107 protein-coding genes and 1 riboswitch (1 of these 108 running past the window's edge) are annotated in these 115343 nt (G+C 42.3%); of the genes, 67 read left to right on the top strand and 40 right to left on the bottom strand.

Going from position 1 to position 115343, the window contains the following annotated elements:
- The 3 genes from HC733_RS07400 to HC733_RS07390 form a co-directional block, all read left to right on the top strand.
- A protein-coding gene (locus tag HC733_RS07400) for an ATP-grasp domain-containing protein (protein WP_342365997.1) crosses the window boundary here: on the top strand, window positions 1-69 show its end. Its footprint begins 867 nt before the window's first position; only the last 69 of its 936 coding nucleotides appear in the window; the start codon falls outside the window, past its left edge; it ends in the stop codon at window positions 67-69.
- A 4-nt stretch (window positions 70-73) separates the two neighbouring features.
- A complete protein-coding gene (locus HC733_RS07395) occupies window positions 74-1456 on the top strand; it encodes an ATP-grasp domain-containing protein (RefSeq protein WP_190364411.1) in 1383 nt (460 codons plus the stop codon).
- Between the two features lie 107 nt (window positions 1457-1563).
- Entirely contained in the window at window positions 1564-4161 is a 2598-nt protein-coding gene (locus HC733_RS07390) for a M14 family zinc carboxypeptidase (RefSeq protein ID WP_190364410.1), read from the top strand.
- 241 nt (window positions 4162-4402) lie between these two features.
- Here the strand turns inward: HC733_RS07390 and HC733_RS07385 are convergent, their stop codons facing one another.
- The 5 genes from HC733_RS07385 to HC733_RS07365 all read right to left on the bottom strand — a co-directional run bounded on the left by HC733_RS07385 (window position 4403) and on the right by HC733_RS07365 (window position 10250).
- Entirely contained in the window at window positions 4403-4885 is a 483-nt protein-coding gene (locus tag HC733_RS07385; protein WP_190364409.1) for a hypothetical protein, read from the bottom strand.
- Complete coding sequence (locus HC733_RS07380; protein WP_190364408.1) at window positions 4872-7589, bottom strand: Ig-like domain-containing protein; 2718 nt, start codon at window positions 7587-7589, stop codon at window positions 4872-4874. Before HC733_RS07380 ends, HC733_RS07385 begins: the two co-directional genes overlap by 14 nt.
- A gap of 172 nt (window positions 7590-7761) precedes the next feature.
- Window positions 7762-8241 carry a DUF3299 domain-containing protein gene (locus HC733_RS07375; RefSeq protein ID WP_190364407.1) on the bottom strand — a complete coding sequence of 160 codons (480 nt, stop codon included), beginning with the start codon at window positions 8239-8241 and terminating at the stop codon, window positions 7762-7764.
- A gap of 12 nt (window positions 8242-8253) precedes the next feature.
- Window positions 8254-9567, bottom strand: a complete 1314-nt coding sequence (locus tag HC733_RS07370) for an ABC transporter permease (RefSeq protein WP_190364406.1) — start codon at window positions 9565-9567, stop codon at window positions 8254-8256.
- Window positions 9564-10250 carry an ABC transporter ATP-binding protein gene (locus HC733_RS07365; RefSeq protein ID WP_190364405.1) on the bottom strand — a complete coding sequence of 229 codons (687 nt, stop codon included), beginning with the start codon at window positions 10248-10250 and terminating at the stop codon, window positions 9564-9566. The genes HC733_RS07370 and HC733_RS07365 overlap by 4 nt, the downstream gene beginning before the upstream one ends.
- A gap of 201 nt (window positions 10251-10451) precedes the next feature.
- Between HC733_RS07365 and HC733_RS07360 the strand changes: the two genes are divergently transcribed.
- The 5 genes from HC733_RS07360 to HC733_RS07340 all read left to right on the top strand — a co-directional run bounded on the left by HC733_RS07360 (window position 10452) and on the right by HC733_RS07340 (window position 15891).
- A complete protein-coding gene (locus HC733_RS07360) occupies window positions 10452-11558 on the top strand; it encodes a phosphoribosylaminoimidazolesuccinocarboxamide synthase (protein WP_190364404.1) in 1107 nt (368 codons plus the stop codon).
- A gap of 125 nt (window positions 11559-11683) precedes the next feature.
- Window positions 11684-12343: a methylamine utilization protein gene (locus HC733_RS07355; protein WP_238937484.1), complete on the top strand. Its 660-nt coding sequence runs from the start codon at window positions 11684-11686 to the stop codon at window positions 12341-12343.
- Complete coding sequence (locus tag HC733_RS07350) at window positions 12333-14648, top strand: bifunctional diguanylate cyclase/phosphodiesterase (RefSeq protein WP_190364403.1); 2316 nt, start codon at window positions 12333-12335, stop codon at window positions 14646-14648. The genes HC733_RS07355 and HC733_RS07350 overlap by 11 nt, the downstream gene beginning before the upstream one ends.
- Window positions 14635-15456 (top strand): DUF3034 family protein, encoded by an 822-nt coding sequence (locus HC733_RS07345; protein ID WP_190364402.1) that lies wholly within the window; start codon window positions 14635-14637, stop codon window positions 15454-15456. The genes HC733_RS07350 and HC733_RS07345 overlap by 14 nt, the downstream gene beginning before the upstream one ends.
- A 45-nt stretch (window positions 15457-15501) precedes the next feature.
- The gene (locus HC733_RS07340) at window positions 15502-15891 is read left to right on the top strand and encodes a group I truncated hemoglobin (protein WP_446727623.1); all 390 of its coding nucleotides are present in this window, start codon (window positions 15502-15504) and stop codon (window positions 15889-15891) included.
- Here the strand turns inward: HC733_RS07340 and HC733_RS07335 are convergent.
- Window positions 15888-16892 carry a glycosyltransferase family 9 protein gene (locus HC733_RS07335; RefSeq protein ID WP_238937483.1) on the bottom strand — a complete coding sequence of 335 codons (1005 nt, stop codon included), beginning with the start codon at window positions 16890-16892 and terminating at the stop codon, window positions 15888-15890. The genes HC733_RS07340 and HC733_RS07335 overlap by 4 nt on opposite strands.
- Window positions 16893-16986: 94 nt before the next feature.
- On the opposite strand from HC733_RS07335, the gene HC733_RS07330 reads away from it, so the two are divergent.
- Entirely contained in the window at window positions 16987-17814 is an 828-nt protein-coding gene (locus HC733_RS07330) for a rhodanese-like domain-containing protein (protein WP_190364400.1), read from the top strand.
- Here the strand turns inward: HC733_RS07330 and HC733_RS07325 are convergent.
- Entirely contained in the window at window positions 17811-18080 is a 270-nt protein-coding gene (locus HC733_RS07325; RefSeq protein WP_238937482.1) for a DUF5522 domain-containing protein, read from the bottom strand. The genes HC733_RS07330 and HC733_RS07325 overlap by 4 nt on opposite strands.
- Window positions 18081-18169: 89 nt before the next feature.
- Here HC733_RS07325 and HC733_RS07320 point away from each other — a divergent pair, with 89 nt between their 5' ends.
- The gene (locus HC733_RS07320) at window positions 18170-18499 is read left to right on the top strand and encodes a hypothetical protein (protein WP_190364398.1); all 330 of its coding nucleotides are present in this window, start codon (window positions 18170-18172) and stop codon (window positions 18497-18499) included.
- Between the two features lie 15 nt (window positions 18500-18514).
- Window positions 18515-18994 carry a hypothetical protein gene (locus tag HC733_RS07315; RefSeq protein ID WP_190364397.1) on the top strand — a complete coding sequence of 160 codons (480 nt, stop codon included), beginning with the start codon at window positions 18515-18517 and terminating at the stop codon, window positions 18992-18994.
- A 28-nt stretch (window positions 18995-19022) separates the two neighbouring features.
- Here the strand turns inward: HC733_RS07315 and HC733_RS07310 are convergent, their stop codons facing one another.
- Window positions 19023-19991, bottom strand: coding sequence for a class 1 fructose-bisphosphatase (locus HC733_RS07310; RefSeq protein ID WP_190364396.1), 969 nt, complete (start codon window positions 19989-19991; stop codon window positions 19023-19025).
- A 157-nt stretch (window positions 19992-20148) separates the two neighbouring features.
- Between HC733_RS07310 and HC733_RS07305 the strand changes: the two genes are divergently transcribed.
- Window positions 20149-22575 (top strand): zinc-dependent metalloprotease, encoded by a 2427-nt coding sequence (locus HC733_RS07305; RefSeq protein WP_190364395.1) that lies wholly within the window; start codon window positions 20149-20151, stop codon window positions 22573-22575.
- 67 nt (window positions 22576-22642) lie between these two features.
- Here the strand turns inward: HC733_RS07305 and HC733_RS07300 are convergent, their stop codons facing one another.
- From HC733_RS07300 to HC733_RS07290, 3 genes are all read right to left on the bottom strand, one after another.
- On the bottom strand, window positions 22643-23593 hold the full coding sequence (locus HC733_RS07300) for a carbohydrate kinase family protein (RefSeq protein WP_238937481.1): 951 nt from the start codon (window positions 23591-23593) through the stop codon (window positions 22643-22645).
- Between the two features lie 10 nt (window positions 23594-23603).
- The gene (locus tag HC733_RS07295; protein ID WP_190364394.1) at window positions 23604-26000 is read right to left on the bottom strand and encodes a TonB-dependent receptor domain-containing protein; all 2397 of its coding nucleotides are present in this window, start codon (window positions 25998-26000) and stop codon (window positions 23604-23606) included.
- 200 nt (window positions 26001-26200) lie between these two features.
- On the bottom strand, window positions 26201-27397 hold the full coding sequence (locus HC733_RS07290; RefSeq protein WP_238937480.1) for an MFS transporter: 1197 nt from the start codon (window positions 27395-27397) through the stop codon (window positions 26201-26203).
- Between the two features lie 163 nt (window positions 27398-27560).
- On the opposite strand from HC733_RS07290, the gene gtfA reads away from it, so the two are divergent.
- Window positions 27561-29030 (top strand): sucrose phosphorylase, encoded by a 1470-nt coding sequence (gtfA, locus tag HC733_RS07285; RefSeq protein ID WP_190364393.1) that lies wholly within the window; start codon window positions 27561-27563, stop codon window positions 29028-29030.
- 20 nt (window positions 29031-29050) lie between these two features.
- Here gtfA and HC733_RS07280 read toward each other — a convergent pair whose 3' ends face one another.
- Window positions 29051-30094: a LacI family DNA-binding transcriptional regulator gene (locus HC733_RS07280; protein ID WP_190364392.1), complete on the bottom strand. Its 1044-nt coding sequence runs from the start codon at window positions 30092-30094 to the stop codon at window positions 29051-29053.
- A 60-nt stretch (window positions 30095-30154) separates the two neighbouring features.
- Window positions 30155-31309, bottom strand: coding sequence for an acetylornithine deacetylase (argE, locus tag HC733_RS07275; RefSeq protein WP_190364391.1), 1155 nt, complete (start codon window positions 31307-31309; stop codon window positions 30155-30157).
- A gap of 182 nt (window positions 31310-31491) precedes the next feature.
- Between argE and argC the strand changes: the two genes are divergently transcribed.
- The 8 genes from argC (at window position 31492) to HC733_RS07235 (ending at window position 38812) form a co-directional block, all read left to right on the top strand.
- Entirely contained in the window at window positions 31492-32514 is a 1023-nt protein-coding gene (gene argC / locus HC733_RS07270; RefSeq protein WP_446727622.1) for an N-acetyl-gamma-glutamyl-phosphate reductase, read from the top strand.
- On the top strand, window positions 32508-33287 hold the full coding sequence (gene argB, locus HC733_RS07265; protein WP_190364422.1) for an acetylglutamate kinase: 780 nt from the start codon (window positions 32508-32510) through the stop codon (window positions 33285-33287). The genes argC and argB overlap by 7 nt, the downstream gene beginning before the upstream one ends.
- A gap of 8 nt (window positions 33288-33295) precedes the next feature.
- Window positions 33296-34216, top strand: coding sequence for an ornithine carbamoyltransferase (locus HC733_RS07260; protein WP_190364389.1), 921 nt, complete (start codon window positions 33296-33298; stop codon window positions 34214-34216).
- Between the two features lie 14 nt (window positions 34217-34230).
- Entirely contained in the window at window positions 34231-35436 is a 1206-nt protein-coding gene (locus tag HC733_RS07255) for an argininosuccinate synthase (RefSeq protein WP_190364388.1), read from the top strand.
- 23 nt (window positions 35437-35459) lie between these two features.
- Window positions 35460-37325: an argininosuccinate lyase gene (argH, locus tag HC733_RS07250; RefSeq protein WP_190364387.1), complete on the top strand. Its 1866-nt coding sequence runs from the start codon at window positions 35460-35462 to the stop codon at window positions 37323-37325.
- A gap of 202 nt (window positions 37326-37527) precedes the next feature.
- Entirely contained in the window at window positions 37528-37698 is a 171-nt protein-coding gene (locus HC733_RS07245) for a hypothetical protein (protein WP_190364386.1), read from the top strand.
- A 158-nt stretch (window positions 37699-37856) separates the two neighbouring features.
- Entirely contained in the window at window positions 37857-38252 is a 396-nt protein-coding gene (locus tag HC733_RS07240) for a hypothetical protein (RefSeq protein ID WP_190364385.1), read from the top strand.
- A 50-nt stretch (window positions 38253-38302) separates the two neighbouring features.
- Window positions 38303-38812, top strand: a complete 510-nt coding sequence (locus tag HC733_RS07235; RefSeq protein WP_190364384.1) for a hypothetical protein — start codon at window positions 38303-38305, stop codon at window positions 38810-38812.
- A gap of 138 nt (window positions 38813-38950) precedes the next feature.
- Here HC733_RS07235 and HC733_RS07230 read toward each other — a convergent pair whose 3' ends face one another.
- Together HC733_RS07230 and coaD are read right to left on the bottom strand one after the other, a co-directional pair.
- Window positions 38951-40327 (bottom strand): capsule assembly Wzi family protein, encoded by a 1377-nt coding sequence (locus HC733_RS07230; protein WP_190364383.1) that lies wholly within the window; start codon window positions 40325-40327, stop codon window positions 38951-38953.
- A complete protein-coding gene (gene coaD, locus HC733_RS07225) occupies window positions 40324-40806 on the bottom strand; it encodes a pantetheine-phosphate adenylyltransferase (RefSeq protein ID WP_190364382.1) in 483 nt (160 codons plus the stop codon). Before coaD ends, HC733_RS07230 begins: the two co-directional genes overlap by 4 nt.
- 189 nt (window positions 40807-40995) lie before the next feature.
- Here coaD and HC733_RS07220 point away from each other — a divergent pair, with 189 nt between their 5' ends.
- Both HC733_RS07220 and thiI read left to right on the top strand, forming a co-directional pair.
- Complete coding sequence (locus HC733_RS07220) at window positions 40996-41652, top strand: TetR/AcrR family transcriptional regulator (protein ID WP_190364381.1); 657 nt, start codon at window positions 40996-40998, stop codon at window positions 41650-41652.
- A 105-nt stretch (window positions 41653-41757) separates the two neighbouring features.
- Window positions 41758-43218 (top strand): tRNA uracil 4-sulfurtransferase ThiI, encoded by a 1461-nt coding sequence (gene thiI / locus HC733_RS07215; protein WP_190364380.1) that lies wholly within the window; start codon window positions 41758-41760, stop codon window positions 43216-43218.
- A gap of 38 nt (window positions 43219-43256) precedes the next feature.
- On the opposite strand, the gene HC733_RS07210 is transcribed toward thiI, so the two are convergent.
- Entirely contained in the window at window positions 43257-44153 is an 897-nt protein-coding gene (locus HC733_RS07210; RefSeq protein ID WP_190364379.1) for a ketopantoate reductase family protein, read from the bottom strand.
- Window positions 44146-44496 carry a VanZ family protein gene (locus HC733_RS07205; protein ID WP_190364378.1) on the bottom strand — a complete coding sequence of 117 codons (351 nt, stop codon included), beginning with the start codon at window positions 44494-44496 and terminating at the stop codon, window positions 44146-44148. The genes HC733_RS07210 and HC733_RS07205 overlap by 8 nt, the downstream gene beginning before the upstream one ends.
- A gap of 141 nt (window positions 44497-44637) precedes the next feature.
- Between HC733_RS07205 and HC733_RS07200 the strand changes: the two genes are divergently transcribed.
- Window positions 44638-45120: a YajQ family cyclic di-GMP-binding protein gene (locus HC733_RS07200; protein WP_190364377.1), complete on the top strand. Its 483-nt coding sequence runs from the start codon at window positions 44638-44640 to the stop codon at window positions 45118-45120.
- A 135-nt stretch (window positions 45121-45255) separates the two neighbouring features.
- Window positions 45256-45426, top strand: a riboswitch (cobalamin riboswitch).
- A 48-nt stretch (window positions 45427-45474) separates the two neighbouring features.
- The gene (locus HC733_RS07195; protein WP_190364376.1) at window positions 45475-47349 is read left to right on the top strand and encodes a TonB-dependent receptor domain-containing protein; all 1875 of its coding nucleotides are present in this window, start codon (window positions 45475-45477) and stop codon (window positions 47347-47349) included.
- Between the two features lie 73 nt (window positions 47350-47422).
- Here the strand turns inward: HC733_RS07195 and msrA are convergent, their stop codons facing one another.
- From msrA to HC733_RS07180, 3 genes are read right to left on the bottom strand one after another with little or no spacing between them, the layout of a single operon-like run.
- Complete coding sequence (gene msrA / locus HC733_RS07190; RefSeq protein ID WP_190364375.1) at window positions 47423-47953, bottom strand: peptide-methionine (S)-S-oxide reductase MsrA; 531 nt, start codon at window positions 47951-47953, stop codon at window positions 47423-47425.
- A complete protein-coding gene (locus HC733_RS07185) occupies window positions 47946-51047 on the bottom strand; it encodes an efflux RND transporter permease subunit (protein WP_190364374.1) in 3102 nt (1033 codons plus the stop codon). Before HC733_RS07185 ends, msrA begins: the two co-directional genes overlap by 8 nt.
- Window positions 51048-51056: 9 nt before the next feature.
- Complete coding sequence (locus HC733_RS07180) at window positions 51057-52112, bottom strand: efflux RND transporter periplasmic adaptor subunit (protein ID WP_190364373.1); 1056 nt, start codon at window positions 52110-52112, stop codon at window positions 51057-51059.
- A 229-nt stretch (window positions 52113-52341) separates the two neighbouring features.
- On the opposite strand from HC733_RS07180, the gene HC733_RS07175 reads away from it, so the two are divergent.
- The 5 genes from HC733_RS07175 (at window position 52342) to HC733_RS07155 (ending at window position 56458) form a co-directional block, all read left to right on the top strand.
- On the top strand, window positions 52342-53049 hold the full coding sequence (locus HC733_RS07175; RefSeq protein WP_190364372.1) for a DUF2982 domain-containing protein: 708 nt from the start codon (window positions 52342-52344) through the stop codon (window positions 53047-53049).
- Between the two features lie 24 nt (window positions 53050-53073).
- Window positions 53074-53406: a hypothetical protein gene (locus tag HC733_RS07170; protein WP_105166849.1), complete on the top strand. Its 333-nt coding sequence runs from the start codon at window positions 53074-53076 to the stop codon at window positions 53404-53406.
- A gap of 20 nt (window positions 53407-53426) precedes the next feature.
- Window positions 53427-55103 (top strand): Lcl C-terminal domain-containing protein, encoded by a 1677-nt coding sequence (locus tag HC733_RS07165; protein WP_190364371.1) that lies wholly within the window; start codon window positions 53427-53429, stop codon window positions 55101-55103.
- Window positions 55100-55627, top strand: a complete 528-nt coding sequence (locus HC733_RS07160; protein ID WP_342365996.1) for an Lcl C-terminal domain-containing protein — start codon at window positions 55100-55102, stop codon at window positions 55625-55627. The genes HC733_RS07165 and HC733_RS07160 overlap by 4 nt, the downstream gene beginning before the upstream one ends.
- Window positions 55628-55690: 63 nt before the next feature.
- Window positions 55691-56458, top strand: a complete 768-nt coding sequence (locus tag HC733_RS07155; protein ID WP_190364370.1) for a YggN family protein — start codon at window positions 55691-55693, stop codon at window positions 56456-56458.
- Here HC733_RS07155 and HC733_RS07150 read toward each other — a convergent pair.
- From HC733_RS07150 to zapB, 7 genes are all read right to left on the bottom strand, one after another.
- Window positions 56455-57291 carry an amidohydrolase family protein gene (locus tag HC733_RS07150; protein WP_190364369.1) on the bottom strand — a complete coding sequence of 279 codons (837 nt, stop codon included), beginning with the start codon at window positions 57289-57291 and terminating at the stop codon, window positions 56455-56457. The genes HC733_RS07155 and HC733_RS07150 overlap by 4 nt on opposite strands.
- Window positions 57288-58016: an SDR family NAD(P)-dependent oxidoreductase gene (locus tag HC733_RS07145; protein ID WP_190364368.1), complete on the bottom strand. Its 729-nt coding sequence runs from the start codon at window positions 58014-58016 to the stop codon at window positions 57288-57290. The genes HC733_RS07150 and HC733_RS07145 overlap by 4 nt, the downstream gene beginning before the upstream one ends.
- 12 nt (window positions 58017-58028) lie before the next feature.
- Window positions 58029-58517: an FKBP-type peptidyl-prolyl cis-trans isomerase gene (locus HC733_RS07140; RefSeq protein ID WP_190364367.1), complete on the bottom strand. Its 489-nt coding sequence runs from the start codon at window positions 58515-58517 to the stop codon at window positions 58029-58031.
- Between the two features lie 57 nt (window positions 58518-58574).
- Entirely contained in the window at window positions 58575-59984 is a 1410-nt protein-coding gene (locus tag HC733_RS07135) for a LysM peptidoglycan-binding domain-containing protein (protein ID WP_190364366.1), read from the bottom strand.
- A 91-nt stretch (window positions 59985-60075) separates the two neighbouring features.
- Complete coding sequence (locus HC733_RS07130) at window positions 60076-61053, bottom strand: hypothetical protein (protein ID WP_190364365.1); 978 nt, start codon at window positions 61051-61053, stop codon at window positions 60076-60078.
- 69 nt (window positions 61054-61122) lie between these two features.
- Window positions 61123-61407 carry a cell division protein ZapA gene (locus HC733_RS07125; protein WP_190364364.1) on the bottom strand — a complete coding sequence of 95 codons (285 nt, stop codon included), beginning with the start codon at window positions 61405-61407 and terminating at the stop codon, window positions 61123-61125.
- The gene (gene zapB, locus HC733_RS07120; protein ID WP_190364363.1) at window positions 61407-61637 is read right to left on the bottom strand and encodes a cell division protein ZapB; all 231 of its coding nucleotides are present in this window, start codon (window positions 61635-61637) and stop codon (window positions 61407-61409) included. Before zapB ends, HC733_RS07125 begins: the two co-directional genes overlap by 1 nt.
- Before the next feature lie 180 nt (window positions 61638-61817).
- Between zapB and HC733_RS07115 the strand changes: the two genes are divergently transcribed.
- Window positions 61818-62654 carry a 23S rRNA (adenine(2030)-N(6))-methyltransferase RlmJ gene (locus HC733_RS07115; RefSeq protein ID WP_190364362.1) on the top strand — a complete coding sequence of 279 codons (837 nt, stop codon included), beginning with the start codon at window positions 61818-61820 and terminating at the stop codon, window positions 62652-62654.
- A gap of 68 nt (window positions 62655-62722) precedes the next feature.
- On the opposite strand, the gene HC733_RS07110 is transcribed toward HC733_RS07115, so the two are convergent.
- Window positions 62723-63289, bottom strand: coding sequence for a PhnA domain-containing protein (locus HC733_RS07110; RefSeq protein ID WP_190364361.1), 567 nt, complete (start codon window positions 63287-63289; stop codon window positions 62723-62725).
- A 36-nt stretch (window positions 63290-63325) separates the two neighbouring features.
- Window positions 63326-64057 carry a substrate-binding periplasmic protein gene (locus HC733_RS07105; RefSeq protein ID WP_190364360.1) on the bottom strand — a complete coding sequence of 244 codons (732 nt, stop codon included), beginning with the start codon at window positions 64055-64057 and terminating at the stop codon, window positions 63326-63328.
- Between the two features lie 164 nt (window positions 64058-64221).
- On the opposite strand from HC733_RS07105, the gene HC733_RS07100 reads away from it, so the two are divergent.
- Window positions 64222-65493, top strand: coding sequence for an EAL and HDOD domain-containing protein (locus tag HC733_RS07100; RefSeq protein WP_190364359.1), 1272 nt, complete (start codon window positions 64222-64224; stop codon window positions 65491-65493).
- Here HC733_RS07100 and HC733_RS07095 read toward each other — a convergent pair.
- From HC733_RS07095 to HC733_RS07085, 3 genes are all read right to left on the bottom strand, one after another.
- Complete coding sequence (locus HC733_RS07095; RefSeq protein WP_190364358.1) at window positions 65486-66964, bottom strand: Ppx/GppA phosphatase family protein; 1479 nt, start codon at window positions 66962-66964, stop codon at window positions 65486-65488. The genes HC733_RS07100 and HC733_RS07095 overlap by 8 nt on opposite strands.
- Window positions 66961-69048, bottom strand: coding sequence for a polyphosphate kinase 1 (gene ppk1, locus HC733_RS07090; RefSeq protein WP_190364357.1), 2088 nt, complete (start codon window positions 69046-69048; stop codon window positions 66961-66963). Before ppk1 ends, HC733_RS07095 begins: the two co-directional genes overlap by 4 nt.
- A 144-nt stretch (window positions 69049-69192) precedes the next feature.
- A complete protein-coding gene (locus tag HC733_RS07085; protein WP_190364356.1) occupies window positions 69193-69699 on the bottom strand; it encodes a glycine cleavage system protein R in 507 nt (168 codons plus the stop codon).
- Window positions 69700-70022: 323 nt separating this feature from the next.
- On the opposite strand from HC733_RS07085, the gene HC733_RS07080 reads away from it, so the two are divergent.
- From HC733_RS07080 to HC733_RS07050, 7 genes are all read left to right on the top strand, one after another.
- The gene (locus tag HC733_RS07080; RefSeq protein WP_190364355.1) at window positions 70023-72257 is read left to right on the top strand and encodes an ABC transporter permease subunit; all 2235 of its coding nucleotides are present in this window, start codon (window positions 70023-70025) and stop codon (window positions 72255-72257) included.
- A 17-nt stretch (window positions 72258-72274) separates the two neighbouring features.
- A complete protein-coding gene (gene pstA / locus HC733_RS07075; protein WP_190364354.1) occupies window positions 72275-73924 on the top strand; it encodes a phosphate ABC transporter permease PstA in 1650 nt (549 codons plus the stop codon).
- 28 nt (window positions 73925-73952) lie between these two features.
- Window positions 73953-74780: a phosphate ABC transporter ATP-binding protein PstB gene (pstB, locus tag HC733_RS07070; RefSeq protein WP_190364353.1), complete on the top strand. Its 828-nt coding sequence runs from the start codon at window positions 73953-73955 to the stop codon at window positions 74778-74780.
- Between the two features lie 24 nt (window positions 74781-74804).
- Window positions 74805-75506 (top strand): phosphate signaling complex protein PhoU, encoded by a 702-nt coding sequence (phoU, locus tag HC733_RS07065; protein ID WP_190364352.1) that lies wholly within the window; start codon window positions 74805-74807, stop codon window positions 75504-75506.
- A 139-nt stretch (window positions 75507-75645) separates the two neighbouring features.
- Window positions 75646-76323, top strand: coding sequence for a TIGR00153 family protein (locus HC733_RS07060; RefSeq protein WP_190364351.1), 678 nt, complete (start codon window positions 75646-75648; stop codon window positions 76321-76323).
- 35 nt (window positions 76324-76358) lie between these two features.
- Window positions 76359-77627, top strand: a complete 1269-nt coding sequence (locus tag HC733_RS07055) for an inorganic phosphate transporter (RefSeq protein ID WP_190364350.1) — start codon at window positions 76359-76361, stop codon at window positions 77625-77627.
- A 146-nt stretch (window positions 77628-77773) separates the two neighbouring features.
- Window positions 77774-78697 (top strand): LysR substrate-binding domain-containing protein, encoded by a 924-nt coding sequence (locus tag HC733_RS07050; RefSeq protein ID WP_190364349.1) that lies wholly within the window; start codon window positions 77774-77776, stop codon window positions 78695-78697.
- Between the two features lie 15 nt (window positions 78698-78712).
- Here the strand turns inward: HC733_RS07050 and HC733_RS07045 are convergent, their stop codons facing one another.
- Complete coding sequence (locus HC733_RS07045) at window positions 78713-78910, bottom strand: hypothetical protein (protein ID WP_190364348.1); 198 nt, start codon at window positions 78908-78910, stop codon at window positions 78713-78715.
- A 152-nt stretch (window positions 78911-79062) separates the two neighbouring features.
- The gene (locus tag HC733_RS07040; protein ID WP_190364347.1) at window positions 79063-81573 is read right to left on the bottom strand and encodes an EAL domain-containing protein; all 2511 of its coding nucleotides are present in this window, start codon (window positions 81571-81573) and stop codon (window positions 79063-79065) included.
- Window positions 81574-81824: 251 nt separating this feature from the next.
- On the opposite strand from HC733_RS07040, the gene queA reads away from it, so the two are divergent.
- The 6 genes from queA (at window position 81825) to HC733_RS07010 (ending at window position 87995) form a co-directional block, all read left to right on the top strand.
- Window positions 81825-82865, top strand: coding sequence for a tRNA preQ1(34) S-adenosylmethionine ribosyltransferase-isomerase QueA (gene queA / locus HC733_RS07035; RefSeq protein WP_190364346.1), 1041 nt, complete (start codon window positions 81825-81827; stop codon window positions 82863-82865).
- Window positions 82866-83068: 203 nt separating this feature from the next.
- Entirely contained in the window at window positions 83069-84193 is a 1125-nt protein-coding gene (gene tgt, locus HC733_RS07030; RefSeq protein WP_190364345.1) for a tRNA guanosine(34) transglycosylase Tgt, read from the top strand.
- A gap of 31 nt (window positions 84194-84224) precedes the next feature.
- Window positions 84225-84563 carry a preprotein translocase subunit YajC gene (yajC, locus tag HC733_RS07025; protein ID WP_190364344.1) on the top strand — a complete coding sequence of 113 codons (339 nt, stop codon included), beginning with the start codon at window positions 84225-84227 and terminating at the stop codon, window positions 84561-84563.
- Between the two features lie 30 nt (window positions 84564-84593).
- A complete protein-coding gene (gene secD, locus HC733_RS07020) occupies window positions 84594-86453 on the top strand; it encodes a protein translocase subunit SecD (protein ID WP_190364343.1) in 1860 nt (619 codons plus the stop codon).
- Between the two features lie 9 nt (window positions 86454-86462).
- Entirely contained in the window at window positions 86463-87407 is a 945-nt protein-coding gene (gene secF, locus HC733_RS07015; protein ID WP_190364342.1) for a protein translocase subunit SecF, read from the top strand.
- 75 nt (window positions 87408-87482) lie between these two features.
- Window positions 87483-87995, top strand: a complete 513-nt coding sequence (locus tag HC733_RS07010) for a hypothetical protein (protein ID WP_190364341.1) — start codon at window positions 87483-87485, stop codon at window positions 87993-87995.
- 52 nt (window positions 87996-88047) lie between these two features.
- On the opposite strand, the gene HC733_RS07005 is transcribed toward HC733_RS07010, so the two are convergent.
- Window positions 88048-89205: a M23 family metallopeptidase gene (locus tag HC733_RS07005; RefSeq protein WP_190364340.1), complete on the bottom strand. Its 1158-nt coding sequence runs from the start codon at window positions 89203-89205 to the stop codon at window positions 88048-88050.
- Window positions 89206-89824: 619 nt separating this feature from the next.
- Here HC733_RS07005 and coxB point away from each other — a divergent pair.
- The 4 genes from coxB to HC733_RS06985 are packed head-to-tail and all read left to right on the top strand — an operon-like array spanning window position 89825 to window position 93965.
- The gene (coxB, locus tag HC733_RS07000) at window positions 89825-90952 is read left to right on the top strand and encodes a cytochrome c oxidase subunit II (RefSeq protein ID WP_238937486.1); all 1128 of its coding nucleotides are present in this window, start codon (window positions 89825-89827) and stop codon (window positions 90950-90952) included.
- Window positions 90949-92532 (top strand): cytochrome c oxidase subunit I, encoded by a 1584-nt coding sequence (gene ctaD, locus HC733_RS06995; protein WP_190364338.1) that lies wholly within the window; start codon window positions 90949-90951, stop codon window positions 92530-92532. Before coxB ends, ctaD begins: the two co-directional genes overlap by 4 nt.
- Window positions 92532-93083, top strand: coding sequence for a cytochrome c oxidase assembly protein (locus HC733_RS06990; RefSeq protein WP_190364337.1), 552 nt, complete (start codon window positions 92532-92534; stop codon window positions 93081-93083). The genes ctaD and HC733_RS06990 overlap by 1 nt, the downstream gene beginning before the upstream one ends.
- A 6-nt stretch (window positions 93084-93089) precedes the next feature.
- A complete protein-coding gene (locus tag HC733_RS06985; protein WP_190364336.1) occupies window positions 93090-93965 on the top strand; it encodes a cytochrome c oxidase subunit 3 in 876 nt (291 codons plus the stop codon).
- On the opposite strand, the gene HC733_RS23520 is transcribed toward HC733_RS06985, so the two are convergent.
- On the bottom strand, window positions 93871-94173 hold the full coding sequence (locus tag HC733_RS23520) for a DUF2909 family protein (RefSeq protein ID WP_190364335.1): 303 nt from the start codon (window positions 94171-94173) through the stop codon (window positions 93871-93873). The two genes, HC733_RS06985 and HC733_RS23520, sit on opposite strands and share 95 nt — an antisense overlap.
- An 11-nt stretch (window positions 94174-94184) precedes the next feature.
- Here HC733_RS23520 and HC733_RS06975 point away from each other — a divergent pair, with 11 nt between their 5' ends.
- The 13 genes from HC733_RS06975 (at window position 94185) to HC733_RS06915 (ending at window position 106566) form a co-directional block, all read left to right on the top strand.
- Window positions 94185-94904, top strand: coding sequence for an SURF1 family protein (locus HC733_RS06975; RefSeq protein ID WP_190364334.1), 720 nt, complete (start codon window positions 94185-94187; stop codon window positions 94902-94904).
- Window positions 94901-95401 (top strand): transmembrane cytochrome oxidase associated protein, encoded by a 501-nt coding sequence (locus HC733_RS06970; protein ID WP_190364333.1) that lies wholly within the window; start codon window positions 94901-94903, stop codon window positions 95399-95401. Before HC733_RS06975 ends, HC733_RS06970 begins: the two co-directional genes overlap by 4 nt.
- A gap of 9 nt (window positions 95402-95410) precedes the next feature.
- Window positions 95411-96427 carry a COX15/CtaA family protein gene (locus HC733_RS06965; protein ID WP_190364332.1) on the top strand — a complete coding sequence of 339 codons (1017 nt, stop codon included), beginning with the start codon at window positions 95411-95413 and terminating at the stop codon, window positions 96425-96427.
- Window positions 96424-97326, top strand: a complete 903-nt coding sequence (cyoE, locus tag HC733_RS06960; protein WP_190364331.1) for a heme o synthase — start codon at window positions 96424-96426, stop codon at window positions 97324-97326. Before HC733_RS06965 ends, cyoE begins: the two co-directional genes overlap by 4 nt.
- The gene (locus HC733_RS06955) at window positions 97326-97928 is read left to right on the top strand and encodes an SCO family protein (RefSeq protein WP_190364330.1); all 603 of its coding nucleotides are present in this window, start codon (window positions 97326-97328) and stop codon (window positions 97926-97928) included. Before cyoE ends, HC733_RS06955 begins: the two co-directional genes overlap by 1 nt.
- A 140-nt stretch (window positions 97929-98068) precedes the next feature.
- Window positions 98069-98341: an STAS domain-containing protein gene (locus HC733_RS06950; RefSeq protein ID WP_190364329.1), complete on the top strand. Its 273-nt coding sequence runs from the start codon at window positions 98069-98071 to the stop codon at window positions 98339-98341.
- A gap of 9 nt (window positions 98342-98350) precedes the next feature.
- Window positions 98351-98713, top strand: coding sequence for a response regulator (locus HC733_RS06945; protein WP_070990989.1), 363 nt, complete (start codon window positions 98351-98353; stop codon window positions 98711-98713).
- A gap of 16 nt (window positions 98714-98729) precedes the next feature.
- Entirely contained in the window at window positions 98730-100835 is a 2106-nt protein-coding gene (locus tag HC733_RS06940; protein ID WP_190364328.1) for a chemotaxis protein CheA, read from the top strand.
- A complete protein-coding gene (locus HC733_RS06935) occupies window positions 100835-101341 on the top strand; it encodes a chemotaxis protein CheW (protein ID WP_190364327.1) in 507 nt (168 codons plus the stop codon). The genes HC733_RS06940 and HC733_RS06935 overlap by 1 nt, the downstream gene beginning before the upstream one ends.
- 22 nt (window positions 101342-101363) lie before the next feature.
- A complete protein-coding gene (locus tag HC733_RS06930; protein ID WP_190364326.1) occupies window positions 101364-104042 on the top strand; it encodes a methyl-accepting chemotaxis protein in 2679 nt (892 codons plus the stop codon).
- 55 nt (window positions 104043-104097) lie between these two features.
- Window positions 104098-104919: a CheR family methyltransferase gene (locus tag HC733_RS06925; RefSeq protein ID WP_190364325.1), complete on the top strand. Its 822-nt coding sequence runs from the start codon at window positions 104098-104100 to the stop codon at window positions 104917-104919.
- Entirely contained in the window at window positions 104912-105529 is a 618-nt protein-coding gene (gene cheD, locus HC733_RS06920; protein ID WP_190364324.1) for a chemoreceptor glutamine deamidase CheD, read from the top strand. The genes HC733_RS06925 and cheD overlap by 8 nt, the downstream gene beginning before the upstream one ends.
- Window positions 105530-105537: 8 nt before the next feature.
- Window positions 105538-106566 carry a protein-glutamate methylesterase/protein-glutamine glutaminase gene (locus HC733_RS06915; RefSeq protein WP_190364323.1) on the top strand — a complete coding sequence of 343 codons (1029 nt, stop codon included), beginning with the start codon at window positions 105538-105540 and terminating at the stop codon, window positions 106564-106566.
- A gap of 3 nt (window positions 106567-106569) precedes the next feature.
- Here the strand turns inward: HC733_RS06915 and HC733_RS06910 are convergent, their stop codons facing one another.
- Complete coding sequence (locus HC733_RS06910; RefSeq protein ID WP_190364322.1) at window positions 106570-107604, bottom strand: polysaccharide deacetylase family protein; 1035 nt, start codon at window positions 107602-107604, stop codon at window positions 106570-106572.
- Window positions 107605-107646: 42 nt separating this feature from the next.
- On the opposite strand from HC733_RS06910, the gene HC733_RS06905 reads away from it, so the two are divergent.
- Window positions 107647-108915, top strand: coding sequence for an MATE family efflux transporter (locus HC733_RS06905; protein ID WP_238937485.1), 1269 nt, complete (start codon window positions 107647-107649; stop codon window positions 108913-108915).
- On the opposite strand, the gene HC733_RS23105 is transcribed toward HC733_RS06905, so the two are convergent.
- Both HC733_RS23105 and nfuA read right to left on the bottom strand, forming a co-directional pair.
- Window positions 108851-109135 carry a hypothetical protein gene (locus tag HC733_RS23105; RefSeq protein ID WP_238937479.1) on the bottom strand — a complete coding sequence of 95 codons (285 nt, stop codon included), beginning with the start codon at window positions 109133-109135 and terminating at the stop codon, window positions 108851-108853. The genes HC733_RS06905 and HC733_RS23105 overlap by 65 nt on opposite strands.
- Before the next feature lie 3 nt (window positions 109136-109138).
- Entirely contained in the window at window positions 109139-109714 is a 576-nt protein-coding gene (nfuA, locus tag HC733_RS06900) for a Fe-S biogenesis protein NfuA (RefSeq protein WP_190364320.1), read from the bottom strand.
- Between the two features lie 147 nt (window positions 109715-109861).
- Between nfuA and HC733_RS06895 the strand changes: the two genes are divergently transcribed.
- Window positions 109862-112402, top strand: a complete 2541-nt coding sequence (locus HC733_RS06895) for a M14 metallopeptidase family protein (RefSeq protein WP_190364319.1) — start codon at window positions 109862-109864, stop codon at window positions 112400-112402.
- On the opposite strand, the gene HC733_RS06890 is transcribed toward HC733_RS06895, so the two are convergent.
- Window positions 112379-113053, bottom strand: coding sequence for a ComF family protein (locus HC733_RS06890; RefSeq protein ID WP_190364318.1), 675 nt, complete (start codon window positions 113051-113053; stop codon window positions 112379-112381). The genes HC733_RS06895 and HC733_RS06890 overlap by 24 nt on opposite strands.
- A 71-nt stretch (window positions 113054-113124) precedes the next feature.
- Between HC733_RS06890 and bioH the strand changes: the two genes are divergently transcribed.
- The 3 genes from bioH (at window position 113125) to HC733_RS06875 (ending at window position 115192) form a co-directional block, all read left to right on the top strand.
- Window positions 113125-113862 carry a pimeloyl-ACP methyl ester esterase BioH gene (bioH, locus tag HC733_RS06885; RefSeq protein WP_190364317.1) on the top strand — a complete coding sequence of 246 codons (738 nt, stop codon included), beginning with the start codon at window positions 113125-113127 and terminating at the stop codon, window positions 113860-113862.
- 101 nt (window positions 113863-113963) lie between these two features.
- On the top strand, window positions 113964-114272 hold the full coding sequence (locus HC733_RS06880) for a hypothetical protein (protein WP_171627821.1): 309 nt from the start codon (window positions 113964-113966) through the stop codon (window positions 114270-114272).
- A 14-nt stretch (window positions 114273-114286) separates the two neighbouring features.
- On the top strand, window positions 114287-115192 hold the full coding sequence (locus HC733_RS06875; RefSeq protein ID WP_190364316.1) for a putative metalloprotease CJM1_0395 family protein: 906 nt from the start codon (window positions 114287-114289) through the stop codon (window positions 115190-115192).
- The last annotated feature ends 151 nt before the right edge of the window (window positions 115193-115343 follow it).

The raw sequence follows: 115343 nt of genomic DNA, 5'->3' as shown, positions 1-115343 counted from the left end.
GCCATGGTAGATTTAATTGAAAAAACTGTACAGCAAAAACAAGCACTTCATACATTCAAGGTGGCTTAAAGCAATGACTGCAAAAACCTCTTTACCAAAAATTGGACTTTTATATCTAGATTACGTGTTGCGCTTTTTCGATAAATCGAACTTTAAAGGATGGCCAAACAAAATTGAGCAAGTGACATATCATTGGGGGAATGACAAGGCGCGTTTTATTGAAGAAGTAAAACGCAAAAAAATCGACGTATTGATAGGCAATATTCCTGCAACGGCTTATGAAACATTTAGAGAGATTGCCAGGGCTCTGCCAAACGTGCGCTTTTTGCCATCACTTGATAGTCAATTTTCAAATAAGTCTAAAGAAAATGTGACGCACTTTTGTCGCAAATATAATTTGCCAACACCCCATACTGAAATTTTCTATATTCCTGAAAAAGCAAAGCATTATTTAGCAAATGCACAGTATCCCAAAATAATAAAGCGCTCATATGGACCCTCTAACTATGGTGGCTATTTTGTTCATAAGGTCGATAACTATGAGCAAGCGATTGGTTTGCTATCGCAAAAACGTTATTACCCTGTGTATGTGCAAGATTTTGTGCCGATGGAAGCCGACATTCGGGTCATGCTTATTGGTCACAAACCTGTTTGCGCTTTTTGGCGTCGTCCTCCAGAAGGCGAGTGGTTAACCAATACCAGTCAAGGTGGCAGCATGGACTATCAAGATGTGCCCAAAGGTGTATTGGAATTAGCCACACGTGCATCTAAGGCAGCAAATGCTGAATATTGGGCGTGCGATATCGCATTGGGTAGAGACGGCAAGCTACGTATTTTGGAATGTGCCACGGCGTTCGCCGCATTCCCTTACATACGTGACTGGATCGGACAATATTTGATGTGGTTGCTCAGTGATGGGCGTTTTGCTAAACCACATATTCCACTCTATAACTGGGAAGAGTTAGGCAAGATTGATTCTCGCTTTTTACGCACTATGCGCCATATCGGTTTCTCACGCTACACACCCAGCCAAGACTGTGGAGAGCAATTTTCACAGCTTGATGAGCATAACTATCCCATCTTAGATACAGCCTATCGCCCAGGTGAAGAGTGGCCCAGTGAAGTGTGGAACTTTCAAGATAATCTCAAATTAAAGGGCATTGTGGTGCCAGCAAAGGTTGTGCGTACTGTACCGGGAAGTGACGAAGTAGGCGCGCAGCTAAATAGCTATCAAGATGTGCAGTTTGATGAAGCACAGATCCGAGAGATCTTATCTCAAGTGAAAGGAGTGGGTGCCAAGATGATTGAAGAAATCATGGCGACTTTTGGTGCTCATGGTGTTGTAGAAGCGCTGAATACCAAACCTGAACAACTCTGTGTGGTGAAAAACCTCAAAGACAAAAAGTTAGAAAAAATCGTCAATCACTGGCAGCAAGTTGCAAAGCCGTGCCATTAAATCTGGTTTTATCAATTGTGAGTTTATTGCTACCTCGCAAGTGCTTTTGCTTTAAGTGATAGCGCTTGCGACAAGGTAACTAAATAATCTAGCTGTATGGAAATACTATGAAAATCCAATATGCATCGTATCAAGATACCATTGATTTTTTGCAAAAAAGTATGAGTGAGCATCCTCACTTAATTCGCTTGCAGAGTATAGGTGAAACATGGGAAGGACGCCCTATCATGCTAGTGACAGTGTCGTTAGACGTTACCTATGCAGATGATAAACCCGCTTTGCTGTATACCGGTTCGATTCATGCTAGAGAGTGGATAGGCAATGAATTGGCCATTAAATTTATACAGTATGTAATTGATAACTACAGGTTTAACCCTAAGTTACAAACTGCATTAACCCGTAATACCTTATATATGGTGCCGTGTTTGAACCCTGATGGTTTTGAGTACTCTCGTAATCATTTTTCATTTTGGCGTAAAAATCGCCGTAATAATGGTGACGGTACTTTTGGGGTTGATTTGAATCGCAACTTTGATGCTAAGTTTATGCGTAACCAAAACACCCAATCGAATACCTATGGTGGACCACACGCATTTTCAGAACCTGAAACATCCGCTATTCGCGACTTTGTTGAGAGTCATGAGAATATTCGCATAGCACTTGATTATCACTCCCAAGGGAATGTGTTTTTCCCAGCGCATAAGTTTAATCATGAAGTTGAAATAGAGGGGACTGATCTTAACGTGCTGTGTGCCAATATGAATAACGAGATAAAAAAGGTGACGGGTCGACAGTACGGTATTCACAGAGGCAAGCCTCCTGCTCAGCTGATCCAAGGTAGTGGCCGAGAGTACTATTATCGCAGAGGGATCATTGCGACGGTTGTTGAAGTGGGAACGCGTAATATTCCCGATTACATGAAAAACATGGCACAAAGTGTGGCAGAAAATATTCCCGCTGTTGCCTATGCATTAAGTGAAGCGATAAATTACTCACCTTTAGCTCCATCACGTGTGGCTGAATTTACTATCAAGAATGTAGGCCGTGATACCGTAGAGTTAGAGTGGCGATATCAGGAGCGTGATGATATTTACTTTGAAGTATATCGCAGTGAACACAATAAAAGTCCTTGTACCGAAGAGAATCTCGTTGCTATTACTAAGTCGCAGTCTTTCTTAGATACTCAGCTTAAAAGTGGACATTTTTATTTTTACAATATTCGCGCTGTTGATAAGGTGACAAAAATTAAGTCGCCATTTAGTCCTGAACTGCGCTTAAAAACGATGTTAGCCGATAATGAATGCGGCCGAACATTGTTTCCCGCACGCGAGCAAGTGGGTTATTTATCACAGCATTATCTGAATAAAAATAAAGAGCATTTTGGTTATAACTCGATGTTCATTGGCGTCGACAAGAAACGAGGTATAAGCATTGGGGTTGTTGCCTTTGATTTAAGTACTATTCCTGATGGCTCCCATGTCGCCACCGCTCAGTTATTCTTATACCCAATGAATCGTGTTGCTGCAAAAATTGAAAAATACGGCGAATGGTCGATTTCGATTTTAGATGGGAACTTGGTTGATGATATTTATGATTTTGCGACAATTCATGAAGCAAAACCGCTGCATACGCTAGGTCAGACAATAGAATCGGACAAAATGACCCAAGGTATTTGGCTACGTTGGTCATTTAACGGCGTAGAGCGGAGCTTACTTGAGTCTTTATTGACTCAGCAAACCTTGTTACTGCGCATTCAAGGCCCACAAAGCTTACCTTTGGGTAACGACTCTCAAGTAATGCAGTTTGATATTGGGTATGGCACTTTTGGTGGTGGGCTCCACTATCGCCCTAATTTAGAGCTGATTTATCAACTGCCTGAGCGTTCAGATACTGTGCTGGCCAGTAGTTGTAACACGATTTATAAAGACAAAGTGGTAGCAGATAAACTTGCTTCTGGATTTGATGCAAATGGAGAAATTGTTTATGGTCAATTAGCATTTGAGCTCAATGAATGCCTAGCACCTGATCGCACCGTATTCACGCAAGCTTGTTTAACTTTGTATAATACAAATAGCCTCGCTTCTGCCAAAGATGTGCGTTTTACGGTAGAGCTGGTGGAGCTTAAAGATGTAGATTTTAAACATGTTAAACAGCGGCAAAAAATAGAATACATTGGCTATGAAGTGAGTAACGAGCAGCTAAAAGAGCGTACAGCGCATAACTTTATTTTTGATAGTTACAGTTTAAAAGAGTTAGCCCGATTACATAAAGCTCAGACTCCTTTGTACTTTATTATTCGCGCAACGGCTGAATCACAAGCACGTGATGCACTGGTACATTGGCAAGATTGTAATGATGTGCAACCTGCCAAATTACATGTAGAGTATATTGAAAGGCGAGTTGAAGCATTGCCTGCGCCCATACATTTACAAACACAAGTAGATAATGGCGTAGTAAAATTAACGTGGTTGAACCCAGATAACGCTGATCTTGTCGGTAGTTTTGTGGTTAGAAATCGCTTTCATCCCCCACGTTCTCCCTTTGATGGAGTCAAACTTTACGGCGGACCAGACCAATATACATTTGATAATTTTGGTAATGCGGATATAGAAAAGTACTACGCGGTATTTAGTTACGATCATGTACCTAATTATTCACAACCTGCTGTTGTTCATTACCCCGGAAGAGGTAAGGTGCAAAGTTAAGACAAAACTAAGGCCGCAAAAGCGGCCTTAATAATGTTTGGAGAATTCTGAGCTCTATATTCTAATTTACATAAGTGCATGGCTCTTAGATGTAAAAAAAAATCTTTTTGCTGTTATCAGAATGTATCTTTTTTTTTGTTATTGCAACAGATAAATAGTCTTTTTTTATTCTTTTTCACGACAAACTCACAGCGCTTTAAACAGGGCTCTCCTAGGAAAAAGCGTAAAAGGTAGACATCTCCTAGTTGACCAATAGGCTATATGTAAAATTTTGCGCTTGTTTGGACGAAGTAACTAACAGCGTATAGTCAACAGCACCTATTGTGAGTTGATGAGGTTGCGCAACGTTTATGAGGTGAGTTTGACCATTGAACGAAGCTTGCCAGGAATCTGAATTTTGTTCTTTTTTTAGCACAATGAGCGAGCGCCCAGAGTTATTAGGAATAAATAGCTCAGCGTTAGGGCTTAGTCCCCAGATTGCCTTTAATTGATCATTCACATGCAGTTTAGTGTAATAACTGGGACCAAATGGCGTTAAAACTGTTTGTTGTGTTACTTTGCACCCTGTGCAGGTTAGTTCTTTGGCGTTGTTTTGTTCAACAATCATTCCCTGGTAAGTGAGTCCTTGCTTTGTCATCGCCCAGGTATCTTGGCTAGTAGCAGCTAGGTGATTACACCCAGCGACTACTAGTGTAGCAGCTAGCAAAATGCTAGTTTTTTTCATAATTTGCCACTTGTTTTATTAACTTAAGAAGATATGTTGGCGGCATTTGCTCTTTTTGTATAGCTTGCTTATCAGAATGCATAATCGAACGTGACACTTTAGTCGTGTTAGACGTGCGATTTTGACTAAGACCACTATTTGCACCGCTCCAATATGTGGCAAAATTAAGTACTAAGTTAGACCATTCATCAAAGTCAGTTAATACACCGACAGTGTCTTGATCGCCGTTGATATCAAAGTTTGTAAGAATATCGGATTGACTGCCGTTACAGTCAAAATCAACACTGCTAGAACCTGCATTGTGAAGACCTTTACTTTCATCAATGAGTGCTTCATTAATGGTAGTATTGGTGCCATGAGAGTAACTAATGGTAAAGTTCTCTATTGAGCCAAATGGACCATTTATAATTTCTGAGCCCTCCGGGAAACAGTTAGCATTGTCTCGATAAAACATTCTGAAGTATCTATCGCCTTCGTTATTGCCGATTGTCGGTAAGCCATCGAGTTGATACATGTAGTTCATGACGCTGACATGATTTGGTTTAAAGTTTGCGTTGTCGTTGCCGCCGTGGAGCAAGCCAAGGTTATGACCTAGCTCGTGCATGATGGTACCCGCTTGCAAGTTATAAGTTAAATTTTCCATCGCTGGTGTGGTGGTAGTTAAACCCCAGCCGCCCATTGAGATAATTAGATCGTTGCCGTAAAGCTCTGCAACGCCTGAAGAACCTGGGCTGCCATCGGGTTGTTGGCTGTTGGCCATCAGCAGATAGTGAAAGATTGGACGACGACGTAAATCAAAGTGCTTTGCCTTGTACTCTAAAATACTAGGTGCACCCTTTTGTGTCGCAAATGAGGTGCTTGGGGCAAATGCTACTTCATTACCACCACCGAGGTCGTGAAGCTCTGTTGAGGTGCCCTCATCAGGGTGAAAAAGTGAACCTGTGTCAAAATGTACTGCAATACCTTGCTGAGCAAATGCTTCTTTGACTTTATCTAATGATGCTTTATGCGGTCTCACTCCAGCGTCTTCGCTTTGCATATAGTCTACTTCAATAAAAATATCGCGTTGCTCGACTCTGGCACCCCAGTCATACAGTGGCAAGCCAGCAAAAGTAGAGTTTGGTTGCTCAGCACAATCAGGGATCCCATCTAAATCCTTATCATCACTACAGTTAACATCATTTGGGCCTGCGGGAGTCATAAAGGTTGCAACTTGCCAATCAGCTGCCGAATTTGTGTCGTTGAGTAATTGTGAACGCACTAAACTTTGCCCTAATGCAATAGATGGCGATGTGATGGATGTTGTGTCGTTCCATTGCTCAGCCGAGCTAGGCTCTTTGGTTGACTTTCCGAAGCGTACAAAATCTATGGTAGTGTCATTGCTTTTAAGCTCAACAAAGCCTGAGCTATCCCAAGCGGGTGCATATTCACCATCGCCAATCAGTATCAGTTGAGCTGAATTGGTTGTGCCGTTTTGCCAGATTTGTGGACCTGCTTGGCTTTGCACTACGATAAACTCACCAGAGGCGAGAGTATGAGAGGGGAGCGGGAAAGTACGTTCCCCTTGTTCAGAGTAATCATCTAATTTTAAGCTGTTAGCAACAATACTGTAATGCCCTAAATCCACATCATTGGCGGTGCCGTTAAATATTTCTATCCAGCGGTTATCTTCTGGATATTGTGATGCCGATATTTCACTTATGAGTAATCCATCCGACCCGGTTTTGAAAAGAATAACTTGCTGTTGTGCTAATGCGGTGCCATGAAAATTGGTTACTTGATCAGTGATTTTTAACTGATAGGTGGCTTCGTTATCCAAAACGTTAGATGGTTTTATGGTAACGATAAACTGTTCGTCTTGTTGCAAGCCAGAAATGTCATATGGCAAACAACTGCTATAGTCATTAGCACTTAGTTGAATTGGACCGCTGCATTGTGGACCTGATTGAGCTGTAAGCCAGGCGGCATCCATATTATCTGAAAATACTAATTCAATAGACTCGTCTACTTTGAATAGAGGGCTTTGATGTTTTGGGGTGCTTTCAAGCAGCAGCGGGGCACTGGTATCCACAATTTTAAGCGTAATCACCGCTGTATCAGATAGCTGCCCATCATTGACCTCTAGGGTTATTACTTGCTCTGCGATTGCATTCTTACCTGGAGTATAGCGATAAGTCTGTTGGTCTTCATTCACCAATTGCAACTCCCCAATCTCAGGATCTTGCAACGAGAAAGCGAGTAAATCGTTATCTGGGTCTTGTGCTACGAGGCTAAATTCGACACTTTCATTGAATTGCACCGAGATCGTTTGCGGGGTGGCTTGTGGGGTTCGGTTGACCTGTTTTATGATGCTAGTGAGTATTAACTCGCTACTAGCGCCGTCATCGTCAGTCGCTTGAATAGTAAATTCTATTTCTGTGTCATTCGCTACTTCTGGTGTAATAAAGCTAATCTGGTTTTCGGTTATTTGAAGGTCAATCACCTCTGGTCCATCAGTTTGAAGTACGCTTCTTGCCTTAATACGGCCATCCCTATCAATAATGTGCAGTTGGCCTGTTACTTGGCTACGCTCGTCAATACTTTTCGCAAGATCAGCACCGATGTAAGGTTCAACATTTTTATCTTTATTGTCAAAAAGGTCACAACCACTTAGGTGGGTTAGTGCCAAACTCAATACGGATAATTTAAGCAGTTTGTTTTTCATAGGTTCTGTTTTATGGTTGTTATTATAGGAACACTATAGCTGAGACAATTTTTCGATGTCTACAAATAACACTTTGTTTTATTGGGAATATGTAAACAAATGTATAAAAGATGTGGAATATATTGTGTGTGAATGTGCAAGAAGACAGCACATTCACTTTACTATTTTTTGGCTAGAGCTCAAATGGTGAAACACCTACAGCTTGCATGGTATAACCAGTTTGCGCCAACTCCCCTTGCCAAGTTTCAACTTTAATGACACCAGTTACTGTGATGGCATCATATAAACTCTCGATGGGTACGCCCCCTTTGATTTTTACGTGAACGATTTGATTGGGAGGTGGTGGCGGAACGTGAATACACGCGCCAAAATATGGCACCAATAAAAATTCGCTTATTAGCTGGTTATCACCTTCAAGTGGTACAACAAAACCCGGTAAGCTCACTGATTGGCCGTCTAAGCTTTTTACAACCGGCGCATCTAAGTTTGGCTGCACCCAATTTTGGTCAGTGCCTTCGTGGCTGGCTGCATCTTGATTCGTTATTTGTACATGGCCTTTTGGGATGAGGTCTTCCCAAAAAATCTCTTTAGGCGGAGTAGCTTGTACTGCCAAGCTGAGCAAACCCATTAAAAGTAGGGAAATAAATCGCATATAAATACTCTCTTAAATTTTGATACTCATACCATCGGCCAATGAATAAAAATAGGCTCGAGCAGCAGGAATAAGACCCATCACGGTGCCAGCAATCATGATAACGCTTAACAAGGTCAGTTCATAGGAAGATAAAATGTTAATATTTAAGCTGATCCCAAATTGACTTTGTAACAGCGGTTCAATAGCAAACAGTGCGGTATAAAAGCCAAGTATGCCAAATATGCAGCCTGTTAGAGTAATTAGGATTGCTTCAAAACTCATTAGGCTGAAAATATGCCACGGCCTAGCGCCGACCGAGCGTAAAATTGCCAGCTCTCTGCGACGCTGATTCAGGGTAGCTAATAGTGTTGTTAGCATACCTAAAAGACTGATGACGACGACTACCATAGAAAAAAGCAGCAGAATTTTCTCAACAATGTCTAGCATTTCCCAAAGTTCTTTTAATGTCACAGTGGGCATGATTGCCAATAAAGGTTCCGCTTTATACTGATTGATATTACGGCGTACTTGTAACGTGTATAAAGGCGAATCAAAGCCCATAAGAAAAGCGGTTATTTGCTTAGGAGTACCAATTAAGTCGCCTAGTTTGCTTTCTAATGATGCATGGGCATGGTTGTGATCATGTTCAAGGGGAGGCTGCCTTTTCGCTTCACTTCCTTTTTGTTTTATAGCGCGTGGCACATTTGCATTAGCATGTATGGTCTCAATGGCAATTAACGGCACATGCACGGTTTTATCTACGGGCGTTCCCGTTGGCGCTAAAATGCCGACAATGGTCATCGGGTTATCATCATGATGATGAAAGCTGGTGTTACCCATACCATGTGAAATCACAATTTGTTGACCTAGGTGATAGTGTAATTTTTTGGCAACCTCGCTACCGAGCACAACCTCTTGAGCATTATGAAACGCTCGACCGGAGCTAAATTTTAACGACTGCTTTTTGCCAAAGCGAAAGTGGGTGAAGTAATTTTCATCAGTGCCTAATACGGCATGACCTTTATGACTGTCGCCCAAGCTAATGGGTATTGTCCAAGCAACACCACGCTGTTGTTTTATGTCTTGATAGCTTTGCCAACTAACAGCATTATTGCTGTGGCCGATACGAAAAACGCTTGCCAGCAACAACTGAATGTCTCCCGTGCGTGCGCCAACAATTAAGTCTGTGCTTGAAATAGTATTGCTGAAACTACTTTTAGCATCTACCCGTACCCGCTCGATGCTCAGCAATAGCATGACACTGATAGCGATGGTGAAAAGGGTGAGTAATACACTTGCACGGCGATTATAGCAGCTCTTTAAAGCCAATTTTAACAGGGTCATTGGCTTGCTCCATTAATGCTAGGTAAACTAATCTCTCGATCAAACAACTTCGCTAAGCTCTTATCATGACTTACAAAAATAATAGTTGCTTGATACTTTTTGGCTTGCGAGAAGAGCGTAGTAATAAAGGCTTCCCGGGTATCCGCGTCAAGTGCTGAAGTTGGCTCATCTGCAATAATAATTTCAGGACGACCGATAAAAGCTCTTGCTGCTGCTACACGCTGCTGTTGACCAATGCTAAGAGTGGATACATTGCAATGTAATTGATGCGCTTCAATGCCAAGTGCGCTGAGTAAACTGATTGCTTGGCTTGCGACACTTTTACCATCTTGTTGCGCTTTTTTAGAGCGAGCAGGTGAAAATTCACATCCGAGAATGACATTTTCAAGCGGACTTAAATAGGGCAATAAATTAAAATTTTGAAAAATAGTTCCTATGTGATCGGCTCTAAATCGGTCTTTTTTGGCATGAGACAGCTTGGCAAGAGATTGCCCAAGTATAACAATATCGCCTTGCTGTACAGGGTTTATACCCGCAAGTAATCCCAGCAAGGTGGACTTACCGCTGCCACTTGGCCCATGCAAAAACACTCGCTCACCTTGGTTTATTTGCAAGTGCTTTATCGCCAAAGTGGGCGTAGCCCTTTTTTGCCACGAGTAGAGCAAATCGTTAATTTCAATCATTTGTACGCTACCAATGCTATTGAGTTGAAGATGGTATATCAGATTAACGCTTGGCTAAACCTTGTGTCGGTAAAACTTAAACTTTGTGCGGCAAACCACGTTGCGGATTGAGATTTTGCTGCTTTACGATTATTATAACGCCTCCTAACCCCCTCATTTTTTTGCACCCTTTAGCAAGGTGCATCCGGCCTTGGAGAAATAATGAGTAGCTACAAAGTTTTAGACGTCAATGACGATCTACCAATTCGCACGAAAGGTGCAGTTCACAGCGGTAAAGTTCGTTCAGTTTACTGGCTCACCGATGAAGATAGTGCCCGCCTAATTGCGGATAAAGGCTATGACGTACCAGTAGGTACTGAGTTGGCAATTATGGTGATCTCTGACCGCATTTCAGCATTTGACTGTATCTGGCAAGGTGAAAACGGCCTTAATGGTGTGCCAGGAAAAGGTATTGCCCTCAATAGTGTGGCGTCACATTGGTTTAAACTGTTTGATGAAGCAGGTCTTGCTGGCAACCACATTGTTGATATTCCTCATCCATACGTGTGGATTGTACGCAAAGCAAGCACAGTCAGAGTCGAAGCAATTGCTCGTCAGTATATCACTGGCAGCATGTGGCGCGACTATGCTAAAGGCATTCGCAACTTCTGCGGCATCGAACTACCTGAAGGCCTACAAGCAAATCAAAAGTTACCTGAGCTTTTAATCACTCCTTCAACAAAGGGTATTATCACGGGTCTTGATGATGTGCCAGCGGTTGATGACGTTAACATCAGTAGAAAAAATATCACTGATAACTTGGAAGCGTTTAACTTCAAGTCAGAAGATGACGTGGCCAAGTATGAGCAGCTACTAGCGCAAGGTTTTGATTTAATTAGTGCCGAGCTTGCAAAACTAGATCAAATTTTTGTTGATACCAAGTTTGAGTTTGGCTACGTAGAAGATACTGATGGTCAAGAAAAGCTGATTTACATTGACGAAGTAGGTACTCCTGATTCATCGCGTATTTGGGATGGTCCTGCATATCGTGATGGCAGGATAATTGAAAACTCAAAAGAGGGTTTCCGCCAACTGCTGATCAATAATGTGCCCGATGCTGACGTGTTATTAAATAAAGATCGCATGGGTGAGCGCGAAGCATTGGCGCAGAACTATCAGCTACCAGTTGATGTTATGATGTCAGTCTCAGAAACCTATGTAGGTATTGCTAGCAAGATTGTTGGTAAGGAACTGGTTATTCCTCCTGATCCTCGTGCAGAAGTTATAGCAATTCTAGATAGTCAGTATGGTTTAATAGAAAATAGCTAACCTGCCAAAGACTTAGCCAATAAACACCGTTTGGGGTGTTTATTGGCGCTTATCTCTCAAATGCCTTGCAATTGTGTGGCTAGTCAATTTTACTTACAGTTACGTTGAGTAAATTAAGGCAAGGTATGCCTAGTTACAATCTAAAAAAGCGCGTCGGTATGGTGCTGAGTTTGTCGGTATTGAGCTGTGTTAGCTTGGTGCTACAGGCAAAAACACTGACCATCGTGGATCAATTTGGTAAACCTTTGGAACATGCTGTGGTTGAGTTATTGCAATCAACCGTGCAGCAACAACCGGTCACAAAAACGCCCGCAATCATGGATCAGGTTCAAAAGCGGTTTGCCCCAAAGTTACTAACGATTGTAAAAGGGCAGCAGGTGTCTTTTCCAAATAGTGATGACATTCGCCATCATGTGTATTCTTTTTCACCAGCAAAACCGTTTGAACTCAAGCTTTATGCAGGTACGCCAAAAGCGCCCATTACTTTTGAACAGCCTGGAGTGGTGGTGCTGGGTTGCAATATTCATGACTCGATGGTTGGCTATATTTATATTGCTCAGTCAAGTGCACATTTTGTTTCTGATGCGCAAGGGCGAGTGACGCTACCCGACACCGCAACGTCTTATTTGTTATGGCACCCAGAACAAGCGAACGAGATCATTGAGCGCACTGAACATGATTGGCCTGCTGGCAGCCACAGTAATAGTAAAGTAGAAATTAAACTTACCAAGCCCGCAGCGCGTAATACATTTGGAGAAATGTTTAAGGAACATCATGGGAACTAGCTTAAAACATCGCATTATCATGTTATGCGTTGGCCTAGTGCTACTGACCGCCGTGTCGAGTTTAGTGAGCTTTTGGTGGTCAACAAGTCACTTTAACGAAAGCCAAGTGCAACAAGATATGCAAGTTGCAAAAAATGTTTATCAACAATATCTAAAAGCAAAAGAACGTTTGTTGGTAACAGCAGCAACAGTATTAACCGCTGACTTTGGTTTTAAGCAAGCGGTTGCGACACGCGATGCGGATACCATCAGCAGTGTACTTTACAACCATAGCCAACGCATAGATGCAGACTTGATGTTGCTATTTGATACCCAAGGAAAGCTGATATCAGCAGACAAACGCGATATCGAGTTACCATCAGATACTTCAACATTGTTAAAGCAGCTGCTTGCACAAGGTAATAGCTCAACGTTTATGGTGATTAACGAAGCGCTTTACCAAGTTATTGTATTACCTGTTAAAGCCCCCAGAACAATTGCCTACAGTATGGTTGGATTTGTGATTGATACCAGTGTGGCGAAGGAGCTAAAAGAACTAACGGGTATGGAAATAAGTTTTATCGCGACAAATACCGGACTCAAAACAACAACACTGCTCGGTCATCCACCACACCTTACATTACTTGAGTATATAGATAGCCAAATAGTAGAGCGCTGGTTTGGTGAAGACCCTGTTTACCTCAGTGCTAAATTACAACTGCCAGGGCTTGAAGATAACCCGATACGTGTTGTACTCAGTGCTGATTTGAGTGAGCACTATCAAGAATTTGATAAGTTGGTGTTGACCGTGATCTTATTGTCATTTGGCACCATTATTTTAGGCTTTATTACCAGCGGGATTTTAGCCAGCAATTTGGCAACGCCACTGCAGCAACTTACGGTAATGGCAAAACAGTTTGCTCAGGGTAACTATCGGGCAAAAATATCAGAGTCACGGCCCAGCAAAGAGGTGTGTGAGCTGGTTGATGCGTTTCAGGAGATGGGCGCAGACATTCAAACCCGTGAGAAACAAATTCGCTTTCAGGCCAGACATGACTCACTAACGGGTTTTTATAACCGCACCGCTGCGCTCGATCTACTATCGCAACATACAGAACAAGAAAGTGCGTTTTATCTGGTTGCTTTGGATATAAAAGGTCTTCGTCATATCAATGACAAACTTGGTCCAAGGGTGGGAGATAGCTGTATTCAAGCCGTGGCACAACGCATTAAAGAGTCTACGCAGGGACTTGTTGGCTTTAACGCTCGGTTGGGGGGCGATGAGTTTTTAAGTGTCATAGAAGTTAGCTCGAATATATCAAAACAGCAGCGCGTTGCGCAGTTGCAGCAGGCGCTTAATCAACACTACGAGATCCAAAATTTAGAGATAACACTGCGTTTTAGTATCGGCGTGGTGCAATATCCAGAACAAGCGCAAACCCCGGAAGATATGGTTCGCCGAGCTTTAATAGCGGTTGATACTGCAGCTCAAGATAGGCATGAGGTTTATTTTTACCAAAATGGTGAAGATGAGGCCCATTTGGAGCGTTTGCAGATCATTGACGAGCTAAAACACGCTTTGCACAACGACGACGGCCAGTTATTTATGGCATATCAGCCTAAGCTTAATATTAACAGTGGTCAAATAGATAAGGTAGAGGCGTTAATACGCTGGCAGCGCAATAACGGGGAGTGGGTGTCTCCCGAGTTGTTTATTGATTTGGCAGAACAATCTGGCTTGATTGTAGAGCTCACTCAATGGGTGGTATGTACTGTGGTTGCGCAAGTGGGCACTTGGCTCAAAGAAGGGCTGACTATGAAAGCGGCAATTAATGTTTCCGCGCAAGATATCGCACATAGTGAGTTTCTTAACCATTTAGAAAATCAACTCATTAAACACGCAGTGCCAGCAAAGCTGATTACCATTGAGTTGACTGAGCGCGACATGATCGAAAATGAGGAGCAGGGCATAAACACGCTCAAGGCGTTGAAGTCTTTGGGGGTTATGATTTCTCTAGATGACTATGGGGTTGGTCAAACTTCGCTGGGGAGGCTCAAAATGTTACCTATTGATGAGCTCAAACTTGATAAAGTATTTATTTTAAAACTCAATGAATCTCATCAAGATCAGTGTATCGTGCAATCAACCATCTCTTTGGGACATCAACTTGGTTTTTCAGTGGTATCTGAAGGGGTTGAGAACTTAGAGTCTTTGAATTTACTTAAACAAATGCGCTGCGATTATGCTCAAGGCTATCATTTAAGTCGTCCTCTGCCTGCGCGTGAATTCCTTGATTGGTTAGGTAATTACAATGAAGTGGGTTAGTTTTTTCATCATCTCACTATTTTGTAACACCGCATTTGCCGCTGGCAAACTGTTGGCTACGCCCGGTGTTTCACAAATAGAAGGCAGCGCCGGTGGTGGGCTTGTTCCATGGGCGCAGCTAGCAGGTTATGCAAGTGAAGATGAGTGGTCTATTGCGGCTTTTTGTAGTCGTGGTCATGTTAAAAACTATTCTTTAGATGTATGCGGTGTTCAAGGTAATTTATTCAACCGTATTGAGCTGAGTTATGCCGAACAAGAATTTGATGTTCCCGCGCTTAGTACTCGCATTGATCAAAAAATTAGCGGTGTAAAAGTGAGACTGTATGGCGATATTGTCTATAGTGATTGGCCACAACTTAGCGCGGGTATACAGCATAAATCGTTAAAAGATGGCAAGGTTGCCAAGCTTGTCGGCGCTGAAAGTACGCATGGCAACGATATTTATTTCGCTGCGAGTAAGCTGCACTTAGGGGCGCTCTATGGTTATAACTGGTTTTGGAATATCACGGCCAGATACAGTGAGGCAAACCAAACAGGTTTGTTAGGGTTTGGCGCAAAGGATGCGGATAAAAAATGGTTGTTAGAGGCCAGCAGCGCAGTATTTTTATCAAGAGAAATTGCGCTTGGCGCGGAGTTTCGTGAAAAGCTAAATAATTTGGGATTAGGGGAGAGCCACTGGAGAGATATCTTTATTGCGTGGTTTCCTAATAAATCACTGAATGTAACAGCGGCATGGTTAGACTTAGGCTCCATTGCAGGTGTTGATAAACAAACTGGTTGGTACGTGTCAATCGCAGGGTATTTTTAAATGAGTCTGGATAAAACCTACAAGAGATTATTGCTGGCAATCGCTATGGCGGTTACTTTGTCAGCATGCCAAAGTACGCCAAACTCTTTTTATCAGCAAGTAGGCGAACAAGCTGGACTTGAAAGGCTAGTAGATGCATTTATTAAGCAAATTGGTCAAGATGAGGTGATTTTTCCTTATTTCAAGCAAACCAATGTCAGCCATTTTCGCACTGGATTTATTACGCACATGTGTGATGTGCTGGATGGCCCGTGTAAATATGAAGGTGACAGTATGGCGCAGATCCACACGGGTATGAAAATCAACGAACATGATTTTAATCACACCGTTGACCTGTTAATTGCTGCGATGACAGATGTTGGACTGAGTCACCGCCTGCAAAACAAAATTTTAGCGCGCTTGGCCCCATTGCGTGCTCAGATCATTAAAATTTAACTTAGCAGCTCAAGAGCGGCTTGCGTAATTTGTTCTGGGCTTATTGCTTTTATAATCTCATTTTCATCAAGACAGCAGCTTTGGCTAATAAGCGCAGTAAATTGCTTATTTTTGGGGGCCACAACTGACCACGCAGAGGTGCCAAAACCAACGACAGCGACGCAAGGAGTATCAACGGCCACAGCCATATGCATAGGACCTGAATCAATACTTATCATCAATTGGCATGCAGCAATACAATCCACTAGTTCCGATAAGCTGGTAGTGCCAGTAAGTACAGTGACGGCAATATCGTGGGCAACTAGTTGACTTGCAAGCTGCTGACTTTCCTCTTTTTCAGACGGGTCGCCAAGCAAATAAAAGTGTACTTCTTTTTGCTTAGCTATGAGTTGCAAAGCCTGTAAGGCGAGTTCGTTAGGATAATGACGTGGCCCTTTGTTTTTGCCACCAAAGTAAACGGCCACCGAGGTATGCGTTTGATGATTTGCTACTCTGTCAGTCGCTTGATAGCTTAGTTTGGGTAATTGATAGTACCTGAATGGCTGGCCGTGACAATCATTCACAAGTTGGCAGTAGCGGTGAAGATAATGATGGTTGGGATTAAGTTTTAAGCCATGGCTAAGTAGTGGTGTACGACCATTTTGGCGGTAGCCTAAAATATATTTAATACCTGCAAACGTACACAATAGCGCTTCGCTTAGCGACCCCCGAAAAAGTACCGCCATCGCGAATTGGTATTGCTTGAGGTACTTAGCTTTAGCAAACACTGAATGTGTGTCACCGCTATCATGGCGTTTGTCGGCAATCACATGCAATTTGTTCGTTGCATTTCGAGCAAAAATCTCGCACATAAATGGACGCGCTAACAAATAGATATCATTGTTGGGATAGAATTCACGCAGCATATCTATGGCTGGTAAGGTATTTATTGCATCGCCAATAAATTTAGGTAATACGACCAAAATTGCGCCAGTAACTTGGGTAGTTTGCAGTGGTTTCAAAATAACATCGCAGCTGTATTGCACCTTAATATAGCGCTAGTATAACGTGATAATAAGCAAAACTTCATCTGTTACAACAAACAAAGGAGAAGATGTGAAAAATTTAAAAAGTTGTGAATGGCTAGCGGAACAGCTAAATAAGGTACATGTGCTAGATGCAGGGATTGTTAAACCGGGAGTGAACAAACCCTATGCACCGAGTGCAATTATCGACACAGCTAAGCGTTTTGATATCAGTGGCGCATTATCAAACCCAACTGCGAGTTTGCCTAACACTATGTGTGATAGTGCGCAGTTTCAAGCTAATATGCGCCAGCTGGGGATTAACCAAAACGATACCGTGATTGTTTACGACGACATGGGATTGTTCAGTGCCGCCCGAGCATGGTGGATGTTTAAAAGCATGGGATTTGAGCAGGTGTATGTACTTGATGGTGGATTGCCGCGCTGGTTAGAGTTAGGTTTGCCCTGCGCGCAAGAGTATGCAATTGTCCAAAAAGTGGGAGATTTTGTTGCAAAACCACAAGATAATTACTTTATTGATAGTCAGCAAGTACTCAGTGCTATTGAGGATGAATCGGTTTTATTACTTGATGCACGAAGTGCCAAACGCTTTACTGGCGAAGACCCAGAGCCGCGAGATAACATGCGCAGCGGGCATATTCCCAATAGTAAAAGCCTGCCGTATCAGCAAATACTTAATGAACAGGGATTAGTAAAGTCTGTGAGTGAGTTAAAATCTCTATTCACTCAGTTAGGTGTGACCGATCAAGCTTTACAATTTAGCTGCGGTTCGGGCGTCACCGCCTGTATTTTAGCGATGGCAGCTGATGAATGTGGTTATGCCAACTTGGCAGTATATGATGGCTCTTGGAGTGAATGGGGACAACCCATCGACTTACCAGTAGCAACCGGTGCTTAACTAAAAGGGCAGTGCTTACATCCATTGCCACAGCAGCTACCGCGCTTGAGATGAGCCCAACGACTCATGACTAACAAGCCTTGTTCAATGCTGTAGTCAAGTCCTGCAATGGCCGCTGAATGCTTGAACGGGCGGGCTAATGCCAGTTGCTCACTAATGGGCCTTTGGCTTAGGCTATCAATGTACGTGCGTAACTTTGTTATCAAACAAGCTCTGCATAAACAGCCATTGGCGTCTGATAAAGGTAAAATGTTGGGCAATTCCATACACCAGCATTGCGCGTTGGCACTGCATGTTATTTGAAGTCCGCAATTAGAACATGACATGAATTTTTTCAACACAAATGAATAACAACATGGATAATACCACAGCCCATTACCAAGATTTAGCCGCTTTGGTGCGTTTTGCCCCAGGATATCAGAACGTATACGCGCGCCTGATGCATTACCCACAGAATAAAGTCTGCTACGTTGTCAGTAACGTCGATATATGTGCCGCTTTGGAGCAAGTACTGCACGGGCAAGTTGATATGGATGACATAGAAATGTGGGCAAGTTTATTAGAAATGCGCGGGGACATTGATCACAGCCAAGTTGAGGGAGTACTCTATGCGCTTTCTAATCCTGAGCAAATGGGTGAGCTAACCCTCTATAAAATAAGCCAAATAATGGCGCTGTTAAAATAAAAAAGGAATATATCAATGCCGCTTAAAGCAAAGGCAAATGCACACTATTACCAAGATGCCAATTTTACCCTTCATGCAATGCACCCAAAGTTTAGTGAAATAGACTATGAGCTTGTGATGCGCAATCAAGTCAGGCTGCGTCAGTTATTTGCAGGTCAAACCGAATGGCCAAAGCCAGAGATGACTGTAGCAGATAACACTGCTGTCATGGAGCACCATGTACGAGAGTTTAACGAAAACATCGCCTACGGATTTTGTGTATTCGATGCCGCCGACAAGCAATGTATTGGGAGTGTTTATATTGATGCGAGTGAAGTCGACGGTTACGACAGCGAGTTACATTATTGGCTAGATGAATCTTTGCTAGCGTTAGAACCCGTGCTAGAAGCGCGCATGCTGACATGGCTTAAAGACAAATGGGGATTTGAAAATCCAGCCTTAGTGGCGCGAGAAATACCACAGGCACAGTGGCAATATATGAAAAAAGCGAGCTGATGCTCGCTTTTCACTTCATATGTTAAGTTTACTTATGATACCCCAAGCACGCTTCCACTTCGTTCTTAGAGCCTAATATCACTGGCACTCGCTGGTGGATCTCTTGTGGATCAATATCCAAAATACGTTGCTCACCTGTGTGAGCGATACCGCCCGCTTGCTCAATGAGCATAGCCATTGGGTTGGCTTCGTATAATAAACGTAGCTTAAATGGCTTGTTAGGATCTTTAGTGTCGGCAGGGTAGGTAAATAAACCACCACGACACAGTACACGATGCACATCACCTACCATGGCAGCAATCCAGCGCATGTTGAAGTCTTTACCTCGTGGGCCTGTTTCACCTGCTAAAAGGTCATTAACGTAGTTTTGCATTGCAGTCTGCCAATGACGTTGATTAGAAGCATTAATGGCAAACTCTTTGGTATCTTCAGGAATTTTTGCAAATTCTTCAGTCAACATAAAGCTGCCGTGAGTTTTATCCAATGTGAAAATACGTGTGCCTTTACCAATAGTCAGTGCTAAGGTGGTGCATGGCCCGTAAAGTACATAACCTGCAGCAACTTGCTGATGGCCAGGCTGCATGAAAATACGCTCATCGGCTGGGTCTGAATCTTTTGGCGCTCTCATTATTGAGAAGATAGTACCCACAAGTGAGTTAATATCGGTATTTGATGAGCCATCTAGTGGGTCAAATGCCACAATGTAGTCGGCATTTGGGTTGCCCGCTACCGTGTAGTCTTCTTCTTCCGATGCAATCGCTTTTACGTAGCCTGACTCTAGTAGGATGTCTTTTAAAAGTTGGTTAGATAAAACGTCTAGCTTTTTTTGAGTTTCACCTTGAATGTTCTCATCAAGTGTTGAGCCGAGTACGCCTGATAGGGCACCTTGACCAACACGGAATGAAATCTCTTTACATGCCGCTAAAATTGTACGAATAAGAGAAAGTAACTCTCTTGAACAACCATCTTCAATAAGCACTGGAGGGAGTCTACGCATAGTTTTTGATCCTGATAACGTTATGGCAGCAGTCTATAAATTGTGAGAGGAGACCAACGCTGCACGTAATTTCGTCTTAAAATAGCTGAATTTTGTATACAATTTTATATACTGGGTTTAAATCAGCCATTAAAACCACTAATAACAAGGTAAGAATATGCGAAAAATAGGGAAGCTATCTTTCATTCTCTGTACTTTGCTAGGCGCTATGATAACTCAAGCCGTCGCAGCAATTAAGCCCATTGACGAGTTTACTGACAAGTTAAATCGTTTTCCTGGCTATTATTCCTTTTATGCCGATACCAACAACGGCAAAATTTACTTAGATGTTGATAAGTTCAAGCAGCCATTTTTATTACAGCATAGCCTACCTTATGGGGTGGGTTCCAATGACATTGGCCTAGATAGAGGGCAGCTAGGCGGCACTTATCTTGTTCAATTTGAACGTTTTGGCGATAAAGTGATGCTGCGCGCTTTGAATAGTTACTATCGTGCAAGCTCTACCAACCCTGCTGAGCAGCAAAGTGTCAACGAGGCGTTTGCATCCAGTATTTTGCAAGGATTCACCGTCGTAGCTGAAGACGCTGATAGTGTGCTTATTGATTACACGCCTTACCTGTTGTCGGATGTGCATGCGGTAAGTAGAACATTGGAACAGCGCGAGCAGGGGAGCTTTAGTCTAGATAAAACGCGTAGCGCGGTGTTTATGCCCCGTAGTAAGGCTTTTGTTGAAAACACTGAATTAGAGGCGGTGCTCACCTTTACAGGGTCTAAGCCTGGTGAATATGTTCGCCAAGCGGTTGCTGATCCATATGCTATCACCGTACATCAGCACCACTCACTGGTTAAATTACCAGACGATAATTACCAGCCTCGTAAATTCCACCCTCAATCGGGCTATTGGAGCATAGAGCATAAAGATTACTCAGCACCGTTGGGCGAGTCTATGCTCGTGCGTTACATTCCGCGCCATCGCTTAGCGAAAAAAGACCCTTCAGCGAAAGCGAGTGAGCCAGTAGAGCCAATTGTTTACTACCTTGACCCTGGTGTACCTGAGCCTGTAAAAACGGCGTTGCTAGACGGCGGAAAATGGTGGGACAGTGCGTTTGCCGCTGCGGGTTATAAAAATGCGTTTCAAATTAAAATTTTGCCCGAAAGCGCCGATCCAATGGATATTCGCTATAACGTGATCCAATGGGTGCATCGAGCAACACGCGGTTGGTCGTATGGCGCATCTGTCATTGACCCGCGTACGGGGGAGATCATTAAAGGTCACGTCACGTTAGGTTCTTTGCGAGTTCGCCAAGACATTCTCATTGCTGAAGCATTAGCGGCACCATTTGTTAAAGGCGATGAGGTAGTGAGTCGTTTACACGATATGGCACTAGATAGAATACGCCAGCTCAGTGCCCATGAGATTGGTCATACGCTAGGGATTGCCCATAACTTCTCTGCTTCTATCAAAGATAGAGCGTCGGTGATGGATTACCCTCATCCGCTGGTTGGTTTTGATAAAAATGGCAAGTTAGACATCACGCAAGGCTATGCCAAAGGCATGGGTGCTTGGGATACACAAGTGATTAAATATGGCTACAGTGATTTTAGCAAGTCAGATGAAGCGGCTGAATTACAAGCTATTTTGGATGAAAACCGTGAGTTAGGATTAGAGTTTATCTCTGATAGTGATGCAAGAGCGCAAGGTGGCGCACACCCTACAGCGCACTTGTGGGATAACGGCAACGATCCAGTTACAGAGCTGCAACGTGTGCTTGAGGTACGCAAGCAAGCGTTAAACAGCTTTGGTATTAATAATATCAAGGCCGGCGTGGCGCTGTCTCAACTGGAAGAAAAACTGGTACCACTGTACTTATTCCACCGCTATCAAGTGGAGTCTGCGGTCAAACTCATCGGTGGAGTAGATTACAGCTATGAAGTACGCACTGCTCAAGCGCTCAAAGGGGCCAAAATTGTAGACAACGCGCAGCAACGAAAAGCGCTGCAAGCCATATTAAAAACGCTAGATGCAGAGCAGTTACGTATTCCAGAGCGTGTATTGGCACTTATCACACCCAAAGCATATGGTGAAAGCAAAACGCGAGAGAGTATTTATGGCAGAACCGGTTTGGTGCTTGATGCTATGGCATTACCTGAAGTGGCCGCTAATCATAGTTTAAGCCTATTGCTTAATGCTGAGCGTTTAAATCGTTTATCGCAGCAGCATGCTCGGGATGCCAAACATTTTGGTCTGGTACAAATGCTAAACGCTTTGTATAGAAAAGTATTTGATGCGCAAAGCACAGGGACAATGGCGCTAAAACTTAGCCAACGTGTACAGTATTTGACGGCAGCACGTATGGCGCAGCTTGCCAGTTCCGATAAAGTTGAGCCTGAAGTACAAGCGCAGCTTAGATTCCAGCTGATGCGCGTCGCAAAACAGTTTGATCAGCAATCGTTGTTTAGCAACGTGAGCGAAGAAACTGCTTACCGTCACGAATTAGCAAGGCAGGTCAATGCATTCCTTGAAACAGGTAAATGGCCAGACGGGTTTAAAGCCTTGAAGATGCCGCCAGGCTCGCCGATTTAAGGCCATTGATGTAAGTAATAAAAAGCTGGCACTTGGCCAGCTTTTTTAATTGTATAACAAAGCACTATTAAGACACTTGCTCATGCGTAGGTAATGCCTGCATGACGCCAAGTTGAGTACAGGTATGTGCGCCGCATTTCACCGCAAACCTAGCGGCTAACTCTAGCTTATGAGTGTTATTGGCTAAGTTCTCTTTGTTCACACCAAGTTGCGAGATATAGAATAAAAAACCGCTGATCAGACTATCACCTGCACCAGTGGTATCAACCACTTGAACATCAGGCGTGGGCACTTCGATACATCGCGATTGGGTGATCAGTTTTACAGGGTGTTTACCATTTGACACCAGTACAACTTTAACGCCCAAAGTAAACAACCAATGACAATATTGCTGTGATGTTGAATTAGCCGCTTGGCTCAGGTATTCCAGCTCTTCAAGGCTAAATTTGAGAATGTCGCTGTACGCATAACAGGCTTCAATTCGGCTGCTCAGTTGCGATACGTCATGCCATAAATTCAGTCTAAGGTTTACATCAAAACTAATCAGTTGTTGATGTACAGCCGCTTGTTTAAGTAGCGCCATGTGTGTTTTGCTAATCTCACTGGTAGTGAGCGTGTTAGAGCAAAAATGAAATAATCCACATATAGGCCACTGAAACGTGGCAAAGTGAGCTTCGCTCACCAAGAGATCGGCAGTTTGATTGCGATAAAAACTAAACTGCCGGTCGTTATACTCATCAAGAGTGACAACAGCAAGTGCCGTGTTGGTATTATCGAAAGTAGGGCAGTACCTTGTTTTTACACCATAAGAGTCTAATGTGCTGCGGATCTTTTTCCCAAAAGCGTCGTTTGCCAGTCCGCCTAAAAACTCAGCTGTACCACCGAGCTTCGCAAAGCCCACGGCGGCATTGGCTGGAGCCCCTCCGACGATGGGCAACAGCGCGCCTTCTTGATTAGGCAGTAAATCAATTAATGCCTCGCCAAAACAGGTAAATTTCATCGCAGCACTGTGTGACATAGTGGGCCCTCTAGAATTGATACTTGAGTGTAAATGATGTTGTTCGACCGTTGATACTGCGGGCGCGAATAATCCCGTTGCTCGGTATGCTGCCTTCTTCCGCTTCTGTGATGCCAACAGTATCGAATAGGTTGTTAACATTCAAAGACACTGAGAGATTTGGTGTTACATCATAACTGGCAAAAGCATTAACTTGCGTGTATCCATCTAGCTTTAAATCATTATTGTCTTGCGCATACGCATCGCTGGTACCGATTAAGCTCACTCCAATTGCACCTTGTTCCATGTTGTAACGACCCATGAGTGAGTAAATAAAATCAGCCTGACGACGCGGTGTGTGACCAACCACGTCAGGAGATAATGCATCTTTGGCAATCTTGGCATCGGTCCAAGTGACGTTGCCTCTAAAGTCAAATGAGCCGACAAAATAGACCCCTTCAAGTTCTATCCCGTGTGCCTCGTATTGGCGGTCAAAAAACTTTTGGCTGGTGGCTTCAAAATTTTGCTCTTCAGTTTGCGCGTAAAAGGCGGTGGCAAACAAGCTACCACTGTCAAAGCGCTGTTTAATGCCTAATTCAATTTGTGTGACTTCATCGATGGCATCTTCTTTTGCAACACTGCCATCTGAGGCAACTTTACCAAATAGTAAGCGATCCGCATTGGCGCGGGCTCCTTCACTGACACGAGCAAAAATGGCTCGATGGGTATTGATTTGGTAGTTCGCACCCACTGAATAACTGGTATAGTCCCAGTCATAGTTTACTACGCTTGGGTTGGCTAGATTGATTCCTGCCACTTGCTCTTCGGGTTTGGAGATAACGCCATCGCCGTTAATATCTCGCTCTGACACCACGGCACCTGCGTATGTGCCTGTCGCTTCCCCTTTGTCATAGCGTACGCTGGCATCAAGGGTAATATCACCAAGCTGGCTAGAAACGGCAATATAGGGCGCTTTGGTAGAATAATCGGTATCGTAATTACGTTGACAGCAGTTACCCCAAGCAGGTGTGCCGTATGCATAGAGACCATTGTCAGAGTACGGCGTACCATCGGCGGCAAATACATCTATCAGGGCCGCATTGTCACCCTTTAACTCCATCAGATAAGAGTTCCACAGCCAAGACATAGCAATGCTCTGCTCAGATGTGTAAAAGCCCAAAGTGATGGCGGTGTCGCTGTCTAGGGTTTTAGTTAACTTAATATCGTTCACGAGCGAACCAAAATCTTGCATTTCTACATCAAAGGTATGAATTCGCATGATATTTTGGTCACTTACAGTCATACCTGTTTGCGGACCATTGGCATATTTTAGTGTTGCATTTTCATCAGCAATACTTGACGCGATATTTTGTGCATCACCCACTTCGGCAGGAAACGGTGCATTAAAGGTGCCTTTAACGCTAGAAATACGTAAACGGTTTTCTATTTTCCAGTTGTTGTCTAAATCAAAACTAGCTTCTACCCCAAAGCTGTCAACTTGCGGATGCATGCCATCGCGCAGATCCCCTTGTCGATTTTCATTGTTCGCGCCTAACCCTTGTGTTTTTATAAAGTAAGCTGAGTGGGGTGTATCGTCGAGCGCGTCAAACCTACTTAAAGAGTCGCCGTTGGCGTGCATTGGCATGGGTAGGTAGCCTGTGCTTCTGTCATCTAAATGTTTAAAATAGAGGCGCACATAACCACTATCAAATTCTTTGGTCAGGTTCGCTTTGATTTGACCGCCTTTGTTGCCTGTGTAACCTGTGTTTCTGGCTCCTTCACCTTGGCGCACAAAACCACCAATATGAAAGCGTACAGAATCAGACAAGTAACTACCGAATTCAAAGTCAGTTCTAAACTCGTCGTAATCTAAACCGAATGTAGTTGCGATACTACCTGATTCACTCTCGCCCGTTTTAGAAATAAAGTTGATAATGCCCCCTGGTGCATTGCTTGCTGCCGTCGAGGCCGAACCACCGCGAATAGACTCAACGGTTTGCACGGTGTTATCAAGGCGCATAAAAATATCAGCATTACCAAAGGCAATATCGCCAAATTGTAAAATAGGTAGGCCATCTTCTTGTAGTTGCAAAAACTTCGCCCCACCAGAGGCGACAGGTAAACCTCTAACAGCGATGTTGGCATTACCATCACCGCCAGTTGCTTCAGAGCGAACGCCGGGCAAAATTCTGAAAGCCTCAGCTGTGGTTCTGGGGGTTGAAACGTTAATTTGTTCCGCAGAGATGCTGCTAACCGAGACACTTGAAGCCATAACCGTGCGCTTTTGTGGCACACCCGTCACGATGATTTTTTCCAGTTCATTTTTTTGCTTGGCGTTATTTTGTGTTGGTTCTTGTGCCCATGCGTTCGATCCTATGGCAAGTGTAATAGCACTTAGCGCAAACCAAGTTGGGGTTATTCTTCTCATAATATGCCTCATTGTTGTCAATTTGCAGTATGGAACACTAAACTGAAGCTACATACTTAATCGATTAAGTAAGTTAGCAAAAATAATGTGTTTTGCAATGATAATTTGCGCGATAATTGTGCGTTATATTTTAACTTGCTGTTTTTTATTATAAAAAAGTGTCCAACTTTGGTGCATCGTTGAACACTTTTGTGGCAACTCTAGACGGCCGCGAGACGCATTTGTGCAGGGTTACGCCACCAGTTATAAAACATAGCGAACATAAGTAAGGCGGCAAAGGCGGTAGCGAGGGCAAAACCATGTCGAATATGACCAAAGTAGTCGCTTACTACGCCCATTAGTAGTGGCGCAAGTGCGGCTGACAAAGCGGTAAAAAATAAGATAATACCCGCTACCGACCCATGTTGATGCTTTGCAAAGCAAGATATACCTTTGGAATTTAGAGTTGGGTAGATCATCGACATAAACAGCCCACTCAGTGGTAAGCTGACCACCGCTGCGTTTACACCAAAAATGTAAGTGGCTAAATAACATATAAAAATTGCAACGCTTAGGACCAGCATAACGATCTGCCAGCTAAATACATTTAACAACCACGTGGCCATAAAGCGTCCTAGTGCTCTTAGTATAAAGAAAATGGTTAACGCATAGGTCGCCAATAAGGTCCACTCGCCTTGATAGGTTTTTAACAAGGTGGGCATCCACACATAAATGGCCACTTCGGTTGCAACATACAGGGCAATCGCTGCAGAAAAACCCAGCGCATGTAAGTCTTTGAACATTAGCAACGTGTGTTTAAAGCTTGGAGCCTGCTGAGATAGCGGCTTTGGCTTAGCGACAAAGTGTACTTTGAGCGTTGCTAAACTAAGTAGTACACACAATACACCCGCTAAAACATAAAGATAAACCCAGCTAACACCCACTGTTATCATATAACTTACCAGAGCTGGGCCAACGATTGCGCCGATGGCAAAAAAGCCCTCTACGGTATTCATGGTTTTGGTATGGGCGTGGCTGGTTGGGCTCAGATCGCCAAGCAGGGCCAGTGCTGCTGTTTTAAATAAGCCAATCGCAACACCTATGAGGCTTAACAGCACCACAAATATTATAAAGTTGTTGCTAATGGCAAAGGCAAAGCATGCTAAGGAAAATAGTGTAAAGCCAATTAGAATAGTGGATTTATGGCCAATTTTATCGGCCAGAAAGCCCAAACATAAACCACTTATAGCTATCCAAATCATGGGGGCATAATGAAATGCACTAGCCTGAGTCATGCTTAGGTTATACTGTTCGATCAATTCAGGAATGATCACGCCCACTGCGTCTGATGTCATCGCAAACATAAAGAACATCATATACGTCAGCCAGCGGAGCGTTGTTAAGTTGCTGGTTGTCATAGTACTTGCCTCAACGGTTAACTGGCTGATCTGTAATAAGTCTAGTGTGTGTGTCTGGGGTGTCAGCCAATTTTATTTTAAATAATGCTTGAATATAGTTAGGGGTTGAATAAAGATATATCTTAATCGATTAAGAATCAACTTTAGAGTATAGAGCGGAATTATGAAAAACCAAGTGCAATTGATCACCTATGCTGATCGCCTGACAGGCAACGGCCTAACACAATTAAAGCAACTTCTTGATGACTCGTTTGGTGGATTATTTTCAGGTGTGCATATTTTGCCGTTCTATTATCCCATTGATGGTAGTGACGCAGGGTTTGATCCCATAGATCATACTCAAGTAGATAGCCGCCTTGGTACTTGGCAAGCGCTATCTGATATAGGCCAAAGCTATGAAGTGATGGCGGATTTAATTGTTAACCATGTTTCAGCCCAATCTGATGAGTTTCAAGATGTCTTAGCACAGGGGCATAAATCGCCGTACTGGTCGATGTTTTTAAAAGAAACTGATGTATTTCCTGATGGCATAACCCAAGCCCAAGCGAGTGCTATTTTTAGGCCTAGACCAACGAGCTGTTTTTCGCCTAAAAAGCTGGCTAGCGGCGAAGTTGTCAATTTTTGGACTACTTTTACCGACAATCAGATAGATATAAATGTTGAAAGCGACTCAGGTAAACGTTATCTCGATTCGGTGCTTAACTTATTTGCCAATAATGGTGTGAAAATCATTCGTCTTGACGCAGCTGGGTTTGCCATCAAGCGTGCAGGGACTAGTTGCTTTATGAGTGATGAAACCTTCGTATTTATACAACAGTTAGCTGAACGAGCACGTCGGCTGGGGATGGAAACAATTGCAGAGATCCACAGCCATTATAAAACACAGATCGCAGTGGCGAAAAAAGTCGATAGAGTTTACGACTTTGCGCTGCCACCTCTTGTTCTGCATACCTTGTTTAGTAAAAATGTAGACGCGTTGGTATCTTGGTTAGCTATCTCGCCTCGTAACTGTTTAACTGTGCTGGATACCCATGATGGCATTGGCATTGTTGATGCGGGCCCTGAGGGGGATAAATCTGGGTTATTAAATGCCAACGAAATCGATGAATTGGTGCAACAAATCCATGTCAATAGCCAAGGAGAGAGCCTCAAAGCCACTGGAGCTGCCGCAAGCAATGTTGATCTTTACCAAGTAAATTGCACCTATTACGATGCGTTGGGTAAAGACGATTTAGCGTATTTAACTGCGCGTGCCATTCAGTTTTTTTCACCGGGCGTACCGCAAGTTTATTACGTTGGGTTGTTGGCACTTAACAACGACATGGCATTACTGGAAAAAACGCAAGTAGGCAGAGATATCAATCGTAGTTATTTATCGTTAGAGCAAGTGCATATGCAGTTAGACAAACCCGTTGTTAAAGGATTGTGTGAGCTGATTAAACTGCGCAATGAGAGTAATGCTTTCAATGGAGAGTTTTCGGTGCAAGGCGCACACAATGCATTGAGCATGAAGTGGCAAAATCTACAAGAACTTGCCTGCCTCGATATTGATTTTATACAAGGAACAACCGTACTTAGCTTTAGTTGCGCTAAACAAAATAAGGTAATCAACTTAGCTGATTTGCTGAGATGAAAAACCCCAAATCAAATGGGCTAAGTGGATTGGCCCACTCTCAACTCAAACGGTAAGATTAATTGTTGCTTCTGTTTATTGATAAATAACTCAGCGGCATGTTGGCCTTTGGTTTCGCTGTTTTGATGTATGGTGGTGATCGAAGGATTAAATAGCTGGGCTTCATCAATACCATCAAAGCCAACAATTTTTAATTCTTGGGGCACTTTTATCCCTTGCTCAAGCGCTTCTCTTGCTGCTGCAAGTGCAATTAAATCGCTCATGCATAACAATACATTTGGTCGTGGTTGCACGCTTAATGCCTCTTTTGCAGCGATACGTGCCCAACGTTCGCTGCTCTCGGGGATATTCCATGTTCTATCTTCAGACATTGCTATATTTGCTTCTTGCAAAGCCTGTCTAAATCCGGCCAAGCGTTGGTGAGCAATAGAGGTATTGAGTTTTGGGAGATGGTGATCATAGACGCGGCAAATGAGCTCTGTGTCTAACAGTCGCAAGCCTAAAATAGCAACATAAGCCTCTTCTGAGGCATCGCTAAATGTTTTGAATGCTTGATTTGCAACATTATAGGCTGCTTGGTGATTGTCAATGTTAACACTGGCCTGACCGTTTAGCTCAAAATCAACAGCAACAACTTCTTTATTGAGTACCTCAAGATGGTTAATGAGTTTGGTATTTCTTGGTCTGCCATAGCAAATAAAGCCATCAACAAAATCGACAACATTACTGACGTTATCCGCATTGCCAGAAAACAGGAGTAAATTAATCCCTTGAGGTTCAAGCACATTTGCAACACCCCGCATAAAGCTACTTGCGACGGGATCTGAGACCATGTATTCAACGCTATCGGGTAAGACTAACGCGACAATATTGAAGGTGCCCTTTCTAAGAGAGCGGGCTGCTTTATTTGGACCAAAGTAGCCAAGCTCATGACATGCAGATAAGATCTCTTCCCGTCTTTTCTTTGATAACTGATCTGGTCGATTAAAAGCATTTGATACAGTTGCATTGGATACACCTAGATGTGCAGCAATACTTTTTAGGGTCCACTTCTTTACTGTCATTTGCATTTGGCTATTTAGTTTTTTTCTAGTTTACATCAGCATAGATGCTTACTTAAAGCACTAACTAAAACACAACTCATTTATTAATTGACGAATTTGCTGTTGCGCTGGGGCAATCTTCTCCATTGCTAAGTATTCATCTGGTTGGTGCGCTTGCTCTATGCTACCAGGCCCCATCACAATTGTTTCGCAACCAAGCTGCTGTATAAATGGTGCCTCAGTACAATAGTTGACCGCAACAGCTTTGGTTTGTGATATCTGCTCAGCCAGTTTGACTAAAGCACTATCCGTTTTGCCACTAAATGCAGGAATAGGGTCGTGCAAATCAATCACCGAGACACTATTTGGGTATTGGGCGTTTAGTGGTGCGACTGCCTCTAGTAGCAAAGCTTGTAACTCTTTTATGCTTAAACCTGGTAGTGGGCGCAAATCGATATGTAGCTCGCAGCAGCCGCAAATACGATTGGCGTTATCGCCGCCATGGATATGCCCTAAGTTTAACGTAGGGTAAGGAATCGCAAAATCACCAAGTGAATATTTATTCTTTAATTCTTCTTTGAGGTGTAATAATTTTGCAATCACCTTGTGCATGATTTCAATTGCGTTGAGTCCTCGTTCAGGATCAGAACTATGGCCAGAGCGTCCGACCACACGAATGGCGCTGCTCATATGACCTTTGTGGGTGTATACCGGTGTCATATCAGTGGGTTCGCCAATAATGCAGCGTGCTGGCTTTAAATCACAGTGTTTTGCTACTTGCTGCGCACCCGCCATCGTTGTTTCTTCATCAGCAGTGGCAAGAATAAGTAGTGGTTGAGTCTGAACAGCTCCCTGTTCATCTAGGGTTTTTATTGCATCTAAAACAAAAGCGAAAAAGCCTTTCATATCTATAGAGCCAAGGCCGTAAAGGCGGTTGTCATGTTGCTCTAACTTGAATGGATTGAAGTTCCAGCGACTGTCATCAAAGGGCACCGTATCCGTATGTCCAGCCAGCATTAAGCCACCGTGTCCTTGACCGCGCTTTGCCAGTAAGTTGAATTTTCCTGGTGCACTTTCAAGTTCGGTGATCTCGACGTTAAAACCTAAACTTTCACACCAACTGGCGAGCAAATCAATGACCGGGCGGTTACTCATGTTTAATGCGTCGTCCAAAGCACTGATTGAAGGGTTAGCAATTAATTGTTGGTACATACCTAAAAAAGTGGGGCTGGTCATAAAAAGTCCAAAATATTTATCCAAAGTGTTTGCATAACAATTTAAAGGTGTTTAATATGAATATCAATTCACTTTTTTAGCATAAATATATTTAGAGGCTGGCATGCGACGATACTCATTCACCATTTAATTTCATTTTGACTAGAAAACGCAATACAAATTAGAGAGCAGCATTAAAAATGATGAATGTAACGAAGAAAATCGCCGTAGTTGGCGCCAGCGGATATAGCGGCGCGGAACTCGCCAGTTTAATAGCCAAACACCCTAACTTCTCCCTGTCAGGTTGTTACGTGTCAGAGCAAAGCTTGGATAAGAACAAATTATTGAGTCAGTTATATCCAGAGCATGGAGTTTTGCTCGACACGCCCTTACTCCCCTTGTCAGAAGAAGCGTTTACTGAAATCAAAGCTCAGGCTGATTATGTGTGTTTGTGTACTGACCATAAAGTGAGTGTAGAACTTGCTCCAAAGTTTCTTGAAATGGGGAAAAGGGTTTTTGATTTATCTGGTGGCTATCGTTTAGCTACCAGTCAAGATTATGAGCAGTATTACGGCTTTTGCCACCCTTATGAACAATGGCTAAAGCAAGCCGAATATGGCCTGGCAGAGTGGAATGCACAAGCGATAGCGACAGCGCAATTGGTTGCTGTTGCTGGGTGCTATCCAACTGCAGCGTTAAACGCACTGAAACCGCTTAAACAAGCCGATTTAATCGCAAATGAAAAAGTGATTATCAACGCTGTCTCGGGCGTAACGGGAGCTGGTAGAAAAGCCAGCATCAATACCCATTTTTGTGAAGTCTCTTTGGCACCCTATGGCCTGTTTAATCATCGTCATACGCCAGAAATTAAACAGTACCTTGGCCATGACGTGTTATTTACCCCGCACTTAGGCAACTTCGCTCGTGGCATTTTAGAAACTATTTACGTGCCGTTAAAACCACAAGTGACCTGCAATCAAGTTGAAGCCGCATATCAAGTATTAGCAGATGAGCCGTTAATCAGATTAAAAGGCACACAGCTTCCGTCAATCAAAGGTGTTGCTGGATTGCCGTATGTTGATATCGGTTGGCAACAACAAGGCAATCAGCTGATTGTGGTTGTTGCGATTGATAACCTTTTAAAAGGTGCGGCGGGTCAAGCATTGCAATGCATGAATTTAGCGAGTCAGTTACAGCCAGAACTGGGTTTAAAGGGAGTCTGGTAATGCAAACTTGGGTGATAAAAGTCGGTGGTGCGGTACTGGATACTGAAGATGCAGCCAATGCATTATTTAAGCATCTGGCGCATGTGAGTAAGCAAGATAACACCAAGCAATTTGTGGTGGTGCATGGCGGCGGCGCGTTGGTTGATCGTTGGTTGAATGATGCTGGGTTTGCTACGGCAAAACACCAAGGCTTGCGTATTAGTCCCAAAGAACAGATGCCATACATTGTTGGTGCATTAGCTGGTTGTGCCAATAAGCAGCTGATGGCACAGGCAATCACTGCTGGATTGCAGCCCGTTGGATGTTGCTTGTATGAAGCTGGACTAATTGCAAAACAAAAACTCAAAGCACTTGGTCAAGTTGGTGAGTGTGTTGAGGGAGTCTCGAGTTTACTGCCAGCTATGTTGGAGCTTGGCCGTACGCCATTGGTCAGCTCTGTAGGTCTTGGAGATGATGGACAGTTATTCAACGTTAATGCCGATGAAGCTGCGGCAGAGATTGCTAGTCTCCTCAATGCTGAACTTATTTTTATGACGGATGTTGAAGCGGTGTTGGATGCTAATAAACAACCTCTTCATCAGCTCAACCAAACACAAATTGAAGAATTAATAAAAGCAGGAGTGATAGTGGGCGGAATGGAGGTCAAAGTTAAGACCAGCCTTCGCGCAGCCCAACACTTACGACGTGGTGTGTATATCTCCAGCTGGCAAAAGCCAGAGAATCTTGTTGCGTTACTCAATGGCGCACACGTTGGTACACAGATCACACCATAGGAAAAAATATGTTACAGCATTTTTTAACCGGTCTTGAGTTAGACCAAACAAAGATATTAAAGCTACTTAAGCTTGCACAAAACATTAAAAATCAGCCACAAGAGTATGCTAATGCGCTAACAGGTAAGTCGATAGTGACATTGTATGAAAAACCAAGCCTGCGTACTCGGTTATCTTTTGACATTGGCATTAATAAGCTTGGTGGTCATGCGGTTTACCTTGATCAGCAAAATGGTGCCATGGGTAACCGTGAGTCAGTAAAGGACTTTGCGCTGAATATCTCGGCATGGGCTGACGGCCTAGTTGCTCGGGTTAATCACCACAGCACTTTGAATACACTGGCTGAGCATGCCTCTATTCCGGTGGTTAATAGTCTGTGCAACTTGTATCACCCTTGCCAAGCATTGGCTGACTTTTTAACGCTGCAAGAAGTGCATGGTGATGTGAGCCAGTTGAAATTGGCGTATTTAGGTGAAGGTAACAATGTTACTCACTCGCTGATGTTATTAGCTGCCACATTGGGAACTGATTTTGTTGCTGTTTGCCCTAAAGGGCACTCACCGGATGCACAAATTGTCAAACAAGCTGAGCAAATTGCTGCAGCGAATGGCGCATCAGTGCTGATAAGTGACCGTGTTGAAGCCGCTGTAGGTGCCAATGCTCTCTACGCAGATACATGGGTCTCTATGGGTAACAATGCTTGCCTAGAGCAAGTAAAACAAACCTTTATGCCATATCAAATTAATGCAGCACTGCTGCAGCAAACAGGCGCAAGTACCGTGCTGCACTGCCAACCAGCTCACCGCGAGTACGAGATCACCTCTGAGGTGATGGATGGTAAAAATTCAAAAATAATTCAACAAGCTGAAAACCGCATGCATGCCCAGAATGCTCTGCTGGTATCACTGTTAAATCCAAATTATGTGTAAGGATGTAAAGCAAAATGAGCGAAATTAAAAAAGTAGTATTGGCCTATTCTGGTGGCTTGGATACATCGGCAATTGTTCCTTGGTTAAAGGAAAATTACGACTGTGAAGTGGTTGCATTTGTTGCAGATGTGGGCCAAGGCGAAGAAGAACTTGCTGGCGTTGAAGAAAAAGCCATCGCATCCGGTGCATCTGAGTGTTATATCGTTGATCTCAAAGAGCAGATGGTCAGTGATTACATTTATCCGACTTTGAAAACCGGCGCAATTTATGAAGGTACCTACTTACTAGGAACTTCTATGGCCCGTCCTATCATCGCGAAAGCACAAGTTGAAATTGCACGCAAAGTAGGCGCAGATGCACTGTCTCATGGCTGCACTGGCAAGGGCAATGATCAGGTGCGCTTTGAGTCATGTTTTGCCGCGCTTGCGCCCGATCTTAGGGTAATAGCGCCATGGCGTGAATGGAGCTTATCGAGTCGTGAGTCGCTGCTGGACTATTTAGCTGAGCGTAATATTCCCTGTGCAGCATCGGCGACAAAAATCTACAGCCGTGATGCGAATGCTTGGCATATTTCCCATGAAGGGGGAGAACTTGAAAATCCTTGGAATCAACCAAGTGAACAAGTTTGGACTATGACCGTCTCTCCAGAGCGAGCGCCTGATAAACCTGAGTTTGTGAGCGTGATGGTAGAAAAGGGTGAAGTGGTTGCGGTAAATGGTGAGCGCTATAGCCCTTACCAATGTTTAGTGCAGCTGAATAAGATTGCTGCGCCGCACGGTGTAGGACGCGTAGATATAGTCGAAAACCGCCTAGTTGGTATGAAATCGCGCGGCTGTTATGAAACACCGGGAGGAACTGTGATCATGGCTGCATTGCAAGCCATTGATGAGTTGGTACTGGATAAATCTAGTCGTAAGTGGAAACAAACCCTAGGTGGTGAGTTTGCACACTTGGTTTATGACGGCCGTTGGTTTACGCCATTAAAAGACTCGATTTTGGCCGGCGCACTGGCATTATCTGAGGTGGCGACGGGAGAGGTGGTATTAAAACTCTACAAGGGCCAAGTGAGTGCGGTACAAAAACAGTCAGTTAATAGCTTATACAGTGAAGACTTTGCAACATTCGGCGAAGATGATGTTTACGATCAATCACATGCCGAAGGATTTATTCGTTTATTTTCGCTTTCTAGTCGGATTGCGGCTTTAAATAAAAAGTCGTAGTTCAGGGCGTTAGGAGAAACATTATGGCGTTATGGGGCGGGCGTTTTTCATCAGGTCCGAATGCGGCATTCAAGCAGTTTAATGACTCTTTGCCATTTGATTATCAACTGGCAGAGCAGGATATTGTGGGCTCTATTGCGTGGGCTGGCGCGTTGGCACAAGTTAACGTACTAAGCGAGCAAGAACATCAAGACTTGGTAGCTGCGTTGAATCAATTGCTGGAGCGTATTCAGCAAGATTTAAGTGCGGTTGCGAGTGCTGGTTATGAGGATATTCACTCTTACGTTGAGGCAAAGCTCATTGAGCAAGTGGGCGACTTGGCTAAAAAGCTACATACAGGGCGTAGTCGTAATGACCAAGTTGCCACAGACTTTAGGCTTTGGAGCCGTCAGAGTGCTGAGCAGTTGCTTGCCGCGCTTGGTTCGCTTAAGTCTGCATTTGTGCAATTGGCCGAGCGTGAACTTGGCACCATCTTACCGGGTTATACGCATTTGCAACGTGCACAACCAGTACTGTTTAGCCACTGGTGTATGGCGTACGTAGAAATGCTAGAGCGCGATGAATCTCGCCTGCAAGATGCGTTAATGCGTTTGAATGTATGCCCGCTTGGCAGTGGCGCGCTCGCTGGTACTGCTTACCCTATTGATAGAGAAACGCTAGCAACCAATTTAGGTTTTAGCCATGCATGTCGCAATAGTCTCGATGCAGTTTCTGATAGAGACTTTGTGGTAGAGCTACTCAGTTGTGCCAGCATTTCAATGATGCACTTATCTCGCTTTGCTGAGGACATGATTTTTTATAACTCGGGCGAAGCTGGATTCATTGAATTAGCCGATAACGTCACGTCAGGCTCATCGCTTATGCCGCAGAAGAAAAACCCTGATGCACTGGAGTTGATCCGTGGCAAAACTGGGCGAGTGTTTGGTGCATTCAGTGCCATGATGATGACACTGAAAGCTTTACCGCTTGCTTACAACAAAGACATGCAAGAAGACAAAGAAGGTTTGTTTGATGCTATGCCAACCTGGCTTGCCTGTATTCATATGGCGCAAGCGTGTATTGAAGGTGTGAAAGTAAACGCTGAAAAAACCCGCGAAGCGGCAAAAGGTGGCCATGCTAATGCCACAGAGCTTGCCGATTATTTAGTCGCAAAAGGGATCCCATTTAGAGAAGGGCATCATATTGTTGGTCAACTTGTGCAGATAGCCATTGCTCAAGGTAATAGCCTCGAAGAGTTGAGTTTAGAGACTTTTAAAAGTGTCTGCGATGTGATTGATGAAGGCGTATACCCCGTGTTAGAGCTTGATGCGGGCATTGCTGCTCGTCAAGCGCTTGGCGGTACATCAGTCACTCAAGTTGAAAGTGCTGTCCGTGCGGCGAAAAAAAAACAACAGATCTTAGTCAGAGACGCGACACTTGACGATGTTGATGCAATTGCCGAATTAATTCAACATTGGGCAAAAGTCGGCGAGAATTTGCCACGAGCTAAAAGTGACATGATCCACTCCATTAATGAATTTGCTGTAACCGTTGTTGATGGCAAGGTGACTGGTTGTGCATCGTTGTATATTTATGATACTGGACTTGCTGAGATCCGCTCTTTAGGTGTTGATCCACAAACGCCTGTTAAAGGTCAAGGTATGCAATTGGTTACTTATTTGTTATCAAAAGCGCGAAAGTTGGCACTAAATCGCATTATTGTGTTAACTCGAGTACCTGGATTTTTCACTAAGCAAGGCTTTAGTTACTGTACAAAAGATACTTTACCCGAAAAAGTGATGAAAGATTGTGACTTATGTTTGCGCAAAGAAAGCTGTGACGAAGTAGCAATGGAATTTGTTTTAAAGGCGGCAAAAAGCACGGTGATCCCGTGTAAATTCGTGGCCTGAACTCCCTGAAGACGACAAAAGGCGCTTGGCTGATCCCAAGCGCTCTTTTTATTTTAAGAAGACCAACCTACTTTTTTGTTTATTCACCTCTACTTTTCGAGTGTCAAAAAAATGTGGCCCACCTTTTGCTTTTAAATGTCTCAATTTTGTAACTGCAAAGTTAATAAATTTTCATTATTTTAATTTACTAAATGAGGTTAATATGAAACTACTAAATGCAATCAAAGCGACAAAAAAACAACCAACAGCAAGTTTAGGTACTAGTCAAGGCCTTGAGCTTTCTGCTAAAGTGCTATCAAATAAAGGGTTATTGTCGCAAGTCAGCGGCGCCCGTGGCGGTGGTGGTGTACTCCCTGCAAATAATTTTTCTTAGGATTAACTAGAGGTGGTATGTTTTTAGAGTTCGGAGGATTAAGTCTACACTTTGATACGATAGTCGTGTTGGGTATGGTACTTGCGTTCGTTTTAAATTTTAGTTTTTATCTTCTGAAGCTTAATCAAAACCTATCGTTGTTACTAAGCTCTAGCCTAATGGCTACTTCTTACTTTCTAAGTAATCACTTTTATGAGTTAGCTGGTATTTTGGATATCGGCTATTTACTCTGGTTGGCGTATGATCTAGTTGCAATAGCAAGCTTGATTTTAATCCACAAATTATTAAAACTTCCGTTATCCGTAGCATGTAAATATGTCTTGCTAGGTCTTTCTCTCAATAGCGTTTTGTTTATCTCGATGCACATCGATCGTTTTGTGCTTTTAAATGACACTCACTGGTGGTTGTGGACAGTGTATAGTTTGATGGTCAATGTGTTTGATTTAATGATGGTTGCAGCGCTGATCCTTAATAGAGATTTTTTGCTTATTTTAAGGGCGAAAAAACAAATAAAGCACTTCTTATTTAAAAGATTTCAGAAGTTACCTAACTAAAAATCAAACACATTAATCAAGCTAAATTAGGTATTATCACAGATAATAATATGACTTTCACAGATTTCTTTTTTGTTAAGCTTGGTCCTTTACTACACGTAATAAATATTTTCTGTATGGTAATCGCTTTTTTTGTTCACCTACTACACAAACCATTAGCGACAAGTGAACGTGGTTCTGTATTGATGACGCTTGGCTTAACATCAATATCGTACGGGCTATCATTTACTACCTTTGATTGGCATACATCATTTTTATTAAATCCTTATGTGCTTTTTATTATTTATGATATTGAGCTGTTGCTTCTCCTTTGGTTGCTACATGTCGCTTTACGACAAAAGTTTAGTATTTCTTTCTTCTACTTATTCGTTTTTTCTGTAATCGATATGTTGCTTCACGTATCCATGTATGTGGATCTTGTTATTTTCGAGCACAATGAATTATGGTGGTTTTGGTATATTCCAGCCATTTTGGGTAAGTTTACAGCTTTGTGTCTGGTGATCGGATTATGCAGCAACAGAGATTTCTTAAAACTTAAAAATATACTTCGAGTAAAATAAGAACTCGTTATTGCACTTATCACAAATAGAGACTTTTTATACTTCAGAGGCGCGGTGAAGAAAATCACCGCGCGTCTGAGTATATATAAGCAAGTAACTTAAGAATATGCGACTTGCTTGATAGCTTTATTTTGACAATTAAAATTGGTACTCCCAACTCAATTTAACGGCACTGTGTGTATCTTTGTCCTTAGCCTGAGCTGTGGATTTGTCCTGCCAAACCGAGATACCTGTCTTTAATAGGCCATTAAAAAGGCCTTGCTGATAGCCAAGCTCTAGCAATGTACGTTCCACTTTTAGGTATTCAAAATCGATAAATTTTAATTTAGCAAAGGCACCAAATCCGGCTAAAGCGTGATAATCAGCGGCAAGGGTAACACTTTTTGCTTGTGGGCCAATGGCTGCACCAAGCCACTGTTGGCGCTGCGTATATTCGGAGCCGCCTGAGGTTAGCGCAAAATTACACTGAAAACTTGCCTGTTGAGCCTGACAATCAGTGGTGCTATCGCTGTATTCTAAATAACTTTTTAGACGATATTGTGCGTTACCTGTATAATGTTCAATACCCACTGTGACCATCTTTTCACTTGGCAGGATACCTGTGTCATTATTACCTGTTACCTCTGCGTATGCCGCCAAGGCTTGATTAAATATCGAGCCAGAAAACTTCACATCAATGCCTGTTAAGCGCTGCTTTACAGCAGGCTTTGAATCTAGCAGCGGCTGCTCTAGTACAAAATCGCTTGATGTTGTGCTAAAAGCCACCTCAAGACCATTTAGGGGCGAGCTGGAGAGCCTTAATCCCCAAAAATCACCACTGCGATTATCTAACAAACTCGGTTTTTGTTTTGCAGCGATAGCGGTAACTTGCCAAGGACCAACAAATGAAAAAAGCGATGGCCCCGCATAGTCACTGTTGGCGCGGCTAAGCCGTGAGGCTTTCATAGGTGCGGCGTTGTTTGATAGCATTAGTGCATTTTCGTTGGCTGGGCCCCACCAATAATTGAGCCTTTCAGCACTCACAGCCCAGTTGCCATACAAGATGGCAAGATGACTGCCATAATGGCTTACTTTTTTATCATCAAGCGCTTTATCTGTGTAATTAACCTGCACTTTGGCACTAACATGGCTGTTGGTGATCACCGCGTAACTCGATATCCCAGATTGAGAAGCTTGGCGCTCTCCCATACCATCTTGTAATTTAGGGGCATCATCAAAGTGTGCTTTGATACTAGAGTATTGTTTGCGTTTAGCCTGTTGCAGGGCATGTCTTACATGAGCAAGCGCAAATTCAGCGCTTAGGGGGACATTTTCACCGTCAATCTGTGCTAAATCTTGCACCAGGCCTTGCCACAACAGAGGATATTGATTAACGGGACGATTAATAAGTCCATGACTAACAAGTAAATCAATTGAGTGCTTTAGTTCATTTTCATCACTATTTATCCACGGACTGGCAACTGCATTCTGGCTTAATGTTAGTGCCAATGCAGCACTTAAATATGTTAACTTCATCCGTGTAATTTTTCCTTTAAAGCTTGTGCTACTACAGGGTGAACAAACTCGCTTACATCGCCCCCGTGCAGTGCAACCTCTTTTACTAAAGTTGAAGAGATAAATGAATTGCGCTCAGATGGCGTAAGAAACACGCTCTCTAGGTCGGGATTTAGGCGACGATTCATGTTCGCAAGTTGAAATTCATAGTCAAAGTCAGACACCGCACGGATCCCTCGGATCAACACATTGGCCTTTTGCTGTTTCGCCAAGTCGACCAAAAGTCCTGAAAAACCAATTACTTTAACGTTTTTATATTCAGCGAGTATTTGCTCGGCGAGTGAAACGCGCTCTTTTAGTGAAAAGCAAGGTTGTTTATTTGGGTTATGCGCAATTGCCAATAACACAACATCAAACATTTTTGCAGCACGCTTTATCAAATCAGCATGACCATTAGTAAGTGGATCGAAGGTGCCAGGGTATAGAGCTGTAACTTTCATAACATTGTATCGACAAAAAATTTTGTCCTATGGTAGCAATGTTTTGACTATATTTCACTGGTCTGCTTTGCACTATGTACACTTATATCATATACCCTTTAGTGCTATTTTCAGAGTTGCTAATTGACTATACTGACCCAGTTAGTGAAACAAGTCCTATAATTAATCGCGTGTCAAAGAGATCAGGATATGAATACCAAGGAAAAAATAATTCGTACCAGTATCGCCCTTTTTAACCTGCATGGTGAGAGAGCGATTACGACGAATCATATTGCCTCAAATTTGGGCATTAGCCCTGGCAATTTGTACTACCACTTTAAAAATAAAGAAGACATTATTCGCAATATATTCTCATTGTATCGAGAACATTTAAGCACCCACTTTAAACCTTTAGATACGGAGTTTGAACCACTAGAGCAGTTGACTAAATATTTAGACTCTCTGTTTGATTTAATGTGGCGTTATCATTTCTTTTACGACAATCTGACCGATATTTTGGCAAGAGATGGTGTTCTTAAAAAGCAATATATCGAGTTTCAAACCGATTTGTTTGAACAAGTACGTTCAGTCGTTATTGGTTTAAGAACGAGTAAAGTCATTGATATTACAGATGAAGATGCCAAAGAGCTTGCACACATGCTGAAAATGACAGTGAGTTTTTGGACTCCGTATGTTAAAGCGCGCAGAATGACCGGGGTGCTTGAGCAACAAGATATCTACAACGGTATTGTCAAAGTACTTATGCTGTTTAAGCCATATTGTACTGACTTGAGTGTAGATAAAATTCAAAGTCTGCAAACGCAATATCAGCGACTTGCAGATGAGTCACTGCCTAGCATTGCGTAACAAACCGCTTTAATTGGTTTGTTTATTTCCTAGACGCATAGAAATTTGCTATAATCGCGCGCCCGATGTCCCGGCGCGCATTCGCCCTGCAAAAGAGTTGTTTCTATGTTTAAATTTATCGTCAAACTGCACCCTGAAATTGCCATAAAAAGCAAATCAGTTCGAAAACGCTTCACTAAGTTGTTAGAGAAGAATATCAAGATCCTTTTAAGTCGCGTTGACGAACATGTCAAAGTAAAGAATAACTGGGACAACCTTACGGTTATTAGTGAGTGCTCTGATAGCAAAACGCGCGAAATGCTGATTGATAATTTAAAGCGTGTGCCCGGTATTGTGCAGTTTATAGAAGTTCAAGAAACTACTTTTGAAAACCTTGACGATATCTATCAGCGAACGCTTGAATTAGCTGGTCATACTATTGAAAATAAAACTTTTTGTGTGCGTGTAAAGCGTAACGGTAAGCATGATTTTACCTCAAGCGATGTTGAGCGTTACGTGGGGGGCGGTTTAAACCAACATGTGCCTGGCGCTAAGGTTAAACTCACAAGACCAGACGTAACGGTTAAAATCGAAATAAAAGACGCGCTTGCATATATCGTCACTCACACTCACTACGGTATTGGTGGTTTTCCTCTTCCTAGTCAAGAAGATGTGTTGTCGCTTATCTCTGGTGGCTTTGACTCTGGCGTTGCAACATATCAAATGATCCGTAAGGGCGCTCGTACGCACTTTTTATTCTTTAATCTAGGTGGGGCTGCGCACGAAATAGGGGTTAAGCAGGTTAGTCACTATTTATGGAAAAGATATAGCTCAACCCACCGCGTAAAGTTTATTACCGTTGATTTTGAACCTGTTGTTGCTGAAATCTTAGAAAACGTCGAAAACGGTCAAATGGGTGTTGTGCTTAAGCGTATGATGATGCGCGCTGGTAGCCAGATAGCTGAGCGATTTAATATACCGGCATTGGTGACAGGGGAAAGTATTGGCCAGGTGTCGAGCCAAACGCTTGCAAACCTAAATGTTATTGATCGCGTAACCGAGACCTTGATTGTTCGACCGCTTATCCAGCATGACAAAGCTGACATTATCAAAATCGCGCGTGAAATTGGCACGATTGAAATGGCGGAGGCGATGCCTGAGTACTGTGGTGTTATCTCCAAAAAGCCAACTGTAAAAGCTAAGCTAGAGACTATTTTAGCCGAAGAGCAAAAGTTTGACTTTGATGTACTTAATACAGTGGTCAACAACGCGGTTGTAAAAGATATTCGTGATATTGAAGCTGAGGCGAAAGAAGAAGTTAAAGAAGTCGAAACAGCCAGTGAACTCCCAGAAAATGGGGTTATCTTAGACATTCGTTCTCCCGATGAAGAAGACGCTAACCCATTGGAAATCGAAGGTGTTGAAGTGATGCACTTGCCATTTTTCCGCCTTGCTACAAAGTTTGCTGATCTACCTCAAGATAAAGAATATTACTTATATTGCTCTAAAGGTGTGATGAGTCAGTTACAAGCGCTCATTTTACATGAAAATGGCTTTATGAACGTAAAAGTATATAAACCAGAATAAGTTAAAGTGTTTAAAAAGGCCGAGCTTGCTCGGCCTTTTTAATGTTTGTCACTAATGGTGTGAAGCAGCGAGGCATTCATAGGTGTAGCAATGTGGTGCTTTTTGCCAAGTGCAACGATATATCCACAAATTGCGTCAATCTCTGTTTTTCGACGGAGTTTTACATCTTGTGCCATTGATGAAAAGTTATGTTGGGTACGTGTCATAACTTGGTAGGCACTATCAAGCGCTTGTGATAGCGGTAGGTCAACGCCTTCACATTTAGCAACTGCGCAAGTCTCGTTAAGTAACGCTAAAATTGTACTGGCATAACGAGGTTGCCTAAGCTGACCGTTGGGTATTTGATGTATTGCACTTAAAGGATTAATGGCGATATTAACGGCTAATTTTTGCCAACGTAGCAGATTTATATCGTCATGTATAAAGCTTGGCGCAAGCAAGGTTGCAAAAAAATCTTGGTATGTTTGCTCAATCTTGCTTTTGGCAGGTGTATTACATGCACCTAAAAAAGTGTCCCCCAAGCCTGTTGCTTTAACGTGATTGTTACTGAGCTTTAATGCACCCTTTGCGGTACTAGCAAAATAAAGCGCTTGATTTGGCCCTAATTGCTCGCTCAGCGTGGTGAGATCTTGCATGCCATTGTGGCTAATAATTAGGTTGGCCGTATCGGATAACAGCGGCAATACATCTGTTAGAGCTTGTTTTAATTGATAAGATTTTACACAAACAAAGCAGTTATCTATCTTCTGGTGTGTGGATTGCGCCTGAGCAATTGACAGAGTTTTAGCCCTAATTACAGAGGTATTTTGCTCGGTATAAAGCCATTCTCGACAATTTTCATTACGCGAGATTATAGTCACATCATGCTGTTGACTCAGTGCGTGTGCAAAGGTTAAACCAATTGCACCTGCACCAAGAATATGTACTTTAGACATGTTTTTTATCGCGCCAGAAGCGCAAAGCTAAATAACCAAGATAGTAGCTTAGCGCACCAAAAAAGTCTGCGACAAAATCACCAAGAGAGGCTTGGCGATAAGGTAAAGAATCTTGCATAACTTCGATACCAATGCCATAACCTGTTAATAAGATGAGCTGCGCTATCATAGGCCATTTAAAAGCATGGTGCATGATAAATGCGAGGACAAAAAAGATAGCGAAATGCACCACTTTGTCAGCATGTTCAACTTGAATACCCGAGTGTTGAAATTCTCTGGCAAATAAATATGTGCAAACAGCCAAAGTAATTAAAAGTAAAACTTGATAAACCCGCCTGGTCACAAAACTTCCTACATGATTAATAGCCGCCGATTTTGGGATCAGTATATCACTTAAAACTGGCTGGTGGGTGAATATCACTTTTTTACCCACATTCTTATTTTGATTGATATAATTGAGCTATTCATATTTTAGGAGAATAACATGCCTTCTTTTGACATCGTGTCTGAAATCGAAATGACAGAAGCAAAAAATGCGGTTGATAATGCCAAGCGTGAGTTGGAAACAAGATACGACTTTCGTGGCGTTGATGCTTCAATAGAGCTGACCAATGAAGTGATCACGCTTAAAGCTGAAGCTGATCCACAAGTTATGCAATTATTTGATATTCTTGCCAATAAAGCATCAAAGCGTGGCCTTGATGTATCAAGTCTTGAGTTGAAAGACATCGAACGTTCGGGCAAGTACGTTTCGCGTAAGGTCGGCTTAAAGCAAGGTATTGAAAAAGAAATGGCCAAGAAATTAGTTAAATTGATCAAAGATTCAAAAATCAAAGTTCAAGCGGCTATTCAAGGTGAAGAAGTTCGTGTAACGGGCAAAAAGCGTGATGATTTGCAAGAAGTAATGCAACTGATCCGCGGCGCAGATCTTGGTCAGCCTTTTCAATTTAAAAACTTCCGTGATTAATAGCTGCCAAGCAATCATTTGATTGTAGCAAGTATTTTCAAATTTACTAAAGCAAGCAAGAATTCATCTTGCTTGCTTTAGATTTCTAGACGTCCATTGACAATCCTTTCTAAAGTTCGCACAATAGCGCCTCTATTTAAGGTGCTTGGCTTGGCGATGCATTGCGTCGTTGTGATAGTGAGACTATCAAAACAATTGCTAAGATAATCGGGAAGTTGGTGAAAGTTAAGGGAATGATTGTAATCCAACACTGCCCCCGCAACGGTGATGCGTCTAAAAGGCAAAGTCCGGAGACCGGCCTTAAATTCAACTTACTTGTATTACTTGTGCGGTGGGCGCAAGTTTGGGGATATCATGCAAAAAAAATCTATTTTAACAGTGGCCATTTTGGCTGCTGTGTCTTTTGGTGCTTGTGCACAAGCTACAGAACAACAGATCGAAACAATTACAGTTACCGCAAATAAGTTTGAGCAAGCCATCAACAATACCTTGGCTACCGTGAACATCATTGAACGCGCGCAAATTGAGCAAAGTAATATTAGGGATTTACCTTCATTACTGAATACAGTGGCTGGTGTTGACGTAGTGAAAAATGGTGGTTTTGGCCAAAAGGCCAGCGTATTTGTGCGCGGTGCTGCGACTAAGCACGTATTGGTATTAGTCGATGGTGTACGTATCAGTGATGCTAACTCTGGTAGCGTTTCGTTTACCAATATTCCATTGAACAGTATTGAACGTATTGAAGTTGTAAAAGGTGCGCGTGCGGCCATTTATGGTTCAGACGCACTAGCTGGTGTTATCAATATCATTACCCGCCAAGCACAGCAACACCAAATCAGCCTCACCTCTGGTAGCCACAATTATGTTGCTTATCAACAAGCTGGACACTTTGCATCAGACGCATTATCGCTAAACTTTAACCTTGGTTATGAAGAAACCGATGGCTATGATGTGACAGCAAAAACACCTGATATGCCGCTTGGTAAAAATCATGATAGTGATGGCTACACGAATAAAAACGTCGGCTTTAATTTAGCGTATGATAATGAACTGCTGGGTAAGTTATCTGTATTGGCTCAATACAGTGAAGGGGATAGTGAATATGATAACTCATGGGGTAATGATGCTTATGAGTTTGAAAACTACACAGCTAAACTGGGTTGGGACAAGCGATATGGTGCAGTTGAGCATTATGTTAGCGTGAGCACTTCACAAGAAGAAAACACCCAAATTGGCACGCCTACACATGATGTTTATAGTACAGAGCGTTCTGAGTTTGAATATCACGCATTATATCGTTGGTCAGATGCGCTGCAGTTAAGTGCTGGTATTAATCAATTAAATGAAGACCTATCACAAGCATCTGCTGAATTTTCTCACTCAAAGCGTACCAATAAAGCGGTGTTTGTTGGTGGTTTTTATGAGCAAGGCCCATGGTTGGCAAATTTAGTAGCACGTTCTGATGATTATGATTTTCATGGTCGAGCCAATACTTACACCGCTGGATTTGGCTTTAAGCCCAACGAGACACTCACATTTAGAGTAAATCATGGTACCGCATTTAGAGCACCGACCTTAACTCATGCTTATGTAAAAAACAGCCCTTGGTATTTACCTAACCCAAACATAAAGCCTGAAGAAGCAACTAATAGTGAAATAGGCGTATCCCTTAATACCGAGTGGGTGCAATATGATGTGGCAGTATTTAACAATACAATCGATAAAATGATTGTCAGCTTGCCCAACGAAATAGGTAAGTATGTTGCTAGTAACGTTGATAAAGCGAGTATGAAAGGCGTGGAATTATCCGCTGTTGCCTCTCTTTGGGGATTTGAACACCGAGTTAATTTAACGTTGTTAGATGCTAAAGATAATACGACGGGCAAAAAGTTAGTTCGCAGACCTGATACTGCATTTAATTATAGCCTCTCGAAGTCATGGGAACAGTTGGATGTTAATGTCTCCATGCAATATCGTTCATCAAGACCAAGTATTACTTTATATGATAGCCAATACAATGCTACCGAGCGCTCTTTAAGTGCTTACACGATCTTTGATTTAGCGGCAAATTATGCACTGTTTGACAACATAAAGCTAAATGCTAGGTTAGAAAACCTCACCGACAAAGAGTACATCACAGCGGCCACTGGTATCGCACAAAGTGGTGAAACCTTAGGGTATATACCGCAAGGCAGACAAGCCTACGTTGGTGTAACAGTACAATTCTAACTACTTTTTATCGTTAATAAAAAAGCCAGTTGCTTGCAACTGGCTTGTTGTTTTCTATTTATCTGAGCTCAGCTCATTTAAGTAGCGAGCTAAATTGTGTTTTGAACTTAGCCAGTTTCGGCGCGATTAAGATACTACAATAGCCTTGGCTAGGATTATTTGAGTAGTAATCCTGATGGTAAGACTCAGCACTGTAAAAGGCGGGTGCTGCAGAGATCTCAGTGACAACTTCGTCGCTGTAGTAGCCTTGTTGCATTGCGACCTCATCTTTTGCCAGCTGTTGTTGTTGCTCATCATGATAAAAAATCACACTGCGATACTGCGTGCCCACATCATTGCCTTGGCGATTTAATTGGGTTGGATCATGTAGCACGAAAAACATTTTGAGTAATTGCTCATAGCTAATAACTTGCGGATCAAATAGGAGCTCAACTACTTCTGCATGGCCTGTATCGCCTTGGCAAATTTCTTGATAAGTTGGTTGCTGCGTGTGTCCTCCACAGTAACCAGAGCGTACCTCAATAACACCATTTACCTGTCTAAACGCTGCATCAATACACCAAAAGCATCCGCCACCGAACGTCGCTTTTTGTAAATTAGTCATGTTTTAACTCCTTGTGTTCCTTTGCTTGAGCTGCCAATGTCTGGCTAATAAACTCTGGAGACTGGGTGTGCCTTGCCAGCAGATTGTACGCACAAGGGATGATAAACAGCGTTAAAATGGTCGCAACGCTTACCCCTGCAAATACAACCACGCCAATAACCATTCGACTTTCAGCACCAGGGCCTGTGGCTAAAACTAATGGAATAGCGCTCATCACGGTTGTGAGTGAAGTCATAATTATTGGGCGTAGCCTTTGTACCGAAGCATCCAAAATGGCTTGTTCAAATGCGACGCCCTGATCGCGCAGTTGGTTGGCAAACTCCACAATTAAAATACCATTTTTTGCGCTCAAACCAATGAGCATAACAATCCCAATCTGACTGTAGATGTTGAGGCTGTTGCCTGTTAAATAAAGCCCGTATAAAGCGCCAACTAACCCCAGAGGTACTGTCAACATGATCACCATGGGGTGAACAAAACTTTCAAATTGTGCAGCAAGCACCAAAAAGGTGACAGTCAGTGCCAGCACGAATACATAAGTCATTGCAGATGCGCCCTCGTAATACAGCTGTGACTCACCTTTGTAATCAATTGCGCCATCAATATCATTCGTTTGTGCGGCAACCTCATTCAAAAATGTTAACGCCTCAGCGAGGGTATAGTTATCCGCTAGATTGGCAGTAATGGTTATGGCACGCATACGGTTATAGCGATTAAGTTGAGCTGCAGTTGCTTCTTCGCGTATGCTTATTAAGCTATCTAACGGTACGAGTTCATCGGTGCGAGATTTTACGAAGATATTATGAATATCGTTAGGCGCGCTAAAGTCAGACTTAATGCCCTTTAAAATCACATCATATTCTTCACCACGGTCAATAAATGTAGTAACACGGCGTTGGCCCAACATGGTCTCTAAGGTACGTCCGATATCACTAATAGAAACCCCCAGATCGGCCGCTTTGGTTTTGTCGATACTGATTAAAAACTGTGGGAAAGTTTCTTTGTAGTCATGATCTATTCTTACTAGGCCCGGATTTTGTTGCGCCTGAGCAATTATTTTGTCCCGCCACTGTACCAACTCATTATAATCATTGCCCTGTAGCACAAACTCTACTGGTCGAGATTGACCGCCACCGCCAATACCACGGCGCATAATTGCAAAAGCACGAACATCGGTCACTTCGCGCATGGTTGCGCTTATTTCCGCCATGACTTCCCATGAAGAGCGTTTACGCTCATCCCAATCTGGCATGCCAACAATCGCAACACCACCTTGACCACCCCAACCAGGAACGCGCACTAATACTCGACTTAACTCGCCTTTGTCGACGTAAGGTAGTAAACGTTGTTCGATTTGCTCCATATTGGCTAAGTTATTTTCATAGCTCGCCCCTTCTGGACCATTCATTATGATAAAGAAGCTGCCTCGGTCTTCTTTTGGAGTTAGCTCTGAGGGTATTTGCTGAAATAAAGCATAACTTGCAACACCCGCAAGTACGAGTGTAACAACCAAGCTATAACGGCGCGCTAGGTTATCTTGAAGTACTTTGCGATATCCTTGCTCTAAGCGTGTTAACTGCTTTTCCATCCATTGTGTAAAGTGGTTTTCTTTATCGTTGGGTTTAAGTACTTTAGAACACAGCGCAGGCGAGAGTGTTAGAGCCGTAACACTTGAAAACAACACCGCTGCACTGACAGCCATGGCGAATTCAGTAAAGAGTGCGCCTATTCGGCCATCCATAAATACTAGAGGGACAAAAACCGCAATAAGTACCAATGTTGTTGCCACAATAGCAAAACCTACTTGTCGTGCACCTCGGTATGCTGCGAGTAGAGGCGGTTCGCCAAGCTCTATACGGCGGTGAATATTCTCAAGCATAACTATCGTATCATCAACTACAAGACCAATGGCGAGGACTAATGCCAGTAGGGTGAGTAAGTTGATTGAGTAACCCATCGCAAGTAAAAACATAAAGGTGGCAATCAGGGCTACAGGTACAGTAAGGGCGGGAATGAGTGTTGCTCTGATATTGCCTAAAAACAAGAAAATCACCGCAACGACTAGGGCCATCGCAATGGCCAGTGTGCGATAAACTTCAGTAATAGATTCACGGATAAAAATAGACGAGTCGTAGCTGTCTTCTATGGTGGTACCTGCGGGCAGGTTTCGCTTGATTTTTTCCAGCTCTTTTCGCGCATTATCAACAACATCTAAAGTATTAGCCTTAGCTTGCTTCACAATACCAAGACCAATCATATTCTTGCCGTTGCCACGAAAGGTGCTTTCATCATCGACCGCTTCTAAGCGCACATCTGCGACTTCTTTGAGCCTGACTAAATAACCTTTATCTCCACGTTTGATGATCAAGTTGGCAAAGTCGCTCTGTGTTTTATAACTGCGAGTGATGCGAACGGAAAAATCTCTATCAATTGATTCTATTTCACCAGCAGGAAGTTCGACATTTTCGCGTCTCAATACTTGCTCTATATCGCTGCTCGTTACTCCACGTGCCGCCATAGCTCTTCTATCTAGCCAAATCTTCATTGCATATTGACGCTCACCACCAATGCGAACATTGGAAACGCCATCTACTACCGCGATACGGTCAACAATAAATCGTTGCGCATAGTCTGAGAGCTGCAAAGTATTCATTGTCTCACTATTAAGCACAAACCAAGCGATAGGGCTTTCATCAGAATTGGATTTAGATACTTCGGGAGGGCGTACTTGCTCTGGTAAGCTATCCAATGCTCTGGATACACGTTCACGAACATCATTGGCTGCCGCATCGATATCTCTGTCTATGTTAAATTCTATAGTGATATTTGAGCGACCATTGCGGCTCGATGAATTGATACTTTTTATGCCTTCAATGCCAGATATCCTATTTTCCAGCACTTGCGTGATTTTGGCTTCAACAACTTCACTAGATGCACCGGTATAGTTGGTACTCACACTGACTATGGGGGTTTCAATGTCAGGGTATTCGCGAAGTGGCAACATACTAAATGCCACTATACCAAAAGTCAGTAATAGCAGATTTATAACAATGGCAAAAACGGGCCGTTTTACGGCGGTATCAGTGATCCTCACGGGCGACTCCTAACTTTTGACCATAACGGTGCTGCCAGAGCGGATTTTTATTACCCCCTCGGTGATCACTTGTTGCCCCTGCTCAACACCAGAGGAAATTGCAACCCAGCCATTAAACCGTGCCAGAACATCGATTTGCGCTTGTTTAGCTTTGTTTTCTTCATCAATAATGAACACATAGTGCTTATTTTGGCGGGGAATAACGCTTTTTTCGGGCAACATGATTGCATGTAATGATTTTAGTTGCAGCTCTATGTGCATCAACATACCTGGGCGCAGCATTGCGTTTGCGTTATTAAAGCTCGCTGTTACTTGAATCGTGCGCGTATTGCTGTCAATGCGAGGGTCAATATGAGTAACTTTGCCCACAAATGACTGCTGTGAATACGCATCACTCTTGCCAGTTACCTCCATACCCAGTTTGAGTATACCTAAATGTTTTTCAGGTACTTGAAAATCAACTTTGATAATACTGATGTCATCGAGTGTTGTGATTGGTGTATTTGAACTGACAAAGCTGCCAACAGACACTAACCGCTTACCTAAAACACCAGAAAAAGGGGCGCTAATTAATAATTCATCTAGTCTAGTTTGCTCTAGTTGCAAGTTTGCCTGCAGTGCGTCAACGATTGAGCGCTGTGTTTCGAGCTGGGAGCGAGCTGCCGACTGGCTCTTTGCTAAGTCTTCAAGTCGTTTAAGTTGTCTTTGCTGTTCTTTTAGATTGATTTTCAGCTCTTTAACAGCTAAACGCTCTTGTTGGTTTTGTAGTTGTACAAGCGGTTCGCCTTGTTTTACGGTATCGCCATCATTAAAGTAAATATCTGTAATATAGTCGCTCTGGGCACTTGAGATATGGACCGCTTGATTTGCTCGTGCACTACCTACGGCTGAAATAGACAGTATCTTGTCTTGTATTGTTGCTATTTGAGCGCTAACGGTTGTAGCCGCATTGGCGCCTCTATTCATTTGCCCCTGATTGCTGGGTAGGTAAAGGTAACTGGTGATGGCAATGAGCAGTAAAATGATAAATGGAAATAATGCTTTGCCTGATTGTTGTGTGAACATAAAAATATACCGTCAAAAGAGATACTAGTAGTGTACAAAATACAGCTCATATACATATAGTTAGGTATCTCAAAATTTTGTGAATTGGCCGAAAAATTGACAGCTTCAAAACAATCTAAGCCATCCGTGAAAAAAGTTGAGCCTAAACGAGCACCGTGTAGTGCATGCATAACAATAAGATATACGGTTATTTGGGCATTGTTGATGTTTATTTTTTATTTTGGTTTTTATGGTAAATAAACAAGCAAAAATTCGCGCGCTAGCTAACCGCCATAGTGTGGAGTTTATGTTGGTTGGCGCTATCAGCTTGAGTGTGATCATGCTATTTGTTGCGTTACGGAGCACCCCCATCAGCATAGTTGAAATATTATTCAGTGCGGCTGCCTTATTAGCAATATTGTTAGGTTTTTTGAAAAGCCAGCAACCTTATTACAGCTTAGCTATTGATAATAAAGAAATATGCTATATACATCAGTTTGGAATGTGGTACGTTCAGCATGATAATTTCCGCAGTGCTGGTGTACCATCGGTATCACAGGGGCTTGAAATTCTTGAGTTAAATGCGGTTGGTATTAAACTTAAAAATATTGACGTATTTCTAAACGGTTTGAGTCCGAGGCTGGCAGGAAAATTGTTGATAGAACAGCGGTATATTTTTTTACAAGCTGTTAAAATACATTGCAAAAACGGCAACTGCCCATCAGAATGGTTAGTTGAGCCGAATGATTATCGCTCACCATCCGGTGCCCAGTACACTGGATTGATAGCGATGTTTGCAAATAGAATGCATAATCTTAAAACGTTGACAGGCTATGATTTACTTTTACCTGCAACCGTTTTGGATAGGGATATATGGCATTTTTCGACATTATTAAATCGCTGGAAGTTAAATCCAGATGAGGTGGTTGAGTTGTTGCTGGAGAGCAAACAGCCATAACGAAAGAAGTAACAGGAACAATCCATGAGCACAGAAAGAGCCTTTATTAAGAGTGGCCGCAACACCATTATACATAAAGAGAAAAAGCTCGATTTAGTTATTGTGAATGGCGAGGCACACCCTAAGATCAAAGTAACTCCGATGGGCCTTGTGCCATTCAAAGAGGAGTTACCAAGAAATCGAAGGGAAGCGAAAGAGCGATATCTTGAAGTAGTACATATTTCAAGTGTAGATATATTTGGTGAAGTAAAACGCTTGCTGTTTATTCAGGCGTTAGATGGGCGTGAGTATAAAGTGGATTACTCTAAAGTGGGTACCAAGCTTTTTGTTAGAATTCACCAAGACAGCTATCTGTAACGCATTGCAAAGGAGATTTAATGCACGTCACAAAGGCCGTTCCTTTATTAATTAGCTTATTACTTAGCGCATGCGGAGGCGGAAGCTCTAATTCCGGCTCGAATACAGAAAACGCCAGTATTAATGCTGGAGATGATTTTACCGTTTTGGAAAAAGCAGACTTTATGCTTAGTGCGCAGGTCTCTCCGGCGGGTGGTACTGTCAGTTGGCAGTTGGTCAGTGGCCCTAATATAGAAGGTTTTCCACAAGAAGGCACTGAAATTTCGGTGACTGCGCCCGATGTAAAATCGGACACAGTTGCTCAGTTTAGAGCTGATTATATTGCACCCGATGGCCAGTCGTCTTCAGACACAATACGGGTGTCATTCACTTCTCAAAACCAGCTCCCAATTCCTGTTGTCACTCAGACATTGCCAGAAGAAGGGCAAGCTAAGTACCTAGATATTATGGAGTTTAGTGCAGCTGACTCTGAAGATCCTGATGAAAATGGTCGGGTGGTTGGCTATGCTTGGCAGCAACTTTCGGGTCCTACACTTACAGTGGATACTACAACAGAACAAAAGTTGCGTTTTGTACACCCGTTGTTAGTGAACAACGATGTAGCGAAGTTTCTTTTAACTGTGACAGATGATGAAAGTGGTAGTGCTAGCACTGAATTCACTATTACTTTACTGAAAGCTGAAAAGCCTGTCATTGCCGATGCAGGGCAAGAGCAAACCGTCACTGAATTTGATTTGGTTACGCTTAATGCCTCTAACAGTAAAACCGCATCAGGGAACTTCAGCTGTGTTTGGGAGCAAATAGAGCTAACGGGAAATAAAACAGCCGTTGAGCTCACGAACCCAAAGCAATGTATAGCGCAGTTTATTGCGCCCGATGTTGATGTAGCAACGTCTATTGCTTTTCGAGTCACTGTGACCGACCCAAATGGGTATATTGATTCGAATACCACTAGTATTTCATTACAGCCAAAGGCATTAGGATTTATTCAAGATACAGGGCTTAGTGATTGCTATGACGATAGTACAAAAATTAGTTGTGCTAACAGCGATTATCCTCGTCAAGATGCTGATGTGGGCAGAGATAGTGTCGCTGAACTATTAGATAAAGCAGGACAAGGGCGAGCGTCTTTTGATTACACTAAATTAAACGAGTTCGCTGACGAGTTGCCTGATACGGCAACTAGTTTTAGCTGTGTAAGAGACAATATTAACGGCCTTATCTGGGAAGTTAAGCTAGCTGATACAGGTACTGTGCCCAATACAAATGTCAGAGATGGTAAAAATCACTACACTTGGTACTTACTTGATGATAAAGGTGGAGCATTTCCAGGTGGAGTAATTGGTGCGGCTAATTCAACATGCCCCAGTAACGCAAACTGTGGTATTCAAACTTATATAGATACAGTTAACAGTAGTAATTTTTGTGGAGGTAGTAATTGGCGGTTACCTACTTACATTGAATTACTCAGCTTGATTGATTTTGGTAGAGAAGGCGGACAGCATTTTCTTGACCCTGAGCTGTTTCCAAATATTCCTTCTCCATCTCAATTAGGGCACTTGTACTACTGGACTACTCAAACGAGTTTAGATGGCCGCAGCTTATCTCAAGCCTTTATTTTGGATATGCAGACCGGGAACGACCTTGCCTACCCAAAATCAAATACCGCTTATGTGCGATTAGTGAGAACACCGTGAATAAAAGCATTTACTTAGTATTTTTCAGTATTATCTTTGGTTCTTTTTCTGTTTTTGCGGAACAAACTTGTGTGCAGTCGCCACAAGCACCGAGCATGACCCCGACCGCTCGCTATATCATCAATACAAATGGCACTGCTTTGGATAATGAAACAGGGCTAATGTGGCAGGTATGTGACTTTGGGCAAAATTACGACACTGCAACAAGCAGTTGTACCAGTGCAGCTTTGCAACTAAATTGGCAACAAGCGCTTACTGCAGCCAAAAACAGTGATTATGCTGGGTTTACCGATTGGCACATACCGAATGTCAAAGAGCTAGCGAGTATTTTAGATCACAGTTGTGTGGAGCCGGCAATCAATTTAGAAGTGTTTATTTCAACGCAAAGCGATAATTATTGGACGAGTACAACCGCTGTTTCTCAAATTGATCATGCATGGGCTTATCAATTTGCTGATGGTAAAAATAACCTAAAAGCGAAAACTTCTGACATTTTTTTACGCCTAGTTAGGTACGCCAAATAACTTTGGCATTAGATAAAAGTTTGCTACTCTTGGTCTCGTTTTCTTACGAGGAGTCGCATTACTTTGTTTCGCCTAGCCTGTTTATCTACATTCATATTGTTTAGTTCTTTCTCTGCATTGGCAAAAAATAAGTGCGATGTTGAGCTGAGCCATGGGCTGATTATTACCGATAGCGAAATTCGTATCGTAGATAACGGTCAAACGCGCGTACAAATTAACAATGATAATCAACTATTGATCAGAGGCTATTGGATTGAGTTATCTGAACAAGACACAATCGTATTACGAGAGTATGCAACGGGTATTAGAGACACCGTCCCAGAACTCGTCAGTTTAGCCACTGACGGCGTGAACTTAGGCCTAAGTGCAATTGAGCAAGTGGTTGAAGGGATGTCAGATAAAGAGCCTGAGGTGCTTAAGACTCAATTACAATATGTAGAGCGTGCTTTGATGGATAAGTTTAAGCGTGGAGATGACTTTTTCTTTATTGCACCTCAGTCACTTTCTAAAATTGATGATTTTTTCACCAAAGAGATCAGTAAGAAAATTCACTCAGCAGTTCATGGTTCATTGGGAGCTATCTTAGTATCTTTAGGTGATGCTTTTAAATCACGAGAAGGCAACATAGAAGATAGAATCACGGATATGGGCCAGCGTATGGATATTATCTCAAAAGAAATCGATAAATCTTTGCAGAAAAAGGCGCAGCAATTAGAAGAAAAAGCAGAAGAGTACTGTCAGTGTCTTAACACGCTCGACAAAACTGAAACTCGTTTGCAAACAATAGTGCCAAGCTTGGCGGCATACGACTTGGTTCAGATCCGCTCTTAAAATTGATAAATCCGTTTTGTGTTAGCGTAACTGAGTTTTGTCCATAACTGAGGATCATCCACTAGCTGATAATATTGTCGCCAGAGCGCGGCATAATCGGTTCTTATCATACAAACAGGGTAATTAGATGCAAACATTACCCGTTCAGCAGAGAATGCATCCAAAAGGTGCATAAGTTGCACTTTTGCATCAAGTGGTTTGGCGACATGTTCTTGGCCTGAATATTTGATGGTTACATTATGACACTCAGCCATGTATTCTAACCCTTTATACCAATTACCATTTTGCTCTATAAAACCACTATGATTGAGAACGACTTGCAGCGTATCTAGCTTTTTACATAATTGTGAAAACTGTTCAGTCGCATCTTCATAATTCAACTCAAATTGCGCTTCAAAAAACAGCTTATTCTGAGCTAAATGTGAGAGATTTTGCTGAGTATTTGGGTGAAGTAGTTTATCCACGTCAGTGCCTTCCGTGATATCGCGGATCCCAATAAATCGAGGTTGGTTTTGAAGAGTCTTTATCTTTTGAGCAAATAACATTGGCGCTTGAGTGATATCTAAATAAGCGATAGCTTGGTAGGGCACAGTTGTAACTCGCTTTGCTAGCCAGTTTAATTCTGCATCAGGATTATCGTTATCAAACCCCGCTTCAATATGCACACAACCGGCAAGAAAAAACGCACCATCAAGTAGCAAGTCTTCAGGGCCATGATCACGAACGATTTTGTCTAGATTAGGCCAAGCGGGTGGCGTTGGACCTGTTAGCCAGCGATATTGACCCTGTGACAAATCAAAAAAGTGTACGTGAGGGTCAATAATCGGCATCATTGAGCGGTATACCCCCCATCAATGCTTTGTAAACTACCGGTAATGAAACTCGCATCATCGCTGACTAAAAATACGACTAGTGCGGCCACTTCATGGGCTTGCCCAAGGCGACCTAGCGGTTGCAATTGCGCTTCTTCAGCGACGATATCTGCTTTGTTGGCACCACTTTTTGCGCAGTAGTTATCAATTGCGCTATGGAATAAAGGTGTTTCAATTGTGCCTGGACATACGGCGTTAGCGCGGATGTTAAATTTGGCGTAATCTAGTGCGGTCGTGCGTGCCATTGATGCCAAGGCAGACTTTGTCATGTTATAAGCAAAAGAGTTGGTTTTACCTATAATCGCTTGATCGGAAGATATATAGACAATGGCCCCATTGTGTTGGCTTTTCATTATAGGTAGCACGGCTTTTGTGGCGGCATACGCGCCTTTAACATTCAGAGCAAATAAGTTGTCTAATGTCTGTTCATCGGTATTTTCAATATTGGCACTGAGGTGTTTTCCGGCGTTAGATACCAATACATCAACTCGGCCAGTTTGAGCGATGATCCGCTCTATAGCGGTTTGCACGTCAGACACGTTGCTCACATCGCATTCAACGTAATTGCCAACCGTGGATGGGTTTATATCTAAATTGAAAACGTCGAAATTTTGCGACAGCAGCTTTTGAACAATGGCCAAGCCAATGCCAAAGCTGCCACCTGTTACAATGGCAACTTTATTCATTTGGCTTATTCCTTAGTGGCCACAACCACCTGCACTGTGTACGTGACCATGTGCAAGCTCTTCAGCTGTTGCTTCGCGAACAGAAACAACTTCCACATCAAATGTCAGCGTTTTACCAGCAAATGGATGATTAAGATCGCAATCAGCGTTGAAACGGCCTACTTTTACTATGCTTACTTGATGGCGACCTTGATTTGATTCAACAATTGCTGACATACCAGGTTTCCATACTTTATCATTACCAAGGCCTTGCAGGTGCTTAATTGGGATACGTTGGATCAAACCCTCTTTGTATTCACCATAGGCATCTTCAGGCGCTAAAGTAACCGTGAATTTGTCGCCTGCAGCTTTACCCTCAAGCGCATTTTCTAAGCCTGGCAGCATACTATCGTTGCCATGTAGATAAGTAAGCGGCTCACCTGTGGTACTTGTTTCAATTTGTTCTGCAGCTTCACTTAAGGTGTAGTGAAATTCAACAGCGGTATCTTTTGCAATTTGCATAACTATCTCGTTTTCTATCAATTTTGACACCATTTTACGTGAGCAAACAGTTCAGAGCTAGCGATTAGAGCGAGTTTCTGGTTTAACGAGCTGTTCTAGATCCGACAGAAACACATTCTCCTCGGGTTGTTTAGGCGTTTCATTACCTTTTGGTAGATGTAAAACAAGCACTTTACCTGGTTTTAGTACTTGGTTGTTCTTAAGTTTATTCCACACTAATAGGTCTTTTACCGACACTTTATAATGTTTGCTTATTTTCCATAGCGAGTCTCCTTCACTCACTGTGTGATGAAACTCCATTGTCAGTGGTTTGGGGAGTTGAACCTGAGCTACATAAGGACTGATTTCATAATCAACAAGCAGGCTATCAAATGCTTGTGCTTGGCTCACTTTCAAAACTTCCCCAACTCGAATCATATCATTCGCTTTGTTATTTAATAGCTTAACAGCCTTAACCGTAGTATTAAATCGCTTGGCAAGCCGATATAAGGTATCGTTTTTCTGCACCACATAAGTTTGGCTAAAATAGCGATGGTAAAAATCACTTTTATACAAAGCTTGCTCGGTCAAAGGCAATAAAACAGTGTGTGGTCCGTTGGGTGAGCTTTTATGACGAAGATAGCCTGGGTTTAGTTTGTGTAACTGAGCTTTTTCAATTCCTGTTAACGAGGCTAAAATCGAAAAATCAAATTGTTGACCAATGTCCAAAGGGCTCGTGAGTGCGTAGTTTGGTAGCTTAGGGCGTTTAAACTTTGGATGTTCAGTTTGCAGTAAATAACTTAGCGCAATTAGCTTAGGGACGTAATCAGCGGTTTCTTTGGGCAAAGATAGATGCCAAAAGTGAGTGCTTTTACCTCGACGTTTATTTCTTTTGATTGCACTTTTTACCCGCCCCTCACCACTGTTATATGCGGCCAATGCATGTAGCCAATTACCGTTAAAGCGCTTGTACAGGTAGCTCAAATAATCTAAAGCAGCGTCAGTTGAAGCCAGTACATCTTTGCGGCCGTCGTACCATTGATCTGTGGTAATACCGAAGTGATATGCGGTTGAATTAACCAATTGCCAAGCGCCAACAGCGTGCTGTGAAGACGTTACTTTAGGCCTAAAATCGCTTTCCACAAAAGGTAATAAGGCAAGTTCCATAGGTAGGCGTCGGCGCTCAACTTCTTGCACTATATGATACAAGTAGGGTTTAGCCCGCTTTGAAACTGAAACAAGGTAATTTGGCTGAGACAGATACCAGTTAATACGTTTTTCTAGTCGTTCGTTAGGCTCAATAGTAAAGCTCAATTGCGCACTGATACGCTGCCAAAGGTCTGTGATCACAGGTTTTTTATTTTCTTTAGTGACCGGCTTAGTAGTCTCTTTTTTGACAGGGTTAGGTGTGTTTTCTTGCGGTTCTTCTTTTGGGATAGACACAACTAACGAGTCGCTAATGGCAACAACATCTTGTTTATCTGTCATATCTGACTGCGTTGACTGACAAGCACTCAGGAAAAACGCGAAAATGGCCACGCAGCAGTTACGTTTTAACTGCTTAGAGAGTGGTTTCAGATCACAGTACAACATCATCATTGTCCTGTTTACTGGCTGCTATACGGCGCTGGGCAAGCTGATAGTAGTACATAAGTCGTAGTTTTGTTTGCTCATCATAGTCGCCGTACTTGCTGGATAGGCTCTGCTGTACTTCCTCATTTGAAACGCCTTTATCTAGCGCTTTAATAAATGTAATTGGCAGCTCAAGGGCTTCTTTTTTATACGGCTTACCATGAGCGGGTAACAACCAGCTTATTTTATTATCAGCTTTTAGGTCGTTTAAATGTTTGAGCCAACGTGATACATATTTATGTCTAACCTCTGGTAATGCATCAACGCTGTTACCACCTATGTACGCGCCATTGGCGGGATTAAACACTGATATATCCGCTGAACTAAAAGCTTCAACAGCATGTAAAATTACTCTCTGGCTACCCAATTTAAGCGCTATTTGACTGTGTTTAGGTAATACTTTTGGCGTGTTCAGGCTGAGCTTTTGCCAATCATTGAGTCGTTGTTTGGCGATATAAATATGCTTTTGGATTTGTTGTTCGTCGTCGACTTGAGTTAATCGTTTGGCACTCAGTGTTAGGCTTTTGCGATGTAATGCAATCTTGTCGTCTAAAGCTTGCTGATAGTGTAAAAAGTTATCGAAAATGGCTTGTCCTGCATACCATTTCGCGGTGGGAAAAGCTCTTTGTAACATCGCCATGCCAATCACTTGCTGAGTATCCGCAGAGGTGCTTACAAGATAACAAACAGGGACTTGTAACTTTTGCTTAGCAGTATTGATCATTCTTTCAAGCGCAACAAAATCGCCATGTGCGTTGATGATCGCCGCACAGTGCTTGCCTGCAATAATCGCTTGATTTTCCTGAATATAGCGTGCCGACTTTGGTGGTGATACTAACCAAGTGGCTGTATCAATACTATGCCATTGATTGGCATGAGTTACACTACATAGCAGGCTGAGAATGGCCGTAAAGATAAAACGCATAATCGCCCATGAGTTACAACGAAAGAGGTGATAATTTAACCGATAATGCAATTTTTGGGAAGTAACTAATTACTCCCCCAAATGGTCTTTTAGCTTTTCAATGAGGGCTTGTTGTTGATTTTGTTGGTATTCTGTGGATTGTTGAAGTGCTTGTAAATCGTGACATAAGTGCAATGCTGCCAGTAGTAACGCATTTTGCTCATTTCTGACTGTTGACCTTTGCTTCATATCTTCAACCCTTTGATTTAGCAAAGCAACAGCATCGAGGAGCATTTGCTCTTGCCCCTCGGTACAGGCAAATTGATGGGTCTTTCCTAATAAGGTGACTTCAACTTGATTGCTTTTTTCAGTCATTAGCTAGCCTGAGTCGCACTTTGCAGCTTTTCTAACAAGCCTGCTAATGTATTACTTGTGTCTTTTTGCTTCTCTTCACTTTCAAGTACTTCAAGTTGCAAAGTTTCATTTTCATCGACTAACTTTGAATTTAGCTCTTTAAGCTCTGAAAGTTCATTATTTAACCGCTCATTTTGGGCGATTAGTTGATCGATTAGCTGTTCGAGTTGGGGAAGTGTATCGTTATTCATAAATGCGCTCTTATCACAGTGTTTTGTCATGCAAATGTAAAACAAAGTGACTTAGGATGCTAGTGAATACACGGCTTTATACTGATTTTTGTGTGACTTTGAGCGATAATAGCGCTAACACACAATTTTATTCAGAAACGGTTCAGCTAAATTGCGCCGTTTTATTAAATGGGCAACATTATGCTTAGCTATCGACATTCATTTCACGCAGGTAATCCCGCTGACGTCCTCAAGCACTTGGTACTGGCAAACGTACTCGAATATATGACGCGAAAAGACGCTGCATTTGACTACATTGATACTCATTCTGGGGCGGGATTGTTTGAGTTAAGTAGCGCCGATGCGCAAAAGACACAAGAGTATTTATCAGGAATTGCCAAACTTTGGCAATATCAGGGCAAAAACAAGGCGTTGCTAGAGTATGTCGATTTGATTAAAACATTCAACAGTGAATCTTTGGCTTTTTATCCCGGTTCGCCAAAAATTGCTGAACAGTATCTGCGTCGTCAAGACAAAGGCTGGTTTTTTGAATTGCACCCCAAAGATTTACAGCTTCTTGAGCAAAATATGCAGGGTAAAAAATCGCTGCGCGTCAGAGGAGAAGATGGTTTTAAAGGCTTACTTGGTTTAGTCCCCCCCGCATCAAGAAGAGCATGTGTTTTGATGGACCCCCCCTATGAAATAAAAACGGATTACGAGCAGGCGGTTACGATGATTACTAAGGCACATAAACGCTTTTCTTCGGGAACATATATGATTTGGTATCCGGTTGTATCTCGTCAGCGTATTGATGCAATGGAGCAATCATTAAAAAATTCAGGCATTAGAAATATCCAATTGTTTGAGCTTGCGACCGAGCAAGACACGGAGCAACATGGCATGACGGCATCGGGAATGATAGTTATCAACCCCCCTTGGACTTTGAAAAACACCATGGATGAAGTATTGCCAGAGCTGGTGGAAATATTGGCTCAGGAGTCGGGCTTTTACAGAAGCGAGCAGTTAGTTGCTGAATAGCGCTAACACTCGAGTAAGAAAAATGTCTTAAAGCCCCAGAATTGGGGCTTTAAGACATTTTTAGAATATTATTTTTTAACAAATTTCGTCAATATGACAATGCGTTGGCCTTCTACGCGGCCCTCAATATGCTCTGGATTTGACGTCAGGCCAATATTGCGAACAGCGGTACCACGTTTCGCGACAAGTGAGCTGCCTTTAACATCAAGATCTTTGATCAATACCACTGTGTCTCCAGCATTTAAGCGTACACCATTACTGTCAAGATGAATCACTTCTTCTTCTTGTGCTAAGGCTTGCTCTGCCCAACTGCGAGTGTCGTCTTCTAGATAAAGCATGTCTAATGCATCTTGTGCCCAACCATTGTCTGCTGCTAAGCGCTTCAACATACGGTACGCAACTACTTGTACTGCCGGTACTTGGCTCCACATACTGTCATTTAAACAGTGCCAGTGGTTTGTTTCTAAATCACAACTGCCTTCTATTTGTGATTTGCAATTATGGCATAAGTAAACACATTTATCGGAATGAGCTTCTACGACAGGGGGAACTTCATATACGGATAATGCTTCAGAACTTGTACATAATTCACACTTTCCAGCGCTGCGTGTTTGGAGGGTAGCCTCGATACTCATAACTTATTTCCGTCGTCAAAACGAGCATTATACTGCTCAGTTGGGCTGCATGCCAGTAATGGGAATACTTTGCACATAGTGCTGGGTGATTTTTTGGAATTGTCCCTGCCGATGCAATTCGTTTATCGCTTCATTGATACGATCGAGTAGTACTCGGTGCTTAGCCTGCATACGCATATGCATATTACCTTGTGAGTGCAGGGTATTAAAATAGATTGGTACGCTTAGTTTTTGAGACCAGTAAATGGCAGGTAAATCGCCTATGATTGCAAGCTTAATTCTGCCTCTATGTAAAGCCTGCAAAAGCTCCTTTTCTGAATTAAAATCAATACGTTTAAAATCGCTATCATCGTGATAATAGTAACCGCGCACGGTGCCAACTTCTTTGCTATTGAGTATGATAGGCTTGTCAAGTTGATGTGTTGAAACGAGATATTCATCCACTGATAAAATTGCATCGGAATAAACAAATCGGGTGTCTTTGCGTTGTTGTTCATTGAGCCAGCTTGGACTGATTAAATCAAAGTCTATTTTGCCTTGCTCAAGATACAAAACTGTTCGCTTGGCTGGTAATAACAGGTTTTCTCCTGCGATATTTGCTTTATCTAATATTGCACTGACAACTTTTGGTAAAATGCCTGGATGTTTTGGATCATGAGTGTAGTAGGGATAATAGTTACCTGAACCACTTACACTGTAAGTGAGTTTTGGGTTGGCTTTTAATGCGCCACAAATGCAAATAGCGACTATGATTAATAAAGTTCTCATACGGTTATACTAGCCTATCACTCTCAAAATAGGCAATTGTCAAACTGTAGTGATATTGGCAAGTTCAATCACACAATAAAGATGAAGTTTTATTTGCTCGGCCTTCACGGTTCACGTATTCTCAAATAAAGCATCGACTATTGATTTGCTAGAAAAGGATCTAGATGTTAATGAGTGGCACTGTTGCTAAAGTGAAAAACACGGCAGTACAATATATAGCTCGTCAGGCTATCCTTGATAAAGAGCAAAACCTTTATGCGTATGAGTTGTTGTATCGAGATTCTAACAACAATGCTTTTCCCATGGGCGTCTCTGATGGCCAAGCTACTGGCAGAATGTTTTTTAACTCTCTAATTTTTGTGGGTGTTGAGAGATTAACCGCAGGTCATCGCGCGTTTATTAACCTATCAGATGAGTCTTTATTACAAGAACTCCCCAAGCTATTAAAACCCGATAATCTGGTTGTTGAAATTGTCGAACGTTCAAAGAATATTCCAAAATTAGTGCAATCGGTTATTGCTCTCAAAAAGCGCGGATATCATTTTGCGTTGGACGATTTTGATGGCGATCCTAAATGGCAACCTCTGATGGAACACATGGATTATATTAAGCTCGAGATTGAAGATCCCATCATCAAAACCACGATGATGATTAAAAAGCTCAAGCGTAGTTACCCCAATGTTAGCATTATTGTTGAACGGATCGAAACGCAAGAACATTATGCATTTGTAAAAAATGCTGGTGCTGATTACTTCCAAGGTTTTTATTTTGCTCGCCCCGAAATGCTCAATCATGGCAATGTAGAGCCATCTAAGTTTATTGTTTTTGACTTGCTGCGTTGTACTGCTAAAAAAGATATTTGTTTCAAAGAAGTGCAGCAAAGAGTTGCAAAAGATCTCAGTTTAACAGCTCGGGTGTTGAAACTTGCCAATGCAAAGGCGGGTGAAAACAAAATTGAGATGAAATCGATATCTCAAGCTGTTGTATATCTGGGTGAAGATGCAATACGCCAGTTTGTGCGTGTGTTAGCTTTAAGCGAGCTGGGAGTAGACAAACCAGCCGAGTTAACCAAAATGGGCCTAATGAGGGCTAAGTTTATGGAGTTATTTTTATCACCCGGTGGTGAAGAAATGGCTGAGCAGGGTTACTTAATCGGCTTGATGTCGGTGCTAGATGCGGTACTCGAAGTCGAATTGTCGGTTATAGTTGCTGAGTTTTCATTGGATAGTACATTAAGTAGCGCCTTGTTAAGCTATAAGGGGTTGTTAGGTGGGGCGCTGCAACTTACATTGCAAGTGGAGAAAAATGACTGGCAGTCGGCGCAAATGATCTTAAACGCCATTCGCCCAGCAACAAAAACCAAAGCGCTTTATAACTTCGCGATGGAAAGTAGAGAATACGCCGATGATGTATTCTCTGTGGTAAAAACTAGCTAAAAATAAGAGTGATATTGAGTTTTTTAAGATGTTGTTGTTCTTGCTCAAGGTCGGCTGCCATTAGTGTGTGTTCAGCTAACCAACGCGGTTCAAATTCAAGCAACAAAGAATCTGCATAGCTAGTTAATTTAACCTCAGGGCAGACACTATCTTGTCTTTTGGCGTTGAGTATTACCGCAAGTCTGAAAAGGCTGAGTAACTTAGAAAAGTGGTTTAGCTCGATAGAACTACCCAGCTGTAATTCGGTTAGCCTAATTTTTTTCCGGTAAAAACGGATGAGATTACTCAAAAACTGTTGTTGCTCTTGTGTAAACCCCGGCAATTGACTGTTGCGAACAATATAAGCGCTATGTTTATGTAACCCAGACGAATTAATAACTAATCCAACTTCATGTAATTTAGCGGCCCAATTTAGCATTTGTAGATCCGCTTCTTGTAAGGACCAGCTTTGTGCAAGCTGTTGATAAAAAAGCTCTAAAGTGCGGCAAATTTGCTCACTGTGCTGCCTATCAACATTATAGTGTTCACTGAGTGTTTGAATAGTTCGAGTACGAATATCAAACTCTCTATTCGTGGATGTTTCATGTAGTAAACCATCTCTTAATGCATGATCGCTATAATGAAGCTGCTCAATACCTAACTGTTCGAATACGGCGAGTAGCACCGCAAGTCCACCTGAAATGGTCCCTTTTCTTTCATCAGATAAACCTTCCAAGCTAAGTTGATTGTAATCTTCAAACGCTAAAATGAGTGCCTTTATATTTAGTAAAATCGGGTGTGTAAGCACAGGTGTGTCGAAGTGAACTTGGGCTATGTTTACTAATGCTTTGATAGTGCCTGACGTGCCATAACAGCATTGCCAGCCTAGTCGTTTATAGCTGGCAGTGATCGGCTCTAACAACTGTTCAGCTTTTATTTGTGCCTTTGCAAAACGCTTTTCAGACAATTTACCATTTGCGAAAAACTGTTGAGTGATATTTACGCAGCCCATATTTCTGCTTGCGAGCAGTTTATGGGTGAAATGCTCACCGATGATCAGTTCTGTACTTCCCCCACCAATATCAACGACCAGCCTGTTTCCTTCGCTGTGCTCGTAATTGGCAACGCCCTGATAAATAAGTCTTGCTTCTTCTTGACCCGAAATGACGTTAATTTTAAATCCAAAGCACTGCTTTGCTCTGGTTAAAAATTGTTTTATGTTTTTGCAATTTCGCAATGTGTAGGTTGCAACAACCTGTACATTGCTATGAGGAAAGTTCTGCAAAGTTGTAGAAAATTGCTTAAGCACGGCAAGCGCTCTGTCCATTGCCTCATTGGATAAAACCATGTCGGAATTAAGCCCTGCGGCTAAGTCTACACGTTGTTTTTCTTTGTGCAGTACTTGGAAGCTGCCATCAATCTCTCGAGCGACCAATAAGTGAAAGCTATTTGAGCCCAAATCTACAGCGGCAATGGAAGGGTATTCAGTCATAGGCTACTCTTGTTGCTTTCCCATTTCTTTAAGTGATCGTAAATGGCAATTTGAGAGCGAATTTTCTTTCGATTACCACGTCTTACATAACTATTTTTTTGTTCCGCATCTATTATTCGCGCTTTCGTACGGTCGCGAAATTGCAGTTCTAAGATATCGATAATGAGCTGTTTTAGTTCCTCATTATAGATGGGAACACCAACCTCAACCCGGTGATCTAAGTTCCGAGTCATCCAATCAGCAGAGGAAATATATACTAATGGTTCGCCTTTGTTTTCAAACACCATCACACGCGGGTGTTCCAAAAACCTGTCAACGATACTGATCACTTTAATGTTCTCACTGAAGCGAGGCAAGCCAGCAACGAGCGCGCACATGCCACGAACGATGATGCGAATTTTAACCCCATGACGCGCTGCGAAATAAAGCTTATCGACTAACTGCTTATCTACCAAGTTATTTATTTTTATAGTTATTCTTGATATTTTCCCTTGCTCAGCGTGCTTCACTTCTTGGTCAATTAGATCCAAAATGCGGTCTCTTGCATTAATAGGAGAGATCATGAGGTGTTCAAAATGAAACGGCCGATAGCTACTCTCGATAAAGCGAAAGACATTGTCACATTCTTCACAAATATCGGGATGACGAGTAAAGAGGCTAAAGTCAGTATAAATTTTGGCGGTCTTCTCATGGAAATTACCAGTGCCTATATGGGCATACTTTACTATTTTGCCTTTCTCCTTGCGATGAATAACACACAGCTTGCTGTGCACTTTTAATGCAGGGATCCCCACCATTACTTTGATACCTGACTCGCTTAGGCGTTTTGCCCATTCAATGTTGTTCTGTTCATCAAATCGTGCTTTTAGCTCAACCATGACAGTGACATGTTTGCCGTTTTTAGCAGCACTGATCAGTGAAGCGACGAGCCGTGAATGGCGTGCTACTCGGTAAATGTTAACTTTGATTTGCGTTACATTAGGATCAAACGCCGCCTGTCGAACGTATTCGAGCATGTGGTTAAAGGTATGATAAGGATAATAAAGGAGAATATCTTGCTCAGAAATAGCATTGAATACACTGGCATCTTTTTTGAAGGCTTGGCTTTGCAAAGGAGGTAATGGCTTATTCTCTAGGTGGCGTCGCCCCACGTTTGGAAACGCAATAAAATCTCTAAAGTTGCGATAGCGACCACCGGGGATCAATGCATCTTGATCGGTTACACCCAAACGCTTTTTCATTACCTTGAGCATCTCTTCGGGCATTGATTCATCATAGACTAAGCGCACAGGCTCGGCGTAAAGACGTTGCTTTAAACCTTTAGACATTTTATCTAGCAAGCCTTCTTCAATCTCGTCATCCAGATTGTACTGTGCATCCCTAGTCAATTTAATGGCATAGCCTTCGATATTGTCGAAGTTAAAAAAACTTTTAAATACATCCGCTAAGAAAAACTGCACGATATCATCGAGCATCACAATGTGTTTTTGGCGACGAGAGCGCTCAGGAGGTAATTGTACAAATCGGGCAAGTCTGTCCGTTGGAATTTCTAGCAAGGCGTAGTGTTGCTTTTCACCATTCATGTGCACAAAGAAATAGGTCATGGTGTCATTCATATTATCTGAGTAGTCTTTGCTTTCACTCAGCAGCATAGGTGACATATTCGGCAATACTTGGTCTTCAAAGTAGTGTTTTAACCATGACTGATGAAATTCAGACAGCGTTTGTGGTTGGCTGATATGAATATTGTATTTTGCTAAGTCAGTTAAAATTTGCTGATAAATATAATTAAACTTCTTTCCTAGCAGGAGCACTTTTTGATTAATTTGGCCCAGTAGAGCTTCATCTTCATCAAAATTAGTGTTGGGTAAATTATTTAACAAGATACGACGTTTAACATCGGCAACTCTGACTTGGAAGAACTCATCTAAATTATTGGAGAATATGCCTAAAAAGCGAATACGTTCAATGATAGGGTTGCTATCGTCTTTTGCTTCTTGAAGTACACGTTCGTTAAAAGACAACCAGCTTAGCTCTTTGGCAAAATAGCTAACCGTTTTTGGCTGAGGAGGCAGTGCTTGCATTTTGAAATCCACGAGAAATACGCTGCGTCAAATATAGGTCCAGTTTGTGACGTAGGTATGACAAGTGTCTTATCAATTGACAACTTGCCATACATGTTTATTCGTGGCGAAAAGGTCGAGTATCGGCCTGTTGTTGAGGTGAAGTTACTCTGTTTCAATATCAACTATTAGATCGCTGGTTATAGACTCTAATGCATCAATCACATTATCTTTATTCATACCAATTGGTAGCGTAACAGTGGCGAAAGCGCTGAAAATCGGCACTCCCCAATTAGGCGCACTTTGTTGGCGAGAATTTAGATGAGTGATATTGGCGCCTTTATGACGTATAACACTTGCAAGCTCTTGCACTATCCCAGGCCTGTCGTTGCCTGTGATGACAAGGTTAATTGTTTCTGGTGTATGTTCCTCATCCAAGATATCTCCCGTTTCCATTCTTACATCTAGTCCTGAGAGTGCGCTAAGTCCATCTTGAAGTTGTTGCAAATGTTCTTCGGCGACTTCTACTTGGATGATCCCAGCAAACTGTCCAGCCAAGTGGCTAAGGTTACTGGTCAGCCAGTTACCGTGATGTGCGAGTACCGCTGAAGATATTTCTTCTACCAGACCAGTTCGGTCCTTTCCTATTATTGTTAAAACTAACTGCTTCATAATGCGTGTCTCTTAATTATTTTTGCCATGAAAAAAACATAGCAGTGGAAAAAAACGGTTTAAGCGAATGAGGGTATAATCCTTATACATAGCCTACAAAGGTAGATACCGCGCTCTAAGATTAGTTCACCAGATTATGATGTCCAACAGAATCGCGTGTTAGTTTGTAAAGAAATGAAAACAATTTGTACCAAATCAAAAAAGGTAATAATAGCGTCATAAATTGGACCCAATATTATAATACTTCCCAGATTGCGTTGTAACATAACTGTCATCTTGATGAAATATAATGCCCGCCAACTTTAAAATGAAAGGGTGTTTTGATGTCTTCAAATCCGCAGCAACCGTCTTTTAAAACGGATAGAAGCCGTCTATTCAAAGACCGGTTTGCACAGTTTGGTATATCAGCTGGTGGGGTTATGGTGTTGATCGCATTGTTGCTGATCTTCTTCTATTTACTCTATGTTGTTCAGCCTATATTCGAATCAGCCAAAGTTGAAAAACGCGTTGATGTTGCATTGAGTAACGCACAGCAATATGTTGGCGTTGGTGTTGAAGAACAAACTGAAATTGCTTACCTATTGAGTCGCACAGGACATGTGGACTTCTATCAAGTTAAAGGGAAGCAAGCTGGTGGACTGATTGAACGTCTGTCGGTTAACCTCGATGGACAAGTCACCAGTGTTGCCAAAAGTGCGCCATTTTTAGGTCAGTATGCTTATGGTCTAGATAATGGTCAAGTAACCTTGGTCAAACCTTCTTTTCTGGTAACTTTCCCTGGTAACGAGCGTGTGATCTCTCCTCGTTTAAGCTACCCATTGGATGGTAAACAGCTGCTTGTTGATGAGCAGGGTAAAGCCATTAAGCGATTTGCGTTTAGTCACTATGAAGATAAAACCGCAGTCGTTGCACTTACTGCAGATAAGCGCGTTATTTTTGCGTCGTTTGTAGCCGAAGAAAACATGTTTAGTGGTGAAGTCGAGTGGGCTGTTGAGCGTACTGAATTAGAAATAGATGGTCGAATTGATGAATTATTAATGAGCCCTGATACGACTCGCACTTTTGTCCGTTCAGCAAACCAAGTTTATATTTTTGATACGCGCTATCCAAGCGATGTTAAACAAGTACAGATACTGGCTGCCAATGAAGAAAATGCCAACTTAGTAGGCACTACGCTGTTAGCCGGTGCTAACTCATTAATGCTGGCGAACGATAATGGTGAAGTATCTCAATGGTTTGAAGTAAACACTGATGCTGGCCGTAAATTCCAAAAGATCAGAGCCTTTGAAACACCGAAAAACAGCAATGTAGATATTTACAGCGAATATTATCGACGCACCTTTTTTACCACCAATAGTAGTGGTGATTTAGGTATTTATTACACCACCAGCCAAGCGCATTTATGGCAAGGGAAAGTGAGTGAAGGTGCCATTGAGTCGTTTGCAGTTTCTCCTCGCTCAAATGCCGTGTTGATAGTAGCCGATAACAAACTTTCTGTATTTGATGTTCACAACGAACATCCCGAAGTGACGTGGTCTGCTTTGTGGCAAGAAGTTTGGTATGAAGGATATCCTGAGCCTGCATACACTTGGCAGTCGACATCGGCCTCAGATGATTTTGAATCTAAGTTTTCGCTAGTCCCAATATCATTTGGCACCATTAAAGCAGCTATGTATGCCATGCTATTTGCTGTGCCGATTGCATTGTCTGCAGCTGTATATACGGCTTACTTTATGTCCAGTGAATTACGTCGTGTGGTTAAGCCAACAGTTGAAATTATGGAAGCTTTACCAACCGTTATTCTTGGTTTCCTAGCGGGTCTTTGGTTAGCGCCATTGATAGAAACGCATTTACCGGCAATTGTCGCTTTACTCATATTGTTGCCAGTGGCAGTGATAGCGACGGCATTTTTCTGGACCAAGCTACCAGAGAATATTCGCCACAAGGTGCCTGACGGCTGGCATTCTATGCTGCTTATTCCTGTCGTGTTATTTGTCGGTTGGTTATCTTTCTCGATAAGCGGTGGTGTTGAAGAATGGATGTTTGGTGGCAATGTTCGTCAATATTTAACTAATGAACTAGGCCTGACATTTGACCAACGTAACTCGCTGGTAGTGGGTATCGCGATGGGATTTGCGGTCATTCCAACCATTTTCTCAATAGCTGAAGATGCGGTATTCAGTGTACCAAAGCACTTATCAAATGGTTCTTTAGCTTTAGGTGCAACACAATGGCAAACATTGGTCAGAGTGGTACTGCTAACAGCCAGCCCTGGTATTTTCTCTGCGGTGATGATGGGCTTGGGCCGAGCAGTAGGTGAAACAATGATTGTACTGATGGCAACGGGTAACACGCCAATTATGGATTGGAGCATTTTCCAAGGTATGCGCACATTGGCAGCTAATATCGCAGTAGAAATGCCAGAGTCTGAAGTAGGTAGTTCACACTATCGTATCCTCTTCTTGGCGGCATTTGTGTTATTTATTTTCACCTTTGTATTTAACACTGTGGCTGAATTTGTTCGTCAGCAGCTACGTGAAAAATACAGTTCAATGTAATTATTGGAGTTCATGACATGGTAAGACAGTGGTTTAAGTCAGGGTCTCCTTGGATCTGGATGACAGGCGGTGCCGTTAGTATTAGCTTAATCTCGGTGCTGGGTCTATTAGCTATGATAGCTTGGAAAGGTTTATCTTTTTTCTGGCCTTCACAAGTTGTGGAACTGCACCTTCAAGGCTCAGTAAATGAGCAGATTGTTATTGGTGAAATCTATGATAGAGAGCAAGTGCCTAAGTCTCGATTAGAGGCGGCAGGATTTGATTTATCTGCATACGATGAAGAGTTTATCGAGCGTTTATTGGTTAAAACCGGTAACCGTGAGTATGTAGAGCTTGATTTTCGCTGGGTACTATCAACGGATATCCAAAAGCAATCAACACCTGCAAGCTTAGCCGTTTTTGAACGCACTAAAAATGGCAACTTCTACGGCTATGTAGAGCAGGTCATTGAAGATGGTAATGTTGTTACTCAAAATGCTACGGAACGTTTATACGAGTTGGTTGAACGTGCAGTAGAGCTAAACGAAGAAGCGTTAGATTTACAAAATGGTGATATAGGGCATATTAACTATGAGCTTGAGCGCTTGCGTTTACAAGAAAAAGGCTATGTGCTTGATAATGCGCTGACCGATGAGCGAGTAGCCGATTTACAGTCTAGACGTGTACAGTTACGTGAAGAATATAAGGTACTAGAAAAGCGTTTATTTGAGTTACGTAAAAAAGCTAAACGTGACCAAGTTGTAGTACGTGACATGCGTGGTGAGCTGGTTACGTTACCGCTGTATCAAGTGTTGGATGTTTGGTTCCCAAATGATATGGGATATTTTGCTAAAGTCGGTCATTACTTCACGCAAATTGGTAAGTTCATCAGTGATGACCCGCGTGAAGCGAACACTGAAGGTGGCGTTTTTCCTGCTATATTTGGTACTGTCTTCATGGTTATGTTGATGGCTGTGATAGTAACGCCTTTTGGTGTTGTTGCGGCAATATACCTACACGAGTACGCAGCTAAAAATGCTGTGACAAAAATGATTCGTATTGCGGTAATTAACTTAGCTGGTGTGCCATCGATTGTTTATGGTGTTTTTGGCCTAGGTTTCTTTGTTTACATGTTAGGTGGCTCAATTGATGAATTATTCTATAGAGAAGCCGCGCCTAGCCCTGTTTTTGGTACTCCAGGTGTTATTTGGTCAGCGTTGACGCTAGCTATCCTGACATTACCGGTAGTTATCGTATCAACAGAAGAAGGTTTATCTCGTATTCCCAGCTCAGTAAGACATGGCTCGCTTGCATTAGGTGCAACGCAAGCGGAGACCTTATGGCGAATTATTGTGCCAATGGCAAGTCCAGCTATCATGACGGGGCTTATTTTAGCGGTGGCGCGTGCTGCAGGTGAGGTTGCGCCACTGATGTTAGTCGGTGTGGTAAAAATGGCGCCAACGCTGCCATTAGATGGAAACTTTCCATATATTCACCTTGACCGTAAATTTATGCACTTGGGCTTCCACATATACGATGTTGGTTTCCAAAGCCCGAATGTAGAGGCTGCAAGGCCATTGGTATACGCAACAGCATTCTTGTTAGTGACCGTGATCATCGCGTTGAATATTACAGCCATCGGCATTCGTAACCATTTACGTGAAAAATTCAGATCACTAGAACATTAATAGTAAAGATTTTAAGTAGGTAAAAGTAATGATTACAGTAGCTCCAGAAGTTAATCAGGCCAATGGCCAAAAAAAGCTAGATCTTGCAAACTTGACTCCAGAGCAAACATCTCTGCAGATCAAAGACCTAGATCTTTACTATGGTGATAAACAGGCTCTAAGCAACGTAAATATGTTAATCCCTAAAGGCCAGGTAACGGCGTTTATCGGTCCTTCAGGGTGTGGTAAATCAACCCTGTTACGCTGTATCAACCGTATGAACGACCTAGTTGATACTTGCCGCATCGAAGGTGAGATCATTCTGCACGGTCAAAATATTTATGATAAGCGTGTTGATGTTGCTGCACTGCGCCGTAGTGTAGGTATGGTGTTTCAGCGCCCAAATCCTTTTCCAAAATCAATATACGAAAATGTGGTTTATGGTTTACGCTTACAAGGTATAAAAGACAAACGTAAGCTGGATGAGGTAGTTGAAAAGTCGTTACGTGGTGCTGCGTTATGGGATGAAGTAAAAGATAGACTTCATGACAGTGCTTTTGGTCTCTCTGGTGGTCAGCAGCAGCGTTTGGTGATTGCTCGTTCCATCGCCATTGAACCTGAAGTATTGTTATTGGATGAGCCAACCTCGGCACTTGATCCAATCTCTACATTGGTTATTGAAGAGCTCATTAACGATTTAAAAAATAAGTACACAGTTGTTATTGTTACACACAATATGCAACAGGCTGCTCGTGTTTCGGATCAGACAGCTTTCATGTACATGGGTGAACTTATCGAATACGCGGACACTAACACGCTATTTACTACCCCATCAAAGAAGAAAACCGAAGACTATATAACAGGTCGTTACGGTTAAGTGGTTGATTGAAGGGGATATAATATGGAACATAATTTGAATAAACACATCTCTGGTCGCTTTAATGAAGAGCTGGAGAGTGTTCGTAATCATGTATTGAGCATGGGTGGCCTAGTTGAGCAACAGCTTAACTTGGCATTAGATGCAGTTAATGAGTGTGATGCGGAAAAAGCGCGTAAAGTAAGTGAGAATGACTACCAGGTTAACGCCATGGAAGTTAATATTGATGAAGAGTGCACACGCATTATTGCAAAACGCCAGCCAGCAGCAAGTGACTTGCGTTTGGTTGTTGCGATTGCTAAAACAATTGCAGACTTAGAGCGTATTGGTGATGAAGCGGAACGTATTGCACGTGTTGCATTAGACTCATTCACGAAAGATCAACAAGATTTGCTCGTAAACATTGAAAACATGGGCCGCCAAGTATCTAAGATGCTACATGATGTGCTAGATGCATTTGCACGTATGGATGCTCAGCGTGCTTTTGAAGTGCATAAAGAAGACGCGAAAGTGGATAGAGAATATGAAGCGCTAACACGTCAAATCATGACTTATATGATGGAAGACCCACGCTCAATTCCGAAAATTATGGACTTGATTTGGTCTGTTCGTTCTTTAGAGCGGATTGGAGACCGTTGTCAGAATATTGCAGAATACGTAATTTATTTTGTTAATGGCAAAGATATTCGTCATACATCTCAAGAAGATATAGAAAAGTCTCTATAATTTACAGTAAATAAGTTGGTCTTAGCTAAAGCGGTTAAGGCCAACTTAATTTATCTTATTGATAAAAAGCGTTCACAAAGCTGTTCAATGCTGTAAAATTACCTCCGCTTAGCATATAAATATGATTTAAGGGTCAGTTATGCCGACTAATGCGTTTTTAGGAGTTTTTGCAAAATCTCCTATTAAGCCTGTAGAAGAACACATTAAAATCGTCCACAAAGCCAGCAAGGCTTTAATTCCGTTTTTTAATCACGTCTTCAAAGGAGAATGGACCGAAGCCGAAGCGCTACGTGTTCAGATCCGAAATTTAGAGCGCGATGCAGATAAATTAAAACGAGAAGTTCGTTTACAATTGCCTCGTGGTTTATTCATGCCAGTAGAGAGAACCGATCTACTAGAACTTATTACCCACCAAGATAAAATCGCCAATAAAGCCAAAGACATCGCAGGTCGTGTTGTGGGCCGTGAAATGGTGATCCCAGAGTCTATTCAAGATGACTTCTTGGTCTACTTAAAACGCTGTGTTGATGCAACAAAGCAAGCTTCTAAAGCAATCAATGAACTTGATGAGCTGTTAGAAACTGGCTTTCGCGGTCGCGAAGTCACTTTGGTAGAGAACATGTTGGTCGAACTGGATGCGATCGAGCAAGATACGGATGACATGCAAATTAAAATCCGCCAAGAATTACGTGCTGTGGAAGCCGAGCTAAACCCGGTTGATGTGATGTTTTTATACAAAATCATCGAATGGGTTGGTGAACTTGCAGATATCGCAGAGCGAGTAGGCTCTCGACTAGAGCTTATGCTCGCACGCTAATTTAAAAATTAAGAAGTTTAAAGTAAGGTTTTACAATGGATATCATTGCATCCTACGGCACAATGCTGGTGCTTATTGCAGCGGCAGTTGGTTTTTTTATGGCTTATGGTATTGGGGCAAATGACGTTGCTAATGCTATGGGTACATCGGTTGGCTCTAAGGCGCTAACCATTAAGCAAGCAATTTTAATTGCTATGGTCTTTGAATTTGCAGGTGCTTATCTTGCTGGTGGTGAGGTTACCTCTACAATTCGTAAAGGTATTATCGACTCAACGCCATTTATCGACATTCCTGAATTGATGATATTGGGTATGATTTCTGCGTTATTCGCTGCAGGAACATGGTTATTGCTTGCATCTATGCTGGGCTGGCCGGTATCAACAACTCACTCTATCATTGGTGCAATTATTGGTTTTGCGTTAGTTGCTGTTGGTAGCGAAGCTATTCAATGGGGCAAGGTAGCTGGGATTGTAGGTAGTTGGATTGTAACACCAGCTATTTCTGGTTTTATTGCTTATCTAATCTTTATGAGCGCCCAGAAGCTGATTTTTGATACCTCTGCACCTTTACAAAATGCTAAGCGTTATGTGCCTGTTTATATGGCATTAGCTGGCTTTGTTATGGCGCTTGTGACTATCAAAAAAGGTTTGAAGCACATTGGTATCAACATGGGTACTTTTGAAGGCTATGCATGGGCAATCGGCATTGCTGTTATCGTTGGTGTGATTGGTAAAATAACCATTGAACGTTTGAAGATGGACCCTAAAGCCGATAAGCAAATGCAATTTAATAACGTTGAAAAAGTATTTGCTGTATTAATGGTTTTAACTGCCTGTTGTATGGCTTTTGCCCATGGTTCTAACGATGTTGCGAACGCAATTGGTCCATTAGCCGCGGTTGTAAATATTGTTGAAAATGACGGTATTATTGCTAAAAAGGCCACGCTTGCTTGGTGGATCCTACCTCTTGGTGGCTTAGGTATTGTTGCAGGTCTTGCTATTTTAGGTAAGAAAGTAATCAAAACCATCGGTGAAGGTATTACTCACTTAACTCCAAGTCGTGGTTTTGCTGCTGAGCTTGCAGCTGCATCAACGGTTGTTATTGCATCTGGCACTGGTTTGCCTATCTCAACCACACAAACACTGGTAGGTGCGGTATTGGGTGTTGGTATGGCACGTGGTATTGCTGCGTTAAATATGGGTGTGATCCGAAACATTGTAGTTTCTTGGGTGATTACATTGCCAGTAGGCGCAGCTCTTGCTATTGTTATATTCTACATTCTAAGAGCGGCGTTCGGCGTTTAACTTAGAAAGACAGACTTTTAGCTTGAAAAGATCTCAGTGCGTAAGTACTGGGGTCTTTTTATTTTTGCTTCTGTTTAATAAGGTTTTCCTACCAAACTATCAAGGTTATACTGTGGTTTATCAGCTATTTTTATAATTAGAAAACAGTGAATAACCTGCCTAGTATCAAACAACTTCAATACTTAATTGCCGTTCATCAGCATCAGCATTTTGGCAGAGCTGCCGAGGCCTGTTTCATTGGTCAATCAACACTCAGTAGCGCAATACAAACGCTAGAGGAGACGTTAGGCTGCCAATTAATCGAACGAGAAAACCGCAGTCTGATGTTTACTGATATCGGCGAGGAAGTTGTCGTAAGAGCTAAAAAAATCATTGATGATACGATGAGCGTTAAAGAGCTTACCAAAAGCTATAAGCACCCTCTATCAGGTAAGTTAACTTTGGGACTTATACCGACGGTTGCCAGCTTTATTGCTGCGCCTCTTTATCAGTTTTGTTTGCAAGAGTTTACTCAGTTGCAGTTGGTTTTAGTTGAAGATACCAGTGATAAGCTATTAGACAAATTAGAGCATGGACATATAGATATGGCTATGTTGGCGTTACCCTATCATACAGAGCGTTTTCATACTCAAGTCTTAGCTAAAGATCATTTCTCTTTGGTGCATCACCAAGACTATCACGTGGCAGATGAAGTGACCGACTTTAACCTTTTACCAGATAAAAGTGTATTTTTGCTAGAGCGAGAGCATTGTATGACGGGGCATGCATTGAGTGCTTGTCATCTTAACCGAAATGATTGTATTAACCCGTTTGAAGCCGCTAACTTGCATACTTTGTTGAGTATGGTGGAGTATCAAAATGGCGTGACCTTTTTGCCTCAAATGGCACTCAATGCGGGGATCTTGCAAGGCAAACCTATGGTCGCCAATGATACTTTAGGTGACGCATATAGGGAAATAGGCCTATTGTGGCGTAAAACAACAGGCAGGATCCGTGATTTTCGATTGTTTAGTGAAAAGGTAGGTGAATTTGTTAGACAACAGTGCGAGCCGCCAAAAGTTGAAAAGTAGGGCGCGAAACGCCCGTTAAGAGGGCTCAAATTTGTTAGTTGTACTTAGATCTGGAAGGAATAACAAGTAAACCCATACCACAAGATTGAAATAAGGGATCAAGCCCAAAGCAGTAAATAGCTTGCATGGATAGCCTTTATCTCGTGCACTACGATAGCATTGCACAGCGATTAAGATATTGATCACAAATATAAAAGTCATTAGTTGATTCATAATTACACTCCTAGATGTCCATAAGGTGATGTAACCCAATCCATTGAATATCCAGTGAAAATGCAAAAATCAACAACTTAGCTGGACAACCTCGATTAGAGTAATTATAGATGAATTTGCAGGAAGAAAAAGTCGACTTTTGTATAAATTTGTTATCGGATTGTTTTGCTAGATAAAATAGTTGGAATTGCTTTTTTTAGCTCGTTAATAGGCATTGGACGTGCGATAAAGAAGCCTTGCGCGTAATCTACGCCAATTTCTTTCAGCGCTTTAAATATTTCTATATTTTCAACATACTCAGCAACAGAACGTTTGTCTAAAGAGTGACTAATGTCATGTACAGCCTTGACGAGTGCAAGATCTATTGGGTCATTGAGCATGTCGCGCACAAAAGAGCCATCAATTTTTACGTGCTGAGCAGGCAACTGCTTTAAGTAGCTAAAGGTGCTGAATCCTGTGCCAAAGTCATCAATTGAAAAATGGCAGCCGAGTTGATTTAGCTTCGCTATCATGGCTTGTGTTGCACTGAGGTTATTGATACTGGCAGATTCTGTGATTTCAAAAATAATGTGCTCTGCAGGCACCTGATATTCAACCAAACATGCCTGGATATGAGGGAGTAGTCTTTCGTCTAAGAAGGACTGTGCAGACAGATTTATGGCTATTTGATTAAGCTCATCATGCTCTGCAACAGCGGCGATGGCGTGCCTTATTACACACTTATCCATCAAAAATGTATCGTTGAGTAACTCCAGCGCGGGTATAAATTGATTGGGATGGATAAGCTCATTTTTAACAACTAGTCTCAACAGTGCTTCAAAATAGGCAATGGTGTTATTTTTCAGATCCCAAATAGGTTGGTAGTGAAGTTCGATTAGATTATTCTGAAGTGCTTCGCGTACGCTGTGCCCCCATTCTAGGCCAGACTGAAGAGTATTGTTACTTGCATCCTCTTTGCTATAGCAATGCACTAAATTGCGGCCTAAGCTTTTTGCCACATAAAGTGCGATATCTGCTTGTTTGAGGCACTCGTTAGCATCATGATTTTCTAAGGTTATTTGCGTCAGACCAATGGAGCAGCTGATTGAGTAACTATTTTCTTCTGAATGAAACTTATGTTTTTCAATGGCCATACAAATACTTTCAGCGACAATATGTGCGTCCAGTAAATTGGTATTGCTCAGTATGATGGCAAATTCGTCTCCTCCGATGCGGAAAACAAGATGTTCATCACTGATGTTTTCACCAAACAGTTGCGAAACCTCTTTTAAAACAATATCACCTTGCTGATGCCCTTTGCTGTCATTAATAATTTTAAAATGGTCTAAGTCGATGTATAACAAAGCATGCTCAACATCATTTAACCCTTTGACAGATGAACATATATTTTGCAGCTGCTGATCGAAGTAATATCTATTATGCAGGCCTGTTAACGTATCGTGCAATGCCAAATGGCGTAGTTGCAGCTCTGCTTGCTTGCGCTCGTGGATGTTGTCTAGTGTCGCGGTGACCGTTGCTTTGCTGGTGCTGTTCCGAATTAATTGAAAGCGGCATTCAACCCAGATCTGGCAGTTTTTTTGATTATTAAGCTGTAACTCTATCTTTGCTTGCTGTTGTTGCTCACTCATGACCAGAGCAAGCATATCGTGCAGCTCTAGTTGATACTCTTGCGAAACAAACTGGGATAAAGGCTGACCTAAGCTTGCTTTTATACCAAAGCCTGAAAGCGCTTCCCAAGCGGGGTTGATAAAGCGGATCAAGCCTTGCTGATCCAGCTCCATAACAACTGTATTTAGGTGCAGTAAAATGCGCTGGTGCGCAGAAAACAGATCTTTGTAATTTTGCTCACTGCGACTCAGCTGCGATACCTTTTCTTCAAACTCTGCATAGCTCACCATAAAATCTTCTCGGCGCGCAGCATGATCGCATACTTTACTTAATATCGAGATATCGTAGGGCTCTCGTACAAAGTCGGTCACACCCAATAACAGCAGCTGCTCGGCGTAGTCTGCGTCTCGGTTGTCAATAATGGTCACAATTGCTTGGTTTGGATTGTACTTCAAAATACTGTCAACCAGCTCTTTTGCGGCATTGGCTCGGGTAGCTGTTGCATCGAGTAAAATGATGGCATAGCTATTTTGTCTAAAAAGTGACAAAGCATCATTAGTGGTATTGACGTGTGTACACGCAAAACTCAATGATAAATGTTGGCAAATTTCGTCAGCGCGCTGTTGATTCGGTTCAAGTAATAATAGGTTGAGCCGACTACTTTTTTCTAAATGGGTTGATAACACATTTGCGAGCGTATGAGGTAGCTGGCGATGACGTTCAAATGGCAGTACAGCGTCAATGCTGTAACTTCTGGCCGTTGTTTCGGCAATGCGTTCACAATAAATGGGTGGAATGAGTACAATGGGAGTGTTTTTGGGCGTTTTTAGTAAGCCTGAGCGCACCATTCGAGAAAATCGCCAACCATCGATTTTTCCAACATCGAGGCCCGTAATGACAACATCAACAGCTTGCTTTTTTAATAACTGCAGCGCATTTTGGCTGTCTTCACATTCGATAAAGGTAAAAACATCCAGATTTTGTAGGGTATTTTTTATTGTGCTTCGCTCTTGCTGGCTAGAGTTTACAATCAATAAATTTAATTGTCTGGCCACGTTTAACGCCTTAACTCTACTTTAATAACAAACAACAAGCGACACCTCAACAATAAAAATAGCTCTAACTATCTGATTTAATTTATTAATTGTTACATACTATAGAGCTTATACGGTTGCTCATTAGCCAAACATTTAAGCATAACTGCAACGGTGCTAGGTTAATGCTATTTTCGCGAGGTTACAAGCACTTGATTTACCCCATTAGGATCTCTAGACTTGGCGCCAATTTCCTTACATGAGATGTTGTCATGCGCGTAGCTGATTTTAGTTTTGAACTTCCTGATGAATTAATTGCTCGTCATCCCAAAAAAGAGCGTTCAAGTAGTCGCTTACTCGCTCTTGATGGTAACAGTGGTGAAATTTCCCATAAAATTTTTACCGATATCTTAGATTTTCTGCAGCCTAATGACATCATGATTTTCAATAACACCAAGGTGATCCCCGCGCGTATGTTTGGGCAAAAATCAACTGGTGGTAAGGTTGAAGTATTAGTCGAGCGTGTATTGGATGAGCACCGTGTGTTGGCTCATGTGCGTTCGAGTAAATCCCCAAAAGAGGGAGCAACCTTAATTCTCGAAGGCAAAGCAGAAGCGATTATGCTCGGTCGTCATGGTGAGCTATTTGAATTGCAGTTTACTGCTGAGCAAGGGGTGTTTGAGATTTTAGAAGAAATCGGTCACATGCCTTTGCCGCCGTACATCGACAGACCTGATGAAGAAGAAGATAAACAGCGCTATCAAACGGTTTATAACGAAAAACCAGGTGCAGTTGCAGCGCCAACGGCAGGCTTACACTTCGATGAGAAGTTGCTTCAGCAGATTAAAGACAAAGGCGTAGACATGGCCTTTATCACTTTACATGTCGGGGCTGGTACTTTTCAGCCAGTACGTGTTGAGTCTGTTGATGAGCATGTTATGCATTCTGAATACATAGAAGTACCTGAGCAAGTTGTTGAGGCCATTGTCGCAGCGAAAGCCAAAGGGGGCAGAGTCATCGCGGTTGGCACCACTTCGGTGCGTTCACTAGAGTCTGCGGCAAAAGTACATGGTGGACAGTTACAAGCGTTTACTGGCGACACTGACATTTTTATCTACCCTGGCTATGAGTTTAAAGTGGTAGATGCCATGGTGACTAATTTTCATTTACCAGAATCTACTTTGATTATGTTAGTCAGTGCTTTTGCTGGACAAACACACATTATGAATGCCTATCGCACTGCAATAGAGCAGAAATACCGCTTCTTTAGTTACGGTGATGCGATGTTTTTAACAAAGCAAACTAATCAATAATGTCTAAGCCCAGCAATTGCTGGGTTTTTTATTTGTTTACTTTGTTTTACTTCTCAGTGCCTTTAAAACAGAAATTTCGACCCAATAATTAGAATTGCTGCGCTAAACAAGGTAGAATTGGGCGGTTTTTTTCACCTGTTTGTTAACTTACTTGTTGTTAGCAATCACTAACGTTGGACTGTTTTTCCGACTTTGAGGTAATAATGAAATTTGAATTAGACTGCACCGATGGTAAAGCGCGTCGTGGCCGCTTGATTTTTGATAGAGGCGTTGTGGAAACTCCAGCCTTTATGCCTGTAGGTACGTATGGCACAGTTAAAGGTATGACACCTGATGAGTTAAAAGGCACTGGTGCTCAGATCTGTCTTGGAAATACGTTCCATCTGATGCTGCGCCCTGGTACTGAAATTATTAAGCAACATGGTGATCTCCATGATTTTATGAACTGGGATAAACCGATACTGACAGATTCAGGTGGCTTCCAAGTGTTCAGCTTAGGGGCAATGCGCAAAATTACTGAAGAGGGCGTGCTGTTTAAGTCACCCGTAAACGGTGAAAAAATCATGTTATCACCGGAAAAGGCTATGGAAGTACAGTGCGACCTTGGCTCTGACATAGTCATGATTTTTGACGAGTGTACGCCTTATCCAGCGACTGAAAAAGAAGCAAGAGACTCAATGGAGTTGTCTTTGCGTTGGGCTAAGCGCTCAAAAGAAGGACATGGTGATAACCCAGCTGCTTTATTTGGCATTATCCAAGGTGGTATGTATCCTGAGCTGCGCGCAGAATCACAAAAAGGCTTAGAAGAAATAGGCTTTGATGGTTACGCATTAGGTGGCTTGTCAGTAGGTGAGCCAAAAGAAGATATGATCCGCATTTTGGATCACTGCGCTTACAAAATGCCGGAAAATAAACCGCGTTACTTAATGGGTGTAGGCAAACCTGAAGACTTAGTGGAAGCGGTTCGTCGTGGTATCGATATGTTCGATTGCGTTATGCCGACACGTAATGCTCGAAATGGTCACTTGTTTATCACTGGTGGCGTAGTAAAGATCCGTAATGCTGTGCATAAAACAGATACCGGCCCACTAGACCCAGAATGTGACTGCCATACTTGCGAAAATTACTCGCGCGCTTACTTGCACCATTTAGACAAGTGTAACGAGATTTTAGGTGCACGCCTTAACACTATTCATAACCTTCGCTACTATCAGCGTGTTATGGAAGGGTTACGCAATGCGATTAGCGAAGGCAAGTTAGATGCTTTTGTAGAAGACTTTTATGCACGCCGCGGTCTACCAGTACCGCCGTTGGCAGAAACTGAATAAGATTGAATATAAAATTTTAAGAGGAAGTGTTATGAGTTTATTTATGTCTAGTGCACATGCCAGTACAGCTGGTGCAGCTCCTGCAGGTGGTGGTATGGAAATGTTAATCATGCTGGCCATTTTTGGTTTGGTATTTTACTTCTTGATATACCGCCCACAAGCAAAACGTGTTAAAGAGCACAAAAACTTAATGAGTGCGCTTGCCAAAGGCGATGAGGTGCTTACTCAAGGTGGTCTAGTAGGTAAAATCACTAAGGTAGCCGATGACAAAGATTTTGTTGTTATTGCGTTGAACGATCAAGCGGAAGTAACAGTACAAAAATCTGCTGTGTCAGCAGTTCTTCCTAAAGGTACAATGAAATCACTTTAAGAAAAATAACAACAACAAAGGGATAATCCAGTGTTAAATAAGTATCCAATGTGGAAATACTTGCTGGTACTTGCTGTGTTAGCAGTGGGCATTTTATATGCGACACCAAATCTGTATGGTCGAGATCCTGCCATACAGATTTCTGGCACCAAAGGTGCCAATGCTGACTTAAGCGTACTAGACCAAGTTAACAATACACTTGCAAAGAACAACATCACAGTAAAGTCATCAGCACTTGAAAATGGTCAAGTACTTGTTCGTTTTAAAAACGTTGAAGAGCAACTTAAAGCACAAGATTTATTACGTGCTAGCTTAAGCGAAGACTACATTTCTGCAATCAATATGAGTCCAGCGCAGCCTGAGTGGTTAAAGAATTTAGGCGGCAACCCAATGAAACTTGGTTTGGACTTGAGCGGTGGTGTTCACTTCACCATGGAAGTTGATATGCTCACAGCGCTTGATAATGCGCTTGAGACTATGGAACAGGACTTTAAAAGTGACCTTCGTGAAGAGAAATTGCGTTATCGTTCTGTACGCCGTGTAGCAGGCAGTGACAGGTTACAAGTGACAATGCGCGATGCGAGCGATAAAGATGCTGCTGAGCGTTTTTTACAAAGTCGTTATCCACTTTACAACTTTATTGATGATAGCAGTAATGATGTAGCGTTTTACGTCAGTTTAAGTGACCAAAAGTTTAAAGAAATTCGTGACTACGCTATCAAGCAAAACGAAACTATTATTCGTAACCGTATTAACCAGCTAGGTGTTGCTGAGCCAAATGTGCAACGTCAAGGTGCAGAGCGTATCATCGTACAACTTCCGGGTGTACAAGATACCGCCAGAGCAAAAGAAATCTTAGGGGCTACGGCAACGTTAGAATTCCGTGAAGTAGATGAAAACGCCGATGTGAGAGCTGCGGCGCAAGGTCGCATACCGCCAGGCACTGAAGTAATCAACCATAAAGATGGTTACCCTGTAGTATTGAAAAAGCGCGTTATTCTAGAGGGAAGCCATATTACCGGTGCTCAGTCTGGAATGGATGAATATCAACGTCCACAAGTAAGTATCAGCCTTGATAGCAAAGGGGGTGCAAAAATGAATGCATTCACTAAACGTGCTATCGGTAAGCGCATGGCGACAGTATTTATCGAATACAAACCGTCAGGTAAAAAAGATGCCAATGGTAAAGCTCTGCCACCGATTAAAGTGGAAGAGGTTATCAACGTTGCAACTATCCAAGCGCGTCTAAATAATTCATTTAGAATCACAGGTATTGATAACCCTGCTGAAGCACATAACTTGAGCTTGTTACTACGCGCCGGTGCGCTGGTTGCGCCAATTCAAATCGTAGAAGAGCGCACAGTTGGTCCAAGCTTAGGGCAAGAAAATATCGATGCAGGTATGACTGCGGTTGCACTTGGTTTTGCATTTGTTCTGGCCTTTATGCTGGCTTACTACAAAGGTTTTGGCTTGGTTGCTAACTTGGCGTTGGCTGCAAACCTAGTATTGATTGTTGGTGTGATGTCGATGATCCCAGGTGCAACGCTAACACTACCGGGTATTGCGGGGATTGTATTGACTGTCGGTATGGCGGTAGATGCTAACGTACTTATTTTCGAACGTATTCGCGAAGAGCTGATCGATGGACGCAGTCCTCAGCAAGCAGTTCACCATGGCTATGACAGCGCATTCAGCACGATTTTCGATGCTAATATCACCACGTTAATTGCGGCAATTATTTTGTTCTCAGTCGGTACTGGTCCAATTGCTGGATTCGCAGTAACGCTGGCAATTGGTATTATCACTTCAATGTTTACAGCCATCGTTGGCACCCGTGCGGTGATCAATCTGTGTATTGGTGGTAGACGTGTTGAGAAGCTTTCTATCTAGGAGACGGATATGCAGTTATTAAACTTAAAAGGCACTATCCGCTTTATGTCGGCGAGAAATCTAACGATGGCTTTCTCTGCTTTGCTGATAGTTGCATCTATTGCCTCGATGGCAATACGTGGATTGAATTTCGGTCTGGATTTTACCGGTGGTACGGCGGTTGAAGTGGGTTTTTCTCAGCCAGCTGATCTCAAAAAGATTCGTGAAGTACTGGCAGATAATGGCTTTGCAGATGCGTCTGTGCAGTTATTTGGTACCAGTCAAGAAGTACTGGTGCGTTTAGCGCCACGTGGTGATGACGTTAAAGCTGAAGTGATCGGTAACCAGCTGATCGCGGCTTTAAAGCAAGCCGATAGCAGCGTAGAAATGCGTCGCATCGAGTTTGTTGGCCCAAGTGTAGGTGAAGACTTGAAAGAGCAAGGTGGGTTAGCGATGCTAACTGCGCTTATCTGTATCTTGATGTATGTTGCCTTTCGCTTTGAGTGGCGCTTTGCAGTAGGTGCCGTTGTTGCATTGTTCCACGACGTTATTTTAACGATGGGACTCTTCTCTTTATTAGATCTTGAGTTTGACTTAACCATATTGGCGGCGATATTGGCGGTTATTGGTTACTCGCTTAATGACACCATCGTTGTGTCTGACAGGATCCGTGAAAACTTCAGAAAGGTACGTGTTGATGATACGCTTGAAATCATTAATATCTCTTTAACGCAAACACTTAACCGTACATTGGTCACATCAATTACTACAATTTTGGTACTGATTGCACTGTTTGTTTGGGGTGGACAAACCATCCATGGTTTCGCCACGGCATTGTTGTTTGGTGTTTTTATTGGTACATATTCTTCAGTTTATGTTGCGAGCTCTGTTGCAGTTGCAATGGGTGTTAGCAAAGAAGATTTGATCCCAGTTGAAGTTGAGAAAGAAGGCGCAGATCTTGACGCTATGCCTTAAAGCTTAACGGTAATAGAAAAGGCCGCGTTTAGCGGCTTTTTTTATGAGTTTTCTTTAGCTAAAGGACAAACTTAAATGAATCTTAAATGGCTCATGGTGCTTGCATGTATATTTGTTTTATCTTGCACTGAGCAAACACAAAATCTAAAAGCGCCTCCTGCGATAACTTTAACGTCACTGTTAAATAACTATGAAACACAGTTGAGTAAGGTGCAATGGGCTATTTATAATGGCCAGAGTAAAGAAGAGATATTGTTATACAGCAATGAATTATACGCGACTGCGCAAACTATCTTGGCACTGTTTTCTGAACGGCAGTCAAAATGTACAGACTATTTTGCACAATTATTGCCGGTATCTCAAAAGCTAAAAGCAAGTGCTTCTCACATGCTACACGTTAATAAATCTATACAAAGCGCTTTACCGCCATTTAACGAACCAATTTGCTATCATCTCAAAGAGTTGTTGGTACAAGCGGTGCTCATATCATCTTTTAATGATCAACAAGTTATACGAAACGAAATGACAGAATTATCGGCTCACCTTGCAGTTGTAAAACACAATCTGAGTAAATCGACGCACTTATAGACTCTGTATAAGTGCGTCTAAGTTTATGACTTACACTGATATGGTTTGGCGTTTACTTATAAAGCCGCTGCCAAGCGCAGGTAACATTGCCATTTTTCTCGAAATAGAAATTCCAGCAATTGTCATCGTAATTCCAATTACCAACGTCGATTCGATATCCAGTGATATACCAGTTGTGCAAAGAAATAAAGCGGCCATTATTAAGTAATGAAAAGTGAACATGTGGCCCACTGGAGCTACCGCCTTGACACAGGGCCTGATTTTTATTGTTGGCATACCGGCCCAACCAAGCGCCCGATGAGATCACATCGCCACTTTGGTATTGCAGGCTATCCATATGATAGTACTGAGTCGCATAGCCGCTAGGGTGAGTGACGCGAATACTACATGATGAATATCGAGTAACGGTGCCGCCATGAGACGCTTGTACCCAAGGTGTGTTACTCCCCCAACCGCCAGAGCCATTGTTAAAGTCTAAAGATGAGTAGGGATAGCCAGAGCCAGTGTTTGAATGAGCACCACCACTGTACCAAGCATAACCTGACGGCCAGGGAAGTTGCATTGTAAAGTTTGCTTGAGGCTCGATGCTTAGCGGCTTAACTTGGGTATCTGGTGACAGTTTTAAGCTATCGTTAGCAAACAAGCGTTCATATTGTTCAAGTAATTCGTTTAGTCCGGCATTTTGTTTTTGGAATAAACTAATAAGTGCAACAGTACTTGCGTTACTTGTAGGTTGAATGCTCGATTTGGTTTCTTCGCGGTATTTTTGATAAGCATAGTAACGCTTGCTCAGGGATAGAGCGATATCTTTGATTTGGTTGTCAAAACCAACTTTTGAAGAAAGACTTGCAAACGGCATAAATAAGTTTTTCTTACTCGGGGTGCTTAATATCTGACTCTGTGATTCCATCATTGCAAGTAGCAGTTTTGGGCTGATACTGCTGTATCCTGCCCAGTGCAGAATCACTTCTTTTTTCTCTATTAGGTGAGGTGCATAACTTAATAAAAAGCTCTCTAGGTCAAAATCCTGAAGGTTGTCGCTAAATAAGAATGCTTGCTCATTCACCACTTGAACTGAGTGCAGTGGCAGGGTGCTGATAGTGTGCTCATCAAAGCTAAAGTCACTTACATGGCTGTGTTGTCCTTGCGCTAACACATTACTAGATAGCACCAGTGCACTTAATAAAAATGAAGTCGTTATCGTTTTCATGTTGTATCCTTTTTAACCAATAGGCAGTGTAAGCATAGATGTAATGTAAATTAATTGTTATATATTGGTTTGGATCAGTAATGTGGTTTTGTTCTGATATCTTTACAAAAGTAGTCTGTTGTAATCTTCAATTTTATTTAATTGTTTTATTTTCAAGTGGTAAGTGCTTTTTGTGGTTCACAGGGGAGCAATGTTGCTCAGCTGAGCTTGTAATCTTACAACGATTTATTCTGTGTATTTTTTGTTGCACTTCGTTGTTTCCTATCTCTATGACAGTATGGTATGAGTCTTTAAACTTACTTCTACGCCTTAGAAAATCCCTAAATAACGCAAAAGTAGGCGTTAAGCTGCCGTCTTACGGCCAATAGTGTGCTTTTTGATGTAATAAACCTTGAGTTAGTTTCTCTAGCAATCAATCACTTCCAAAGCTTTATTCGAAAAATAGCCAAAACTTGCCAACTGCTCATTTATTGACTAATTGTTTAGTTGTCGTGTAGTTGACTTGTGAGTTGTTTCACATGTTTAGACAGTCATCCAAATAATAATAATGGTTATTCATCGTTTGGCTCAGGTAGCAAATGGATAACGCAGGAGACGTCAAATGAACAAATACCTATCGATGGTAAGTGTATTTTTGCTTACTACTCCTTTAGTAACCTATGGCAATAGCGCGTTTAATATGCGCGAAGGTGTCACAGATATAAGCCAAAGCGTTTACCAGCTTCATATGACCATATTCTTGATTTGCTGTGCAATTGGGGTGGTTGTTTTTGCTGTCATGTTTTGGGCGATGATCCATCATCGTAAGTCAAAAGGGGTTCAGCCTGCTCAGTTTCATGAAAGCACAAAGGTTGAAATTCTGTGGACAGCGATTCCCTTTTTAATTTTGGTGGCAATGGCCGTTCCTGCAACCAAAACCCTTATTGCTATGGAAGATGTGAGTAAGGCTGATTTAACAATCAAAGTTACCGGTTCGCAATGGAAGTGGCACTATGAATACATGGGGCATGATGTTGACTTTTACTCGGTACTATCAACGCCGAAATCACAAATTGATGACCTAGAAGAAAAATCTGAAAACTATCTACTAGAGGTAGATAAACCTTTAGTGATCCCCACAGATCGTAAAGTGCGTTTTCTGATGACGTCTGATGATGTTATCCACTCATGGTGGGTGCCTGATTTTGCGGTCAAAAAAGATGCCAACCCTGGCTTTATCAATGAGGCGTGGACGCGAGTCAATGAAGAGGGGATTTATCGCGGTCAGTGTGCTGAGTTGTGCGGTAAAGATCATGGTTTTATGCCAGTTGTGGTGGATGCTCGTTCGCCAGAAGCATTTGAACAGTGGCTAAGTGCCGCTAAACAGGAAAAATTAGACGCAGCAGCCGCAAGTGCTGCGTTATTAGATCAAACGCTCAGCAAAGACGAACTTATGAGCACTGGCGAAAAAGTATATATGGCCTATTGTGCCGCTTGTCATCAGCCTACGGGAATGGGGTTACCCGGCGTATTCCCAGCGCTTAAGGGCAGTCCAATGGTGCTGGGCGATGTGAAAGATCATATTGATATTATTTTGCACGGTAAGCCTGGTACCGCCATGCAAGCATTCGCTAAACAGTTATCAATTAAAGAAATTGCCGGTGTTGTCACCTATAAACGTAACAGTTGGGGAAATGACTTAGATCAGGTAGTACAACCAAGTGAAGTACAAGCACGCATTGATGCAAATAAGGAGGCTGACAAATGAGCACCGTAGCACAAACAGAACAAAATCATCATGATCATCATGCTGCTAAAGGGATCAGACGTTGGTTATATACAACCAACCATAAAGATATCGGCTCTTTATACTTAATATTTTCTTTAACCATGTTTTTGATTGGTGGCGCGATGGCCATGGTCATTCGTGCTGAACTCTTTCAACCCGGGTTACAACTAGTCGACCCGCACTTTTTTAATCAAATGACCACAGTTCATGGCTTAATCATGGTATTTGGTGCCGTTATGCCCGCCTTTACAGGGCTTGCAAACTGGATGGTCCCGATGATGATTGGTGCGCCCGATATGGCGTTGCCGAGAATGAATAACTGGAGCTTTTGGATACTACCATTCGCTTTTGCAATTTTATTGCTTTCGCTGTTTATGGAAGGTGGCGGCCCCGCTTTTGGCTGGACTTTCTACGCACCATTATCCACCACTTACAGTAATGATAATACGGCTCTATTTGTTTTTGCAGTTCATATAATGGGGATCAGTTCCATTATGGGCGCAATCAATGTCATTGTTACTATCGTGAATTTACGTGCCCCCGGCATGACTTGGATGAAGTTACCTTTGTTCGTATGGACTTGGTTGATCACCGCATTCTTACTCATTGCAGTAATGCCTGTGCTTGCTGGCGCTGTAACTATGGTACTAACGGATAAATATTTTGGTACTAGCTTTTTTAATGCCGCAGGTGGCGGGGACCCAGTGATGTTTCAGCACATCTTTTGGTTCTTTGGACACCCCGAAGTATACATCATGATTTTGCCTGCATTTGGCATCATTTCGACTATCATTCCAACATTTTCTCGTAAGAAACTATTTGGCTATGCGTCTATGGTATATGCCACTTCATCAATCGCGCTATTGTCATTTATTGTTTGGGCACACCACATGTTTACGACAGGCATGCCGCTTGCCGGAGAGTTATTCTTCATGTATGCAACCATGCTGATATCGGTGCCTACTGGCGTAAAAGTGTTTAACTGGGTTGCGACAATGTGGCGAGGCTCAATCAGTTTTGAAGTGCCAATGCTGTTTGCGATTGCATTTATCGTATTGTTCACCTTAGGTGGGTTTTCTGGATTGATGTTGGCAATTACCCCAGCAGATTTTCAATATCACGATACGTACTTTGTGGTTGCGCATTTTCACTATGTTTTAGTGACAGGGGCTATCTTCTCTATCATGGCGGCGGCGTATTACTGGTTACCTAAATGGACTGGGCATATGTACAACGAAGCTTTGGCAAAGTGGCATTTTTGGTTGTCGTTGATAAGCGTTAATGTACTGTTTTTCCCCATGCATTTCGTTGGGCTTGCAGGTATGCCAAGAAGGATACCAGATTATGCGCTGCAATTTGCAGATTTTAACGCTCTGATAAGTATTGGTGGCTTTGCTTTTGGCTTGTCACAGTTGTTATTTGTTGCCGTGGTGTACAAATGCATCAAAGGTGGCGAGCAAGCACCAAGCAAAGTATGGGATGGTGCTGAAGGCTTGGAGTGGGATATACCTTCGCCAGCGCCTTATCATACATTTTCAACACCACCTGAGGTGAAGTAATGTCGCATTCAGGTCTATTAAAAAAGTTGGTTCTTGTGGTGTTTGGCATGTTTGCTTTTGCCTTTGCGTTAGTGCCGCTTTATGACGTGTTTTGTGATGTAACCGGACTAAATGGTAAGCCTTCACTCGATGTGGCTGCTAAGAGCGAAAAAGTGGAGTCATCAAGAACTGTAGATGTGAGCTTTACAACCCACAGTCAACAAAATGCGCCTTTTGAGGTTAAGTCGCATCAGTACAGCGTTAATGTGCAACCGGGTGAAATGGCTGAGGTAAAATTTAGCGCTAAAAACCTTAGCGCGCAGTCAAGAGTGATGCAGGCAGTGCCTTCAGTTAGCCCAGGTAAAGCGGCTAAATATTTACATAAGATGGCCTGCTTTTGCTTTGATCAGCAGTCATTTGCAGCCAGTCAAGAAGTTGAATTCACTTTAGTATTTTATGTTGATACTGAATTACCCGAAGAAATCAAAGAGCTTACCCTGTCGTATACCGTATTTGATATTAGCGAAACAACAGCAAGCAATACGGCATTGGCTAAGCAAAAGGCAGGTTAGGAGAGAGTGATGGAAAAATATGAACACTATTATGTACCCGAGCAAAGTCATTGGCCTATTGTAGGGGCAGTGGCAATGTTTTTGATAGCGGCTGGCGCTGGCCTTACCGTTATGCAGCTGTCGAGCGAAGCAGGCTATGGGCAATATGTACTTTATGCCGGCTTTGCTATTTTGTTTTATATGCTTTTTGGTTGGATTAAAAATGTCATCCATGAATCTCAAACAGGTTTGTACTCGGCTCAGATGGACCGCTCATTTAGACAGGGTATGAGTTGGTTTATATTTTCTGAGGTGATGTTCTTTTGTGCATTCTTTGGCGCTTTATTTTACGCCCGAGTACTGTCTGTACCTTGGCTAGGGGGGGCCGGTAATAATGCTATGACCAATGAAGTATTGTGGCCAACCTTTGAGGCTGTTTGGCCGTTGTTGTCAACGCCTGCGGGTGAAACCACTCAAGCTATGGGATGGCAAGGGTTACCACTAATCAATACGCTCATCTTACTTAGCTCCTCAGTAACGATACATTTTGCGCATGTTGCTATGGAGCATGATCAGCGAGCGAAGGTAAAGTTGTTTTTGGGAGCTACGGTACTCTTGGGAAGCCTCTTTTTAGCCTTACAAGTTGTTGAGTACATACATGCCTATAAAGATCTGGATTTAACACTGCAAGCTGGTATTTACGGCAATACTTTCTTTATGCTCACTGGGTTTCATGGCATGCATGTCACCTTAGGAACGATATTACTACTTATCGTGTTACTGCGTATTTTCAAGGGGCACTTGAACTCTAAACAACACTTTGCCTTTCAAGCCGCTGCTTGGTACTGGCACTTTGTAGATGTTGTTTGGCTATGTCTGTTTGTTTTTGTATATGTGCTGTAAGGCTTGGGGTGCGGTTTAAATTAATCGCACCCAACTTTGCGGCAACAATAATAATGATTAACACCACTGCGGAGAAAATAACTCGTCTGCCTAAGTAATGTGACATGGGTTTACCATCACTTGGGTTTTTCAGCATTAAAAATAATGCCCTAAATAAATTAAAAATAATAAATAGTAGTAAAAGAATAATAATAATTTTAATCAGCATAGTGAGTCCTTATGCAACAAAGAGTTAAGCACAAGTCTAGTTCAGTTATTACCTTGGTGTTAGTCACGCTAGTCGTTTTAGTTTGCTTGGCTTTGGCATATTGGCAGTGGCAACGAGCAATAGACAAACAAATGCTAACTCATCAATTAGATAAACAACTCAAATTAAATTCAGTACAAATGCTTGAACTACCCGCTGAGCAAAATAATGGGTTATCTAGCGTGATTACGGGGCACTTTGTTAGGCCTTTCATATGGTTTTTAGATAATCAGGTACTTGATGGTCAAGTTGGTTTTGATGTATTAGCACTGCTTAGACTCAACTCTAAAACCGATAAAACGGTGTTAGTTAATCTTGGTTTTGTAGCAGCCGAGCAAGGGCGAAAAACTCCAGTTGTTGAACTTCCGAGCCATGAAGTGACGTTAGATATACTTATTAAATCTCAAGATTTAGTGGGTTTTACCCTCGCATCTGAGCCTAGCATGAACTCAGAGCAACCCCAGTTATTACAGTATATAGATTTAGAGTTTCTGAGTGAGTTCTCTCAAGAAGTTATGTATCCATTGGTGACCTATCAACAAGGGGTACAGCCGATAGTTGCAAAGCCTCACTATCAGCATGTGGTTATGTCTGCAGATAAGCATAAAGCCTATGCGCTACAGTGGTTACTCATAGCATTTGCAGCGGTCGTCATAGCGTATGTAGCGATAAAAAAAGGAAAACAATCATGATACAACGACCTTTAGGGATCTTCATTGTGTGCTGTTTGGTTCCGTTAGTTTTGGCATACACAGCAATTAAACTTGATTGGTTGCCCGAACATACAACAAATCATGGCCAATTCTTGAAATCTGAACTGCGCATTCCTAGTTGGCAGCCAAGTGGAGAGCAGCTTTGGACCATAGCAATCAACGCCCCCGATACTTGTGAAGCTCCCTGTGAGCAGCAATTCCAAGCTTTAGATAATTTGTACGTTGCACTTGGCAAGCATCAAAAGGATGTCGCATTGGCAGTACTTAATCGAGCACTCGTTAAAGCCCCGTTGGTAAATTATCAAAGTTATCACGTAGCTGCTGACTTACCACCTGCAAGCTTGTATCTGATTGATCATACGGGACTGATGGTTTTGCAGTATCAATACTTTGCTGAACAGGATAAGAATCGTGCAGAACAAAAAGGGCTGTTGAGTGATTTAAAAAAACTATTGAAATATGCGCGTAGTAGCTAAGGAGTAAAGATGAACAAAGCATATAAATTGCTGATTTTAGCAAGTTGTGTATTAGCCTTGGTCGTGGTGTCGCTAGGCGCATACACTCGTTTGAGTAATGCAGGTCTAGGATGTCCAGATTGGCCCGGATGTTATGGGTTTTTGACAGTTCCGAATGAGAGTCATGAGCTGTCGGTTGTCGAGCAAAACTTTCCAGATGCTCAAGTTGAACCTGCAAAAGCTTGGATAGAGATGATCCATCGTTATTTTGCCTCATTTTTAGGTTTGTTGATTGTCATACTCTGTGTTATTGCTTCAAAACATCGCTTTCACAAACAAAGTGACACACACAGCCTACCATTTAAGCACTCAGTGGCGTTGCTCGCGTTAGTCTTATTTCAAGGTATGCTTGGAATGTGGACGGTGACAATGAATTTACAGCCGTTTATTGTCATGGGTCATTTGCTTGGCGGATTTACTATTCTTTCATTGCTGGTATTACTGTATTTACGTATCAGAGTCAGGGCTAATCCAGCAAACTTTGCAGAGCATAATGGTTCCTTTTTTATGGCGACTTTTGCGCTTGGCGTGTTAGTAATCCAAATTGCATTGGGTGGCTGGGTTGCGGCCAATTATGCGGCACCACATTGTTCCGGATTGCCTATTTGCAGCAATATTGAGTTATTCTCTATAGAAAGTGTATTCCATTTGCCCATCGGACAAAGTAACTACGAGTTCGGTGTATTACCTTTTGAAACTCGGCTTTCTATTCACTTTTTACACCGTATTTGGGCTTTAGTCACGGCGTTTGCCATTTTCTGGGTGAGCTGGAAGCTATACAAAAAAGAGCAAAGCGACAAAATACGGGGGGCTATAAAGTTAGTGTGCTTGGTATTAATTACTCAGTTGCTACTTGGCGCTCTAATCGTTCACTTCCAGTTTCCACTACTGCTAACGCTTTTCCACAACATCATGGCAGCTATGTTATTACTTACCATGGTTAGATTATGCTTTTTACTAACTAATAGACAGGGAGTTGCAATATGACGGTATTACATGTTCCTCAAAAGTTGCAGTTAAGCACAAAACAATTTTTGTTAAATTGCTTAGCTATTTGCAAGATAAAAGTCGTCTTGATGTTGGTACTCACAGCCTGGATTGGCATTGCTTTGGCGCCAGATATGCAAAGAGATTGGTTATCTCAAGTTATGAGCCTATTGGGTATTGGGTTGCTATCGGCGTCAGCTGCGGCGGTCAATCACATAGTGGACAGAGAAATCGATAAAAAGATGGCTAGAACGCGACATAGACCGATTGCCAGTGCTCAACTTAGCATCGCTAATGCGTTGATATTTGCATTTACATTAGCTGTTATTGGCTGTGCAATGTTGATTATATGGAGTAACGTTCTGTGTACTTTGCTGACTTTAGGGGCATTGGTGGGTTATGCCGTAATTTACACATTGTTTTTGAAACGAGCTACACCCCAAAATATTGTGATAGGTGGGCTTGCAGGCGCTATGCCACCACTACTTGGCTGGGTGAGTGAAACTGGTTACTTAAGCGCTCCGCCTTGGTTGTTAGTGATGATCATCTTTACGTGGACACCGCCACACTTTTGGGCGCTGGCCATAGCTCGTAGAAAAGATTATCAAAGAGCTAATATTCCTATGCTTCCGGTAACTCATGGTGTTTCATTTACCAAACTGTGTATTATTGCCTATAGCATATTATTGGCGATTGTTTGTTTACTGCCCTATCTTATCGGCATGTCAGGATGGATATATGTGTTGTCTGCAAGTGTTCTAAACGTGTTGTTCATTAGTAAAAGTATTCGTTTGTATTGGAGTGATAGCGAGCAACAGGCTATGGCGCTTTTCCGTTTTTCTATCAGTTATTTATTGTTATTATTTATCGCTCTATTTATCGATAAGTGGTGGCTGTAATGAAGGTATGGTGGATAGTTGCTCTGGTAATGTTAGCTTCTTGTTCGAAACCACAAGAAGTATCAGAGCACACTCTACATTATAAGGCTGCAAAGCAATTAAATAATTTTGAATTGTATGACCAAAAGCAGCATGTTGTAACCAATCAAGCATTGCTCGATAAGTGGACCTTGGTTTTTTTGGGCTATACCAGTTGTCCTGATATATGCCCAATGACGTTGGCAAAGTTGAGCAACGTATACGAACAATTGCAATCAGAGTACCCGATGAATGTCTGGTTTATATCTGTTGACCCTAATCGTGATGACGCGCAAAAACGAGAAGCTTATATCAATTACTTTAATAGCCAATTTAAAGGGTTGAGCAATAAACATGCGCAGTTATTCCCTTTGGTTAGAAACATGGGCTTGATCTATGCAATTAATAATTCAGATGAACCAGAGTATTACGTCGATCACAGTGCGTCTGTTGCGTTGATAAATCCTAAAGGAAACTTGAGCGCTATATTCAAAGCTAAATTTTTGCCTAGTGAAGTCCCTTTGGTTGATGCTGATTTAATTGTTCGAGACTTCAGAATTATCGCTTCTCAGTATGCCAACTGATTTGAGTTGGTATGCTGGCACCTTCTAATAATGCCTAACACCTTCATTAATTTGTCTTTCTTCGTACAAGTTTTGTGGCTTTTTTGCTATCTGCGTCTAAGCTAAATTTATGAGTTAATAAATAGAAACTGTGCCCATATATGTTAAAGCTCCCTTCAGAGTTAGCGATTAACCAAGTTGAGGAATTACATCAACAGGTATTGCAAGAGTTAGCCGTTGAGCAGGATGTATGTGTTGATATATCAGAAGTAACCCGAGTTGATACCGCATCAATTCAGTTACTTTGTGCATTACAAAAACATCTACTCACGGTTAGCCACAAAATTCTCTGGCATGGTCACAGCCAAGCGTTCTTAACTTCGGTTGAAGAGCTTGGTTTAACGGAGTTTTTAGCTCTCAATGGTAGAAACTAAGGGGTTGGTATGAAGAAAATTTTAGCTGTGGACGATTCTGCATCGATGAGACAGATGGTGGGTTTTACACTCAAAAAAGCGGGTTTTGATGTTACTGAAGCGCGTGATGGGAGTGAAGCTCTTAGCATTGCAAAGCAACAAGGCTTTGACGCTGTTATCTCCGATGTGAATATGCCCGTCATGGATGGCATTACGCTAATTAGAGAGCTACGTAACCTACCTAATTATAAATTTACACCCTTGCTGATGCTTACCACTGAATCTGGTCTGGACAAAAAGACTGAAGGTAAGGCAGCAGGTGCCACAGGTTGGATTGTAAAGCCTTTTAATCCCGAGCAGTTATTAGCGGTGTTGAAAAAAGTAATTCGCTAATCTGAGGAGCTGGGTTATGAGCATAGATCTTAGCCAGTTTTTTGAGGTATTTTTCGAAGAGAGCTTTGAAGGCCTTGATGCGATGGAGTCTGAGTTATTAAATTTGGAGCCTGGCAAAGAGGATAATGAAACGATAAATACCATTTTTAGGGCTGCACATTCGATCAAAGGTGGGAGTGGAACATTCGGTTTTACTTCAGTGTCAGACTTTACGCATGTACTTGAAACCTTGCTTGACCAAGTGAGAGATGGGCAGCGTACTTTGACCACTGAGCATGTCAACTTGCTTCTAAAATCAGTAGACTGCTTGAGAACATTATTACGGGCGTTACAAGCTGAGCAACAGCCTGACCTAACCGAAGCCAATGAACTACGTGAAAAGTTTGAAGAAATTTTAGGCATTGCAGAAACGCCGACTACAGTTGCTGTAGCTGAAAGCACCGCAGATGTGACTAAAAGCACATACCAAATTGACTTTAAACCCAAGCCTCATTTATTTAAAACCGGAAATGAACCTCTATACATGATAGGGGAGTTAGGAGAGCTTGGTGAGATTGAGACGCAAGCTTTTCATGATGCTCTGCCTGATATTGAACAACTGCATCCCGATGAGTGTTTTTTAAGCTGGCGATTTTTCCTTACCACGGATAAAGACCAAAAGGCCATCGAAGAAATTTTTGAGTGGGTCGAAGATGACGCAGAAATCATTATTGGTATCTGTGGCGGAATATTTGATGGTGCGCCAAAGGCTGCAGAACAGCAAAACAATGAAGAACAAGAGGTTATAGAGCAAACTGAAAAACAAAGTGATAGCTCACCAGTGCCTGCTGTTGTTTCTAATGTAGCTGTACCAAGTAAAGAGAGCAGTAAAAAGGCTGAGTCGCAGAAAAATACTGAAACTTCCACCTCAATCCGCGTGGGCATCGATAAGGTTGATTCATTAATCAATATGGTTGGCGAGTTGGTGATAACACAAGCTATGTTAAGCCAAATCGGTGAGCAAGAGATCACAGAATCGACAATAACCGCCCTGCAAGAGGGCCTTGCTCAATTGGCGCACAACACCAGAGATTTGCAAGAAAATGTCATGCGGATCCGCATGTTACCAATCAGTTTTGTGTTTAGTCGCTTCCCTCGTTTGGTGAGGGATATTTCCCAAAAGCTCAACAAACAAGTCGAGCTTAAATTACTGGGTGAGCAAACGGAGTTAGACAAAACAGTGATGGAGAAAATCTCTGATCCAATGGTACACCTTGTGAGAAACTCGCTTGACCATGGTTTGGAGACACCAGAAAAAAGAATCGCAGCCGGAAAAGATCCGGTAGGGACTGTCACACTCAATGCTTTTCACCAAGGTGGTAATATCGTTATCGAAATAATGGATGATGGGCAGGGCTTAAATACCGAAAAAATTCGCAGTAAAGCAATCGCAAACGGCTTGATTCAAGAACACGATGAGCTCTCTGCAGATGAAATAAATGAGCTTATCTTTTTGCCAGGGTTTTCCACAGCTGATGAGGTTAGTGACATATCTGGCAGAGGTGTTGGTATGGACGTCGTTAGGCGAAACATTCAGGCACTAAACGGGTCGGTAGAAGTCGCTTCGGCTAAAGGGGTTGGCTCAACTTTCACGATTCGATTGCCGCTGACTTTAGCTATACTAGATGGGCAATTAGTTCAAGTTGCTCAGCACACTTATATCATTCCACTTATCTCTATCGTTGAATCGTTACAAATTGACATAACCAAAGTCAGTCGAGTAGGCAAAGACTTAGATGTGTTAAGGCTCAGAGACGAATATATTCCAATTGTGCGCCTTTATGAGATTTTTAACCACAAAGGTGCGATTGAAGAACTGGACAAAACACTACTAGTGGTTGTTGAAAGTGATAACCATAAAGTGGGTATTCTTGTTGACGACCTGCTTGCTCAGCAACAGGTGGTTATTAAAAGTTTAGAAGCCAACTATCAAAAGGTTGATGGCATCTCTGGCGCTACAATACTTGGCGATGGAAGAGTCTCTTTGATAGTCGATATCTCTGGGTTAATTAAGTTAAGCGGGCTAAAACGCCCTGGCACTCAAGAGTTGTTGGTAGAGCAGCAAGGAAATGAGGTGGCTTAATGAGTGAACATATAGGGCTAAATCAGCAGTTGAGTCTGGGGAAACAGCAGGATGAAAATCAGTACCTTACTTTTTTGATGGCTGGTGAAGAATACGGGCTAGATATTTTGGCAGTTCAAGAGATCCGAGGATGGGAGGATGTCACTGCCATTCCCAATGCCCCCGACTTTGTTAAGGGCGCGATTAATTTGCGCGGGACAATTGTGCCAATTATCGACTTAAGGCTTCGGTTTGGCATTGCCAGTATTAGCTACGGACCTTTAACGGTGGTCATTGTTGTCTCTGTGCAAATAAGAGAACAGCAAAAGGTAATGGGTCTGGTCGTTGATGCGGTATCAGATGTTTACAGTATTTCAGAAGAAAAAGCGAAAGATGTTCCAGATTTTCAAGATTCTGATAATGGGCAGTATGTAAATGGGTTAGTTAATGTAGGCGACAAAATGGTGGTTTTGCTTAGCTTAGCAAAAGTGCTTGACCTAAGTGCAAAACAAGTTGCACAAGGTTGAAATTAAAGGAAAAGGTGAGAGCATGCAAAGTGAGATCAATAATAAGTTATTAATTATTGCAGTAGTGCTGGTGGCTGCCATAATTGGTGCTTTCCAGTTATCGGGGGTAGTGATAAATGCTGAAAATGGCTTAGTTATCGGTTTCCCTGTGGTAGTTACGCTTGGTACTATTTTGTACCTTAAACAGCTCCTAGACAATTTAACACGTAAGCTTGTCTGCCTAAATGCAGCTATCCCTTATCTTCGTTTGACCGATAAGGATATGATTTCTAGGTTAGACTTGAGTGCCTTGCCTGAGTTGACTCGTATTAGCCATACCGAAGAGGATGCAGTTCCAAGCGAAGATAAAAATCATATCGAAAGCTTGTTAAACGCACTGCAAACTTGCCAAGCTAATATCATGATTGCGGATCAAAACTTAAATATTACTTACCTCAATGATTCTGTTACAAAAATGCTCAAAGCAAATGAAGCACGTTTGAGGGAAAGCTTACCTAGTTTTAATGTTGACCGGTTAGTCGGGACAAATATTGACGAGTTCCATAAAAACCCAGCACATCAAAGAGGTTTACTAGCAACGTTAAACCGAGTCTATACCACACAAATTAATGTAGCAGGTTTAACTTTTGATCTGATTGCAACACCCGTGTTTAATTCTGAGAATGAGCGTATAGCGACTTTAGTTGAATGGAAAGATGTTACAGAGAAGCTCGCTTTTGAACAAAAGCAAGCTACTCTGGCTGCAAATAACGCAAGAATAACCAGCGCGCTTAATGTGTGTCAGGCCAATGTTATGTTGGCTGATGAGGATTGCAACATTGTGTACGCAAATCACTCAGTACTGGAGATGTTAAGTGAAAATCAAGCGCAACTGCGCCAAGCACTGCCTAACTTTGATGCTAAGAAACTGATTGGCGAGTGTATTGATGTTTTCCATGTTAACCCAAGTCACCAACGCAAACTGCTCGATGGTCTAACAGACACATATAAGACGGATATTAAAGTTGCTGGCTTTACATTTGGCTTGATAGCAACCCCTGTATTTGATGAACAAAACAATCGCTTGGGTACCGTGGTTGAGTGGGATGATAAAACAGAGCGTTTGGAGCGGGAGCGTAAAGAACGAGAAACCGCGTATGAAAATTTACGCGTGAAGCGAGCTCTTGATAATGTTGCAACCAATACCATGATTGCTAATCATGAACATAATATTGTTTACATGAATGACGCAGTGCAAAAGATGATGCGAAATGCAGAAAGCGACTTGCGCAAAGATTTACCTCAGTTTGATGCGAATGCTTTGATTGGTGCAAATATAGATGTTTTCCACAAAAATCCAGCTCATCAACGTGGCTTATTAGCTAAGCTAACGACCGCGTATAAAACTGAAATTGTAGTAGGTGGTCGCACATTTGGTTTAATTGCCAATCCAATTCTCAACGATGAAGGTGAACGAATTGGCACTGTTGTAGAGTGGAATGATAGAACAAATGAAGTAGCGATTGAAAAAGAGTTGAACGATCTGATTGCCTCTGCGGGTAGTGGTGATTTAAGTAGTCGCTTGAGCGAACAGGGCAAAGATGGATTCTACTTGCGATTGGCTAAGGGATTGAACGAGTTAGTAGGTATGGTCGATGATGCGGTATCTGATACAGCGCAGATGTTGGACGCTCTAGCTAATGGTAATTTAACTCAGCGAATTACAGGTGAGTACGAGGGTGCGTTTGATAAATTAAAACGAGATGCCAATAGTACCGCAGATAAGCTAACGGAAGTGATTAATAAGATCAGTGCGTCGGCTGGGCTAGTTGCAAGTGGTGCAGAAGAAATCTCTCAAGGCAATGCTGATTTGAGTCAACGCACTGAGGAGCAAGCCTCATCACTCGAAGAGACCGCATCGAGTATGGAGCAAATGACTAGTACGGTTAAACAAAATGCTGATAATGCCAAAGTAGCAAATGGCTTGGCTGAAGAAACATGTGATAAAGCGATTCTTGGTGGTGAAGTAGTGAGCCGTGCTGTTGAGAGTATGTCTGCCATCAATGAGTCGAGTAAGAAGATTGCAGATATTATTGGTGTAATTGATGAAATTGCCTTCCAAACTAATCTGTTAGCGTTAAATGCTGCGGTAGAAGCAGCGAGAGCGGGCGAACAAGGTCGTGGCTTTGCAGTTGTTGCAGGAGAGGTACGAAATCTTGCTCAGCGTTCAGCCGGCGCTGCGAAAGAGATTAAAGATTTAATCAGAGACAGTGTAGGTAAAGTTGAAGATGGTACTTTGCTAGTTAACGAGTCTGGCGCAACGCTTAAGGATATTGTTGCATCAGTGAAGCGAGTAACAGAAATGATATCTGACATCGCAGAGGCATCTGTTGAACAAAGCTCTGGCATTGAACAAGTGAACAAAGCCGTGGCACAAATGGATGAAATGACTCAGCAAAATGCTGCGCTAGTTGAGCAAGCATCCGCTGCTGGTGAATCTATGGCTGAGCAAGCAAATGATATGCGTAAGTTATTACACTTCTTCATTGTTGATGGAAGTAGTGAGCATACGATGTTGCCATCTCAGATGCCTAAAAATGGTGCCTCTTCTAGTCCTAAACTAGCTAAAGCTAAAGCTACAGGTGCGAATAAGCTGGAATCAAAACCTGTTTCTATAGGTAATAAGTTTTCTGACAGCTCTGAAGAGTGGGAAGAGTTCTAACCCTTTTAGTTGGCGGTGTTAAGCCGCCTCTCAAGATACACTTTAAGGGAATGGTATGAGAGAGTTCCTGTTTACTGACGATGATTTTACACAGCTATCAGAGCGCGTTTATCAAGCGTGTGGAATTGTATTAGGACCCCATAAAAAGGAAATGGTTTATTCGCGTATTGCGCGTCGAATTAGAGCCAATCAGCTAACGTCTTTTAAGCAATACATAGAGCTTATTGACGACGACTCGGCTGAAGAATTTAGCAGTTTTATCAATGCAATAACCACAAACCTAACGTCTTTTTTTAGAGAAAAGCATCACTTTGAGTATTTATCTAAGGTGCTTGTTGGGCAACTAATACAAAAAAATGCACATTCAAAAAGAATACGAATTTGGTCTGCTGGGTGCTCTACAGGAGAAGAGCCATATAGTATCGCAATGACTATTCAAAACAGTTTTCCCAGTGGTTGGGATGTGAAAATTCTTGCCACCGATTTAGACTCAAGTGTGCTTGCCAAAGCTCAGGAGGGCGTTTACAGCGCTCGTAATATTAATGGTCTAGAACCAGAAGATTTAAAAAAATGGTTTTTAAAAAGCGCAAATGGTGAGTCGTATAAAGTAAAGCCAGCACTGCAATCTATGATTTCATTTAAACGTCTTAACTTGCTTGAGAGTTGGCCCATGAAAGGTCCGTTTGATCTAATATTTTGTAGAAATGTGCTTATCTATTTTGATAAAGAAACAAAAGACAAACTGTTTGCAGGATATCATCGAATATTAGCCCCCGGCGGTCACTTATTTATTGGTCACTCAGAGACGATGGGCAAAGAGCACACGGAATTTCGCAACTTAGGAAAAACTATGTATCAAAAGGTGTCTTATGAATAAGGAATTGGCACCAGTTCTTGCAGGGTTTGAGCATGTAAAGCGGTTCTGGGATTCGGGTCGTTCAGCGGTGATAGCTAAAGTGTTGCCGGGAGAATTTTACGTATCAAAAAATGACGAATATATTTCTACGGTTCTAGGTTCATGTATAGCTGCATGTGTTTATGATGATGTTCGTGGAATTGGCGGGATGAATCATTTTATGTTGCCTGGAGCCAAAGATATTAAAGATATCCATGCCGATGACTTGAATTGTCGTTATGGAAACTGGGCAATGGAATATTTAATTAATGAGGTGATAAAGAACGGCGCGGCGCGAGCCAATCTAAAAATTAAGTTATTTGGCGGTGGAAAGATCATACGTAGCATGACGGATATTGGTGTTGGGAATATCCGATTTGCTAACGCGTATGTGCAAGAAGAAGGTTTGAATTTAGTTTCTCATGATGTGGGTGGCCCTTGGCCCAGAAAAGTGATGTTTCACCCGCAAACAGGTAAAGCACAAGTAAAAAAACTCAGAGAAATGCATAATGATACCATTGAGAAACGTGAAGTTCGTTATTTACATGATATTGAGACTCAAGATGCCAAAACTGACATTGAGTTGTTTTAGGGGGGAGCATGATCAAAGTATTAATTGTTGATGACTCTCCTTTGATCAGAGGTTTGCTCACAGAAATATTGAACCAAGCGCCCGATATTAAGGTGGTTGGTGCTGCAGCTGATCCATATCAAGCAAGGGAAATGATCAAGTCTTTAAACCCTGACGTGCTGACTTTAGATATAGAGATGCCAAAAATGGATGGCATCAGCTTTTTACGTAACTTAATGCGCTTGCGGCCGATGCCTGTTGTGATGATTTCGACCTTAACTCAGCAAGGATCACCAGCTACGATTGAGGCACTCGAAATCGGGGCCATAGATTTTATCGCGAAGCCTGTCTCAAATGTTGTGGGTCAATTAAAAGGGTATACACAATCTGTTCATGAAAAAGTGCGGATTGCAGCACAAGCGCGTATACGTTCTTACAAAGCGCTTACGGCTCAATCAGGCCCAGTCAAAGTTCAGAACATGCAATTTAAAAGTGGCACTGTGCTGGCAATCGGGGCATCTACGGGTGGAACAGAAGCAATTAAAGAAGTTTTGATAAGACTGCCCTCTAATTCCCCTCCTGTTGTCGTTACGCAACATATTCCGCCAATTTTTAGTACTTCTTTTGCCTTAAGAATGGATAGATGTTGTGTTGTCAAAGTAAAAGAAGCGCAGACAGGTGATGAGCTGTTACCTGGACATGTATTTATAGCCCCTGGAGATAAGCATTTAAAAGTAGTCAAAAAAGGCATGAAATTAATATGTGAGCTGGATGACTCTGAGCCAGTGAATAGGCATAAACCTGCGGTTGATGTTTTATTTGACTCTTTAGTACCATTGGGTGGCGCTGTGTATGCAGCTTTGCTGACAGGGATGGGCAGTGATGGTGCAAAAGGGATGTTACGATTGCTGCAAGCTGGCGCTTATACAGTGGCTCAAGATGAAAAGACCTCGGTAGTATGGGGTATGCCACGCGCCGCAATAGAATTAAACGCGGCGCGTGATGTTGTGCCATTACAAGAAGTGACTAGTACATTATTGACTGCATGTAAAAAGTAGCGGTTAAGGGGTCTGTATAACCCAAGGCTGTGATAACCAATAAAACTGTTGGCTTTGCCCATTTGCCATTGGTGCAGTGCAGTTATAACGAGAGCGTCCAGTCGGGAGCTTCTCTTTGGCGCTAACACTCACTTGTGTTTCTGTCTGCCATGCTACATTAGCCGTGCCTTGACCCGATACATAACAAGTAAACTGTTGTTTTGAAAAGTTCATGTTCTCAAAATCAATCAGTAATTTTGGCTGAGGATCATCGGTCACTGAATTTTTGTAGGTGAGTTTGTTTATAGCAAAGGGGTGTGAGTTAAGTTTTACACTCAGTGTTGATAATTCCGCATATATTCCTGATGCAGGAAAGCGTGGCACTCGCGTAAAGTCTGTATGTTTGCCAACGGCACCAGAGTGCTGGCCAATGCCTATAAAGCCCAAAGAGCGAACAAGTTGCTGCAGCTGTGTACTAAACTCGCCATATGGATAAGCTAACAGTTTGGCATTATGACCTATTTCAGCGGTAATTCGTTTTTCAGACCACAAAATGTCGGCCTTTATTCTCTCAGCCCATTGCTCTTGTGTCTCATTGTTTCGGCGTAAGTGTAGGTAATCATGTTTGGCACTATGGTTTGCTATCAGCGCGCCTTTTTTTGCTAATTTTCGAAGTTGCTCCCAACTCATCAGGTAATGTTGCTTTTCATCAATAAGCTTTGGGTTAACGAATATCGTGTAAGGGAAGTTGAATTTCTCGAGTATAGGAGCCGCTTGCTCTATGTTGTTGTCATATCCGTCATCAAAAGTGATAGCGACAGTGTTTGAGGGTAGCTCTTTTGATGCTTGTAGTGCCTGTAGCATTTTATCTAGCGCCATTACATTGAAGTTGCCTTCTTTGAGATAATTCATATGTGCACTAAATTGCTCAGCACTAACGGAAGTGACGGGCGGTAACTTTTCGCTGACATGGTGATACTGTAAGATCACCGCCGCGTTTGCACACTTTACTGTTAATAATAAGATCAGAGTCATTAAATGAAGCAGTTTTTTAGCCATTATAAGTCTTACCACCTGAGTTTATTGTTATTGGCTGGGCCAATGATCTTATCAAATATTTCAGTGCCACTACTAGGATTGGTTGATACTGCGGTAATTGGACATATGTCTTCTGCACATTATTTGGCCGGTATTGCGCTTGGTGCGAGTAGTATTTCAGTTTTATTTTGGCTAGCGAGTTTTTTAAGAATGAGCACCACGGGTGTGATAGCGCAGGCTTTTGGCAGTAGGGAGTCAGCAAAGCTAACACTGCTATTGCAAAATAGTCTTATTCTAGCTGTTGTTTTTGCCTCACTTATTATTGCTTTACAACCATTGTTTCTGGCCGCAATTGAATATTTTTCTGGCGCAAAAGCACAAGTTATTGAACAAGCCCATTTATACTTTTCGATACGCATTTATAGTGCACCCGCAGCAATATGTAACCTGGTCTTGCTTGGCTTTATGCTGGGGATGCACTATGGGAAGGGACCATTTTATCTGGTTTTGCTCACAAACGTAGTCAATATTCTATTAGATATTCTATTTGTTGTAGGGTTTGAATGGGGGGTTGCAGGCGCAGCTTGGGCATCACTCATAGCCGACTATTGCGCTTTGATGTTTGCCTTGTTGTTAATAAAGCGCTTGTTCTCGGCAAACAAGATTGTTTGGCAATGGCACATACCATCACGCTTAGAAATTGCAAAATTGCTTACATTGAATCGAGATATTTTCTTGCGTTCGTTGCTATTGCAGTTGTGTTTTAGTTTTATGACTTTTTATGGTGCACGACTTGGCGAACTTACTTTGGCAGCCAACGCAGTACTGCTCAACTTTTTGATGCTTGTTAGTTTTGCACTTGATGGGATTGCTTACGCAGCTGAAGCGAAGGTTGGTCACGCCAAAGGTGAGCAAGACAAAAGTAAAGTACAACTGTGGGTTAAACTAAGTGTGTTTTGGGGGGCAGCTTTTGCAATCTTATACTCAGTGATTTTCGCAGCTTTTGGTTACGAAATTATTGAATTATTAACTGACATTCCCGAAGTGATAACGCATGCTCAAAGTTATTTACCCTGGCTTGTTGCTTTGCCTATTGTTGCGATGGGGTGCTTTTTATTTGATGGTGTATTTGTAGGGTTAACGCGAGCCAAAGAAATGCGTAATAGTATGTTTTTTGCAGCCACAATTGGCTTCTTTTTACCTTTACTACTAACAACTGCATGGCATAACCATGGTTTGTGGTTTGCCATGAGCTGCTTTATGGCACTTAGAGGTGTGAGTTTGTACTATCGTTATCGTCAGCTTTGTCATCAGGGGACATTGTTACAATGATTTGAGCAAAGCGGTTGGCAAAAATGCCTATATAGCCCCACAGTGCAAAAAACACAGCTGGTACGAGTAAGGCTAACCCAAGTAGTTGTGCTAGGGGTTGATAATAATAGCCGTAACCAATGGCACTAACTGCCGCAATGAAAAGCCCCAAACCAATAAAGAATCGTTTGAGGCTCAATTTAGGCTGTTGACCTAATCTATAAATAAGCTGTTTTAGCATTGCTTAGTAGTATGAATGCTCACCCGATTGATGTTCTGTAATGTCCTTCACACCAGTGATCTCGTCAAACTTAGCGATCATTTCTTTCTCGATACCTTCTTTTAGTGTGACATCAATCATCGAGCAACCATTACAACCACCACCGAATTGAACAACGGCAATACCGTCCGCGGTAATTTCCACAAGGCTTACTTGGCCGCCATGATTAGCTAGCTGAGGGTCAACCTCTGTGGTAAGCATATGCTCTACTTGCTCATGTAATGAGGCATTCTCACTCAACTTTTTCGCTTTTGCGTTTGGCGCTTTCAGTGTTAATTGGGTGCCCATTTTATCTGTTACAAAATCAATCTCTGCATCTTCTAGAAATGGCGCACTTTCGTTATCTACTATGGCGTCAAAACCATTAAATGGTAAGCGAATATCTGTTTCTTCAACAGCATCTGCAGGACAATAAGAGACGCCACATTCGGCTTGTGATGTGCCTGGATTTACAACAAATACGCGAATGTTGGTACCAGCAGCTTGATCTGACAGTAGTTTTGCAAAATGCGTTTGGGCTGATTCTGATATTGTGATCATAATTCTGACTATACTTGACTAAATTACTCGGATAAAGCCTATGATACTCCCCTCATCGTATTGTCGCTAGTGTTGAGCGTAAAAATTTGGCACGCTGCTTTTGCCCTGCTAGCGTGTTCTCATTATATATAACAAGGTTGCCTTTATATGCGCTTTATTTTTATTACAGTTCTGGTTGGATTGCAAAGTTTGCTTTCGGTTGTTGCACAACCATTAGACTATTATTTTTCTGACACCATCAAGTTTAACCCTGATATCGCTAAGCCCAGTGAGGTGCTTGGCTATGAAGTGGGTGAGTGGCATGTGAGACATGATCAACTCGTAGAGTATTTGCGTGTGTTAGCTAAACAAAGCGAGCGTATTAAGATTGAAACGATAGGTTACAGCCACGAAAAGCGCCCTCTACTGTTACTGACGATTAGTAACAAAGAGCAGTTAGAAAATATAGACGCAATACGCAAAAATCATATTGATAAATTAAACTCAACTGAGCAAAAACACTCAGACCCAGCCATTGTATGGATGGGATATAGCGTGCATGGCAATGAATCCTCAGGGAGTAATGCTGCTATGCTGGTGGCATACTATTTAGCCGCCGCGCAAGGGGAAGAAATCGATAAGCTGCTTGCCAATACGGTTATTTTGCTAGACCCGTCGCTAAATCCTGATGGTTTGGCGCGATTTGCACAGTGGGCGAACAGTAACCGAGGAGCTGTTTTATCACCTGATCCTATGCACCGTGAGCATGTTGAAGCTTGGCCATCAGGACGGACGAATCATTACTTTTTTGATTTAAATAGAGATTGGTTGTTACTTCAACATCCAGAATCAAGAGCGAGAGTTGCCCAATTTCATAAATGGAAGCCTAATGTTTTAACTGATTTTCATGAAATGGGGCCCAATAGTACGTACTTCTTTCAACCTGGGATCCCTTCTCGTACGCATCCTTTAACCCCTACCAAAAACGTTGAGTTAACAAATGAGCTGGCAAAATTTCATGCAAAAGCGCTTGATGGCCAAAAGCAGCTCTATTTTACCCAAGAAAGCTTTGATGATTTTTATTACGGAAAAGGTTCAACCTACCCTGATATCAATGGTGCGGTCGGTATATTGTTTGAGCAAGCAAGTAGTCGAGGACATATTCAAAATACCGCCAATGGTGTGCTCGATTTTTCACAAACGATAAAAAATCAACTTACAACCAGTTTGTCTACTTTCGATGGTGCCCTAAGTAACAAGCTGGCATTACTCAATTATCAACGTCAGTTTTATCAAGAGGCTAAAAAGCTAGCAAAAGAAGATGACTTTAAAGGATATATCGTCTCTGCGGATGGGGATCATCAGAAATTCTCAGCTTTTCTAGATGTGTTAAAACAGCATCAAATTGAGACTTATCCACTTCAGGAAAATTTCAAAACGTATACCGTAGGGGATGTATTTATCCCTTTAGAACAGCCGCAATACCGTTTGTTAAAAGCGCTTTTTTCAGAACAAACAACGTTCAAAGACAATACATTTTATGATGTGTCAGGCTGGACTTTGGCACATGCCTTTAATTTACCATTTGAAAAGCTGGGGAGTACACGCAACCTTAAATTGGCGAAGCAACCTTGGAGTCCGTCACAAACTAAACAGCAGAAAAACTTAGAGACTGCTTATGCCTATGGTTTTTCTTGGCGCCAGTATAACTCAGCCAAGATGCTTAATTTTTTACTTTCTGAAGGTATAAAAGCGCGTGTTGCACTTAGCGAATTTTCTGCAGCTACTAAAACAGGCACGCTGCAATTTGAACTAGGCAGTATTATTATTCCAGCAGGCGTACAGAGTAAACCGCAATGGCTACAAGTATTAAACTATGCGCAAAATCATTTTGATATCGACATAACAGCTATCCAAAGTGGCTTAACCACACAAGGCATTGATTTAGGGTCTCGCTTTATGCAACCTGTTGAAGCGCCAAAAGTATTACTTGTTGGAGGTGAAGGTGTTAGTCAATATGAGGTTGGTGAGGTGTGGTATCACTTAGATAAACATCTTGGTATTGCGCCCACTTTAGTCGAGCAAAGCCGATTGCCCACTGTAAGGCTTGAAAATTACACCCATATAATTATGGTTGATGGGCGATATGATCATTTTAATGATCCACTGACTGCAAAAATTAAAGATTGGGTTAAGCATGGTGGTGTTATTTGGGGGCATAAACGAGGTGCCAAATGGCTGTTGGATAACCAACTACTAAAGGCTAGCAGTATTTCTAGCAAAGAGATGGCGGAACAATTTGATACAACTAATTTGGTATATCAAGATCGTGATAAGTTATCTGCGAAGCAACGTATAGCGGGGGCCATATTTGCGACACAAGTTGATTTGTCTCATCCATTGAGTTTTGGCTTACAACGCTCACTACTGCCAGTATTTAAAAATAGTACTTGGTTATTAAAACCTGCGCAGCAGCCATTTGTAACAGTCGCAACCTACACTAAAGCGCCGCTGATGGCAGGCTATAGCGCACCAGAAAATGTGGCGAAAATAGCTGAAAATGCCAGCTTAGTAGCGCATCGCTATGGTCAAGGGAGTGTAATAGCAATGACTGATAATCCGGTATTTAGGGGGTACTGGTATGGCACTAGCAAATTATTAAACAACGCTTTGTTCTTTGGTGCTCTACTTACCGAGCAAGGGCGTTAAGCTAGTCGAAAATGCCCAAACTTTAGCAGCGCCAGCACGTAAACACGCTTGCGCTGCGGCATCCATCGTACTGCCCGTTGTTATGACATCATCAATAATGGCGATGTTTTTCCCTTCAATACTGTGTGACAAGGCAAATGCATCTTTTACATTGCGTTTTCGCTGAGCTTTAGAAAGCTTACTTTGTGCTTTAGTGGCCCTGACTCTAACTAACGCTTCGCTTACATTACTGTGTTTTTCCAGTATTGGTGACCAAGTTTGTGAGACTTGATTGTAGCCACGTTTTACGAAGCGTGTCGGTGATAATGGGATAAAAAAACAAAGATCAGGAGAGAATCCGCCATGTTGCCAAAAACGCAGCATTTGATAGTTAATCAGTTGCGTTAAGAGCCGTTTTATATGTGTTCGTTTGTGAAACTTATACTCGCTTAACCAATGTTGCAGCCAGCCGTGATACCAACCACAGGCAAAAAGTCCATCACAGTATTTTAACGATATGACTCTGTTTATGTCAGGCCGATGTAACAGGTTATATTGTTTGGGACAAAAGAAAGGAAAGTTGGCTAAGCAATATTCACATAGACTGAGGTGATGATTAATGGTGTTTTGGCAACAGGCACACCGTGTTGTAAAAATCCAATCTAGCAGCATAACAAGTCCATTCGTTACTTTCGTGTTTTAAGGCGTTATCATTACCACAATTTTGGTTGAGGGTAATAATAATGCAAGGCGAGTTAGTTTTTTTACATGGCTGGGGAATGAATAAGGCTGTATGGCAGTTATGTATTGAGGAACTAAAAGAAAGTTATGAAGGGCCAATCAAATGCCTCAATCTGCCAGGTTTTGGAGGCGCTGACGTACCAAATGGAGAGTATACTTTGGCGTCTGCAGCCAAGTTACTTGATGAGCAAATTAGTGACAATAGTACGATAGTTGCTTGGTCTCTTGGTGGTCTATTTGCGTTATATTTAGCGCAACACTATCCCAAAAAAATATCTAAAATTGTACTTGTGGCTTCTTCACCTTGCTTTGTGGAAACACAAAACTGGGAGGGTATTAATGAACAAGTGCTCAATGATTTTAGTGAGCAGTTACAAAAGAACACCACAAAAACAATAGAACGCTTTTTAGCGATACAAGCAATGGGAAGTGAACATGCAAAAGAAGACATCAAAGTTTTACGTGCACTATTAAAGGCTCAGCCAGAAGCAAATGAAAATGCTTTAAGTGTTGGTCTGGAGCTTTTGAAAAGTCAGGACCTGCGAACTATATTTAGCCGTTTGTCATTACCAATATATGGCATTTTTGGTCGTTTGGATGCGTTGGTTCCTAGGCAAGTTCCCGCTAGACTACCAGACTTAAATCCCGCCTTCAGTTATGAAATAATCTCAAAAGCGTCTCATGCACCTTTTATTTCTCATCGGCAAGAATTTTTATCCTACCTAAAATCAATACTTTAAATCTAGCTATTTAGGATGGTGGTTTTTTTAGTAGTTCATACTTTATTTTTACTGATTTTTGCGCAATAATTAACCATGTGTATTTGTGTCGGGAGAACTACATGCCTATAGGTGACGTGTTAAACACAGGCTTAGAAGGGTTCAATAGAGCTAGCCAAGGTGTTGAGCGTGCGAGTGCTGAGATTAATCGCGCTACAGTGCAAAATCAAACTGATGAGCAGCAAGCCCAACAGCGTCAACTTTCGGCTGCTGGTTCTAATGAGGCTTCAACGGCTCCTGTGTCTCAACCGGCAAGACTAGATGAGTCTTTGGTGAATTTAAAAGTTGAAGAATTTAACGCTAAGGCTAATACACAAACAATTCGAACTGCTGATGAAGTCTTGGGAACTTTGATAGATATAAAAGTTTAATGTTTTAGTATGTTATGAACATCGTAACGCCACCACCGGCGATGAACCTGAACACCGCAAACGTCTACACCGAAACGGCTAGGCGAGATAATCAGGTGCGCGAAATTATTCCTAAGCCGCCTTCGGCCGCAGCTAGCTTCACTGAGCTAAAAAGTGCAAATGAGGGTGACAAAACAAAAGCCAACTCTCCTGATGATTCACCTCTATACAGCTCAACGGCGCAATCGCGCAAAAATAAAACCATAGAAGATAAAGAGCAGGAAGGTCGTCAGCAAGGTCAACAAAAAGACGGCGAAGAGCAAGATACTCGTTCTGAGAAAGAAGAAAAAGCAAAACAACAGGAAGTTCAAGAGCTCAAAGCGAGAGACCAAGAAGTTCGTTTGCATGAACAAGCGCATGCGCGAGTTGGTGGGCAATATGCAGGTTCACCAAGTTACGAGTATCAACGTGGCCCCGATGGCAACAATTACGCCGTTGGCGGTGAGGTTATGATTGATGTAGCGGAGGTCCCAGGCGATCCGCGGCAAACCATCGACAAAATGCAAACCGTCAGAGCTGCAGCTTTGGCACCTGCAGAACCTTCAGGGGCTGACAGGGCAATAGCTGCGGATGCTACACAAAAGCTCGCAGCGGCACAGGCTGAATTAGCAAAGCAACAAATTAGTGGCGATGATGAGCAAAGTGAATCAAGCACAATTGGTACGTATCAAACGCGCCGTCTGAAAGACTCCGAAGATGACGACGAGAATATTGTGCAACAAGGTGAGAGGGCGCGGTTGAAAGACGATGCAGATCCCTACGCAGTGGCCTTGCCAATCGAAAGAGATCCACAAATCCAAGCTCGAGCACTTAGGATCAGTGATTTTTATCAGCATATCGCATCACCTGATAAGCCCTCTTCATTATCATTAAGCGTTTAGAGTGAACTTTGATAGATAGCTTAAAAGAATAGATGTCCCGTCCTAAAATAAGTTGACGGTTTTTAAAGGCCAGTGATTATTGTCATTGGCCTTTTCATTGTGCACTTGATTAGGTGTTTTCATTCCTAAACTTAAGTGCGGTCTCATTTCA

Source organism: Pseudoalteromonas sp. S16_S37, from assembly GCF_014694405.1.
In the GTDB taxonomy this organism is placed as follows: domain Bacteria; phylum Pseudomonadota; class Gammaproteobacteria; order Enterobacterales; family Alteromonadaceae; genus Pseudoalteromonas.
Note: the sequence above shows the minus strand (reverse complement) of the source record. Positions and strands in the feature narration are given on the sequence as shown.

Bases quoted from the DNA above. Each gene is read 5' to 3' on its own strand.
- HC733_RS07305 (WP_190364395.1), top strand. From the start codon at position 20,149: ATGCGAAAAATAGGGAAGCTATCTTTCATTCTCTGTACTTTGCTAGGC.
- HC733_RS07360 (WP_190364404.1), top strand. From the start codon at position 10,452: ATGAGTAGCTACAAAGTTTTAGACGTCAATGACGATCTACCAATTCGC.
- HC733_RS07115 (WP_190364362.1), top strand. From the start codon at position 61,818: ATGCTTAGCTATCGACATTCATTTCACGCAGGTAATCCCGCTGACGTC.
- pstB (WP_190364353.1), top strand. From the start codon at position 73,953: ATGATTACAGTAGCTCCAGAAGTTAATCAGGCCAATGGCCAAAAAAAG.
- HC733_RS07180 (WP_190364373.1), bottom strand. From the start codon at position 52,112: ATGTTCACACAACAATCAGGCAAAGCATTATTTCCATTTATCATTTTA.
- HC733_RS07165 (WP_190364371.1), top strand. From the start codon at position 53,427: ATGCACGTCACAAAGGCCGTTCCTTTATTAATTAGCTTATTACTTAGC.
- HC733_RS07130 (WP_190364365.1), bottom strand. From the start codon at position 61,053: ATGCGTTTTATCTTTACGGCCATTCTCAGCCTGCTATGTAGTGTAACT.
- HC733_RS07300 (WP_238937481.1), bottom strand. From the start codon at position 23,593: ATGTCACACAGTGCTGCGATGAAATTTACCTGTTTTGGCGAGGCATTA.
- HC733_RS06935 (WP_190364327.1), top strand. From the start codon at position 100,835: ATGAGTGAACATATAGGGCTAAATCAGCAGTTGAGTCTGGGGAAACAG.
- HC733_RS07145 (WP_190364368.1), bottom strand. From the start codon at position 58,016: ATGAATAAAGTTGCCATTGTAACAGGTGGCAGCTTTGGCATTGGCTTG.
- HC733_RS07350 (WP_190364403.1), top strand. From the start codon at position 12,333: ATGGGAACTAGCTTAAAACATCGCATTATCATGTTATGCGTTGGCCTA.
- argC (WP_446727622.1), top strand. From the start codon at position 31,492: ATGAATGTAACGAAGAAAATCGCCGTAGTTGGCGCCAGCGGATATAGC.
- coaD (WP_190364382.1), bottom strand. From the start codon at position 40,806: ATGAAAGTTACAGCTCTATACCCTGGCACCTTCGATCCACTTACTAAT.
- HC733_RS07080 (WP_190364355.1), top strand. From the start codon at position 70,023: ATGTCTTCAAATCCGCAGCAACCGTCTTTTAAAACGGATAGAAGCCGT.
- HC733_RS06945 (WP_070990989.1), top strand. From the start codon at position 98,351: ATGAAGAAAATTTTAGCTGTGGACGATTCTGCATCGATGAGACAGATG.
- HC733_RS07220 (WP_190364381.1), top strand. From the start codon at position 40,996: ATGAATACCAAGGAAAAAATAATTCGTACCAGTATCGCCCTTTTTAAC.
- HC733_RS07235 (WP_190364384.1), top strand. From the start codon at position 38,303: ATGACTTTCACAGATTTCTTTTTTGTTAAGCTTGGTCCTTTACTACAC.
- HC733_RS06915 (WP_190364323.1), top strand. From the start codon at position 105,538: ATGATCAAAGTATTAATTGTTGATGACTCTCCTTTGATCAGAGGTTTG.
- HC733_RS07195 (WP_190364376.1), top strand. From the start codon at position 45,475: ATGCAAAAAAAATCTATTTTAACAGTGGCCATTTTGGCTGCTGTGTCT.
- HC733_RS07170 (WP_105166849.1), top strand. From the start codon at position 53,074: ATGAGCACAGAAAGAGCCTTTATTAAGAGTGGCCGCAACACCATTATA.
- bioH (WP_190364317.1), top strand. From the start codon at position 113,125: ATGCAAGGCGAGTTAGTTTTTTTACATGGCTGGGGAATGAATAAGGCT.
- argH (WP_190364387.1), top strand. From the start codon at position 35,460: ATGGCGTTATGGGGCGGGCGTTTTTCATCAGGTCCGAATGCGGCATTC.
- HC733_RS07290 (WP_238937480.1), bottom strand. From the start codon at position 27,397: ATGACAACCAGCAACTTAACAACGCTCCGCTGGCTGACGTATATGATG.
- HC733_RS07370 (WP_190364406.1), bottom strand. From the start codon at position 9,567: ATGACCCTGTTAAAATTGGCTTTAAAGAGCTGCTATAATCGCCGTGCA.
- secF (WP_190364342.1), top strand. From the start codon at position 86,463: ATGCAGTTATTAAACTTAAAAGGCACTATCCGCTTTATGTCGGCGAGA.
- HC733_RS07380 (WP_190364408.1), bottom strand. From the start codon at position 7,589: ATGAAAAACAAACTGCTTAAATTATCCGTATTGAGTTTGGCACTAACC.
- HC733_RS07100 (WP_190364359.1), top strand. From the start codon at position 64,222: ATGTTAATGAGTGGCACTGTTGCTAAAGTGAAAAACACGGCAGTACAA.
- HC733_RS07095 (WP_190364358.1), bottom strand. From the start codon at position 66,964: ATGACTGAATACCCTTCCATTGCCGCTGTAGATTTGGGCTCAAATAGC.
- HC733_RS07255 (WP_190364388.1), top strand. From the start codon at position 34,231: ATGAGCGAAATTAAAAAAGTAGTATTGGCCTATTCTGGTGGCTTGGAT.
- HC733_RS07230 (WP_190364383.1), bottom strand. From the start codon at position 40,327: ATGAAGTTAACATATTTAAGTGCTGCATTGGCACTAACATTAAGCCAG.
- HC733_RS06880 (WP_171627821.1), top strand. From the start codon at position 113,964: ATGCCTATAGGTGACGTGTTAAACACAGGCTTAGAAGGGTTCAATAGA.
- thiI (WP_190364380.1), top strand. From the start codon at position 41,758: ATGTTTAAATTTATCGTCAAACTGCACCCTGAAATTGCCATAAAAAGC.
- HC733_RS07105 (WP_190364360.1), bottom strand. From the start codon at position 64,057: ATGAGAACTTTATTAATCATAGTCGCTATTTGCATTTGTGGCGCATTA.
- HC733_RS06970 (WP_190364333.1), top strand. From the start codon at position 94,901: ATGATACAACGACCTTTAGGGATCTTCATTGTGTGCTGTTTGGTTCCG.
- HC733_RS06975 (WP_190364334.1), top strand. From the start codon at position 94,185: ATGCAACAAAGAGTTAAGCACAAGTCTAGTTCAGTTATTACCTTGGTG.
- HC733_RS07005 (WP_190364340.1), bottom strand. From the start codon at position 89,205: ATGAAAACGATAACGACTTCATTTTTATTAAGTGCACTGGTGCTATCT.
- HC733_RS07365 (WP_190364405.1), bottom strand. From the start codon at position 10,250: ATGATTGAAATTAACGATTTGCTCTACTCGTGGCAAAAAAGGGCTACG.
- HC733_RS07135 (WP_190364366.1), bottom strand. From the start codon at position 59,984: ATGACAGATAAACAAGATGTTGTTGCCATTAGCGACTCGTTAGTTGTG.
- yajC (WP_190364344.1), top strand. From the start codon at position 84,225: ATGAGTTTATTTATGTCTAGTGCACATGCCAGTACAGCTGGTGCAGCT.
- HC733_RS07110 (WP_190364361.1), bottom strand. From the start codon at position 63,289: ATGAGTATCGAGGCTACCCTCCAAACACGCAGCGCTGGAAAGTGTGAA.
- HC733_RS07355 (WP_238937484.1), top strand. From the start codon at position 11,684: ATGCCTAGTTACAATCTAAAAAAGCGCGTCGGTATGGTGCTGAGTTTG.
- cyoE (WP_190364331.1), top strand. From the start codon at position 96,424: ATGACGGTATTACATGTTCCTCAAAAGTTGCAGTTAAGCACAAAACAA.
- HC733_RS07310 (WP_190364396.1), bottom strand. From the start codon at position 19,991: ATGCGTAGACTCCCTCCAGTGCTTATTGAAGATGGTTGTTCAAGAGAG.
- HC733_RS07320 (WP_190364398.1), top strand. From the start codon at position 18,170: ATGGATAATACCACAGCCCATTACCAAGATTTAGCCGCTTTGGTGCGT.
- cheD (WP_190364324.1), top strand. From the start codon at position 104,912: ATGAATAAGGAATTGGCACCAGTTCTTGCAGGGTTTGAGCATGTAAAG.
- HC733_RS06890 (WP_190364318.1), bottom strand. From the start codon at position 113,053: ATGCTGCTAGATTGGATTTTTACAACACGGTGTGCCTGTTGCCAAAAC.
- HC733_RS07240 (WP_190364385.1), top strand. From the start codon at position 37,857: ATGGCTACTTCTTACTTTCTAAGTAATCACTTTTATGAGTTAGCTGGT.
- pstA (WP_190364354.1), top strand. From the start codon at position 72,275: ATGGTAAGACAGTGGTTTAAGTCAGGGTCTCCTTGGATCTGGATGACA.
- HC733_RS06925 (WP_190364325.1), top strand. From the start codon at position 104,098: ATGAGAGAGTTCCTGTTTACTGACGATGATTTTACACAGCTATCAGAG.
- HC733_RS06905 (WP_238937485.1), top strand. From the start codon at position 107,647: ATGATCTTATCAAATATTTCAGTGCCACTACTAGGATTGGTTGATACT.
- HC733_RS23105 (WP_238937479.1), bottom strand. From the start codon at position 109,135: ATGCTAAAACAGCTTATTTATAGATTAGGTCAACAGCCTAAATTGAGC.
- HC733_RS06950 (WP_190364329.1), top strand. From the start codon at position 98,069: ATGTTAAAGCTCCCTTCAGAGTTAGCGATTAACCAAGTTGAGGAATTA.
- coxB (WP_238937486.1), top strand. From the start codon at position 89,825: ATGGTAAGTGTATTTTTGCTTACTACTCCTTTAGTAACCTATGGCAAT.
- HC733_RS06895 (WP_190364319.1), top strand. From the start codon at position 109,862: ATGCGCTTTATTTTTATTACAGTTCTGGTTGGATTGCAAAGTTTGCTT.
- HC733_RS07385 (WP_190364409.1), bottom strand. From the start codon at position 4,885: ATGAAAAAAACTAGCATTTTGCTAGCTGCTACACTAGTAGTCGCTGGG.
- HC733_RS07375 (WP_190364407.1), bottom strand. From the start codon at position 8,241: ATGCGATTTATTTCCCTACTTTTAATGGGTTTGCTCAGCTTGGCAGTA.
- argE (WP_190364391.1), bottom strand. From the start codon at position 31,309: ATGACCAGCCCCACTTTTTTAGGTATGTACCAACAATTAATTGCTAAC.
- ctaD (WP_190364338.1), top strand. From the start codon at position 90,949: ATGAGCACCGTAGCACAAACAGAACAAAATCATCATGATCATCATGCT.
- HC733_RS07395 (WP_190364411.1), top strand. From the start codon at position 74: ATGACTGCAAAAACCTCTTTACCAAAAATTGGACTTTTATATCTAGAT.
- HC733_RS06910 (WP_190364322.1), bottom strand. From the start codon at position 107,604: ATGGCTAAAAAACTGCTTCATTTAATGACTCTGATCTTATTATTAACA.
- HC733_RS07085 (WP_190364356.1), bottom strand. From the start codon at position 69,699: ATGAAGCAGTTAGTTTTAACAATAATAGGAAAGGACCGAACTGGTCTG.
- HC733_RS07260 (WP_190364389.1), top strand. From the start codon at position 33,296: ATGTTACAGCATTTTTTAACCGGTCTTGAGTTAGACCAAACAAAGATA.
- HC733_RS07175 (WP_190364372.1), top strand. From the start codon at position 52,342: ATGGTAAATAAACAAGCAAAAATTCGCGCGCTAGCTAACCGCCATAGT.
- HC733_RS06930 (WP_190364326.1), top strand. From the start codon at position 101,364: ATGCAAAGTGAGATCAATAATAAGTTATTAATTATTGCAGTAGTGCTG.
- HC733_RS07345 (WP_190364402.1), top strand. From the start codon at position 14,635: ATGAAGTGGGTTAGTTTTTTCATCATCTCACTATTTTGTAACACCGCA.
- HC733_RS23520 (WP_190364335.1), bottom strand. From the start codon at position 94,173: ATGCTGATTAAAATTATTATTATTCTTTTACTACTATTTATTATTTTT.
- nfuA (WP_190364320.1), bottom strand. From the start codon at position 109,714: ATGATCACAATATCAGAATCAGCCCAAACGCATTTTGCAAAACTACTG.
- msrA (WP_190364375.1), bottom strand. From the start codon at position 47,953: ATGACTAATTTACAAAAAGCGACGTTCGGTGGCGGATGCTTTTGGTGT.
- HC733_RS06955 (WP_190364330.1), top strand. From the start codon at position 97,326: ATGAAGGTATGGTGGATAGTTGCTCTGGTAATGTTAGCTTCTTGTTCG.
- tgt (WP_190364345.1), top strand. From the start codon at position 83,069: ATGAAATTTGAATTAGACTGCACCGATGGTAAAGCGCGTCGTGGCCGC.
- HC733_RS07045 (WP_190364348.1), bottom strand. From the start codon at position 78,910: ATGAATCAACTAATGACTTTTATATTTGTGATCAATATCTTAATCGCT.
- phoU (WP_190364352.1), top strand. From the start codon at position 74,805: ATGGAACATAATTTGAATAAACACATCTCTGGTCGCTTTAATGAAGAG.
- HC733_RS07245 (WP_190364386.1), top strand. From the start codon at position 37,528: ATGAAACTACTAAATGCAATCAAAGCGACAAAAAAACAACCAACAGCA.
- gtfA (WP_190364393.1), top strand. From the start codon at position 27,561: ATGAAAAACCAAGTGCAATTGATCACCTATGCTGATCGCCTGACAGGC.
- HC733_RS07055 (WP_190364350.1), top strand. From the start codon at position 76,359: ATGGATATCATTGCATCCTACGGCACAATGCTGGTGCTTATTGCAGCG.
- HC733_RS07150 (WP_190364369.1), bottom strand. From the start codon at position 57,291: ATGATGCCGATTATTGACCCTCACGTACACTTTTTTGATTTGTCACAG.
- HC733_RS06990 (WP_190364337.1), top strand. From the start codon at position 92,532: ATGTCGCATTCAGGTCTATTAAAAAAGTTGGTTCTTGTGGTGTTTGGC.
- ppk1 (WP_190364357.1), bottom strand. From the start codon at position 69,048: ATGCAAGCACTGCCTCCTCAGCCAAAAACGGTTAGCTATTTTGCCAAA.
- HC733_RS07280 (WP_190364392.1), bottom strand. From the start codon at position 30,094: ATGACAGTAAAGAAGTGGACCCTAAAAAGTATTGCTGCACATCTAGGT.
- HC733_RS07210 (WP_190364379.1), bottom strand. From the start codon at position 44,153: ATGTCTAAAGTACATATTCTTGGTGCAGGTGCAATTGGTTTAACCTTT.
- HC733_RS07125 (WP_190364364.1), bottom strand. From the start codon at position 61,407: ATGACTGAAAAAAGCAATCAAGTTGAAGTCACCTTATTAGGAAAGACC.
- HC733_RS07315 (WP_190364397.1), top strand. From the start codon at position 18,515: ATGCCGCTTAAAGCAAAGGCAAATGCACACTATTACCAAGATGCCAAT.
- HC733_RS07060 (WP_190364351.1), top strand. From the start codon at position 75,646: ATGCCGACTAATGCGTTTTTAGGAGTTTTTGCAAAATCTCCTATTAAG.
- HC733_RS07140 (WP_190364367.1), bottom strand. From the start codon at position 58,517: ATGCAAATTGCAAAAGATACCGCTGTTGAATTTCACTACACCTTAAGT.
- queA (WP_190364346.1), top strand. From the start codon at position 81,825: ATGCGCGTAGCTGATTTTAGTTTTGAACTTCCTGATGAATTAATTGCT.
- HC733_RS07325 (WP_238937482.1), bottom strand. From the start codon at position 18,080: ATGGAATTGCCCAACATTTTACCTTTATCAGACGCCAATGGCTGTTTA.
- HC733_RS07390 (WP_190364410.1), top strand. From the start codon at position 1,564: ATGAAAATCCAATATGCATCGTATCAAGATACCATTGATTTTTTGCAA.
- HC733_RS07010 (WP_190364341.1), top strand. From the start codon at position 87,483: ATGAATCTTAAATGGCTCATGGTGCTTGCATGTATATTTGTTTTATCT.
- HC733_RS07200 (WP_190364377.1), top strand. From the start codon at position 44,638: ATGCCTTCTTTTGACATCGTGTCTGAAATCGAAATGACAGAAGCAAAA.
- HC733_RS06965 (WP_190364332.1), top strand. From the start codon at position 95,411: ATGAACAAAGCATATAAATTGCTGATTTTAGCAAGTTGTGTATTAGCC.
- HC733_RS07295 (WP_190364394.1), bottom strand. From the start codon at position 26,000: ATGAGAAGAATAACCCCAACTTGGTTTGCGCTAAGTGCTATTACACTT.
- zapB (WP_190364363.1), bottom strand. From the start codon at position 61,637: ATGAATAACGATACACTTCCCCAACTCGAACAGCTAATCGATCAACTA.
- HC733_RS06940 (WP_190364328.1), top strand. From the start codon at position 98,730: ATGAGCATAGATCTTAGCCAGTTTTTTGAGGTATTTTTCGAAGAGAGC.
- HC733_RS06875 (WP_190364316.1), top strand. From the start codon at position 114,287: ATGAACATCGTAACGCCACCACCGGCGATGAACCTGAACACCGCAAAC.
- HC733_RS07340 (WP_446727623.1), top strand. From the start codon at position 15,502: ATGGCGGTTACTTTGTCAGCATGCCAAAGTACGCCAAACTCTTTTTAT.